This is a genomic window from Methylocystis silviterrae, from assembly GCF_013350005.1.
Classification (GTDB): domain Bacteria; phylum Pseudomonadota; class Alphaproteobacteria; order Rhizobiales; family Beijerinckiaceae; genus Methylocystis; species Methylocystis silviterrae.
Window position 1 is genome coordinate 115,344 of the sequence record NZ_JABVWW010000003.1, and the last position, 115,343, is coordinate 230,686.

96 protein-coding genes, 3 tRNA genes and 1 pseudogene (2 of these 100 cut by a window edge) are annotated in these 115,343 nt (G+C 63.6%); 54 read left to right on the plus strand and 46 right to left on the minus strand.

The features are described 5' to 3' along the window. The 9 genes from HUN39_RS04160 to HUN39_RS04200 all read left to right on the plus strand — a co-directional run. Positions 1–9, plus strand: partial view of an NADH-quinone oxidoreductase subunit J gene (locus HUN39_RS04160; RefSeq protein WP_175093236.1) — the end only. Its footprint begins 594 nt before the window's first position; 9 of the gene's 603 nt are visible here — the last part of the coding sequence; its start codon lies beyond the left edge, outside the window; it ends in the stop codon at positions 7–9. A gap of 11 nt (positions 10–20) precedes the next feature. Continuing rightward, positions 21–332, plus strand: a complete 312-nt coding sequence (nuoK, locus tag HUN39_RS04165) for an NADH-quinone oxidoreductase subunit NuoK (RefSeq protein WP_018407012.1) — start codon at positions 21–23, stop codon at positions 330–332. 8 nt (positions 333–340) lie between these two features. Then, positions 341–2,377, plus strand: a complete 2,037-nt coding sequence (nuoL, locus tag HUN39_RS04170) for an NADH-quinone oxidoreductase subunit L (RefSeq protein WP_175093237.1) — start codon at positions 341–343, stop codon at positions 2,375–2,377. Further along, positions 2,377–3,885 carry an NADH-quinone oxidoreductase subunit M gene (locus tag HUN39_RS04175; RefSeq protein ID WP_175093238.1) on the plus strand — a complete coding sequence of 503 codons (1,509 nt, stop codon included), beginning with the start codon at positions 2,377–2,379 and terminating at the stop codon, positions 3,883–3,885. Before nuoL ends, HUN39_RS04175 begins: the two co-directional genes overlap by 1 nt. Positions 3,886–3,898: 13 nt before the next feature. Beyond that, positions 3,899–5,332 carry an NADH-quinone oxidoreductase subunit NuoN gene (nuoN, locus tag HUN39_RS04180; protein WP_175093239.1) on the plus strand — a complete coding sequence of 478 codons (1,434 nt, stop codon included), beginning with the start codon at positions 3,899–3,901 and terminating at the stop codon, positions 5,330–5,332. A 30-nt stretch (positions 5,333–5,362) separates the two neighbouring features. Next, positions 5,363–6,151, plus strand: coding sequence for a biotin--[acetyl-CoA-carboxylase] ligase (locus HUN39_RS04185; RefSeq protein WP_210266840.1), 789 nt, complete (start codon positions 5,363–5,365; stop codon positions 6,149–6,151). Continuing rightward, on the plus strand, positions 6,148–7,818 hold the full coding sequence (locus HUN39_RS04190; protein WP_175093241.1) for a ribonuclease J: 1,671 nt from the start codon (positions 6,148–6,150) through the stop codon (positions 7,816–7,818). Before HUN39_RS04185 ends, HUN39_RS04190 begins: the two co-directional genes overlap by 4 nt. Positions 7,819–7,962: 144 nt before the next feature. Continuing rightward, positions 7,963–9,108 (plus strand): DNA cytosine methyltransferase, encoded by a 1,146-nt coding sequence (locus HUN39_RS04195; protein ID WP_175093242.1) that lies wholly within the window; start codon positions 7,963–7,965, stop codon positions 9,106–9,108. Between the two features lie 151 nt (positions 9,109–9,259). After that, positions 9,260–9,667, plus strand: a complete 408-nt coding sequence (locus tag HUN39_RS04200; RefSeq protein WP_175093243.1) for a very short patch repair endonuclease — start codon at positions 9,260–9,262, stop codon at positions 9,665–9,667. A 126-nt stretch (positions 9,668–9,793) separates the two neighbouring features. Here HUN39_RS04200 and efp read toward each other — a convergent pair whose 3' ends face one another. Beyond that, positions 9,794–10,363 (minus strand): elongation factor P, encoded by a 570-nt coding sequence (gene efp, locus HUN39_RS04205; protein ID WP_014891212.1) that lies wholly within the window; start codon positions 10,361–10,363, stop codon positions 9,794–9,796. A 94-nt stretch (positions 10,364–10,457) separates the two neighbouring features. Between efp and epmA the strand changes: the two genes are divergently transcribed. The 3 genes from epmA (at position 10,458) to typA (ending at position 15,108) form a co-directional block, all read left to right on the plus strand. Then, positions 10,458–11,501 carry an EF-P lysine aminoacylase EpmA gene (epmA, locus tag HUN39_RS04210; RefSeq protein ID WP_175093244.1) on the plus strand — a complete coding sequence of 348 codons (1,044 nt, stop codon included), beginning with the start codon at positions 10,458–10,460 and terminating at the stop codon, positions 11,499–11,501. 133 nt (positions 11,502–11,634) lie between these two features. Then, positions 11,635–13,113, plus strand: a complete 1,479-nt coding sequence (locus HUN39_RS04215) for a chymotrypsin family serine protease (RefSeq protein ID WP_210266841.1) — start codon at positions 11,635–11,637, stop codon at positions 13,111–13,113. Positions 13,114–13,287: 174 nt separating this feature from the next. Then, the gene (gene typA, locus HUN39_RS04220; RefSeq protein ID WP_175093246.1) at positions 13,288–15,108 is read left to right on the plus strand and encodes a translational GTPase TypA; all 1,821 of its coding nucleotides are present in this window, start codon (positions 13,288–13,290) and stop codon (positions 15,106–15,108) included. Between the two features lie 10 nt (positions 15,109–15,118). Here typA and HUN39_RS04225 read toward each other — a convergent pair whose 3' ends face one another. Together HUN39_RS04225 and HUN39_RS04230 are read right to left on the minus strand one after the other, a co-directional pair. Beyond that, positions 15,119–18,964 carry a tetratricopeptide repeat protein gene (locus tag HUN39_RS04225; RefSeq protein ID WP_175093247.1) on the minus strand — a complete coding sequence of 1,282 codons (3,846 nt, stop codon included), beginning with the start codon at positions 18,962–18,964 and terminating at the stop codon, positions 15,119–15,121. A 30-nt stretch (positions 18,965–18,994) separates the two neighbouring features. Beyond that, positions 18,995–20,011, minus strand: coding sequence for a ribonuclease T2 family protein (locus HUN39_RS04230; RefSeq protein ID WP_175093248.1), 1,017 nt, complete (start codon positions 20,009–20,011; stop codon positions 18,995–18,997). Positions 20,012–20,539: 528 nt separating this feature from the next. On the opposite strand from HUN39_RS04230, the gene HUN39_RS04235 reads away from it, so the two are divergent. Further along, entirely contained in the window at positions 20,540–20,788 is a 249-nt protein-coding gene (locus HUN39_RS04235; RefSeq protein ID WP_175093249.1) for a type II toxin-antitoxin system ParD family antitoxin, read from the plus strand. Beyond that, entirely contained in the window at positions 20,785–21,075 is a 291-nt protein-coding gene (locus tag HUN39_RS04240) for a type II toxin-antitoxin system RelE/ParE family toxin (protein WP_175093250.1), read from the plus strand. The genes HUN39_RS04235 and HUN39_RS04240 overlap by 4 nt, the downstream gene beginning before the upstream one ends. Here HUN39_RS04240 and HUN39_RS04245 read toward each other — a convergent pair. Beyond that, positions 21,066–22,121, minus strand: coding sequence for an RluA family pseudouridine synthase (locus HUN39_RS04245; RefSeq protein WP_175093251.1), 1,056 nt, complete (start codon positions 22,119–22,121; stop codon positions 21,066–21,068). The two genes, HUN39_RS04240 and HUN39_RS04245, sit on opposite strands and share 10 nt — an antisense overlap. A 76-nt stretch (positions 22,122–22,197) precedes the next feature. Here HUN39_RS04245 and HUN39_RS04250 point away from each other — a divergent pair, with 76 nt between their 5' ends. Further along, positions 22,198–23,574, plus strand: a complete 1,377-nt coding sequence (locus HUN39_RS04250) for a BaiN/RdsA family NAD(P)/FAD-dependent oxidoreductase (protein WP_332310720.1) — start codon at positions 22,198–22,200, stop codon at positions 23,572–23,574. Here the strand turns inward: HUN39_RS04250 and HUN39_RS04255 are convergent. Next, positions 23,502–23,969 carry a DUF411 domain-containing protein gene (locus HUN39_RS04255; protein WP_175093252.1) on the minus strand — a complete coding sequence of 156 codons (468 nt, stop codon included), beginning with the start codon at positions 23,967–23,969 and terminating at the stop codon, positions 23,502–23,504. The genes HUN39_RS04250 and HUN39_RS04255 overlap by 73 nt on opposite strands. A gap of 166 nt (positions 23,970–24,135) precedes the next feature. Here HUN39_RS04255 and HUN39_RS04260 point away from each other — a divergent pair, with 166 nt between their 5' ends. Further along, a complete protein-coding gene (locus HUN39_RS04260) occupies positions 24,136–25,320 on the plus strand; it encodes a hypothetical protein (protein ID WP_175093253.1) in 1,185 nt (394 codons plus the stop codon). Between the two features lie 45 nt (positions 25,321–25,365). Continuing rightward, positions 25,366–26,181, plus strand: coding sequence for a creatininase family protein (locus tag HUN39_RS04265; RefSeq protein WP_175093254.1), 816 nt, complete (start codon positions 25,366–25,368; stop codon positions 26,179–26,181). A 3-nt stretch (positions 26,182–26,184) separates the two neighbouring features. Here the strand turns inward: HUN39_RS04265 and HUN39_RS04270 are convergent, their stop codons facing one another. Then, positions 26,185–27,753 (minus strand): glucan biosynthesis protein, encoded by a 1,569-nt coding sequence (locus HUN39_RS04270; protein WP_175093255.1) that lies wholly within the window; start codon positions 27,751–27,753, stop codon positions 26,185–26,187. Between the two features lie 650 nt (positions 27,754–28,403). Here HUN39_RS04270 and HUN39_RS04275 point away from each other — a divergent pair. After that, complete coding sequence (locus tag HUN39_RS04275) at positions 28,404–29,549, plus strand: type III PLP-dependent enzyme (RefSeq protein ID WP_175093256.1); 1,146 nt, start codon at positions 28,404–28,406, stop codon at positions 29,547–29,549. Positions 29,550–29,813: 264 nt separating this feature from the next. Beyond that, positions 29,814–30,410, plus strand: a complete 597-nt coding sequence (locus tag HUN39_RS04280; protein ID WP_175093257.1) for a GNAT family N-acetyltransferase — start codon at positions 29,814–29,816, stop codon at positions 30,408–30,410. A 39-nt stretch (positions 30,411–30,449) separates the two neighbouring features. Here the strand turns inward: HUN39_RS04280 and HUN39_RS04285 are convergent, their stop codons facing one another. The 4 genes and pseudogenes from HUN39_RS04285 to HUN39_RS04300 all read right to left on the minus strand — a co-directional run bounded on the left by HUN39_RS04285 (position 30,450) and on the right by HUN39_RS04300 (position 34,668). Continuing rightward, positions 30,450–31,061: a phosphatase PAP2 family protein gene (locus tag HUN39_RS04285; protein ID WP_175093258.1), complete on the minus strand. Its 612-nt coding sequence runs from the start codon at positions 31,059–31,061 to the stop codon at positions 30,450–30,452. Positions 31,062–31,284: 223 nt separating this feature from the next. Beyond that, on the minus strand, positions 31,285–31,803 hold the full coding sequence (locus tag HUN39_RS04290) for a hypothetical protein (protein ID WP_175093259.1): 519 nt from the start codon (positions 31,801–31,803) through the stop codon (positions 31,285–31,287). A 67-nt stretch (positions 31,804–31,870) separates the two neighbouring features. Continuing rightward, entirely contained in the window at positions 31,871–33,685 is a 1,815-nt protein-coding gene (locus tag HUN39_RS04295; RefSeq protein ID WP_175093260.1) for an aminopeptidase P family protein, read from the minus strand. A 76-nt stretch (positions 33,686–33,761) separates the two neighbouring features. Continuing rightward, positions 33,762–34,668, minus strand: a pseudogene (locus HUN39_RS04300) (50S ribosomal protein L11 methyltransferase). A gap of 102 nt (positions 34,669–34,770) precedes the next feature. On the opposite strand from HUN39_RS04300, the gene HUN39_RS04305 reads away from it, so the two are divergent. Both HUN39_RS04305 and HUN39_RS04310 read left to right on the plus strand, forming a co-directional pair. Continuing rightward, the gene (locus tag HUN39_RS04305; protein WP_175093261.1) at positions 34,771–35,751 is read left to right on the plus strand and encodes a hypothetical protein; all 981 of its coding nucleotides are present in this window, start codon (positions 34,771–34,773) and stop codon (positions 35,749–35,751) included. A gap of 190 nt (positions 35,752–35,941) precedes the next feature. Beyond that, on the plus strand, positions 35,942–36,760 hold the full coding sequence (locus tag HUN39_RS04310) for a hypothetical protein (protein WP_175093262.1): 819 nt from the start codon (positions 35,942–35,944) through the stop codon (positions 36,758–36,760). A gap of 3 nt (positions 36,761–36,763) precedes the next feature. Here HUN39_RS04310 and HUN39_RS04315 read toward each other — a convergent pair whose 3' ends face one another. Then, on the minus strand, positions 36,764–38,968 hold the full coding sequence (locus HUN39_RS04315; protein ID WP_175093263.1) for a coiled-coil domain-containing protein: 2,205 nt from the start codon (positions 38,966–38,968) through the stop codon (positions 36,764–36,766). A 330-nt stretch (positions 38,969–39,298) separates the two neighbouring features. Here HUN39_RS04315 and hpnH point away from each other — a divergent pair, with 330 nt between their 5' ends. Beyond that, positions 39,299–40,450, plus strand: a complete 1,152-nt coding sequence (hpnH, locus tag HUN39_RS04320) for an adenosyl-hopene transferase HpnH (RefSeq protein ID WP_175093264.1) — start codon at positions 39,299–39,301, stop codon at positions 40,448–40,450. Here hpnH and HUN39_RS04325 read toward each other — a convergent pair. The 3 genes from HUN39_RS04325 to HUN39_RS04335 are packed head-to-tail and all read right to left on the minus strand — an operon-like array spanning position 40,391 to position 43,454. After that, positions 40,391–41,122, minus strand: a complete 732-nt coding sequence (locus HUN39_RS04325) for a phosphorylase family protein (RefSeq protein WP_175093265.1) — start codon at positions 41,120–41,122, stop codon at positions 40,391–40,393. The two genes, hpnH and HUN39_RS04325, sit on opposite strands and share 60 nt — an antisense overlap. Before the next feature lie 45 nt (positions 41,123–41,167). Beyond that, the gene (shc, locus tag HUN39_RS04330; protein WP_175093266.1) at positions 41,168–43,141 is read right to left on the minus strand and encodes a squalene--hopene cyclase; all 1,974 of its coding nucleotides are present in this window, start codon (positions 43,139–43,141) and stop codon (positions 41,168–41,170) included. 22 nt (positions 43,142–43,163) lie between these two features. Then, the gene (locus HUN39_RS04335; protein WP_175093267.1) at positions 43,164–43,454 is read right to left on the minus strand and encodes a helix-turn-helix domain-containing protein; all 291 of its coding nucleotides are present in this window, start codon (positions 43,452–43,454) and stop codon (positions 43,164–43,166) included. Positions 43,455–43,617: 163 nt separating this feature from the next. Here HUN39_RS04335 and HUN39_RS04340 point away from each other — a divergent pair, with 163 nt between their 5' ends. The 3 genes from HUN39_RS04340 (at position 43,618) to HUN39_RS04350 (ending at position 45,514) form a co-directional block, all read left to right on the plus strand. Beyond that, positions 43,618–43,989 carry a Rieske (2Fe-2S) protein gene (locus tag HUN39_RS04340; protein ID WP_123177143.1) on the plus strand — a complete coding sequence of 124 codons (372 nt, stop codon included), beginning with the start codon at positions 43,618–43,620 and terminating at the stop codon, positions 43,987–43,989. 10 nt (positions 43,990–43,999) lie between these two features. Further along, positions 44,000–44,752: a hypothetical protein gene (locus tag HUN39_RS04345; RefSeq protein WP_175093268.1), complete on the plus strand. Its 753-nt coding sequence runs from the start codon at positions 44,000–44,002 to the stop codon at positions 44,750–44,752. Positions 44,753–44,872: 120 nt separating this feature from the next. After that, entirely contained in the window at positions 44,873–45,514 is a 642-nt protein-coding gene (locus HUN39_RS04350; protein ID WP_175093269.1) for a hypothetical protein, read from the plus strand. A 142-nt stretch (positions 45,515–45,656) separates the two neighbouring features. Here the strand turns inward: HUN39_RS04350 and HUN39_RS04355 are convergent, their stop codons facing one another. From HUN39_RS04355 to HUN39_RS04380, 6 genes are all read right to left on the minus strand, one after another. Then, positions 45,657–46,001 carry a Rieske (2Fe-2S) protein gene (locus tag HUN39_RS04355; protein WP_175093270.1) on the minus strand — a complete coding sequence of 115 codons (345 nt, stop codon included), beginning with the start codon at positions 45,999–46,001 and terminating at the stop codon, positions 45,657–45,659. Positions 46,002–46,151: 150 nt separating this feature from the next. Beyond that, positions 46,152–47,078, minus strand: a complete 927-nt coding sequence (locus HUN39_RS04360) for a hypothetical protein (protein WP_175093271.1) — start codon at positions 47,076–47,078, stop codon at positions 46,152–46,154. 182 nt (positions 47,079–47,260) lie between these two features. Continuing rightward, positions 47,261–47,349: transfer RNA gene (locus tag HUN39_RS04365), tRNA-Leu, on the minus strand. Positions 47,350–47,394: 45 nt separating this feature from the next. Then, positions 47,395–47,916, minus strand: a complete 522-nt coding sequence (gene gpt, locus HUN39_RS04370; RefSeq protein WP_175093272.1) for a xanthine phosphoribosyltransferase — start codon at positions 47,914–47,916, stop codon at positions 47,395–47,397. Between the two features lie 27 nt (positions 47,917–47,943). Then, positions 47,944–48,705 (minus strand): competence/damage-inducible protein A, encoded by a 762-nt coding sequence (locus HUN39_RS04375; RefSeq protein ID WP_175093273.1) that lies wholly within the window; start codon positions 48,703–48,705, stop codon positions 47,944–47,946. Between the two features lie 58 nt (positions 48,706–48,763). Further along, positions 48,764–49,852, minus strand: a complete 1,089-nt coding sequence (locus HUN39_RS04380) for an OpgC family protein (RefSeq protein WP_175093274.1) — start codon at positions 49,850–49,852, stop codon at positions 48,764–48,766. Positions 49,853–50,065: 213 nt separating this feature from the next. Between HUN39_RS04380 and map the strand changes: the two genes are divergently transcribed. The 4 genes from map (at position 50,066) to HUN39_RS04400 (ending at position 54,178) form a co-directional block, all read left to right on the plus strand. Then, complete coding sequence (gene map / locus HUN39_RS04385; RefSeq protein ID WP_175093275.1) at positions 50,066–50,902, plus strand: type I methionyl aminopeptidase; 837 nt, start codon at positions 50,066–50,068, stop codon at positions 50,900–50,902. Continuing rightward, positions 50,899–51,624: a RadC family protein gene (radC, locus tag HUN39_RS04390; RefSeq protein WP_175093276.1), complete on the plus strand. Its 726-nt coding sequence runs from the start codon at positions 50,899–50,901 to the stop codon at positions 51,622–51,624. The genes map and radC overlap by 4 nt, the downstream gene beginning before the upstream one ends. A 62-nt stretch (positions 51,625–51,686) precedes the next feature. Next, positions 51,687–53,075 carry a DHA2 family efflux MFS transporter permease subunit gene (locus HUN39_RS04395; protein ID WP_175093277.1) on the plus strand — a complete coding sequence of 463 codons (1,389 nt, stop codon included), beginning with the start codon at positions 51,687–51,689 and terminating at the stop codon, positions 53,073–53,075. 77 nt (positions 53,076–53,152) lie between these two features. Beyond that, complete coding sequence (locus HUN39_RS04400; protein WP_175093278.1) at positions 53,153–54,178, plus strand: adenosine deaminase; 1,026 nt, start codon at positions 53,153–53,155, stop codon at positions 54,176–54,178. 9 nt (positions 54,179–54,187) lie between these two features. Here the strand turns inward: HUN39_RS04400 and HUN39_RS04405 are convergent, their stop codons facing one another. From HUN39_RS04405 to HUN39_RS04435, 7 genes are all read right to left on the minus strand, one after another. Next, positions 54,188–54,886, minus strand: a complete 699-nt coding sequence (locus HUN39_RS04405) for an RlmE family RNA methyltransferase (protein WP_175093279.1) — start codon at positions 54,884–54,886, stop codon at positions 54,188–54,190. After that, positions 54,883–56,982 carry an ABC transporter ATP-binding protein/permease gene (locus HUN39_RS04410; RefSeq protein WP_175093280.1) on the minus strand — a complete coding sequence of 700 codons (2,100 nt, stop codon included), beginning with the start codon at positions 56,980–56,982 and terminating at the stop codon, positions 54,883–54,885. The genes HUN39_RS04405 and HUN39_RS04410 overlap by 4 nt, the downstream gene beginning before the upstream one ends. 82 nt (positions 56,983–57,064) lie before the next feature. Further along, positions 57,065–57,397 carry an integration host factor subunit alpha gene (locus HUN39_RS04415; protein ID WP_124737291.1) on the minus strand — a complete coding sequence of 111 codons (333 nt, stop codon included), beginning with the start codon at positions 57,395–57,397 and terminating at the stop codon, positions 57,065–57,067. Between the two features lie 211 nt (positions 57,398–57,608). Next, positions 57,609–58,433: a carbon-nitrogen hydrolase family protein gene (locus HUN39_RS04420; RefSeq protein WP_175093281.1), complete on the minus strand. Its 825-nt coding sequence runs from the start codon at positions 58,431–58,433 to the stop codon at positions 57,609–57,611. A 112-nt stretch (positions 58,434–58,545) separates the two neighbouring features. Next, positions 58,546–59,190 carry a TetR/AcrR family transcriptional regulator gene (locus HUN39_RS04425; RefSeq protein WP_175093282.1) on the minus strand — a complete coding sequence of 215 codons (645 nt, stop codon included), beginning with the start codon at positions 59,188–59,190 and terminating at the stop codon, positions 58,546–58,548. Then, the gene (locus HUN39_RS04430) at positions 59,187–62,315 is read right to left on the minus strand and encodes an efflux RND transporter permease subunit (RefSeq protein WP_175093283.1); all 3,129 of its coding nucleotides are present in this window, start codon (positions 62,313–62,315) and stop codon (positions 59,187–59,189) included. The genes HUN39_RS04425 and HUN39_RS04430 overlap by 4 nt, the downstream gene beginning before the upstream one ends. A 10-nt stretch (positions 62,316–62,325) precedes the next feature. Continuing rightward, a complete protein-coding gene (locus tag HUN39_RS04435) occupies positions 62,326–63,423 on the minus strand; it encodes an efflux RND transporter periplasmic adaptor subunit (RefSeq protein ID WP_175093284.1) in 1,098 nt (365 codons plus the stop codon). A gap of 363 nt (positions 63,424–63,786) precedes the next feature. On the opposite strand from HUN39_RS04435, the gene dnaK reads away from it, so the two are divergent. From dnaK to hpnE, 9 genes are all read left to right on the plus strand, one after another. Then, positions 63,787–65,685: a molecular chaperone DnaK gene (gene dnaK, locus HUN39_RS04440; RefSeq protein ID WP_175093285.1), complete on the plus strand. Its 1,899-nt coding sequence runs from the start codon at positions 63,787–63,789 to the stop codon at positions 65,683–65,685. A 122-nt stretch (positions 65,686–65,807) separates the two neighbouring features. Then, a complete protein-coding gene (gene dnaJ / locus HUN39_RS04445; RefSeq protein ID WP_175093286.1) occupies positions 65,808–66,917 on the plus strand; it encodes a molecular chaperone DnaJ in 1,110 nt (369 codons plus the stop codon). A 122-nt stretch (positions 66,918–67,039) separates the two neighbouring features. After that, the gene (locus HUN39_RS04450; RefSeq protein WP_123177123.1) at positions 67,040–67,684 is read left to right on the plus strand and encodes a class I SAM-dependent methyltransferase; all 645 of its coding nucleotides are present in this window, start codon (positions 67,040–67,042) and stop codon (positions 67,682–67,684) included. Next, on the plus strand, positions 67,681–68,373 hold the full coding sequence (gene pyrF, locus HUN39_RS04455) for an orotidine-5'-phosphate decarboxylase (protein ID WP_175093287.1): 693 nt from the start codon (positions 67,681–67,683) through the stop codon (positions 68,371–68,373). Before HUN39_RS04450 ends, pyrF begins: the two co-directional genes overlap by 4 nt. A 15-nt stretch (positions 68,374–68,388) precedes the next feature. Then, positions 68,389–68,595 (plus strand): ChaB family protein, encoded by a 207-nt coding sequence (locus tag HUN39_RS04460; RefSeq protein ID WP_175093288.1) that lies wholly within the window; start codon positions 68,389–68,391, stop codon positions 68,593–68,595. A gap of 81 nt (positions 68,596–68,676) precedes the next feature. Beyond that, positions 68,677–69,894, plus strand: a complete 1,218-nt coding sequence (locus HUN39_RS04465) for a glycosyltransferase (protein ID WP_175093289.1) — start codon at positions 68,677–68,679, stop codon at positions 69,892–69,894. A 37-nt stretch (positions 69,895–69,931) separates the two neighbouring features. Next, a complete protein-coding gene (gene hpnC / locus HUN39_RS04470) occupies positions 69,932–70,834 on the plus strand; it encodes a squalene synthase HpnC (RefSeq protein WP_175093290.1) in 903 nt (300 codons plus the stop codon). Further along, positions 70,831–71,706 (plus strand): presqualene diphosphate synthase HpnD, encoded by an 876-nt coding sequence (gene hpnD / locus HUN39_RS04475; protein WP_175093291.1) that lies wholly within the window; start codon positions 70,831–70,833, stop codon positions 71,704–71,706. Before hpnC ends, hpnD begins: the two co-directional genes overlap by 4 nt. Continuing rightward, complete coding sequence (gene hpnE, locus HUN39_RS04480) at positions 71,703–72,950, plus strand: hydroxysqualene dehydroxylase HpnE (protein ID WP_175093292.1); 1,248 nt, start codon at positions 71,703–71,705, stop codon at positions 72,948–72,950. Before hpnD ends, hpnE begins: the two co-directional genes overlap by 4 nt. A 60-nt stretch (positions 72,951–73,010) precedes the next feature. Here hpnE and HUN39_RS04485 read toward each other — a convergent pair whose 3' ends face one another. The 3 genes from HUN39_RS04485 to HUN39_RS04495 all read right to left on the minus strand — a co-directional run bounded on the left by HUN39_RS04485 (position 73,011) and on the right by HUN39_RS04495 (position 75,405). Further along, positions 73,011–74,435, minus strand: coding sequence for an amino acid permease (locus HUN39_RS04485; RefSeq protein ID WP_175093293.1), 1,425 nt, complete (start codon positions 74,433–74,435; stop codon positions 73,011–73,013). Positions 74,436–74,569: 134 nt separating this feature from the next. Continuing rightward, positions 74,570–74,908: a small metal-binding protein SmbP gene (gene smbP / locus HUN39_RS04490; protein WP_175093294.1), complete on the minus strand. Its 339-nt coding sequence runs from the start codon at positions 74,906–74,908 to the stop codon at positions 74,570–74,572. Positions 74,909–75,003: 95 nt separating this feature from the next. Beyond that, positions 75,004–75,405 (minus strand): DUF3775 domain-containing protein, encoded by a 402-nt coding sequence (locus HUN39_RS04495; protein WP_175093295.1) that lies wholly within the window; start codon positions 75,403–75,405, stop codon positions 75,004–75,006. Between the two features lie 126 nt (positions 75,406–75,531). Here HUN39_RS04495 and ald point away from each other — a divergent pair, with 126 nt between their 5' ends. Together ald and phaC are read left to right on the plus strand one after the other, a co-directional pair. Further along, the gene (gene ald / locus HUN39_RS04500; RefSeq protein WP_175093296.1) at positions 75,532–76,662 is read left to right on the plus strand and encodes an alanine dehydrogenase; all 1,131 of its coding nucleotides are present in this window, start codon (positions 75,532–75,534) and stop codon (positions 76,660–76,662) included. A gap of 247 nt (positions 76,663–76,909) precedes the next feature. Continuing rightward, the gene (gene phaC / locus HUN39_RS04505) at positions 76,910–78,919 is read left to right on the plus strand and encodes a class I poly(R)-hydroxyalkanoic acid synthase (RefSeq protein ID WP_175093297.1); all 2,010 of its coding nucleotides are present in this window, start codon (positions 76,910–76,912) and stop codon (positions 78,917–78,919) included. Between the two features lie 131 nt (positions 78,920–79,050). On the opposite strand, the gene HUN39_RS04510 is transcribed toward phaC, so the two are convergent. After that, positions 79,051–80,145, minus strand: a complete 1,095-nt coding sequence (locus tag HUN39_RS04510) for a HupE/UreJ family protein (RefSeq protein ID WP_175093298.1) — start codon at positions 80,143–80,145, stop codon at positions 79,051–79,053. A gap of 176 nt (positions 80,146–80,321) precedes the next feature. Here HUN39_RS04510 and clcA point away from each other — a divergent pair, with 176 nt between their 5' ends. After that, positions 80,322–81,641, plus strand: coding sequence for a H(+)/Cl(-) exchange transporter ClcA (gene clcA / locus HUN39_RS04515; RefSeq protein WP_175093299.1), 1,320 nt, complete (start codon positions 80,322–80,324; stop codon positions 81,639–81,641). 33 nt (positions 81,642–81,674) lie between these two features. On the opposite strand, the gene HUN39_RS04520 is transcribed toward clcA, so the two are convergent. The 4 genes from HUN39_RS04520 to rdgB all read right to left on the minus strand — a co-directional run bounded on the left by HUN39_RS04520 (position 81,675) and on the right by rdgB (position 84,741). Next, positions 81,675–81,759, minus strand: a tRNA-Tyr gene (locus HUN39_RS04520). A gap of 189 nt (positions 81,760–81,948) precedes the next feature. Beyond that, positions 81,949–82,347 carry a DUF779 domain-containing protein gene (locus HUN39_RS04525; RefSeq protein WP_175093300.1) on the minus strand — a complete coding sequence of 133 codons (399 nt, stop codon included), beginning with the start codon at positions 82,345–82,347 and terminating at the stop codon, positions 81,949–81,951. Positions 82,348–82,474: 127 nt separating this feature from the next. Beyond that, positions 82,475–83,992, minus strand: a complete 1,518-nt coding sequence (gene adh / locus HUN39_RS04530; protein ID WP_175093301.1) for an aldehyde dehydrogenase — start codon at positions 83,990–83,992, stop codon at positions 82,475–82,477. A 119-nt stretch (positions 83,993–84,111) separates the two neighbouring features. Continuing rightward, complete coding sequence (rdgB, locus tag HUN39_RS04535) at positions 84,112–84,741, minus strand: RdgB/HAM1 family non-canonical purine NTP pyrophosphatase (protein ID WP_175093302.1); 630 nt, start codon at positions 84,739–84,741, stop codon at positions 84,112–84,114. Positions 84,742–85,022: 281 nt separating this feature from the next. Here rdgB and HUN39_RS04540 point away from each other — a divergent pair, with 281 nt between their 5' ends. Genes HUN39_RS04540 through HUN39_RS04550 form a run of 3 tightly spaced genes read left to right on the plus strand, consistent with a single transcriptional unit; the run spans position 85,023 to position 87,317 of the window. After that, a complete protein-coding gene (locus HUN39_RS04540; RefSeq protein WP_175093303.1) occupies positions 85,023–86,525 on the plus strand; it encodes a sigma-54-dependent transcriptional regulator in 1,503 nt (500 codons plus the stop codon). A 37-nt stretch (positions 86,526–86,562) separates the two neighbouring features. Continuing rightward, positions 86,563–87,039 (plus strand): glutathione peroxidase, encoded by a 477-nt coding sequence (locus HUN39_RS04545; RefSeq protein WP_175093304.1) that lies wholly within the window; start codon positions 86,563–86,565, stop codon positions 87,037–87,039. After that, positions 87,036–87,317, plus strand: coding sequence for a hypothetical protein (locus HUN39_RS04550; RefSeq protein WP_175093305.1), 282 nt, complete (start codon positions 87,036–87,038; stop codon positions 87,315–87,317). The genes HUN39_RS04545 and HUN39_RS04550 overlap by 4 nt, the downstream gene beginning before the upstream one ends. Positions 87,318–87,553: 236 nt before the next feature. Here the strand turns inward: HUN39_RS04550 and HUN39_RS04555 are convergent, their stop codons facing one another. Continuing rightward, the gene (locus tag HUN39_RS04555) at positions 87,554–89,755 is read right to left on the minus strand and encodes a carbohydrate porin (protein WP_175093306.1); all 2,202 of its coding nucleotides are present in this window, start codon (positions 89,753–89,755) and stop codon (positions 87,554–87,556) included. Positions 89,756–89,964: 209 nt separating this feature from the next. On the opposite strand from HUN39_RS04555, the gene HUN39_RS04560 reads away from it, so the two are divergent. The 3 genes from HUN39_RS04560 (at position 89,965) to HUN39_RS04570 (ending at position 93,273) form a co-directional block, all read left to right on the plus strand. Next, positions 89,965–91,425 carry a circularly permuted type 2 ATP-grasp protein gene (locus tag HUN39_RS04560; protein WP_175093307.1) on the plus strand — a complete coding sequence of 487 codons (1,461 nt, stop codon included), beginning with the start codon at positions 89,965–89,967 and terminating at the stop codon, positions 91,423–91,425. A gap of 65 nt (positions 91,426–91,490) precedes the next feature. Further along, entirely contained in the window at positions 91,491–92,438 is a 948-nt protein-coding gene (locus tag HUN39_RS04565; RefSeq protein ID WP_175093308.1) for an alpha-E domain-containing protein, read from the plus strand. A gap of 10 nt (positions 92,439–92,448) precedes the next feature. Further along, complete coding sequence (locus tag HUN39_RS04570) at positions 92,449–93,273, plus strand: transglutaminase family protein (protein ID WP_175093309.1); 825 nt, start codon at positions 92,449–92,451, stop codon at positions 93,271–93,273. A gap of 12 nt (positions 93,274–93,285) precedes the next feature. Here the strand turns inward: HUN39_RS04570 and HUN39_RS04575 are convergent, their stop codons facing one another. After that, positions 93,286–93,675 carry a transposase gene (locus HUN39_RS04575; protein WP_175093310.1) on the minus strand — a complete coding sequence of 130 codons (390 nt, stop codon included), beginning with the start codon at positions 93,673–93,675 and terminating at the stop codon, positions 93,286–93,288. A 259-nt stretch (positions 93,676–93,934) separates the two neighbouring features. Between HUN39_RS04575 and HUN39_RS04580 the strand changes: the two genes are divergently transcribed. Further along, positions 93,935–94,009 (plus strand) — tRNA-Thr (locus HUN39_RS04580). A gap of 156 nt (positions 94,010–94,165) precedes the next feature. Here the strand turns inward: HUN39_RS04580 and HUN39_RS04585 are convergent. From HUN39_RS04585 to HUN39_RS04595, 3 genes are all read right to left on the minus strand, one after another. Further along, positions 94,166–94,378: a hypothetical protein gene (locus tag HUN39_RS04585; protein WP_232365905.1), complete on the minus strand. Its 213-nt coding sequence runs from the start codon at positions 94,376–94,378 to the stop codon at positions 94,166–94,168. Positions 94,379–94,631: 253 nt separating this feature from the next. Beyond that, positions 94,632–96,296: an outer membrane protein gene (locus tag HUN39_RS04590; RefSeq protein WP_175093312.1), complete on the minus strand. Its 1,665-nt coding sequence runs from the start codon at positions 96,294–96,296 to the stop codon at positions 94,632–94,634. A gap of 477 nt (positions 96,297–96,773) precedes the next feature. Continuing rightward, positions 96,774–97,064, minus strand: coding sequence for a hypothetical protein (locus HUN39_RS04595; RefSeq protein ID WP_175093313.1), 291 nt, complete (start codon positions 97,062–97,064; stop codon positions 96,774–96,776). Between the two features lie 337 nt (positions 97,065–97,401). Here HUN39_RS04595 and HUN39_RS04600 point away from each other — a divergent pair, with 337 nt between their 5' ends. From HUN39_RS04600 to HUN39_RS04610, 3 genes are read left to right on the plus strand one after another with little or no spacing between them, the layout of a single operon-like run. Beyond that, entirely contained in the window at positions 97,402–98,334 is a 933-nt protein-coding gene (locus HUN39_RS04600) for a polyprenyl synthetase family protein (RefSeq protein WP_175093314.1), read from the plus strand. A gap of 12 nt (positions 98,335–98,346) precedes the next feature. Continuing rightward, a complete protein-coding gene (locus tag HUN39_RS04605) occupies positions 98,347–99,057 on the plus strand; it encodes a DUF1345 domain-containing protein (protein WP_175093315.1) in 711 nt (236 codons plus the stop codon). Positions 99,058–99,064: 7 nt separating this feature from the next. Then, positions 99,065–100,366 carry an MFS transporter gene (locus tag HUN39_RS04610; protein WP_175093316.1) on the plus strand — a complete coding sequence of 434 codons (1,302 nt, stop codon included), beginning with the start codon at positions 99,065–99,067 and terminating at the stop codon, positions 100,364–100,366. Here the strand turns inward: HUN39_RS04610 and HUN39_RS04615 are convergent. The 5 genes from HUN39_RS04615 to nikR form a co-directional block, all read right to left on the minus strand. Continuing rightward, a complete protein-coding gene (locus HUN39_RS04615) occupies positions 100,363–100,953 on the minus strand; it encodes a Uma2 family endonuclease (protein ID WP_332310721.1) in 591 nt (196 codons plus the stop codon). The two genes, HUN39_RS04610 and HUN39_RS04615, sit on opposite strands and share 4 nt — an antisense overlap. 66 nt (positions 100,954–101,019) lie before the next feature. Then, positions 101,020–103,035, minus strand: coding sequence for an RNA polymerase sigma factor RpoD (gene rpoD / locus HUN39_RS04620; RefSeq protein WP_175093318.1), 2,016 nt, complete (start codon positions 103,033–103,035; stop codon positions 101,020–101,022). A 199-nt stretch (positions 103,036–103,234) separates the two neighbouring features. Next, a complete protein-coding gene (gene dnaG, locus HUN39_RS04625; protein ID WP_175093319.1) occupies positions 103,235–105,139 on the minus strand; it encodes a DNA primase in 1,905 nt (634 codons plus the stop codon). A 164-nt stretch (positions 105,140–105,303) separates the two neighbouring features. Next, positions 105,304–107,724, minus strand: coding sequence for a TonB-dependent receptor (locus HUN39_RS04630; protein ID WP_175093320.1), 2,421 nt, complete (start codon positions 107,722–107,724; stop codon positions 105,304–105,306). A 126-nt stretch (positions 107,725–107,850) separates the two neighbouring features. After that, the gene (gene nikR, locus HUN39_RS04635) at positions 107,851–108,318 is read right to left on the minus strand and encodes a nickel-responsive transcriptional regulator NikR (protein WP_175093321.1); all 468 of its coding nucleotides are present in this window, start codon (positions 108,316–108,318) and stop codon (positions 107,851–107,853) included. Between the two features lie 1,005 nt (positions 108,319–109,323). Here nikR and HUN39_RS04640 point away from each other — a divergent pair. The 3 genes from HUN39_RS04640 to HUN39_RS04650 are packed head-to-tail and all read left to right on the plus strand — an operon-like array spanning position 109,324 to position 114,676. Further along, positions 109,324–111,594, plus strand: coding sequence for a TOMM precursor leader peptide-binding protein (locus tag HUN39_RS04640; RefSeq protein WP_175093322.1), 2,271 nt, complete (start codon positions 109,324–109,326; stop codon positions 111,592–111,594). Position 111,595: 1 nt separating this feature from the next. Beyond that, positions 111,596–113,041 (plus strand): SagB/ThcOx family dehydrogenase, encoded by a 1,446-nt coding sequence (locus tag HUN39_RS04645; protein ID WP_175093323.1) that lies wholly within the window; start codon positions 111,596–111,598, stop codon positions 113,039–113,041. Between the two features lie 48 nt (positions 113,042–113,089). After that, entirely contained in the window at positions 113,090–114,676 is a 1,587-nt protein-coding gene (locus HUN39_RS04650; RefSeq protein ID WP_232365906.1) for an amidase, read from the plus strand. Positions 114,677–114,989: 313 nt separating this feature from the next. Here the strand turns inward: HUN39_RS04650 and HUN39_RS04655 are convergent, their stop codons facing one another. Continuing rightward, a protein-coding gene (locus HUN39_RS04655) for a glycosyl transferase family protein (RefSeq protein ID WP_175093325.1) crosses the window boundary here: on the minus strand, positions 114,990–115,343 show its end. Its footprint extends 1,107 nt past the window's final position; the window shows 354 of its 1,461 coding nt (coding positions 1,108–1,461); the start codon falls outside the window, past its right edge; its stop codon occupies positions 114,990–114,992.

Consider the following 115,343-nt stretch of genomic DNA (forward strand, 5'->3'; position numbering starts at 1 on the left):
GGCGTCTAACGAGGACATCCATGCTGACCATCGGCCTCACGCATTACCTCGTCGTCGCAGCGGTCCTGTTCACGCTCGGCGTCGCCGGCATCATCCTCAACCGCAAGAACATCATCGTCATTCTCATGTCGGTTGAGCTGATCCTGCTTGCGGTCAATCTGAACTTTGTCGCCTTCTCGCAGTCGCTCGCCGATTTGACGGGTCAGGTGTTTGCGCTCTTCGTGCTGACCGTCGCGGCGGCGGAGGCGGCGATCGGCCTCGCGATTCTCGTTACCTTCTATCGCAACCGCGGCACGATCGCCGTCGAAGACATCAATTCCTTGAAGGGCTGACCCCAGCGATGATTTACGCCATCGTCTTTCTTCCGCTTGTCGGCTTTCTGATCGCAGGCGCGCTCGGACCTTGGATCGGGGTGCGCGCCTCGGAGCTGGTCACGACGGGCTTCTTGATGATCTGCGCCGTGCTGTCATGGATCGTCTTCTTTGACGTCGCGCTCGGACACGATCACGGCTATGCGCCGATCATCGGCAATTGGATGACCGTGGGCGACCTCAAGGTCGATTGGGCGCTGCGGGTCGACACGCTGACGGCGGTGATGCTCGTCGTCGTCAACACGGTGTCGAGCCTCGTGCATCTCTATTCCATCGGCTACATGCACGAGGATCCGGATCGCCCGCGCTTCTTCGCTTATCTGTCGCTGTTCACCTTCGCCATGCTGATGCTGGTGACGGCCGACAATCTCGTGCAGATGTTTTTTGGCTGGGAGGGCGTCGGTCTCGCGTCCTATCTGCTCATCGGCTTCTGGTATCAAAAGCCCTCGGCCAACGCCGCCGCGATCAAGGCCTTTGTCGTCAACCGCGTCGGCGATTTTGGCTTCGCGCTCGGGATTTTCCTCGTCTTCCAGCTGACGAAGTCGCTTGGTTTTGAGGAGGTCTTCGCCGCCGTCCCGGGGCTTGCCGGCAAGACGATCCATGTCTTCGGCATGGATGTCGACGCGCTGACGCTCGCCACCTTCCTGCTCTTCATCGGCGCGATGGGCAAGTCGGCGCAATTCCTGCTGCACACCTGGCTGCCGGACGCGATGGAAGGCCCGACGCCCGTCTCGGCGCTCATTCACGCTGCGACGATGGTGACGGCCGGCGTCTTCATGGTGGCGCGTCTTTCGCCGATTTTTGAATATGCGCCCGCGACTCTCGAATTCGTGACGCTGGTTGGGGCGGTAACGGCCATTTTCGCCGCGACGGTCGGCCTTGTGCAAAACGATATCAAGCGCGTCATCGCCTATTCGACCTGCTCGCAGCTCGGCTATATGTTCGTTGCCGAAGGCGTCGGCGCCTATAGCATCGGCGTCTACCATCTTTTTACCCACGCCTTCTTCAAGGCGCTGCTCTTCCTGGGCGCGGGCTCCGTGATCCATGCCATGCATCACGAGCAGGACATGCGCAACATGGGCGGGCTGCGCAAGGACATTCCCTTCACCTTCGCGATGATGATCATCGGCACACTCGCGCTCACGGGCTTCCCGTTCACCGCCGGTTTCTATTCCAAGGACGCGATCATCGAAGCGGCCTTCGCAGCGGGCGAACATCATCACATGGCGATGTTCGCCTTTGTCGCGACCGTGGCCGCCGCCGGTTTGACCTCGTTCTATTCCTGGCGGCTGGTGTTCATGACCTTCTTTGGCGCCCGTAAGGACCATGCCGTTCAAACGGACCATGCGGATGAGGAGGCGACGGCGGCGGAATTAGCCCATGCGGATGGCGATCAAACGCATCAGGATCATTCGCACGACCACGACCATGGCCATCACGCCCCGCACGAGTCGCCGATTGTCATGCTGGCGCCGCTGGCGGTGCTCGGTCTCGGCGCGCTCGGCGCGGGCATCGTCTTTGGCAAATACTTCATTGGCCATGATTACGATGAATTCTGGAAAGGCGCTCTCTTCACCGGCCGCGACAATCACATCATCCATGAGTTCCATGACGTGGCGCTCGGCGTCGGTCTTGCGCCGACCGTGGTGATGGCTCTGGGCTTCGCCGTTGCGCTCTATTTCTACGTGCTGAAGCCGGGAACCGCGCAGGCGCTGGCGAAAACCTTCCCGCGTCTTTACCGGTTTCTGCTCAACAAATGGTATTTCGACGAACTCTACGACTTCCTGTTCGTTCGGCCGGCCTTTGCTCTCGGCAGACTGTTCTGGAAGGGCGGCGACGGCGCGATCATCGACGGGTTCGGGCCTGACGGGGTGGCGGCGCGAGTCGCCGATGGCGCCAGGCTCGCGGTGCGCTTGCAGACCGGCTACGTCTATCACTACGCCTTCGCCATGCTTATCGGCGTCGCGGCGGTCGTCACTTACTTTATCGCCGGGGGGCTGCGCTGATGTTTGGTTTCGGCATTCTCTCCGGCGTCACCTTCCTGCCGCTCGTCGGCGTCGCCTTCCTGCTCACGCAGAAGGGCGATGACGAAGCGAGCCTGCGCAACATCCGATGGGCGACGCTCGCGACGACGCTAGCGACCTTCGCGTTGTCGCTTTTCATCTGGTCCGGCTTCGACACGACAAGCGCGGCGTTCCAGTTCGTCGAGGAGAAAAACTGGCTCGGCTCGGGCCTCGTCTACAAGATGGGCGTCGACGGCTTTTCGATGCCCTTCGTCCTGCTGACGACCTTCCTGATGCCCTTCGCCATTCTCGCCTCCTGGGACTCGATCCAGAAGCGCGTGAAGGAATATATGATCGCCTTCCTGGTGCTCGAGACGCTGATGGTCGGCGTCTTCTGCGCGCTCGACCTTGTGCTGTTCTACCTCTTCTTCGAGGGCGGCCTCATCCCGATGTTTCTCATCATCGGAATCTGGGGCGGCAAGCGGCGCGTCTACGCGAGCTTCAAATTCTTTCTTTACACGCTTGTCGGCTCGCTCCTCATGCTGGTCGCGATCCTCGCCATGTATGGCAAGGCCGGCACGACCGACATCACCGTGCTGCTGCATACCGACTTCCCCAAGGAGATGCAGACTTGGCTGTGGCTCGCCTTCTTCGCGTCCTTCGCGGTGAAGATGCCGATGTGGCCGGTGCACACCTGGCTGCCTGATGCGCATGTCGAGGCGCCGACGGCCGGCTCCGTGATCCTTGCGGCGATTCTCCTGAAGATGGGCGGCTACGGCTTCATCCGCTTCTCGTTGCCGATGTTTCCGGACGCTTCGACCAATTTCGCGCCGCTCATCTACGCGCTGTCCGTGATCGCGATCGTCTACACTTCGCTCGTCGCGCTCGTTCAGGAAGACATCAAGAAGCTCATCGCCTATTCGTCCGTCGCGCATATGGGCTTCGTCACGATGGGCCTCTTCACGCTCAATGTTCAAGGCATGCAGGGCGCGATCTTCCAGATGATCTCGCACGGCTTAGTCGCCGGCGCGCTGTTCCTTTGCGTCGGCGTGATCTACGACCGCATGCATACGCGCGAGATCGCCGCCTATGGCGGCCTCGTCAACCGCATGCCGATCTACGCCTTCGTGTTCATGCTGTTCACCATGGCCAATGTCGGCCTGCCGGGAACGACGGGCTTCATCGGCGAGTTCCTGTCGCTGACCGGCGCGTTCCAGGCGAATAGCTGGGTCGCGCTGATCGCGACGAGCGGCGTCGTTCTGTCTGCGGCGTACGCCCTCTATCTCTACCGCCGCGTGATCTTCGGGGTCTTGGACAAGGCCAGCCTCAAGAACATCGCCGATCTGACGCCGCGCGAGATTGCGATCTTCACGCCGCTTGTCCTGCTCACGATTTATTACGGCGTGCAGCCGCAGGCCATTCTGAACGCGACGCAGGCGTCGGTCGACAATCTCATCCAGACCCATACGGCGCTCATCGACGCGGTTAAGCTCGCGGCCGCTGGCCAATGACGGATCGCTGACGATGCCCTTTTTCGTTCAACTCGCGCATCATTTTCTTCCCGAGACCATTCTCGCCGTCGGCGTGATGGCGCTCATCCTCATCGGCGCTTTCCGCGGCGAGCGCGGTTTCGGCCTTGTCGACGAAATGGCCGTCGGCATTCTGGGCCTCGCCTTGGTCGCGATCGCGCTGTCGAGCACGCCGGACACGAGCATCTTCGACGGCGCCTATATCGACGACGGGTTCTCGCGCTTCATGAAAGCGTTGACGCTCATCGGCGCGATCGTGTCGATTCTGCTGTCCGTCGACTGGCTGCAACGCAACGGACTCGAAAAATTCGAGTATCCGGTGCTCATCATTCTCTCGACGCTCGGCATGTTGCTGCTGATTTCGGCCGATAACCTCATCGCGCTCTATCTCGGCCTCGAACTGATGTCGCTGGCGCTCTATGTCATGGCCGCCTTTGCGCGCGACGACGGGCGATCGTCGGAGGCCGGGCTGAAATATTTCGTCCTCGGCGCACTCTCTTCCGGCATGATGCTCTATGGCGCGTCGTTGCTCTACGGCTTCGCCGGAACGATCTCATTCTCCGGCATCGCGGCGGTTGTTTCGACCTCGGCGCCGATCGGCGTGATCTTCGGGCTTGTCTTCGTCCTGGCGGCGCTCGCCTTCAAAATGTCGGCGGCGCCCTTCCATATGTGGACGCCCGACGTTTATCAGGGCGCGCCGACGCCGGTCACCGCCTTCTTCGCTTCGGCCGCCAAAATGGCGGCGGTGGCGATCACCGTGCGCATTGTCATTACCGCCTTCCCGGGCGTGAAAGACCAATGGCGCCAGATCATCATCTTCATTGCCATCGCTTCGATGCTGCTGGGCTCTTTCGCGGCCATCGGACAGGAGAACATCAAGCGGCTGATGGCCTATTCCTCGATCGGCCATATGGGCTTTGCGCTGATCGGACTGGCTGCCGGCGACGAGGCGGGCGTGCGCGGCGTCGCGATCTACCTCACGATCTATCTGATCATGACGCTCGGGACCTTCGCCGCCATTCTCGCGATGCGCGTCGAAGGCAGATATGTCGAGAACGTCTCCGACCTCGCCGGCCTGTCGCGCACCAATAGCTGGATGGCCTTCTTCCTGGCGATGCTGATGTTCTCGCTTGCCGGCGTTCCGCCGCTCGCGGGCTTTTTCGCCAAATATTACGTGCTCCTCGCCGCGGTCGACACGGGCCTCTTTGGCCTCGCGGTCATCGGCGTCCTGGCGAGCGCGGTCGCGGCCTATTACTATCTGCGGGTCGTCAAGGTCATGTATTTCGACGAGCCGGCGCCGGCCTTCGACCGCGCACCGATGGCGCTACGCGCCGTGCTTGGCGCGTCCACGCTGGCGCTGCTTGGCTTTTGGGTCTATCCCTCCCCAGTCATGGATGCGGCGGCGGCGGCGGCGAAGTCGCTTTTCTAGGGAGGTAATTCGCGCGTGGAGTTGGGATCATTGGCGCGCGCCCGCGGCGTGCGCCTCCTCGCGCTGGAGAGCGTCGATTCGACCAATGACGAAGCCCGACGTCTGATCGAGGCGGGCGAGCGCGGACCTTTATGGGTGGTGGCCGCGCGGCAGACGGGCGGCCATGGCCGTCTCGGACGCGAATGGATATCGCCGCCGGGCAATCTTCATGCGAGCCTTGTTCTTGGCGATTTTGGCGAAGCCGCCGTCGCGCCGCAGCTCGGCTTCGTGGCGGGGGTCGCGGCCATGCGCGGCCTGCGCGCCGCGACGGGGGACGCCGGCCGCTTCGCACTGAAATGGCCGAATGATCTTCTGCTCGAGGGAGCCAAGCTCGGCGGAATTCTGCTTGAGAATGTCGGCGTGCCGACAGGCGACGCGCGCGCGCCGCGCGCCTCGGTCGCGATCATCGGGCTCGGCGTCAACTGCGCTGAGGCGCCGTGCGATCTGCCCTTCGAAGCGCGCGCGCTGGCGTCAATCGGGCCGAACGCGCCAGACGCCGCGACGCTCTTTACGCATCTGTCCGACGCGCTCCTCGACACGCTTGATCTTTGGCGCGGCGGCGAGGGTTTCGCCCGCATCCGAGAAGCTTGGCTGGCGGACGCCGCCTATCTCGGCGCCCACATTCGCGTTGAGCTGCCGCGCGAGATCGTCGAGGGACGCCTCGTGACCATCGACGCGATCGGCCGGCTTGTGTTGGCGACGCGTGACGGCGAGCGCGTCATCGAGGCGGGCGACGTGTCGCTCGGCCCGCGCCAGACCACGGCGGGAGGCGTCGCATGACGACGCCCGACGCGGACCTCGTCTTCGTGCCGCTCGGCGGCTTGGGCGAAATCGGCATGAACTTGGCGCTCTACGGCTACGGGCCGCCGAAAGCGCGCAAATGGCTGATGGTCGACTGCGGCCTGGGCTTTCCCGGAACGGAGGCGCCCGGCGTCGATCTTGTCTTCGCCGACATCGCCTTCGTCGAGAAGATCGCGCGTGATCTTGTCGGCATTTGCATCACCCATGCGCATGAGGATCATATCGGCGGACTCGCGACCTTATGGCCGCGGCTCAAATGCCGAGTCTTCGCCACGCCCTTCGCGGCGGGTCTCCTTGAAGTGCGGCGGTTGAACGAACCTGGCGCGCCGAAGATCGACATTTCCCTGACGCATGCCGGCGCAAAGCTCGATCTCGATCCGTTCCAAGTCGAATATGTCGCCGTCGCGCATTCGATTCCGGAAGCGAATGCGCTGGCGATCCGCACGCCGCTCGGGCTGCTGCTCCACACCGGCGACTGGAAGATCGATCCGCAGCCCGGCGTCGGGACGCGCATCGACGAGGCGCGGCTCCGCGCGCTTGGCGACGAGGGCGTCACGGCGCTCATCTGCGACTCGACCAACATCCTGCGCGAGGGCGACAGTTTCTCGGAAGCCGACGTTGCGCGCACGTTGCGCACGCTGATCGCCGAAGCGCCGGGCCGGGTGCTGGTCACCACCTTCGCGTCCAATATCGCGCGGCTGCGCGGCATTGGCGAAGCGGCGCAGGCCTGCGGGCGCACCGTCGTCGTCGCCGGGAGGGCGATGGATCGCGCCATCCAAGTCGCGCGAGACTGCGGCTATCTTGACGGACTGCCCGGATTTCACGCGCCCGAATTGCTGCCGACTTTGCCGCGCGACAAAACCGTCGTCATCGCGACCGGAAGCCAGGGCGAAACACGCGCCGCCATGGCGCGGGCGGCGGTGAACGAACATCCGGCGATCAAGCTTGTCGCGGGCGATCGGGTGATCTTCTCTTCGCGCGTCATTCCGGGAAATGCGCGCGACGTCTTTCGCGTCATCAACGCTCTCTGCGACATCGGCGTCGAGGTCATCACCGACCACGACCACCTCGTGCATTGCTCAGGCCATCCGCGCCGCGGCGAAGTCACGCAAATGTACGAATGGGTCCGGCCTCAGATCGCGGTGCCGGCGCATGGCGAGGCGCATCATCTCACGGCGCATGCGGCCTTCGCCAAGTCGCATGGCGTGTCCCAGGTCGTCTCGGCGCGTAATGGCGATATCGTACGACTGGCGCCCGGCGCGCCGGGCATCATCGGGAAGGCCCCGCACGGCCGTCTGATGAAGGACGGCGACGTCCTCCTGACCGAAGACGACGGCGCCGTGCGCGAACGCGTGCGCCTCTCGGTCACCGGCGTCATTTCCATCGCGCTGGCGGTCGACCGCAAGGGCGAGCTTGTCGGCGATCCGGACGTCGTCTTCGCCGGGGTGCCGAAACGCGGCAAATTCGGCGAGGAGATGGGCGAAGTCATCGACGAGGCGCTCTTCGCCGCTTTCGAGGCGCTGTCGCGTCCGCGACGCCGCGACGCCAACGCCGTCTCCACGGCGATCGAGCGCGCCGTACGCGGCGCCGTATCGTCCGTCTGGGGCAAGAAGCCGACCGTGCATGTGATGGTCGTCGCGACGTAGCGTCGGCTCTTTCAAAAAATGGCGCGAACCCCTCTCCCATCGGGAGAGGGTGGCTGCGAAGGAGCCGGGAGAGGGGTTCGCGCGCTTCTTTTCGGTCGCGGCGGCGGCGCCGAGCGGGTACGCTGCACTCGGAGCGAATCGCGCATGGACGATCGGCCTGCCTTTTACGAATTCTTCGCCGGCGGCGGCATGGCCCGCGCCGGGCTCGGCGACGGCTGGCGCTGCCTTTTCGCCAATGACTTCGATCGCAAGAAAGCCGAAAGCTATCGCGCCAACTGGGGCGGCGAGGAGCTGCACGTCGGCGACGTGCGCGAAATCGCCACGGCGCAATTGCCGGGCCGCGCCGATCTCGTCTGGGCGTCCTTCCCCTGTCAGGACCTGTCGCTCGCCGGCGCCGGCGCGGGGCTGAAGGGCGAAAGGTCCGGCACGTTCTGGCCGTTCTGGGATTTGATGAAGGCGCTCCGCAAGGAGGGCCGTGCGCCGTCGCTCATCGTGCTCGAAAATGTCTGCGGCGCGCTCACCTCCCACGGCGGCAAGGATTTTGTAAAAATCTGCGAGGCGCTGGCGAAGGAGCGTTACAGGTTTGGCGCGCTGGTCATCGACGCGGCGCTGTTCGTGCCGCAATCGCGCCCGCGGCTGTTCATCATCGCCGCGCGAGAGGATGTCGCGGTTGCTTCTGCGTTGACGAGGAAGAGTGCAAACGCGCCGTTTCACACGCGCGCGCTTGTCGCGGCGCATGAGCGCCTGCCGCAAACGCTTCGCGCCAATTGGCTCTGGTGGAATGTGCCGGCGCCGCCGCTGCGCAACACGACTCTGTTCGATGTTATCGAAGACAGACCACTCGATGTGGAGTGGCGCAGCGTCGGTGAGACAAACGCGCTCATCGCCATGATGAGCGACGTCAATCTCGCGAAGATCGCCGAGGCGAAACGCGCCGGGCGCAAGATGGTGGGCACGCTCTATCGCCGTACCCGCTATCAGAATGGCGTCAAGATTCAGCGCGCCGAGGCGCGTTTCGACGATATGGCGGGGTGTCTGCGCACGCCGGCCGGCGGCTCGAGCCGGCAATATGTGCTGGTCGTCGACAAGGGCAGGGTGCGCTCGCGGCTGATGTCGGCGCGCGAGACGGCGCGGCTGATGGGACTGCCGGAAGATTATCTGCTCCCCGCGACCTATAGCGACGCCTATCATTTGACTGGCGACGGCGTCGTCGTTCCAGTCGTGCGGCATATCGCGGGGCAGTTGTTAGAGCAGTTGCTGAAGACGCGCATCGAGCGGGAAGCGGCTTGAGCCCTCTCCCTAACCCTCCCCCGCTTCGCGGGAGAGGGAATCGTCGCGATCAGCGCTGCCGCGCCAGCCGCAACCTTTATGACGAGCGGTCTCTGCTCCCTCTCCCGCAAGCGAAGCGCAGCGGGGGAGGGCTGGGGAGGGGGGCTTACGCGTGAGCGTGAAAGAAACGCGCGAACAGCGCTCCGCCATCATGCGCGCGGTGAAGGGGCGCGACACCGCTCCTGAAATCGCCGTGCGGACGATGTTGAGGCGTTTCGCGCCGGGCTATCGGCTGCATCGTAAGGACGTTCCGGGCAATCCCGATATCGCTTTCATCGGCCGCAAGCTGGCGATCTTCGTCCATGGCTGCTTCTGGCACGGGCATGATTGCCCACGCGGCGCGCGCAGCCCTAAGGCCAACGCCGACTATTGGCGCGCCAAGATCGCCAGGAACGTCGCGCGCGACGCGGCGCATCAGGCGGCGCTCGCGGCGCAGGGCTGGCGCGCGCTCACGATCTGGGAGTGCGAGCTGAAGGATAAAGCCGGCGTGGAAAAGAAGCTGCGCGAATTTTTGGGGTAGGGGGCGTTTCACCTTCTCCCGCTGGCGGGAGAAGGTATCGTCACGAAGTGACGACGGATGAGGGCTCTCACCCGGTCGCCTCCGGCGACCACCCTCTCCCGCAAGGCGGGAGAGGGTTGCGTCCCCTCAATCCTTGGCGCGCTCGACATAGGCGCCGTCTTCGGTCTGGATGACGACTCGCGTGCCCGGCTGAATATGCGGCGGGACCATCACGCGCGCGCCATTTGCGAGCTTCGCCGGCTTATAAGACGAGGATGCGGTCTGGCCTTTCATCGCCGGCTCTGTCTCGACGATCTCCAGCGTCACGCGCGGCGGCAACTGAATGCCAACGGCCACGCCGTTGAACATCGACAGGATGCAGACCATGCCCTCCTGCAGCCACTGCGCCTGATCGCCGATCACATCGGCGGGCACAATGATCTGCTCATAGCTCGCCTGATTCATGAAGTGATAGCCGTCGCCGTCATTGTAGAGATAGCTGAAATCCTGATCCTCGACGAAGGCGCGCTCGACCTGTTCGGTCGTCTTGTAGCGGTCCGTCGTTTTGACGCCGTCCGAGAGGCGGCGCATGTCGATCTGCGTCGTCGGCGTGCCCTTGCCGGGGAAAAAACTTTCGGCGGTCAGGACGACGTAAAGCTGCCCATCCTCCCTCTCGATGATATTGCCTTTGCGAATCGAACTGGCGATGACTTTCACGTCCGTATCCCTTATTGCCGGCCTAGTTTATGAACGGCGGTCAGACCATATTTCGGGCGCGCCGGCAATCCGGGCCCCGCCTCGGGGAGACCTCATGACGCGCGCGTCGCCTTGGTGGGCTCGGCATGTTTATGCCGACCGCAAGCCCTTTCTCAAGGGCCGGGCGGCGATCGCCGCCGCCACCCGACGTTTCTTCGCCGCGGAAGGCTTCGCCGAGGTCGAAACGGCGGCGCTTCAGCTATCGGGCGGCAATGAAACGCATCTTTCGGCCTTCGCGACGGAGCTGATCGGCTCGGGTGGCGAGCGGAGTCGGCTCTATCTCCATACTTCGCCGGAGTTTTCCTGCAAGAAGCTGCTCGCGGCGGGCGAGGAACGGATTTTCACCCTTGCGCGCGTCTTCCGCAATCGCGAGCGTTCCGCCCTGCACCATCCGGAATTCACCATGCTGGAGTGGTACCGCGCCGATGCGCCGACCCTGCGGCTGATGGAGGATTGCGCCGGATTGCTGGCGAGCGCGGCGCGGGCGGCGGGCGCGACGGATTTCGCCTGGATGGGACGCGTTTGCGATCCATTCGAGGAGCCGCAGATCATCAGCGTCTGCGACGCCTTTGCGACCCACGCCAGCATTGATTTGGAATCTCTGCTCGACGACCGCGACGGGCTGGCGCGCGCCGCCGCGCGCGACGGCATACGGGTCGTCGAAGACGACAACTGGTCGGATCTGTTCAGCAAGATCATGTCCGAAAAGATCGAGCCTATGCTCGGTCGCGAGCGGCCGACCATCCTGACGGATTATCCGGTGAGCGAGGCGGCGCTCGCCCGCGCCAACGCCGACGATCCGCGCTTCGCCGATCGCTTCGAACTCTATGTCTGCGGCGTCGAGCTCGCCAATGGCTTCGCCGAATTGACCGACGCGGCGGAGCAACGCCGGCGCTTCGAGGCGCAGATGCAGGAGAAGCGCCGCATCTACGGCGAGACCTATCCGATCGATGAGGATTTTCTCGCCGCTCTGGCTGAGATGCCGCCGGCCTGCGGCGTCGCGCTCGGCTTCGATCGGCTCGTGATGCTCGCAACGGGAGCTGAGCGCATCGAGCAGGTGCTGTGGACGCCAGTGGCCGAGAGCGGCACGGCGCTCTAGTTCTCATTCAAATAAACGACGTGGTGCTGGCGCGTACGTCCTACGCTGGCAAGGACGTCCATATTGGCGCCATTTGGCGGCGAACGCGGGCGATACGCGCTCGCGCGCCGCGCATGATTTCATGGAGGGCGCGATGGGCCTTAAATTATTGCTGAAAACTGTTGTGGCCATCGCCCTGACGATTGCGACCGCCGCCATGGCGCAGCAGAAAGAAACGCCCGCAGCGCCGCCGGCCACGCCCGTCGCAACTTTCGACGACAAACTCGTGAAAATTGGCGAGCAGGCGCCTGGTTTTGGCGGGATGTATTTCGACGAGAAGGGCGCGCTGCAGGTCTATATGAAAAACGCCGCCGAACTGCGCGGCGCCGACGCGATGAAAGCCGCGCGATCGCAGGTCACATCGGCCATCGCCAGCGTGCTCGGCGCGGAGTTCCTGACGCAAAACGCCGCCGCCAAAGGCCGCGCGCAAGAGCCGAACATCATCAAGGGCGACTACGACGTCGTCGAACTCGCCAAATGGAAGAAAAGCTTCAGCCCCGCGCTCGACGGCCAGGAGATCGTCTTCGTCGATCTCGACGAGCGCCGCAATCGCGTGACCATCGGCGTCGTCGGCGATCCGTCGCGCCAGAGATTCGAAGCCTTGGCGAAATCGCTCGGCGTTCCGTTTGAAGCGCTGATCATCGAAGAAACGCAGCCGATCCGCTTCCATGCGTCATTGCGCGATAAACGTCGGCCGGTGCCCGCCGGCGTTCAGATCGAAATCGACACCGGCGTTTTCGCCTTTAAGATCTGCACGCTCGGGTTCAACGTCGTGCGCAACGGCCGCGACGGCTTCGTGACCAACTCTCATTGCACCAAGAATCGCGGCGTCAGCAATGACGACGATTTCCATCAGCCGAACGATCCGCTGTTTTCCGGCAATAAGATCGGCGACGAGGACGCGGATCCCCCATATTTCACCGGCGGCGTATGCCCCTCGGGCAGGAAATGCCGCTTCAGCGACAGCGCCTATGCCGACTACCGAATCGACCGCGGCCGTTTCGAAATCGCGCGAACGACGAATAATGTCGGCTCGCTGACGATCAACGGTTTTCCAAGCGTCTTCCGGATCATGAGCGAGACGCCGGACTCAGTCGTCGGCATGAGGCTCAACAAGGTCGGCCGCACGACGGGCTGGGCCTTCGGCGACGTGCGCGCGACCTGCATCGACGTCAATGTCGCGGACACGGACATCAGGCTCTTGTGCCAGAGCCGCGTCGGGCGGGTCAGCGGGACGAACAAGCTGACGGACAATGGCGACAGCGGCTCGCCCGTCTTCTCCATCCTGCCGACCGCCAGCCAGGCGAGCCTGCACGGCATTCTCTGGGGCGGACCTGACGACGGCAGCTCCTTCGTTTTCAGCCCGATGAGCATGATCGAGCAGGAGCTTGGCCCGCTCACCACCTTCACGGCGCAGCAGCCTCCGCCACCCCCGCCGCCTCCGCCGACGCCGCGGGAGCAGTGCTTGCGGGAATGCAACGCCGAGCGGGACGCCTGTCTCGCCGACGGCGGCCTGGGGTCGCAATGCATCCCCGCCTGGCGACGCTGCCGGGAGCAGTGCCCGGCGCGGTAGCCTGCGGTTCGGGCGGGGTCTGGCCTTGGGAGGACCGCCCAGGCCGGCTCCGCTTCCAAATTCCCCCGCCTTGGGGTATGAGACGCTGCATCGCAACAACAGCCAGCGTCTCCAGTTCCCGGCCGCTCTCGGGCGGCCGCAGAGGCGGCTGTTTTACCTGGCCGGCCTTTGAACATGCAGCTGCGCAACATCGCCATCATCGCCCACGTCGACCATGGCAAGACCACGCTCGTCGACCGTCTCCTTCAGCAGTCGGGCGCGTTCCGCGAGAACCAGCGCGTCGCCGAGCGCGTGATGGATTCGAATGATCTCGAAAAAGAGCGCGGCATCACCATCATGGCGAAGGCCACGTCCATCACCTGGAAGGACGTGCGCATCAACATCGTCGACACGCCCGGCCACGCCGATTTCGGCGGCGAGGTGGAGCGCATCCTGTCGATGGTCGACGGCGCCATCGTGCTCGTCGACGCCGCTGAAGGCCCGATGCCGCAGACGAAATTCGTCGTCGGCAAGGCGCTCAAGATCGGCCTGAAGCCGATCGTCTGCGTCAACAAGGTCGACAAGCCTGACGCCCGCGTCTCGGAAGTCGTCAACGAGGTCTTCGACCTCTTCGCCGCGCTCGACGCCACCGACGAGCAGCTCGACTTCCCGATCATCTACGGCTCCGCCAAGCAGGGCTGGATGGCCGAGGAGCCGACCGGCCCGCAGGACGGCATGGCGCCGCTCTTCGACCTCGTCGTCAAGCATGTGCCGGCGCCCACCGTCGAGGACGGCGGCTTCCGCATGCTCGGCACGCTGCTCGAGGCCAATCCCTATCTCGGCCGCATCATCACCGGCCGCGTCTTCGCCGGCAGCGTGAAGCCTAATCAGGCGGTGAAGGTGCTCGACCGCACCGGCAAGATCGTCGAGCAGGGGCGCGTGTCGAAAATTCTCGCCTTCCGCGGCATTGAGCGCCAGCCGATCGAGGAGGCGGAAGCCGGCGACATCGTCGCCATCGCCGGCCTCGAAAAATTCAACGTCGCCGACACGCTCTGCGCGCTGGAAGTCAACGAGCCGCTGCAGGCGCAGCCGATCGATCCGCCGACGCTCTCCATGACCTTCCTCGTCAATGACAGCCCGCTCGCCGGCACGGAAGGCGACAAGGTCACGAGCCGCATGATCCGCGCGCGTCTCTTCAAGGAGGCCGAAGGCAATGTCGCGCTGCGCGTCGAGGATGCGCCGATGGGCGACGCCTTCATCGTCTCGGGCCGCGGCGAATTGCAGCTCGGCATTTTGATCGAGACCATGCGCCGCGAGGGCTTCGAACTCGGCGTCTCGCGCCCCAAGGTCGTCTTCAAGAAGGACGAGAACGGCGATATTCTCGAGCCGATCGAAGAGGTCGTCATCGACGTCGACGAGGAGCATAGCGGCGTCGTCGTGCAAAAGATGAATGAGCGCAAGGCCGAGATGATCGAGATGCGCCCGTCGGGCGGCAATCGCCTGCGTCTCGTGTTCCATGCGCCGACGCGCGGCCTCATCGGCTATCAGGGCGAGCTTCTCACCGACACGCGCGGCACGGCGATCATGAACCGCCTGTTCCATGAATATGCGCCCTACAAGGGCGAGATTCAGGGCCGCCGCAACGGCGTGCTGATCAGCAATGATTCCGGCGAGGCCGTCGCCTACGCCATGTGGAAGCTGGAAGATCGCGGCCCGATGATGATCGAGCCGGGCTGGAAGGTCTATAAGGGCATGATCGTCGGCGAACATACGCGCGACAATGATCTCGAGATCAATGTCTTAAAGGGCAAGCAGCTCACCAACATCCGCACCCAGTCGAAGGACGAGGCCGTGCGCCTGACGCCGCCGATCCAGATGACGCTGGAGAAGGCGCTGGCCTATATCGAGGACGACGAGCGCGTGGAAGTGACGCCGAAGTCGATCCGCCTGCGCAAAGTGTTTCTCGACCCCAACGACCGCAAGAAGGCGAAGGGCAAGGCCGCGCTGGTGGAGTGAGGGGGCTCAGTCAGTCTTCTGCGTTGGTATGATCAGCGACTGCAACCGAGATTTCAAAATCAACGTAGTCCTTGATCAAACCGAGAGCCCCGATTTCGGTCCACAAGCGTCGCGCTTGGTCGCAGAGCGCTGCACGCTTGGCTTCATCATGCTCGAGAAGGCTGGCACAAAACGCTCGCCAGCCCGGCGCTGCAAGTTTGGCAGGGTCACCCCCTTCATATCGCAGGATCTTGTCGACGGCGTCAGCCAGACGAGAGCGGTCGCCCTGGCGGGCAGTAATTTGCGCAAGGCGTAAGTTGCTGTGGGCGATGCCCCACTTCACGCCAAGCGACTCATATGATTGCAATACCTGAGTAAAAATGGTTTCGGCTCGGACGGGGTCTAGTCTCAATTGGACTTCCCCGATCAGATAGTTAGCATTTGCCTCGCCCAGCGTTGCAGTAACCTTCTGGTAGATGGCTCGCGCCTCCTGGAGATAGGTTTGGGCGGCATCCAGATTGTCGCGTCTTATCGCCAGCTCTCCGAGGGATTGAAGCGTATTCGCCTGTCCCAAGCTATCGTCGATCTGGAGGTAGAAGTTGCGTGCTTCCTGGAGAGAGATTTGGGCAGCATCCAGATTGCCGCGTCTTAGCGCCAGATCTCCGAGCCATTGAAGCGCGTTCGCCTGCCCCAGCCGGTGGCAAATGTGGAGGCAGATGTCGCTGGCCTGCTGGAGATAGGTTTGGGCACCGTCCAGATCGTCGCGTTTTAGCGCCAGTTCGCCCAGCGATTTAAGCGCATTCGCCTGCCCGAGCCGGTCCCCGATCTGGAGGCTTATGTCGCGCGCCTGCGGGAGATAGAATTGGGCGGCGTCCAGATCGCCACGTATTAGCGCCAGATCGCCGAGCGAATGAAGCGCATTCGTGTGCCCAAGCCGGTGGCCAATTTGGAGGCTAATGTCGTGGGCCTCCTGGAGATAGCTTTGGGCGGCGTCCAGATCGTTGCGCCTTAGCGCCAGATCGCCGAGCGAACGAAGCGTATTCGTGTACCCGAGCCGGTCTCCGATCTGGAGGAAGATGTCGCGCGCCATTTCGAAATAGGTTTGGGCGGCGTCCAGATTATCGCGGCGTAGCGCCAATTTGCCGAGCGATTGAAGCGCATTCGCCTGTCCCAGTCGCTCACCGATCTGTAGGTAGGTGTCGCGCGCCATCTCGGAATAGGTTTGGGCGGCGTCCAGATCACCGCGGCGTAGCGCCAGATCGCCGAGAAATTTAAGCGCATTCGCCTGTCCCAGTCGCTCACCGATCTGTAGGTAGGTGTCGCGCGCCATCTCGGAATAGGTTTGAGCGGCGTCCAAATCGTCGCGTCTTAGCGCCAGCTCGCCGAGCGATTGAAGCGCATTCGCGTGCCCGAGGCGCTCACCGATCTGTAGGTAGGTGTCGCGCGCCATCTCGGAATAGGTTTGGGCGGCGTCCAAATCGTCGCGTCTTAGCGCCAATTTGCCGAGCGATTGAAGCGCATTCGCCTGTCCCAGTCGCTCACCGATCTGAAGGAAGATGTCGCGCGCCATTTCGAAATAGATTTGGGCGGCATCCAGATCGTCGCGTCTTAGCGCCAGATGGCCTGCGGCATGAACGGCTTGAGCGCCTGCACTCTTCGACTCAATCGAGCCACGCCGTTGCAGCGCCGACGCAAGCTTTATAAACGTCGTTTGATCAAAGCGCAGTTCACCCACGGAAAGTATGCGGGCAGACTCAATCGCCTGCCGAACCCCTCGAACCGGCTGATCGCGACTAGCTTGGAGAAGAACTGGCGAAAAATTTTGCAGATGAGGCAGCAATTCTGCCTCTACCGCCGGCCACTTTGCCGTCCCGAAATACTTCCCCTTTTCAAGTAGTTTAAAAATTGCCCTTACAACTCTTTGAAGCTCCTCTCCTTTTAGCGGCTTTTCGATGCTCACGGCTTCACGCAGTGGATTAAGCAGCTTAATCGAGCCGTCCGGTCGGGGTGCGACGAGCCGCAGACGGCGTAGAACTTCGTTGGCGGCCTCTGATTCCGTCGCTTTGATCCGGCGATCTTCGTGGCCAAGAAAGGCCTTTAATCCGCCTGCAGGGATGCCATCGGGGAGGAAGCCAAGTACGGCGAGGAGCCGCTTAGCCATAACAGACATATGCTTGGAGGTGAGTGAAACGCGTAGCGACGCCACGACCGAGTTATGACGATTTTCTTGTGCGCCCGGCTGGCGTAACAACGCAGCTTTCTCCTGTTCCCTCCGCTTGAGCATAGGACCGAGCGTAAGATCGCTGTCCACGCGGCTCGCCATGATCGTGAGCGAAAGCGCGTGACCATCAAGCGCGATCAAAAGCGGTTCGAGGTCCGGGTCGTCTTTCCTTACGTTCGTCGCGATTTTGCAAAACAGATCGCGACTTTCATTGAGAGCTAGTGGCGGTAGATCATCAACCTTTGCCCAATCTGGGAGGGCTGGCAGGCTTTCACGACTGGTGACAACAAATGATAGACCGGCCGTGTCCCTCAGCAAACCTAAAATGCGCCTGGTTTCGGACTCGTTAGCTTCGATCAAACCTTCGGCATTGTCCAAGATAGCGAATGTCAATTCCTGTCCGCATGAGTAGCGGATGGCCGCGAGAGTCGCGCTCTGTGTCGGTTCCGGGCTAAGCCCGAGTTCGGCGGCCAAAAGAATGAATACATCAAGAGGATCTGTGCGATTTTCGAGATTGACGAACACGCGTCGTTCGCCAAACTTCTCAATTAGCCTCTCATCATAACTCGCGGCGACCGCAACCGTTGATTTTCCCATACCCGGCCCACCGGTGATGAGGCATGGACGGCCTTCTGTCGCGGCTGTGACGACCCTGTTGATTTCGTCGCGACGTCCGACCGGATGCGGATTGGCGATTGCCAAATCGATGCGGTTGACCTTGCCGGCCGAGGCTTGAGGCGCGGGGCTTTTAGGGTCCAAACTCCGGAGGAATTCCAGCAACTTTTCGTGCTTTGGCCCATAAGGAACTCGAGTGACGTTGTCTGGCCAACCCGGCGTTTCCACCTCGTCGTCGGTGACTAATGCAAAATGCTTCTTGCCTAACCCGCCCCATGACGAACCGAACCAATTTAACAGACGCCCGACATTTTGATCCGCAAGGCCACTCGCAGAGCAGCCGATGAAGATAAGCGTATCGGCGAAGGCGGCTTGCTGCTGAAGAAATTGCGCACGATCACTACGTCCCACCCGATCGTAATCAGCCGTCGAAAAGATTACGGACTCTGGGTCATCCCAATATCCATGGATGTGCCAAACATTCTGGGATTTTCCCGTCAAAATTTCGGCGACCGAGTCGGGATTGCGCCAAGTCTTGGGCTGCACCCCTTTTTTCGTGCAAAGCAGGCCATCGTAATTGGTTGTCGCGAGACGGCAGTTCAGTGCGATAATTGCGTCGAGTAGAGCGGGTTCACTCGCCTGTAGCTCGCCGACATTTTTCATCAGCCAGGCGCGATAGCTATTGTTCGAGAAGCCTCCCAATTTTCTTTGAGCCATATCGGCTGAGCTGAGCCAGGCGTCAGGATCGTTCCGCTTTAATCCCTGTCGGAAATGTTCGCTCCAATCTTCTCCAGGTTCTTTTGGAGCCGATTCGATCGCACTCTCAATGAGGCCTTTCCAGCCGGGTGCGGCTCCCCCAGTGACGGCCCTGCTTACCCCTGCGCCGCAAACGATTAGAGCTTTCGCGCCAGATATAGCGGTTCTGAGTGCTTCATTAGAATCAGACATCAACGGCCTTAACTTTTGAAAAATGTTGGGCCGCCTTTTTAGGCTAGTCAACTGAGGCATGACGTGGCGGGTGCGTCTCACCCCGCCAATCAAGATGACGCTCGAAAAGGCGTTGGCCTATAACTACTGCAACCCCACCGGATCGACGATTCCGCTTGGGCAGCCGGGGTCCGTCGCCGGCGCGGCGGCCATGAGATCGGCGAGTTTGCTGTCGGGTTTGACGTCTCCCACCAATCCGATGGTCATCTCGACAATGAGATTGCGGCCGCCGTCTCTCTTGCAGCTGACGCGCACGCGATCCGCGGCTCCGTCGCCGAAGGTTTCGTTGAACGCCGCCTTAAGTTGGTCGCGCGTGATTTCCTCGCCGATATGCGCCGCGAAAAGCCCCTGAACCTTGGAGCTATTCAGCTGAGATATCAGCGCGAGTGTCCGTGAAAAATAGGCTTCCGCCGCGCTTCCCGGAAAGCACGTGCCATGTTTGATCCACTCGTGCCGTTCGAGCAGCGACATCGTTCCCGGCATGACTTCCGACAGCGCATGCCTTGTCGCGTCGGAGAGTTCGGGCTCGGGCAGGCCGTTCCACCGGTTGTCCTTATCGGCGGCGACGATGTGGCGATCGACGTTGCAATATTGTTTTTTGGGCCAGAGTCCATGCAGCGTGAAATGCGTCGCGTCGAACCGGTCGGGTCTTTGCGTTTCGCATTCCGTCTTGTCGGGCTTGCCTTCGCAAAACGCCGGCTGCCAGCTCACCGCGAGGATGTAATCCGGCTTTTGCGCCGCAGGGCCGCCGTCAGGCTCTTGCGCGCCGGAGGCTTCTTCGCCGCCGCTCGCCGGCTGGCCGCCGCCCTCAGCGAGCCTCGCCTCGCCGCATCCGACCGCGACCCAGCGGCGTCCTGGATGAGCGTCGGGGACATCGATGAGATAATGCGTCGCGTTCGGCTTGTTCTTGGCGAAAATGGAATAATGCCCATTCGGCTCGACGCTGACATTGCCCGGATTGGCGCCGGTTCTGATCGATTGAAGCGCGGGACAGGACTGACGGGCGACGAAAGTTCCCGATGCAGGCGTATCCGCCGTCGCGCCTGAGGCGACGAGCGACAATGACGAGCAAAGCAGCATTCGAACAGCGCGTGCGCGCATGACGCCAACTCCAAAAAACATCGGCAACGCGCGAGGGTAATCTCGGCGGCGCAGGCGAGCAAGCATTGTCTGGTTGCGCGATTATTTCGACGTCCGCGAAAGCGACGTCTCGTAAGGGATGAAACTCCGGCGACCTTCCCCAGTTGTATGAGGCGTATTGCGGGGAGCGCGCAGATGCCCAGACATTAATCGCCCGAACAGAAGAAAACCGTCGAGCGCGTCATGCATGAGTACAAGCATGGCGAGCTGGAGAGCGGCGGCGGAAAGAAAGTGATAACCCCAAGCAGGCGGTCGCGATCGCGCTGCATGAGGCGGGCGCCTCGAAATTCGAGAGCCCGGAAAAGAACAAGGAGAACATGCGCAAGACGAAGGCCAAGGAGCGCAGCGGCAAAACGGCGAAGGCGCAGAAGGAAGGACGCTGAACGTCGCCACGAGACAGCCGCTAGCGCGGTCTCTTCGGCGCCAAGCGAGGTTGCGCCCAACGGCGCTGTACCATATTTTGGTATCCAGAAGCTGGGAGCCGGCCCCATGGCTAGGAACACGTCCGTCGTCATCGGCGATCGTCTCGCCGCCTTCGTCGAAAGCCAAGTGGCCGAAGGGCGCTATGGCTCGGCGAGCGATGTCGTGCGCGCCGGGCTGCGCTTGCTCGAAGAGCAGGAGACCAGGCTCGCCGCGCTGCGCGTCGCCTTGATCGAAGGCGAAGAGAGCGGCGACGCGACGCCTTTCGACATGGAGGCGTTCATCGCGCGCAAGCGGGCCGAAAACGTCAAGGGATGAGACGTTATACGCTCACGCCGCGAGCGCAGGCTGACCTCGAAGACATTTGGAATTACACGGTCGCCCATTGGGGCGCTGATCAAGCGGAAAACTATATTCGCCAACTCGCGGTGGCGATGACCTATGTCGCCGCCGATCCCGAGCGCGGCCGCGCCTGCGACGACGTTCGCGCCGGCTACCGGAAGCACGCTGTCGGCGCTCATGTGCTCTTTTACCGGAAAGCGCCAAAGGGCGTGGAAGTCGTCCGCATTCTGCATCAGAGGATGGATTTCCAGCGTCACCTTTGAGAGCTGCGGTCGGTTCCGCTTTTCGCTGTGTCTCCCAAAGCCTCTCGCAACCCCGCCAAATCCTCCGGCAATTCGCTTTCAAACATCATCTCTTCGCGCGTCACCGGATGCGCGAAACCGAGCGTCGCGGCGTGCAGCGCCTGGCGGTCCAAACGCTCGACGATCTCGCGCGCAGCGGGCGTCAGTTTCGCGACCTTGGTTTTAAATCCCGCGCCATAGGTTTTGTCGCCGATCAGCGGATGGCCGATATGGGCCATATGCACGCGGATCTGATGGGTGCGGCCGGTCTCCAGCTGGCAGCGCAGGAGCGCGGCGACGCCGTAATCTTCGACCTTCTCCCAATGCGTGATCGCTTCGCGGCCGCGCGCTTCCGACACCACCGCCATTTTTTCGCGCTGCGTCGAATGGCGGCCGAGCGGCGCGTCGATTGTTCCATGCGCGCGGTCGGGAACGCCCCAGACGAAGGCGAAATATTCGCGCGTCAGCGACAGTTTGCGACCGTGATCGGCGAAGAGGCGCGAGAGGCCATGATGCGCGGCGTCGGTCTTGGCGACGACCAAAAGGCCGCTCGTATTCTTGTCGATGCGATGCACGATGCCGGGCTTCTTCACCCCGCCGACGCCGGAAAGGCTGTCGCCGCAATGAGCGATCAGCGCATTGACCAGCGTGCCGCTCTCATGCGCGCTCGCCGGATGCACGACGAGGCCGGCCGGCTTGTCGATGACGAGGAGATGTTCGTCCTCATAGACAATAGTGAGCGCGATATCTTCGCCCTGCGGCTCGGCCGGAGTCGCCGGCGGCACGTCGAGCGTAACGTGATCTCCGGCGCCGAGCTTCTTGGCCGGATCGCGCGCCGTCTCCCCGGCCAGGGTCGCGCGGTTGTCCTCGATCAGCCCCTTGATGCGGCTGCGCGACAGATGCGCGGCGACGATCTCCGGCTGTTCGGCGAGAAAGCGGTCGAGCCGGGCGCCGGCGTGCTGCGGCGCAACGAGAAATTCGAAGCGCTCGGCGGATGCGTCAATTTGAGGCAGAGCCTTGACTGTCATTTCAGCTTTTTTTCCGCGCGCCGACGCGCACATGATATGAGAGCCACCGAAACGCGGGCGTGGCGCGAGCGGAGGCGTGAACCTTCGCCATTCTGCGCATCGAAAAACGCCGCCCAAGGGAGGCTCTTCCATTAGCGACGCCGAGGCACCGTTCTGCGCCGTCATTGGCGCGGGCCCCGCCGGCCTTTTCGCCGCCGACGCCCTCGCGCGCGCCGGCGCGCGAGTCGTCATCTATGAGCACAAAGCGAGCCCCGCGCGCAAATTTCTGATGGCGGGGCGGGGCGGGCTCAACATCACCCACAGCGAAGGCCTGGAGCGCTTCATCTCCCGCTATGGCGCGGCGGCCGCGAGAATTGCGCCGTTCATTCGCGCCTGGCCGCCGCAGGCGCTGCGCGATTTCTGCGCCGAGCTTGGCGAGACGACCTTCGTCGGCTCCAGCGGCCGGGTCTTTCCGGCAAGCTTCAAGGCCTCGCCGCTCTTGCGCGCCTGGCTGCGGCGGCTGTCGCGGCTTGGCGTCACGATCGTGACCCGCCATGACTTCGCGGGCTTCGCCGAATCGGGGGCGCTGCGCCTGATCGGCCCGGAAGGCGAATTTACCCGCAAGGTCGACGCCCTGGTGCTGGCGCTCGGCGGCGCCTCTTGGCCGCGGCTCGGCTCCGACGGCGCCTGGGCGGCGCGGCTTGGCGCGGAAGGCGTGCGCGTCACGCCGCTCGTCGCCGCCAACAGCGGCGCGCTGATCGAGTGGAGCGCGATCTTTCGCGCCGATTTCGAAGGCCAGCCGATCAAGACGGCGTTGCTGCGCCATGACGCGTCTACGGCGCGCGGCGATGTCGTCGTCACGCGCGCCGGACTCGAAGGCGGGCCGGTTTACGCGCTCTCCTCGCAGCTGCGCGACGTCACGCAAAAACACGGCCCGACCACGCTGTCGATCGATCTGCGGCCCGACACCAGTCTCGAATGCCTGACGCGCAAGCTGTCACGGCGTCCGCAGAAACAGTCGCATGCAAATTTTCTGCGCAAGGCCGGGTTCTCGAAAGTCGAGATCGGGCTCCTGCGCGAGGCGCGCGGGGAGGGCCTGCCGCGCGACGCGGAAACGCTCGCCGGGCTCATCAAGAATGCGCCGCTCACCGTCACAGGCGTCGGAGGTCTTGAGCGCGCCATCTCCACCGCCGGCGGCGTCTCCTTCGACGAACTCGACGACAATCTGATGCTCAAGAAGCTGCCGGGCGTTTTCGTCGCGGGCGAGATGCTCGACTATGACGCGCCGACGGGCGGCTATCTGTTGCAGGCGGCCTTCGCCACCGGACTGGCGGCGGGCCGCGGCGCCGCCCGCTATCTTGGCCTTTCGCCCGACCAATCGGTCGCGCCGCCCGAGCCCGATCAGACGGGCTTGTCGCCCCGCCAGTCGCCAAAGGGGCGCGCCCCGGACGCGTCGAACAAATACAGCCTGTAGACCTCCGCTGCGCCGCCCTCCATGCCCGGCGAACCGGCCGGCATGCCCGGCGCGGCGAGGCCGACGGCGTCCGGCCGCTCCTTTAGGAGCCGCGCGACCGCCTGCGGGGGGACATGGCCTTCGACGATGTAGCCGTCGATCTCGGCCGTGTGGCAGGAGGACAGCGCCTCAGGCACGCCGAGGCGCTTCTTCACCGACGGCATATCGGCTTCGACGATCTCCTCGACGACATAGCCGGCCTCGCGCATGCGCGCGCTCCACGCGCCGCAACACCCGCATGTCGGGCTCTTATGCATTACGATCTTCGTCGCGCCTTCGGCGCGCGCCCATCCGGGGAATAGCGCAGCGAAAGCGGCGAACCGCAGCGTATCGCGTCGGGTGAAGTCATTCGCCATGAGCGTCGGTCCTTGTCTCGCGCGCTCCATGCGCGCCCGTTCGAATGCCGGCGCATCGTCGGAGCGGCATTCGCGCAAGATCGCTTGCGGTAGTATGTCGGTGTCGCCGGCAAAAGCTGCAAGACGTCGCGCGAACGAACGCAGCGCTTACCATCGGAAGGGGTGCATGAGCCAATCCGCCATTAGCCCGCACATCGCCGACGACCTGCTCAGCGAATTCTCGCTTCTCGGCGGCCCCCTTCACCGGCTGGGAAGGCGGCTCGGCCTCGTCCGTCCGGGGCCGAATACGCTGCCCCTGGGGATCGCGCTGGGACTGGTCCCTTGGATCGTCCTCGTCGCCTTGGCGGCGCTTGAAGGCGATCGCGGAAAGTTCTTTTCGCTCTCCGTCATCGGCGGGCACGTTCGATTACTGGCGGTGATTCCGCTGCTGTTTTTTTGCGAAACCACGTTTGATCGGCAAGCGAGGGAGTTTCTCTCGACCCTTCTGCGTTCCGGCGTGGCGTCGCGAACGGCTCTTCCCGCCTTGCAGGCCGAAGTCCGAAGCCTCGCCAGCTGGAGCAATTCCTGGATTCCGGATGCGACCTCGCTCGCGGCGACAGTGCTGATGTTTCTTTTCGCGGCGCAGCTTCATCTGTCTGGAAAGACCGCGTCGCCCGAATCGGGCCGAGCCTTGGCCCTCATGCCGCTCGCGGGCTTGTGGTACTGGATGGTCTGCTTGCCGCTCTTTCGCTTTCTGGCGTTTCGTTGGGTTTGGCGGCTCGCGCTCTGGTGGCGCTTCCTGTGGCGCCTGGCTCGAATGGAGCTTCACCTGACGCCGACGCATCCCGACGGCGTCGGGGGCCTCGGATATCTCGAAGTCGTCCAAACCCATTTGGCGCCTCTGGCGTTCGCCATTTCACTGCTCGTCGCCGCCGGTTTCGCCGAGGAAATGTCGGCGGGCGCGTCGTTTGACCCGATCTATCTGGCGACGGCCATGATTGTGATCATCGACATCGTGCTGTTTCTCGGTCCGCCCTGTTTCTTCGCCTTCAAGCTGATGGAATGCAGAGAACGGGGACTGCGCGACTACACGGTGCTTGCCGCGCGATACGTCGAGGATTTCGAGCGCAAATGGCTTGGCGAAGCGTCTCATGCCGAAGAGCCTTTGCTGGGGACGCCGGACCTGCAATCGCTTGCCGATCTCGGCAATAGCGTCGGCGTTGTGCGAAATATGCGCCTGGCGCCTGTCAGCATTCGCTTGCTGGCGATTATTCTCGCCGCGGCGCTGCTGCCGATGCCGCCGCTCTTCTTGTTCAAATATCCTGTCGCCGAGATGGCTCAAAAGCTGTTCATGAAACTGACGGGGCTTTGATACGCGGCGCACCCGTCAGCATTCCCCTTCGCAAGGAACGTGCTTATGCTGCGCGCTATGCTGCCGTCGCCCTTCTGGTCGGAACTCTCGCTGCGCGACATGCGCGCGCACGACATGTCGCGCGTCATCGCCATTCTGCCGATCGCGGCGGTGGAACAGCATGGGCCGCATCTGCCGCTCGGGGTTGACGCGATGATCATGGAAGGATGCATCGATCAAGTCGCGGCGCGCCTGCCCGAAGATCTCGAAGCGGTCTTTCTGCCGCTTCAGAGTGTCGGCGTTTCGCCCGAGCACCGCGACTTTCCCGGCACGCTGACGCTGACGAATGAGACCGCGTCGCGCGTCCTCCTCGAGATTGCGGAGGGCGTCCTGCGCGCAGGCGTGAGAAAGCTGGTGCTCCTCAATTCACACGGCGGCAATTCGGCGCTCCTCTCGCAGACGGCGCTCGATCTGCGCGCCCGTTTCGGCGCGCTGGCGGTCATCGTCTCCTGGGCGCGTTTCGGCTATCCGGACGGACTGTTCTCGGCGGCGGAGCTTCGCCATGGGATTCATGGCGGCGAAATCGAAACGTCGCTCATGCTCGCTTTCCGGCCGGACCTCGTCGACATGGCGCGCGCCAAAAACTTTCCGCCGGCGACGCTCGACTTCGAGCGCGATTTCGCCTGGTTGCGCGCTGATCGACCCGCTGGCTTCGGCTGGATGGCGCAGGACCTCTCGCCGGCGGGCGCCATGGGCGATGCGTCCAAAGCCAGCGCTGAAAAGGGCGAAGCGGTTGCGGATTATTGGGCGACGGCCTTCGTTGAATTGTTGCGCGACGTCGAGGCGTTCGACCTGACGCGGCTCAAGAGCATGGACGACTGAGCGTCACGCCGCCGGCGCAGTCCACGGATAGGTCCAAGTCTCGGTCAGAGTCCGCCCGTGCGCGCGTAAAAACAGCCGAAGATCGGCCGTCTGGCCCGGCTGCACCGAAACGTCGAAGAGCGCCCGCAGTCCGCCGATATGCGCGTTGGCCACGACGCTGGCGCGCAGCACCCGCCCGGCGCTCGTCGTCGCCACCGCTTCGACCTGGCCCGGATCGGCGACATAATAGGCGAGATCGCCGCCGGCGAAATCGACGATAAAGCGATGCGCCCCCGGATTAACGGGCTCGGCCGAGCCAAGCGCCCGCGCCGGCGCCTCGAAGGTGTTGACGACCATGCCGTTGGGCGCGAGCTGCGGCATGTCGAGCCCGGCGGTGATACGATAGGCGTAAACGAAAGGCGCGCCGGGCTCAGGCGACTTTGCCGGCGTCCAGCTCGCGACGATATTGTCGTTCGTTTCGTCACGCGTCGGCAGTTCGATCAGTTCGATGCGCCCCTCGCCCCAGTCGCCCATAGGTTCGACGAAATAGCTCGGGCGGTTTTCATAGGCGAGATCAAGATCCTGATAGGATTCGAACGTTCTGTCGCGCTGCAGCAGCCCAAAGCCGCGATTATTGTTGTCGAGAAAGGACGAGATCCGCGTTCGCGGAGGATTGGTGAGCGGGCGCCACAGCCATTCGCCGGCGCCGGTATGGATCAAGAGCCCGTCGGAATCGTGCAATTCGGTGCGAAAGCCGTCGCGCACATCCCGGTCGTTTTCGCCGGTCAGATACATCGACGTGAGCGGCGCGAGGCCCAGCTTCATCCCCGTGCGCCGTGGGAAAAGCGTCGCCTGGATTTCGAGCGCGCTCTCCTGTCCTGCGAAGAGATCGAATCTGAAGGCTCCTGTCGCAGCCTCGCCGTCGAGCAGCGCATAGAGTGTCGCGTGATTGCTGCCCTTCTCCGGCGTTTCGACCCAGAATTCGCGGAAGAACGGAAAGCTCTCGTGCTCGGAGCCGGTCTCGACGCACAGCGCTCGCGCGGAAAGCCCATATTTCTGATCGCGGCCGAGAAAGCGGAAATAGCTCGCGCCGAGAAAGGAGATCACCTCGTCGTGAACATGAGGCTCGTTGACCGGGAAATGCAGGCGAAAGCCGGCGAAACCGGTGTTGACGGGGGGAGCCTTTTCGACCTTGAGGCGGCCATAGTCGAAGAGCGCCGGCGAATAGGGAATCGGCGTCGCGATGCCGTCGCGGATCATATTCACCGTCATCGGGCGACGATAGAGAAAGCCGAGATGGAACGTCTCTAGCCGGAAGCCGCCGTCCGCGCCCGCGAAAATATCATGCTCGCGCTTGAAGCGAATCCCTCGCCATGTGTCGAAGTCCAAAGCGTCAAAGGGATCCGGCAGACGCGGCGGAACCGCAGCGTCGAAGGGCGCCAGCGCCAGGTCGTGCGCCCGCTGCACGACGTTCTCAAAATCGAACCGCGGCTTGGGAGCGTCTGAGGCCGCCAGCGCCGGGACTTTGAGCGCAAATTGCGCGCCTATTGCAGAGAGCGTCCCGGCGAATTGGCGCCGCGTTATTCGCGTCATTTCCGCGTCCGAACCAAGGTCTTGCCTTCACTATTTGACTGCTGCTCTAGCCCCATCGTCTCGCTTGCGCAAGAAGCCGGCGGCTCACGAGGGTTCTTGCGACCGACATGCATCGCCCGCTGAAAAAATAATCGCATGGGGCAAAAACCGCTTGTCACAGCGGCAAAAGCGCGTATCTAAGTCCTTGCCCAAATCGCACGTGCCTGTGGTCGTGTGTCGGTAGGCGGGGATCCGGACAAGAGGCCGGTCAACCGCCAGCGTAAAACCGGCAGCCGGAGGCGAACCGGCGAACTCCGTCTCTGCGGAGGATCGCGACTTAAAGCAACGACGGACCGGGCTTTTTCGTCTCTGTCGACCCTCCAAAGGTCGGCGTACCGAAGAGGCTTGTCTTTCTTGCCGGGCGTGCGGATCGGGATTCTCCCCTTCCAATCGATGGCTGTACCCGCGGAAGCGTGCGCGCTCAGGCGTGCATCATTTCGCATCGGTCCAGTCAACGGCGCATCAACCAGCCGTGTGAGCGCTTGCGCTCGCGCGGCCTTGGACAGCTAAACCCAACGTTCGTCGCGTCTCCATCGCGCGCGGGCGAACGGAGCGGCGTGTCCGTTGACGCTCAACGATCTGGGCGCGGTTCGCCGCGCAAGGGGGCCACAATGACTGACCGTATTCTCGATTTTCTCGCCGAGCGCCGACGCAACGGGCGCGACAACGGACCTTGCCTCGTCGTCGATCTCGACGTCGTGCGCGAAAACTATGTCGGCTTCGCCAAGGCTTTGCCGGATACGCGCGTCTTCTACGCGGTGAAGGCCAATCCGGCGCCGGAAGTGCTCTCGCTGCTCGCTTCGCTCGGCTCGTGCTTCGACACGGCGTCCGTCGTCGAAATCGAGCAGGTCCTCGCCGCCGGCGCGACGCCCGACCGCATCAGCTTCGGCAATACGATCAAGAAGGAGCGTGACGTCGCGCGCGCCTATGCGCTCGGCGTGCGGCTCTTCGCGGTCGACTGCGAGGCGGAAGTTGAAAAGATCGCGCGCGTCGCGCCCGGCTCCAAGGTCTTCTGCCGCATTCTCTGCGACGGCTCCGGCGCCGAATGGCCCTTGTCACGCAAATTCGGCTGCGCGCCCGAGATGGCGACGGGCGTTCTGGAGCACGCGCATCGCCTCGGCCTCAACGCCTATGGCGTTTCCTTCCATGTCGGCTCGCAGCAAACGAATCCGCGCATGTGGGACGCCGCGCTGAAGTCGGCCTCGGAAATCTTCCGCGAACTCGCGGAGCGCGGAATCAATCTGCAGATGGTCAATCTCGGCGGCGGCTTCCCGACGAAATATCTCAAGAACGTGCCGGCGGTGAAGCAATATGGCGCCGCGATCTTCCGCGCGCTGTCGAAGCATTTCGGCAACCGCATTCCGGAGACGATCATCGAGCCGGGCCGCGGCATGGTGGGCAACGCCGGGCTTATCGAAGCGGAAGTCGTGCTGATCTCGAAGAAGTCGGAGGAGGACAGCGAAATTCGCTGGGTCTATCTCGACATCGGCAAGTTCAACGGCCTCGCCGAGACGACCGACGAGATGATCCGCTATCCGATCCGCACGCCGGCGGACGGCGCGCCGACGAGTCCCTGCGTCGTCGCGGGCCCGAGCTGCGACAGCGTCGACGTGCTCTACGAGAAGCAGCCCTACCAGCTGCCGATCTCGCTCGAGATCGGCGCGAAGGTGCTGATCGAGGGAACCGGAGCCTATACGACGACCTATTCCGCCGTGGGCTTCAACGGCTTCCCGCCGCTCGAGACGCATGTGATCTGAGTCGGCTCTGCGCGTCTGCGCAGCGAGCGCGTCATGGCCGGGCTTGTCCCGGCCATCCACGCCGAGAGGTCGCGGAAATCAGCAGGAAGAGGAAGTCTCTTTCCGTTTGAAGCACGCCGCGGCGTCCTCGCGTGGATGCCCGCGCCAAGCGCGGGCATGACGGCAAGAAAGCGGGAACTTATTCCCCGATAAACCCAGTCCCGATCGGCGGGCGCGTCATGCGCCAGGCGCGAGGGTCGCTTGTCCTTCTTAAGGGAGGAAAAGATGGCCTTTGAACTTGCATGCCCCAATCACGTCCGCGCGTCGCACGTCGCGCCGGAAGCGCTTGTCGCTCTTGCGCCATTTGCGATTCGCAATGAAGCGCCGAGCGACCTTGCCGCGCGCGAAGCTTTGCTCGACGAGGCCATGGGTCCCGCGCGGTTCTTGAAGACCTGCCAGCGGCTGCGCGACGGATCGGCGCCGGCGCCCGGCTTCGCGCTCGTCGCGACGGACGAAGACGGCGCGCTGATCGGCACGCTGCGGCTTTGGCCGGTTCTTGCCGGCGGGCGTGCGGCGTTGTTGCTGGGTCCGCTCGCCGTCGCAGCGCAGGCGCGTTCGCTCGGCGTCGGCGGCGCGCTGATTCGCGAGTCGCTCGCGCGCGCAGCCGACTTGCGCCATCGCGCCGTGTTGCTCGTCGGCGACGCGCCTTACTATGCGCGCTTCGGTTTCGAGCGGCGTTTCACGGAGCGGCTCACCATGCCGGGCCCGGTCGAGCGCGCGCGCTTTCTTGGCTTGGAGCTTGTCGACGGCGCGCTATCGGCCGCGCAAGGGCGCGTCATTCCCGCCGCTGCGCATCGGATCGACTTGCCGCAGGCGGCATAGAGCGCTTCACGGTCAACGTTTTCGAAACCTGCTCTACGCTCACCAATAGGCGAGAATGCCGCGCGCGAGCGGGTAGGAGAGGCCGGCGCCAAGCGCCACGCCCGCCGCGACGTCGCTCGGATAGTGGTGGGCCGTCGCGATTCGCGACCAGGCCATCGACAGCAGAAGAAGGCCGGCCGATAGCGTCGTCGCCGGCCAGGCGATGACGATGGGCGCGAGCACGCCGGTGAGCGTCATGGCGTGGCCGCTTGGGAATGAATGATCGTCGAGCGTCTTCAACAGCGACGGCAGCCGCGCGTCGACATGGAACGGGCGCTTGCGGCCGAAGCGGCGCTTGATGATCGGATAGAGCATATGCAGCAGCGCGGCGTTCAATCCCGCGAGCGCCGCGACATGCAGCCCCTGCCAGCCGAGGCCGATGAGGACGATGGGCGCGAGGATGAGATAGATCCATCCATTGCCGAGCTTGCTGATGGCGACGGCGAGGAATCTGCCGATCGCGGAGCGCGCCGTTCGAGAGAAGAGATGAACCGCCGCGAGGTCAAGTTCGAGGAGACGTTGGCCCCAAGTGGCGGCGACGCCGATGTCTGCTTGCGGCTTTGCTGACGCGTCTCGCGTCATCTTCGCCAGCTGGTCCGATGTGAACGCCATGACGCAACGCTACGCGACGGACGCTGCGGTTTCGCGACGCGGAGGCTGCGTTTACGTGACGAAGCGATAGAGGTTGCGTGACGTTTATGTGATGTTTTGGTGACGCTGCTAGAGCGCTTCCCGATCACATGGAATCATGTGATCGATAAGGAATCGCTCAAAATCAAAACGTCCGAGCAGGTTCTCTCTTAAAAAAAGTCTGTCAACTTTTTCGGAACCTGCTCTAGGCCGGCGCGTGTTTCGCGAAGGCGCTGCGAAAGACGGCGTCGAAGGCGTCGGCGTCGACGTCAACCGTTTCGATCTCCACGCCGTCTTCGGCGACGCCGGAAAAGCGATATTGCGGGTCTGAAAACTCAAGACCCTCGTCGTCTTCAGCGCTCTCGTAAGGCAGCGCGATCTCGACCATCAACTGTCGCTTCAGCGATAGCGCGCGGCCGACCACCGCGTCGATGCGGCCGTCCTCACTGCTGAAATAGCCGTCAAGGATGATCATGCAGACATCGGCGTTCGGCGCTTCGTCTTCAAGCCATTGCAGCGCCGCCTCGACGCTTTCGGCGACATCAATCTTGCCTGCATCGCTGACGACGAACTGTTGCGGCTGGTCGACGCCGTCGTCGGACCGCGCCACGCCGAAGGGCGTCAGCATGTGTCCGCGCGCCAGCGTCGTGACGGCTTTGGCGAAGGCCTCGCCGGCCAATGCGGCGATGGGTTCGTTCGGAGTAAATTCTGCGCCAATGCTCATGACATTTTCCTCCGAGCGAGCGGAGTTCTGAGGATCAACCGATCAACGTCATCCGTTTCGAGATTGTTCATACCGACGTCGTCGCTTCCCGCAGCCATTTGCGCGTCTTCGCGTCCAAAAGCGGCGAGAGGATCTTGCGTACCCGGGCGTGATAGGCGTTCAGCCAGGCGATTTCTTCCGGGGTCAGCAATTTCGGTTCGATGCAATTGCGATCGAAAGGCGCCAGCGTGATGGTCTCGAAACCATACATCTCGCGTTCGGCGCCTTTGATCTCGCGCTTCTCGACAATGACGAGATTTTCAAGCCTGATGCCATATTCGCCGGCGCGGTAATAGCCGGGCTCGTTCGACAGAATCATGCCCGGTTGCAACGGCGTCGTCCCGAGCTTCGAGATACGCTGCGGCCCCTCATGCACCGAGAGGTAAGCGCCGACGCCATGGCCCGTCCCATGATCGAAGTCGAGCCCTGCCTCCCACAGCGCGCGGCGCGCGAAAGCATCCAGCTGCGCGCCCGAGACGCCCCTGGGAAAGACGGCGCGGGCGATGGCGATATGGCCTTTGAGCACGCGGGTGAAATGTTCGCGCAATTGTTTCGACGCCGGACCGACGACCATGGTGCGCGTCACGTCGGTCGTGCCGTCGAGATATTGCGCGCCGGAATCGACGAGATAGACGCCGCGACCGATCTTGAGATTGCTGGTTTCCGTCACCCGATAATGCGGGATCGCCGCATGTTCGCCGAAAGCCGAGATCGTCGGAAAGGAAATGTCGCGCAGGTCGCCGTTTTCGCGGCGGAAGGTTTCGAGCGCTTCCGCCGCGGAGATTTCGGTGAGCCGGCCCTTTGGCGCGGTTTCGGAGAACCAGGCGAGGAAGCGCGTCAGCGCCGCACCGTCGCGGATATGAGCTTCGCGCGCGCCGTCGAGCTCCCTTTCATTCTTGATCGCTTTCGGCAGCGTCGCCGGATCGTCGGCGAGACGCGGCTTGCCGCCCGCCGCGCGCAAGGTTTCGACAAGTTTCGCTGGCGCCGTCGCAGAATCGAAGAGAATGGTCGCGCCGCGCTCGCCGGACTGCACGAGATCCTCGACGAGGCTTTCAGGCGATTTCAGCGTCAGAAATTTTTCAAGCGTCGCGCGCACCTTCGGCGCGAGCTTCGCATCGTCGATGTAAAGCGCAGGCGCGCCCTCCTTGGGCAGCAGCGCGAAGCACAGCGCGATCGGCGTATGCGCGACATCGGCGCCGCGAATGTTGAACGCCCAGCAGATCGCATGCGGATCGGACATCAACGCCGCGTCCGCATCTTTTAGCGCCGCGCGCAGCTTCTTGATCTTGGCGCCGGCGCTCGCGCCGGCGTAACGCGCCGGATGAATCGCCACCGCGCCTTTCGGCTCGGCCGGCCGGTCAATCCACAGCGCATCGATCGGATTGGCGTTGAGCGGAACGAGTTCGATCTTCTTTTCCGCGAGAATTTTCCCGAAGCGTTCGATCTGCGCGCTGGTGTGCACCCAGGGGTCATAGCCGATGCGCGCGCCTTCGCGCGCCTGTCCGCTGAGCCAGGCGGCTGGCGTCGTTTCGGCGATGTCGAGCGGCTTGAAAAGCTTGGCGTCGATCTCGCCGCGCACCTGAATGACATAGCGGCCATCGACGAAGAGCGCGGCCTCTTTCTCCAGCACGACGGCGAAGCCGGCCGATCCGGTGAAGCCTGTCAGCCAGGCGAGACGCTCCGCGCATTTGGGCACATATTCGTTTTGATGGACGTCGGCGCGCGGAACGAGAAAGCCGTCGAGTCCTTGCCGTTTCAACTCAGCGCGCAGCGCCTTGAGGCGCGCCGCGCTGTCGCCGCGCATGGCGTCGTCGACGAATGTTTGGAATTTCGCTTCGAACATGAAGCAAAGCTAGTCGCGCGCCTGCCGCAGGGCAATGCTTTGCGCGCGCCTTTCCCCCTCCCAATTCTCTCCCGCCTTAACGGGGGAGGGGCGAGGACGGGGACCAGGACGATCCGCCGCGTCTCAACACCAGAGTCGCCCAGCCGTCGATGTCGCTTCGCTCGGCGAGGAAAAACCCCTGGGCGCGATAGGCGTCGAGCACGCCGCGCACGTCGCGCGCCAGCAGTCCTGAAAGCACCAGCTCCGCGTCAATCGTCGCGGCCCGGACAATCTCCGGCGCGAGCAGGCGCAGAGGCTTCGCCAGGATATTGGCGAAGATCAGATCATATTGGCCTTGCAGCGACGGGTGGCGGAGCCCGGTCGCGACGACCGGGCGAACATCGGCCCCGGCGCCATTGGCGCGGGCGTTGGCCGAGGCTGTCGCCACAGCGACGGGATCGATATCGCCGCAGGCGACGCGTTGGTGAAAGAGCCGCGCGGCGGCGATCGCCAGAACGCCGGTGCCTGTCCCCACATCTAGAATGCGGCGTGGGCGCCGGCGCTTGGCGATTTTCTCGAGCGCCTTGAGGCAGCCCAACGTCGTGCCGTGATGGCCGGTGCCGAAGGCGAGCGCCGCCCGCGCGCCGCCGGTCCCGATCATGTGCGCCATGCACCAGCACCCTGCCGGCGCGGACCGGGGCCAATCCGGCAAGAGCGTTCTCTACCCAGTCCTGCTCGGCGACAGTCGAAAAGCGCGCCGCCCGCGCCGTTTCGGCGTCGGCGGCGGCCTCGATCAGGGCAAGGATCTGCGCTTCGTCGGGCGCGGTCGCGAAATACACCTCGACGGACCATTGGGGGCCGTCGTCCAGCTCGAAGGCGGCGGCGGCGGTCTCTGTCGGCTCGAAGGTTTCGACGATGAGGTCGGCGACGGCGCGGGCGCGTTTTTCGTCGCAATCGAGGCGCAGCATGTGGCTGGCGTTATTAGGGGGAAGTCCTTCAAGCATGAGCGCGCTTACCACGGCCGGGGCGCGCGCGTCACCTTTCGCCAAGCGCCATCGGTCTGTATTGTCGCGCTAGAGGCTGGTTCCAACGAGTTGAAGGCGTGAATGACCGAAAGACTTTCGATTTGTCTGATCGGCCCGAAGAAGGGCGGCAAGTCGTCGCTGCTCGCCTCTCTCGTCGACTGCGTCGCGCAAAGCGCCTTTGGCTATTCGCCGCGGCTGCGCCCCGCGCTGCAGCCCATCACCGAGGCGGAATATTTCGCCGAGGGCGCTGAGCCAAAAAAAGCCAATCTGCTGTCGGTCGAACAGGGCGACTATGAGCGGCTGCGGCGCGAATTCGCCGAGGGCGGCCTCGCCACCGACACGCTCGACACTTACGAATATCGCTTCCGCCTGACGGTCAACGGCGAAGCCCCGCCGGCGGCCGTGCTACGGGGTCCCTGGCTTCTGGAGATCATCGACTCGGCGGGCGAGATCGCGGTGCCGCCGGACGGCGCCGAGGTCGCCATCCTCAATGATGTCAAAGCCAAGCTCGCCAGGCAAATGCTTGAGGCGGAGGCGATCGTGATCGTGCTGCCGCTGGTGCGGCTCGAGGATTCCGGCTGGTCCGGCAATCTCGCGCGCCTCATCGACCGGTTGGCGCTGGCGCCTGAGAAAAAGCTCAAGCGGCTCGTCGTCGTCTTCTCGCAATATGAGCGCTTGTTCGCGCGCCTCGGGCCGAGCGCTTTCACCTACGCCTGCGATCCGGCGGTGGCGCTGCACGCCTTGCGCAAATCGCTGCGCGCCGTGCAATGGCTGGATCGGCTGCGGGCTCTGGAGTCGCCGAACGGCGGCGGCGCGTCGGTGCGCTTCACGGTTTGCTCGGCCTATGGCTTCGTCAAGCGCTTTCAGAATCCCAACATCGATCCGCATCAGCCTGGCGAGCGCCGGTTTCGTCGCGCGGGCCTCGAAGGCGCCCGCGCCTATAATGAGTATTGGCGGCCGTTTCTTACCGCCGAGCCGTTTCTTTACGCCGCGCTCGGCCTCGACAGCGCCTTCACCTTTTCCTACCAGCAGCTCGACGCGCGCATCGAGGAGATCGCCTGAAGCGCTTATTGATCACATGGAACCATGTGATCGATAAGGAATCGCTCAAATCAAAATGTTGGAGCAGGTCCTCATCGAAAAATTCTGTCAACTTTTTCGGGACCTGCTCTAAAGCGAAATTTCGTCAATTCTTGCTTAAGGCTCTGCGCATAGGGTGATCGCGCGGATTTCCCGCGCGAAAGGACGCGCGATGCGCCTAGCTGCGCCGAATGGCGACGAAACGGCCGAGATTTCTCTCGAACGGCTGCACTATGGGAAGCTCGCTTTTGGCGCGACGCTGCGCGTGCCGGCGACCGCGGGCTATGGCGTGACCTTGCGCAGTTGCAATCTGCAGCCGGCCGACGACCGGCTGCTTTCGCCGCCGCGTCTGATGGCGCTTCGCCGCTTCGAGCCTGACCTCGTCGATCCTGCTTCTCGACGACGCGGCTCCTTCATTGCGCGGGTCGCCCCCGAGCCGAATTCTCGCCGCGCAATTTTTTTGCGCGCGCGCTTCCGGCCTGAAGACGGCGAAAGCGGCCATGGACGTCTCTATCAGCAGAGCGCCGTCTGGAGCGCGAGCGCCGCGGACTGGCGTCGACATCCGGCGGCGCTGCTCGCCATGGCGGACGCCGAGCTCGATGCACAACCGGATCTCGTGACCGAAGACGAGGCGACGCGCTACAACGCCGCGCCGGCGCGTTACCTCGTTCGCTTCATCGATCCGCGGGACGTTTGGAGCGCGCTCGAGGATGCGCTGGAAGCGACCCATTGGGCGACGCCAACGCTCGAATTTCTGGCGCGGGGCGCCGAAACGGGCCAGGACGCGACGCTGACCTTTGGCGCCGACGATTTTGCGAGCGAGACGGAGTTTCTCGGCGCTGTCGGCCTGGCGCTGCAGTTTTTGCCGGCGAGCTATCCCCGCTGGCGCGAGATCAGCGTCGTTTCCGGTCTGCTGCACGCGCCGCAGGGTCTTTGCCTGCGCTACGTTCCGTCGCTGCGCGCCGCGCGCGCAACCTCCGTCGCCGCCTGAACTCTAACCTGGCGAACGCCCCATCGGTCCCGGTTCGGCGATCAGGTAGCGCTCAAGCGCGCCGGAGCGCCGCCGCGGCAGGTTCGCGGCGCCGGCGTCCGAGTAATAGGCGCGCGGGCCGCTGGCGATGACGCCGTCGGCAGAATAATGCAAGGCGCGGGCGGAGCGCGGCTTCAGCGCCGCGAAGAGCCGCGCCTCAATCTGCCCGACGGTGACGTTGTCGACGAGATAGGCGCCTTTGCGGTCGACATGAGCGATTTCGTCGCGCACGAGCCGATTGAGAATAGCGACGATATTGTCGTGCACATTGGGCGGCAGCGTCGACATTGCTTCCGCGTCAGGGTCGATCTCGCTCATGTCGCCGTGAACCGGGCGCGCCGCGCGCAAGACGGCTTTCATCGCGCGGATATCGACGGGCTGCTCCTCGTCGTCGGAAAGATCGATCGGCGCGGCGAACTGACGCCGCTCGCGCGCCTCATAGCCGCGTTTGAAAATCTCCGACAGGAATTTCATGATGAACAGAAAGGCGTCCTGCGCCATCGCGACGCCGATCGCCATCGTTGAATCGGGGGTGAAGCTCCAGAAGGCTTCGCGCGCCAGTTCGAATTTATTGCGCTCGGAACTATGCGTGCGCAAATAGGCGTCGCTTTTTTTCAAAAGCTCGCGCACCTCGTCGTCTGAAAGCCCAGCCGCCTTGCCGGAGACGACGCAGGCGTCGACGAGGGTCTTCGCATCGTTGAAGCCGTTTGCCGCGGCGCCCCTGTCAGACGCCGGCGCCGAGCGAATCTTGGCGACAATCACTGAGAGTTCGTCGCGCAGCCCGGCTTCGAGCCCACATTTTTTATCGAAGGCCGCTCGGGCGGCGATCGTTTCGTCGCGCGCCGAGAGCAGATCGCGCGCCTCCCCCTGCGGTTCGCAGGTGAAGTCGCGCGGCACGCTTCCCGGCAGCGCGTTGGATTGCCGCGCCGCCGCGAGAATCGGTTCGCATAGGGGCTTCGCGTCGCGCACGGCGCGCCACGTCGGCTCGAGGCGCAGCTGGTCGCGCAGCGCGGCGAGGTCGCGCAACGTCGCGTCGAGATCGAGCGCGGCTTCGCCCTTCGGCATCGGCCGGCCGGAAGCGGCGCTCGCGGTCTCGGCCTTCTGTTTTAGCGTGATCGTCTGGGCGTTGAGCGCGTCGCGCCGCTTCACCGCGTTGGCGCGTTCGGTCGCGGGGCCCGCGAGCGTCTGCCTGAGCGCCGACACGCGTCGCATCGCTTCGGCGGCTTTTTCCTGATGCCCGCGGCAATTTGGGCCGCAGGCCGCGCCCAGCCCATCGAGTCCGTGCGCGGCGTCGACGGCGAGCTGTTCTTCCTGACGCGCCGTGGCGGCCACGGACGTCATCTCGTCCTGCTTCGCCTTGATGATGACGTCGAGCTCCGCGATGCTGCGCTCAAGCGCCTCGATGTCGCGTCGCGCATCCTCGAGCTGACGCATCGCCGCCTGCGCGCTTTCCATTTCCAGCGCGGCCTGGCTCGCGGCCTGCGCGATCACCGCCTGCTGCGCCTCCTGCCGCTTGCGAATGGCGTCGCGCAGCGCCGGCCCCGCTTGCCGCGCGGTGGCGATGAGGCCGTCGATTGAATCGAGATAGGCCTTGTAGCTGGGTGTCGCGGCGATGCGCGCCGAGTCCGCTTCGTAAGCGGCGGCGATGTCCTTCGTCGCCGGCAGCAGGACTTCCGTCGCAAGCTCCATCGGCTGAAGCTCGGCGACGATCTTGCGCGAGGAGAGCTTGAAGATGTTGTTGTAGTAGTAGGTGAAGGAAAAAAAGGCGGAGATCGAGAAGACGAAGGCGAAGACCAGCGCGGTCACGCCGGTCTTGATGATCATGCGTTCGCGGGCCATGCGCCGCCGCGCGATGAGCGCCGCAAGGTCGACGCCCAGCGACCAGGATGTTGAGGCGAGCATGGTGAGGACGGCGGTCGTCGCGATCAGCGTGCCCGCGATCCCGATCACGTCTCCGGGCTCCCTCTGCATGATGTCGATCATGCCGGACGAGGTTGTGTAGAAGACCCAGCCCAGAACGGGCAGGGCGGCGGCCATCCCGACACGGCCGAGGTTGAGATCGCCGCTCCACAGGCGGGCGAGCGGCGAAATCAGAGCGTCGAAAAGTCCGAAGCGCCGCCGCGGGGCCGAGGCGTCGGGGGCGCGCGCCTGCTGCGCAGAGGCGGTCATCGCGCGGACGCTCTCGACGCTGGAACCAGCCGGCTGCGCATATCCGCTCCCTTAGAAAAGCAATGACGGGTTGGTGACGTTGCCGGCGAATTGAGACGGATTTGCGCTCCGGCGCAAGGGCGAGCCGCCGCTGCGGCGCAGCGCGTCGCCTGCGCTCTCGGCGGATGCTCGCCGCGCGTCGCACCTTGGGGGGTGGTGCGGCGCGGCGCCCCCGCTTCCCCTTCCTGAACGATTCGTGCTAGACGGCGAGATTATTGTCTGCGGCTGGGCCGTTCGGCCGCGACTCGCGCTGACGGGCCTTGAACCCGTCAAGTCATCAAGGGGTCAGCCGTGGCCATTCCGTTCCGCTATATCGCAAAAATCGGCGCGTATCTCGTCAAGCAGCACCTCTTGGGCGTGCGGCGCTATCCGCTCGTGCTCATGATGGAGCCGCTGTTCCGCTGCAATCTGGCCTGCTCCGGCTGCGGCAAAATCGACTATCCCGATCATATCCTCAACAAGCGGCTTTCGGTCGAGGACGCGCTGCGCTCGGTGGACGAATGTGGCGCTCCGGTGGTGGTGATCGCCGGCGGCGAGCCGCTTCTGCACAAGGACCTCCCTCAGATCGTCGAAGGCGTCGTCGCGCGGCGCAAGTTCGCGATCGTCTGCACCAATGCTCTGCTGCTCGCCAAGAAGATCGACCTCTTCAAGCCGAGCCCCTATTTCACCTGGTCGATCCATCTCGATGGCGACAAGGAAATGCACGACCGCGCGGTCTGCCAGGACGGGGTCTATGAGCGCGCCGTCGAGGCGCTCAAACTCGCCAAGTCCAAGGGCTTCCGCGTCACCACCAACAGCACCTTCTTTTCCGACGCTGATCCCGAGCGCGTCGCGAAATTCCTCGACGCGACCACGGCGCTCGGCGTCGACGGGATGACGCTATCGCCGGGTTACGCTTATGAGCGGGCGCCGGATCAGACTCACTTCCTCAACCGCACGCGCACCAAGGACTTGTTCCGCGCCATTCTGCGTCGCGGCCGGGGCGGGAAGGCTTGGGAACTCTCCCAGTCGACGCTGTTCATGAATTTTTTGGCTGGCAATGTCAGCTATCGCTGCACCCCCTGGGGGATGCCGCTGCGCACGGTGTTTGGCTGGCAGCGTCCCTGCTATCTGCTCGGCGAGGGCTATGTGCCGACGTTCAAGCAGTTGATGGAGGAGACAGACTGGGACGCTTACGGCGTCGGCAATTACGAGAAATGCGCCGACTGCATGGTGCACTCCGGCTTTGAGGCGACCGCCGTCGCCGATTCGGTCCGCCGGCCTTGGCGGGCGGCCGCCGTCGCGCTCTTTGGCGTGCGCACCGAGGGGCCGATGGCGCCTGACGTCTCGCTCGAGAACCAGCGCCCAGCCGAATATGTCTATGACGAAAACATCGCCAAGCTCTCAGAGATCCGCGAGCACGAGGCGCAGCAACGGGCCGAGCAACGGTCCACAGCGGCCTAACGAGACGAAGGCGGCGCGGGAGTCGAGGCCCGCCCTAATCATGCCGCCAAGTTGATGCGGCCCGCGGATCAGCTCGCGGGCGACGCCGAGGGCGTGAATGTCGCCTTCAGGCGTCAGCGCTTTGGCGACGAGCGGCGGCAGCGCGCGCGCCGCCGGATCGCTGATCGCGCGCAGCGCGACGAAAGGAATGTCGCGCCGCCGCGCGAATTCTTCGGCAAGATGCGATTCCATGTCGACCGCGACAGCTTGCGCGCCTTCGCGCAGCGCCGCCTTGGCGGCTGGATGCATCGCGGGCTGATCGACGCCGATGATGGCCCCCGGCGCAACCTTGCAGCCAGCCGCGGCCGCGCCTTTCATCAGCACTGAAGCGAGCCGCGGATGGGTGTCGCGCCGCGCGTCGCCCCCGACGATGGCGTCGGCGACGACGACATGGCCGGGCCGCAGCGCGTAATCCAGTCCGCCCGCGAGTCCGAAGCTGACGACGGCGGAAAAATCAGTTTCGCCAAGCGCGTCGAGCGCTTGCCGAAGGCGCGCGACATTCGCGCCGCTGCACAACGTCGTGACGCCTTCGCCGGCGGCGCAGGCGGCCTCGCGCTTCATGCCGACGATGACGAGAATCGGCGCGAGGGCGCTCAGTTCGGCGGTTTTTCTACGGCCTGTCGCGCGCGCCATTGCTCCTCCGGCCGAGGCCGTATCAGCTTCATTGAAAGAATGTTTTTAGAGCCCGACCTGCACGCGCTTGCTGTTGGCGCGCCTCATATTGCGATAGCGCGCGAGCGCCCAGAGCGGGAAAAATTTTCCATAGCCATGATAGCGCAGATAGAAGACGCGCGGAAAACCCGTCGCGGTAAATCGCGCCTCATTCCATAGGCCGGCGTCGTTCTGCGTCGATTGCAGATAGGCGATCCCGCGCGCGACCGCCGGATGGTCGACGTCGCCCGCCGCCATCAGCCCGAGCAGCGCCCAGGCAGTTTGCGAGGCCGTCGAGGGGGATTTTTCATAGCCCTTGTAGTCCAGCTTGTAGCTCGCGAGGTCTTCGCCCCAGCCGCCATCCTCGTTCTGGATCGTCACGAGCCAGGCGACGGCGCGACGGTAAGCGTCATGGTCATGCGGCAGGCCGACGGCGTTGAGCGCGCACAGCGTCGACCAGGTTCCATAGATGTAATTCGCGCCCCAGCGGCCGAACCAACTGCCGTCCTTTTCCTGTTCTTTGAGCAGATAGTCGACGCCGCGCTTGAGACATTCGCTCGATTCGATCGTATCGCCGAGCTGCGCCAGCATGGACACGCAGCGCGCGGAAACGTCCGCCGTCGGCGGATCGAGCAGCGCGCCGTGATCGGCGAAGGGGATGTGGTTGAGATAGTGGCATGTGTTGTCGGCGTCGAAGGCGCCCCAGCCGCCGTTCTTCGACTGCATGCCGACGATCCATTCTTTGGCGCGGGCGATGCGTTCGTCATAGGGACGGGACGCGTCATTCGCCGTGAGGCGATCCATCGCCGTCACGACGACCGCCGTATCGTCGACGTCCGGATAATAGGCGTTGGCGTATTGGAAGGCCCATCCGCCGGGCCGAACGTCGGGCCGCTGCGCCGCCCAGTCGCCCTTGACGTCGAGCACCTGCAAGGGCGCGAGCCATTCGCAGGCCTGGCGCGCCTGTTCGCGCGCGTCTTCGTCGCCCGTCTCAAGCAGCGTGTGCGCCGTCAGACAAGTGTCCCACACCGGGGAGACGCAGGGCTGGCAATAGACTTCCGTATCGGTCGCGACGAGCAGCCGCTCGATCGCCTCGCGCGCCTGTTGCTTACGCTCGTCGGCGTCCGGCGCGCCGAGCACGTCATACATCAGCAGGCTGTTGACCATGGACGGAAAGATGCCGCCCAGTCCGTCGACGCCATTGAGACGCTCGGTCGTCCATGTCATGGCCAGTTCGATCGAGCGTTCGCGCGGGCCGTTGGGCATGTGCGGCTCAATCAAACGCAGAAGCTTGTCGAGCTGCCCGAAAATATTCGCCCAGGGCCAGGTCTGGTGTTCGCCCTTGGGCCACACCTTCACTTCTTCCGGCGGCGTCGTGAAGAGTTCGCCGATGTGAATGTTCCTCGGGTTCTTCGCCCGCGGCTTTTTCGTCATCAGCACCAGCAGCGGCACGAGAACGGTGCGGCCCCAATAGGAAATCTTGTCGAGGTGGAAGGGAAACCACTTCGGCAGCAGCATGATTTCGACCGGCATCACCGGCACGCCGCGCCACGGGATTTCGCCGTAAAGCGCCAGCAGCGCGCGCGTAAACACATTGCTCTTGGCGGCGCCGCCATAGGCGAGGATCGCCGCGCGCGCGCGCGCCATATGCGGCGCGTCGATGTCGTCGCCGATCATCTTGAGCGCGAAATACGCTTTCACGCTGGTGCTGATGTGGAAAGGCCCGTCTTGATAAAGCGGCCAACCGCCGTGATCGCCCTGACAACGGCGCAGATAGACCGCGATCTTGCGCTCGAGTTCGGCGTCGACCGGCTCGGCGCGGAAATGGCGCATCAGCACATATTCAGCCGAGAGGGTCGTGTCGGCTTCGAGCTCGAAGCAGAAATGTCCATCGCCTTTGCCGAGCGACAGCAGCGCGCGCTTGGCGTTCTGAATGCTCGTCTCCAGCGCCTCGGTCGAAACGGCGGTGAAATTAGCGTCAATACGCGCGGCGGCGTTCATGGCAATCCCTTTGTATGTGCGGTCACGCGATGCTGAGCGTCGCGGACTTCGCCGACTCATGATGCGGCTTCACCACGATCTCGACGTCCTGCCCCAAGGCGACGAGAAATCGCATGAGCCGCTCCAGCGAAAACTGCCGGAAATCGCCGTGCAGCAGCTTCGACACGTCCGGCTGCTTGACGCCGAAAAGTTGCGCGGCTTGCACCTGCTTCAACCCGCGCTCCTTGAGCAGCGCTTCGATCTTGCGAACGAGCTGCGCCTTGAGGAGGTGGTCGTCGGGCGGCGCCTTGGGCGCGGGCGAGTCTTCGGTCATCTCGGCTTGGGGGATGTATTGGACGCCAAGTTCGCGCCCATGCGCATGGGCTATAGTGAATTGACTATATCGTCAAGTCGAGTCTGGCTCGTCGATTGCTACAGGAACGGGTGAGGGCGCCTGGCGCCGGCGTGGCGCGCGACTTTGTCCGAAAGGTGAGCCGATGGACGAACTCTATGTGATTTGTCGGACAGACGAGATCGAGGACGCCGAGGCGACGGGATTCGTCCTGATGCGCGCCGAGGCGAGCGGCGACGCCGCCCCCTATCCGATCCTGATCACACGCAAGGGCAACAATTTCTACGGATTCGAAAACGCCTGCCCGCATGAAGGCGAGCGGCTCGACGTCAATCCCGGCCACTTCATGGACGAGGAAGGCAATTTCCTCGAATGCGGCAGGCATCATGCGCAGTTCGACATCGACACCGGCCACTGCTTCATCGGCCCCTGTCAGGGCCAACGGCTGACGCCGATCAAACTCGTCGTCGACGAGGGCGACGTCTGCCTCACCGGCGTGCTGCTCGCCGAAGAATGAAAGGCGCTCTATGACCGATATGGCGGAACTGCAAAAGCGAAAGCAACCGCTCAATCTCGCGATCGTGCATGTCGATCCCGACGCCTTCATCGCGAATTATGTGCCGTGGCTCGAGATCACGAGTTTCATCACGGCGCTGCGCGCGGGCGACGCCGAGGTCCCCGCCGACGGCGCGACGCCGAAGCTGACGCCGCAGCAGATCAAAGGCGCGGCCGCGGTGAATTACGGGGGAGACGCGCTCTTTGCCTTTTGCATGGCCGCGGCGCTGAAAGGCGACAAGGCGGCGGTTGAAAAGGTCGACGCGGCGCTCACCGAGCAGCTCGGCCAGGAGTTTCCAGGATCGACGGCGCTGTGGAGTTTCCGATCGCCCATCGCCTCGCCGATGAGCCTTGAAGATCATGTCGGGCAGGCCGCGCAGAAAATGCTTGCAGGCGACATCCCGCCGCCGCCCATGCGCGCGCGAGAGAACTGGAACGCTGGCCTGCGCTTCTTCGAAAAGGCGCGCAAATCGAATTTCGTGAACGAGATCGTCTATCCGCTGGCGTTGTGGACGCGCGCCAAATGGACGGAAACGCTGGAGAAGGGCGTCGCCTTCATGGCGCATATCGAGGACAGCGTGCCGGAGTTGCAGGAATGCCTCGCCGAAACGCGCAACGATCAGGCCTTCATCGCCAATATGCTGCTGAAGATGGCCCCGGCGATCGAGACCGACCTAACGGACGAGATGCAGGGGTTCCTGCGCTCGCTGTCGCGGCGGGTGTAGGCCGCGCCGTAACGCCGCGACGAGGCGCCACTGTAAAAACTGCTGATGTTTTTGCCGGGCGAAACGAAGTCTTAACCATCGGCCGCCGATGGTCGTTCGAACGGAGCGAGAGGAGTGAGCATGGCTACGAACACGGAAGGCGAACGCGCACTGGCCGACCTCGAGGCCGGTAAGTTTTCTTTCCCGATGGTCGACTCCATCAGGGATCACGTGAATCAGCTCGACGCCGAGCTGCAACGGGTCAGGACGGAGCTGCAGCGCGTCAATTCGCTGCATGCGGGCGCCGTCAACCAGCTCAGACAGCAGGAGTTTACGATCCTGCGGCTCGAAGGAGAGCTGCGCAAGCTGAACGCCAGACTCTACGCCCTGCTGAAGGCCAATGTTTTGACGGAGCTCGCCCTGCGCGAGATGAAGCGCGGCGCCGCGAAATTTGTCGAACTTCTCCCGATCGCGCGCCGCCATGCCGAAAATGGTTCAAAGGCGGCGCTGGCCTATCTCTCGACGCTTGATCTTCAGGCCAAGGTCGAGGCGGTGAAGACGCATCCGCTGACCGAGAAGACGCTCGCCTGGCTGGCGAATCTCGATCTGCGGGCCGAGTGGACGAAGCTGAAGACGCATCCGCGGACGATAAAGGCTATGAGCGAGCTGCAGTCGGCCCTTCTCAAGGCGAAGGACAATCTGCCGGTCGTGCAGAAGCGGATCGCCGCGCTTGTCGAAAAGGCGACGGCTTATATTGCCGAGCTGCAAAAGAAGGCTGCGTAAATTCGACGAGGGCAGGGCGCAAAGCTGCGCCCGCTCGCTGGCCGCGCGCGACCGGAATCTACGGGCGCGGGCCTTGCGGCCTACGATTAAGTCCGTTGCGTCTACCTGAGCGCAAGTCTGTGCGTGCGACGGCAGTTCGCAATCACGCCGGCGCCGGCGTGCGCGCGGGCTTGACCGGTCCGACGTCGACCTGAATCTCGTCGCCCTCCACGCGAAGCGCATAGGGGTGGAGCGCATTGCGGACGAGATGCGTCACGCATTTGCCGCTTGTGCTGTCGAACCCCCATTGGTGGTGCGGACAGGTGACGGTCTGGCCGTTGAAGGTCGCCTCGCTCAATGGCATGTCCGCATGCGGACAGCGCCCGCGATAGGCCTTGAGTTCGCCGCCGGTCGGCCAAACCAGGAGCACGCTCTTTTTGCCGGCATGGAAGAGGCCCATGCCGCCTTCGCTCACGGCCCCGGTGGTACAGATCGCGGTGAACGCCATCGTGATCGCCTTCAGAAGATCAACCTCTGAAGGTGGTAGCAAATTGCAGACCAGGGGAACGTGCGGCGACGAGCCGGGCGCGCAACTACGAGACAGCGGTCGCATGGCAGAGTCGAACCGGCGCGGGCCTTGCGGCCGCCCGGTTACGCCTCACTGCGGCGAAGAGAAGGTTATTGTGAGCGGATCGTTAAGGCTTGCGCATTGGTCGTAGGGCTGCACCGTACCCGACGGATAGCCGCAGTAGTAGAGACCATTGCCAGTTTGTGTTCCCATGGGATTGCTGCCGCCATCGCTCATGGGGCTGAAGAACGCCTGATAGCAGCCCGTCCCCAAATTGCCTGCGCAGTTCTTGAGAGTCGGCGCGAGCGAGCTGTAGCCACATTTGCTTGGATAGTTTGCAGGTCCCAAAGAGGGCGTCCCTCCGCAGGTGAAGGTGGCGTGGCCAGCGCTGCAGGAGACTTGAACGCCGAAATTGTAATTTGCGGGCCCCTGACTGGCGCAATACCCCGGCGATGAAGTTTTGTTCTGCTGGTTGGCAGGGTCCACCTGGATAGGATTCAACTGGGACACGCTGTAGCCGGACTGTACGACGCCGTTGTCATAATAGGTGCAGTTCGGAAGCCATTGCGGGTCGTTGCAGGCGACGCCATTCGCGTCCACATTCCTCGGGATCACGCTGATGTCATATCCGAGCCCGGAACCCGTGCCGGATACTTCGATAATCGTCATCGGTTGCAGAGAGGCAGGCGTACAACCAGTCATCGACTGGGTGTTCGCGCAGACCTTGTTTTGCGCGGAAGGCCAGCTCACCGAGCCCGTGCATGTCGCGCCTTGAGGAACGATTAAGTTGTTATTCGAGTCAAAGGTGCATCCGCCGGAAAAGGAAACTCCCGGAAGCAGATTCGATCCTGTCGGGCCATAGGCTCCGACGATTATTTGCTGCCCGACATTGTTGATGAAATTCACCTGAGCGCTGACATTCTGCGCGTGGCCGAACCGAGTGAAGCAAATCAGCGCGCTCATGATCGCAGCGAGTTGAAACAGCGATCGTGAAAATGAGGATGTATCGTTTCTCATTTCATCGTCCTACGTCTTTGAAATTAAAAACTCGAAAGCGCCGAAACTGAGCGCCGACGATAAACGGCGGTTCTGTCGAGTTTAAGCTAATGGCCCTCGGTAGCGCTTGTCTAGGCGGAGCCCCTGCAGAGATGTGGAAATGCTAATCTCAGCGAAGGCGCTAAACAGGAAAGACGCTTGCGTGGTGCGGGCGGCCGGAATCGAACCGGCACAGGCCTTGCGGCCCTACGGATTTTAAGTCCGTTGCGTCTACCAGTTTCGCCACGCCCGCGGAGCGTTCGTTTATAGGGGCGCGGACCCGACGCCGCCAAGCGGATTATATGCGCCGTCGTCGCCGGCCCTCGGGCTTGGCGTCCGGCGCGCCGATCGGCGCCTGAAACGACAGGCCCGTGTCCCAGGGGAAGAAGATCCAGGTGTCCTGCGAGACTTCGGTGACGAAGGTGTCGACCATCGGCAGGCCCTGCGGCTTGGCGTAGACAGTGGCGAAATGCGCATTCGCCAGCGTGTCCCGCACGGCTTTCGCCGTGGCGCCGGTGTCCACGAGATCGTCGATGATGAGCACTTCGGAGCTTGGCCGCGCGAGAATCGTGTCGGTCAGAGGCTTAAGCACCTGGATCTCGCCCCGCTCCGTTTCCTCGTGATAGCTCGCGACGCAGATGGTTTCGATGACCCTTATGCCGAGCTCGCGCGCCACGATCGCCGCGGGCACCAGACCGCCGCGCGTCACCGCCACAATCGCCGAGAATCCGCCGATAGAAGCGAGACGCCAGGCGAGCGCGCGCGCGTCGCGGTGAAAAATGTCCCAGGAGACCGGAAAGATCTTGTCGGACCCGTACATCAGCTTCAAACCTCCCGCGGCCACGCGTCAGCGCGCGTTTTCCTTCGATAGCGACGCGAGCATCGCGCGCGCCGCGGTCGTCGCGCGCGCCAAGAGCGCCGCGTCGCGACTGCGCAGCACAATCTGATTCCTGAATCCGGCGCTCGTAAAGGACGGATAGGAGCCGACGCTCACGCCATCATGGCCGCGCGCGATCGCTTCTAGTCCCGCGGCGTAGGCGCCTTCCGGAACGCCGTAAGCTTCTATTGTCTCGACGAGCACCGGCGGGCCGGCCGCGAGCCGCGGCCCGACCACGTCCATCATATTCTGCATGATCATCGGCACGCCGGCCATGACGATGACATTGCCGATCCAGAATCCCGGCGCCTTGGAAATGGCGTTGAAAATCAGCTCCGCGCCCTTTGGAATGCGCGCCATCCGCCGGCGCGCCGGATTCAGCTCGCCTTCCGAAAAGCGTTCCCGAAGGAGCGCTATGGCGCGCGGATCCTCGCCGATGTCGACGCCGAAGGCGCGGGCGACCGCATCGGCGGTGATGTCGTCATGGGTCGGCCCGATGCCGCCGGTTGTGAAGACATAGGTGTAGCGGGCGCGCAGCGCATTCAGCGCCTCGACGATCGCCTCCGTCTCGTCGGGCACGATTCGCGCCTCGCGAAGATCGACGCCGATCTGCGCGAGATAATTCGCGATATAGCTTGTGTTCACGTCCTGCGTGCGGCCGGACAAGATTTCATCGCCGATCACGAGAACCGCCGCGCTTGCCGGCCTGTCGCCCGCCGTTTCTTGCGCCATTACGGGCCTCCCTGTCGCTGATTATGACCATGGCGGCCGTGAACGCCAGCCCTGCCGCTCATTCCGCAGCAGCGGGCGCGACCAGGGTAAATTGCTCGACGGCGGCGGCGATGCGGCGCAGCAGGCCCAGGCAGGCCACAATGAAGATGACGTCAAGGGCCGGCGAAGCGAGGCTTGCCTCCTGCAAAATCTGCCCGAGCGCGCTCAGCAGGCTGACGCTTGAATAGGTCGAGAGGCCATTGCGGCCGAGCAGCGTGAAGAATGGAAAAAGCCGCGTTTGGCTCAGCGCTGCGGTGATCTTCGAAAAATGAAGCACATAAGCGAGGGCGACGAAATCGATGATGCGGACGACGCCAAGATCCGTCTTGTCCCAGTCGAGATAGCGCCCTGCGGCGTCGACAAGCCCGGGCGCCAAGCCAAACGCATTGGAGACGACGAGCGACGACAGGATGGTGAAGGCGAGAGCGAGTCGATAGGCGATGGCGTGATAAGGCACCCCGCGCGTTTTGAGCGCGCCGCCGCAGTAGATCCCCAGGGCGAACATAAATTGCCAGGCGAATGGATTGAAATACCAGTAGCCGGGCTCGGGCCATGTGGGAACATTGAACCCCAACAAGCGCGCGGCGGCATAAACCGCGGCCGAGGCCGCAAGCATGCGTAAACCGCCGCGCGAAGCGCATGCGAAGAGCGCCGGCGCAAGCGCGATCAGCACGACATAGAGTGGCAATATGTTGAAGTAAGCGACTTGGTGACTGAGCGCGAGAATGCCGACGACGCCTCGCGCCGGGTCGGCGAAAGGCGCGGCGCGGCTGTTTTCGGAGCCGAGGAAATCCCAGGGCGTGAAATAGCTCGCGACGCCATAAAGCGCCAACGCCGCCGTGGTCAGACCGAGATGGGCGCCGTAAAGGCGCAGGGCGCGGCCGTAGAGCGAAGCCGCGGCGTCTACGACATTGCGCCTGAATTTTTCGCCATAGGCCAGGGCGATCGAAACGCCCGAAAGAAAGACAAAGCCTTCGGCTGCATCAGAAAAGCCGAAATTGCGCGGCGTGATCGCGCCGAGCACATTGCCCGGGATGTGATTCACCAGGATGATGGCGAGGGCCGCGCCCCGCCAGAAATCTATGCCCTCGACTCGCTTTCCCTGCACCCGCTTTCGACGCCCTTTTGTCCCTGCGCCCGTGGCGCGGTAGCAAGCCGCATGCCTCCTTTGATATTGAACCGCGGCTGTCCCGCCAAGACCGCGTTGCGGGCTTTCCAACGGAATCGCGGGCGGCATCCCGCGGCAGCCTTGCGTTGCCGCCTCAAACCATTACCTTGTCGAGCATACCCTTCGCCCAGGAAAGCCGAGCCGCCACGTTACATGACTTTTATCGAATCTCATCTCGCGCCCGCCGCGCGCAAAAGCGGACAGATCAAGCTGCACGGTCCCCAGGATTTCGAGGGCATGCGCGCCGCGGGCAGGCTGACGGCGGAGGCGCTGGACATGCTGGTCGAACACGTCCAGCCGGGCGTGACGACGCAGGCGCTCGACGATCTGGTTTTCGACTTCGCCATGGCGCATGGCGCCTATCCCGCGCCGCTCGACTATCGCGGCTACCGGAAGTCGATCTGCACCTCGATCAACCATGTCGTCTGCCATGGCGTGCCGGACAGCAAGCCTTTACGCGAAGGCGACATCGTCAATATCGACGTGACGTTCATCCTCGACGGCTGGCACGGCGACGCCAGCCGTATGTTCGCCGTCGGCGAAATTCCACGACGGGCGCAACGACTGATCGACGTGACCTATGAGTCGCTTGAGCGGGGCGTCGCCGCCGTCAAGCCTGGCGCGACGACCGGCGACATCGGCGCGGCGATTCAGCACTATGCCGAAAGCGAGCGCTGTTCGGTCGTGCGGGATTTTTGCGGCCACGGGCTCGGGCGCGTATTCCACGACGAGCCGAATATTCTGCACTATGGCGTCAAGGGCGAGGGCGTCGAGTTGCGGCCGGGCATGTTCTTCACCATTGAGCCGATGATCAATCTCGGCCGGTCGCAGGTGAAAATCTTGTCGGACGGCTGGACGGCCGTCACCCGCGACCGCTCCCTGTCCGCGCAGTTCGAACATTCGATCGGCGTCACCGAAACGGGCGTGGAAGTCTTCACCAAGTCGCCGGCGGGGCTCGATAATCCCTCTGCCGCGCGCGCCGACGTATGAAGAAGGCGGCTGACGCCGCATCCAGCGACGGCTCTGGCCTGCGCGAGGCCGCGCCCCACTATCACGGCCACCGGCAGCGCCTGCGCGATCGCTTCATGGAAGCCGGCGAAGCGGCGCTTGCCGATTACGAAATGCTGGAGCTGCTGTTGTTTCGCGCCATCGCGCGCCGCGACGTGAAGCCGCTCGCCAAGGCCTTGATCACGCGCTTCGGCTCCTTCGCCGAGACGGTCGCGGCGCGGCCGGAAAGGCTTCGTGAGGTTGAGGGCCTCAGCGAAGCGGCGATCGTCGAAATCAAGCTTGTGGAAGCTGCGGCGAAACGCCTGGCGCGCGGCGCCCTGCAAAAGCGTCCTGTGCTTTCCTCATTCATGGAGGTACTCGACTATTGCCGAACGGCGATGGCTTTCGCCGAGCGGGAGGAGTTTCGCATCCTGTTCCTCGACAAACGCAACGCGCTGATCGCCGACGAGGTGCAGGGCGTCGGAACCATCGACCATACGCCCGTCTATCCGCGCGAAATCGTCAGACGTGCGCTGGAGCTTGGCGCGAGTGCGCTCATCCTGGCGCATAACCATCCATCCGGAGATCCGACGCCATCGTCCGCCGACATCCGCATGACGAAGGACATCGCCGCCATCGCGCAGCCGTTCGGCATTACAGTCCACGACCACATCATTGTCGGCCGTCATGGCCATGCCAGCTTCAGAGGGCTGAAGCTCATTTGACGCGAAGTCCGTGCACAGGCGTCAGGCTTGACGCGACACTTTCAAAAGCGGGCTGAGTCGTATTGTCCTATTTCGTCACGCCGCTCATCATCGCCACCGCGCTCTTCATGGAGCAGCTCGACGGCACTGTGCTCGCCACGGCGCTGCCGGCGATGGCGGCCGATCTTCACGAAGATCCCGTGGCGCTGAAACTCGCGCTGACGTCCTATCTTCTATCGCTCGCGGTCTTCATTCCGCTTTCGGGCTGGGCGGCGGATCGCTTTGGCGCACGGCGGGTCTTTCGCGCGGCGATCATCGTTTTCACCTTCGGCTCCATTCTCTGCGGCCTGTCCAATTCGCTCGGCGCGATCGTGGCGTTCCGGATCGTGCAAGGCCTCGGCGGCGCGATGATGACGCCGGTCGGACGCCTCGTGCTGCTGCGCACCGCGCCGCGCCACGAACTTGTGCGCGCCATGGCCTATCTTACCATCCCGGCGCTCATGGGCCCGATGATCGGCCCGCCGATCGGCGGCTTCATCGCGACGTATTTTCACTGGCGCTACATCTTCTGGATCAATGTCCCGATCGGCGCGCTCGGCGTCATGCTGGTCACGCGCTTTATTCCAGACATGCGCGAGGAATGGACGCCGCCGCTCGACGTCGCCGGCGCGATCCTTTCGGGCGTCGGCCTCTCCTGCCTCGTCTTTGGCTTCACGATCGCGGGGCGCGGCTTCGCGCCGGCGCCGGTCGTGGTTTTGATCGTCGCGCTCGGGGCAGGGGCGCTCTTCGCTTATGTGCGCCACGCGAAACGCGCGCCCTATCCGATCGTCGATCTCGATCTCTTGCGGATCCCGACGTTCCGCGCGGCGGTCTTTGGGGGCTTTCTGTTTCGCGTTGGCTTGGGCGCAACGCCCTTCCTGCTACCGCTGTTGTTGCAAGCGGGCTTCGGACTCTCCGCTTATGAAGCGGGGCTTCTGACCTTCGTTTCGGCGGCAGGCGCGATGGCGATGAAAACGACCGCGCAGCCAATCCTGCGGATTTTCAGCTTTCGGCGGGTGCTGATCGTCAATGCGCTCATCTCCGCCGGCTTTCTCGCCTTCAACGCCAGTTTCACGGCGGCGACGCCGCATTTGGTCATCATGGGCGCGCTGCTCGTTGGCGGCTTTTTCCGCTCGCTGGAGTTTACGGCGCTCAACGCCATCGCCTACGCCGACGTCGATCAGGATGCGATGAGCCGCGCCACGAGTTTCGCCTCCGTCGCGCAGCAATTGTCGCTGTCGACGGGCGTCGCCATTGGCGCGGCGGCGCTGGAGGCGACGCGCGCGCTGCGCGGCGGCGGCGCGCTGCAGGCGGCGGATTTCACGCCGGCCTTCATTGTCGTGGCGCTGATCTCGATGCTTTCGGTGATGAGCTTCCTGCCGCTCGCGCCCAATGCGGGCGACGACCTGACGGGGCGCCGAAAACGCGTGTAATCTCACGGCCGATCGGCGGGCTGAGAGCTCTTGTCGATGAGGATCGCGCGCGCCAAATCGACTGAAACGAGGATGTTATGTCGAACGCAGCCCAAGACTTCATCGCCGGGCTCCCGAAGGCGGAGCTTCACCTTCATATCGAGGGGACGCTTGAACCCGAGATGGCCTTCGCGCTCGCCGAGCGCAACGGCGTCAAGCTCCCGTACGCTTCGGTCGAGGCGATGCGCCGCTTATACGATTTCCAAAACCTCGCGGACTTTCTCGATCTTTATTATCAGGCGACGCAGGCGCTCTTGACCGAGCGAGACTTCTACGATCTGGCGCGCGCGTATCTCGACCGCGCCCGCGAGGAAAATGTTCGCCACGCCGAAATCTTTTTCGATCCGCAGGCGCATACGCGCCGCGGCGTTCCCTTGGGCGCAGTCGTGGAGGGATTGAGCGCAGCTCTGAACGACGCCGCGCGCGAGGGCGGGCCGACCTCGCGCCTCCTCATGTGCTTCCTGCGCGATCTCGATGCGGCGGACGCCATGGCCACGCTCGAAGCGGCGCGCCCCTGGCTCGATCGCATTACCGGGGTCGGACTGGATTCCGCAGAAGCCGGAAATCCTCCGGGCAAGTTCACAGAGGTTTATGAGCGCGCCCGTTCGCTCGGCCTGCGCGCCGTGGCGCATGCGGGCGAAGAAGGACCCGCCGCCTATGTCTCCGAAGCGCTGGATCGCTTGAAGGTCGAGCGCATCGACCACGGCGTTCACGCGATCGATGACGCGCCCCTGGTTCAGCGGCTCGCGCGCGAGCGGGTTCCGCTGACCGTCTGTCCGCTGTCGAATATACGCCTTCGCGTCTATCCCGATATGCGCGCGCATCCGATTCAGCGGCTCTTCGAGGCAGGCGTCGTCGTGACCGTCAATTCGGACGATCCGGCCTATTTTGGCGGCTATGTGAACGAGAACTACCGCGCCATTCAGCAGGCTTTCGCATTAGGAGCAGCCGAGCTGAGGCAGCTCGCGAAAAACAGTTTCGCGGCCTCGTTTCTTTCTGATGAGGAAAAGAGAGAAAGGATCGCCGAGGTCGACGCCTACGCCGCAAAAGCGCGCGGCGCCTAAGCGCATAGCCTATTCGAAGCGGCGCCCGCGAAAGCCCGTCGCCAGGACATAGAGCTCGGCCGAACCCGCGCGGCTCGCCGCCGGCTTGACGTGCCGCACCGTCGCGAAATCGCGCTTGAGCCGCGTGAGCAGCTGGCCTTCGGTTCCACCTTGCAGCACCTTGGCGATGAAGAAGCCGCCTTCCGCCAACACGTCGCAAGCGAAATCAGCGGCAAGCTCGGCGAGAGCCACGATGCGCAGATGATCCGTCGCCCGATGCCCAGTGGCGTTCGCGGCCATGTCCGACATCACGCCGTCGGCGTGGCCTCCCAGCATTTCTCTGATGAATTCCGGCGCGTCGGGATCGTTGAAATCCTTCACCGCGAATTCGACGCCATCGATCGGCTCCATGTCGAGAAGATCGACGGCGACGACTTTGCCCTTCCCCTCTTTCGCCTTCACATGCGCGGCGGCGACCTGTGACCAGCCGCCAGGCGCGGCGCCAAGATCGACGATGCGGTCGCCCGGCTTAAAGAGATGATAGCGATCATCCATCTCGATGAGCTTATAGGCGGCGCGCGAGCGGTAGCCCTCGCGCTTAGCCCGCGCGACATAAGGATCATTGAGCTGGCGCTCCAGCCAGAGCGTCGAGGAGAGCGACCGCTTGCGCGCGGTTTTGACCCGCGTCTTGAGCGATCGTCCGCCTTCGCGCCCGGACTCTTTCGTCACGCGTGCACCTTGTCGCGCGGGCTGAAGACGCCGCCGGGCGCCGGCTCCATGACGATGTCTCGATCGTGGAAGGCGTGCAGCGTCGACCGATGGCCGATCGAGACGATCGTCGTGCCGGGCAGCCGCTCGCGCAGCATCGCGTAGATCTCTTCTTCGAGCTGCTCGTCGAGCGCCGACGTCGCTTCGTCGAGGAAAAGCCAATCCGGCTTGGCGAGAAGCGCGCGGGCGATGGCGACGCGCTGCTGCTCGCCGCCTGAAAGCCGCTGACCCCAGTTGTTTTCCTCGTCGAGGCGCTCCACGAAAGGCGCAAGCCGCGCAGCGCGCAATGCCTCCTGAACGTCAGCGCGCGAATAGTCGTCGACATGGCCGGGATAGACGATGGCGTCGGCCAGCGCCCCCATCGGAATGTAGGGCCGCTGCGGCGCCAGCATCACCTTCGCGCCGCGCGGAGTCAGCACCTCGCCCGAAGCATAAGGCCAGATGCCGGCGATGGTGCGAAACAGCGTCGACTTGCCGGAACCCGACGGGCCGGTGAGCAGCGCCGACTGGCCGGCGGCGAGCGTCAGATCGTCGACCGTTACGATTTGGCGTCCATCGGGCAAAGCAAGCGTCAGCCCGCGCAGGCGAATATCAGCGCCGTCCGTCGGAAAGACAATCTGCGTCGCGGACGTCAGCCCGCGGGCCGTATCGATCGCGTGGTCAAAGGACGACAAGCGGTCGAGCACGGACTTAAAATTGGCGAGAGAGGTGTAATAGCTGATGAAGAAGGTCAGCGCGCTCTCCACCCGGCCAAAGGCGCTCGCCGTTTGCGTCATGACGCCGAGCGTAATGCGCCCGGCGAAATAGAAGGGCGCCGTGATCACGTAAGGAATGATCGGCGACAACTGTCCGTAGGTGGAGGTGAACACCATCAGCTGCTTGCGCTTCTGCACGATCGCCAGATAGTTGACGATAATGCCGGCGAAGCGCCGGAGCAGCGAGCCGCGCTCGGCAGGCTCGCCGCCGAGCAGCGCGATCTGCTCGCTGTATTCGCGCATACGGGCCAGCGAAAAGCGGAAATCGGCCTCGCGTCTCTGCCGATCAAAGTAGAGCCCGGTGAGAGTGCGGCCGATAAGATGCGTCACCAGCGTTCCCACCGCCGCATAGATCAACACCGCCCAGAACAGGAAGCCGGGAATATAGATCTCCGTTCCGGGCAGCGGATAATTGCCGGAAAGATCCCACAGCACATAGGCGAAGGAAACGAGCGAACTCAAGGTGGAGATCAGCAGGATCGAATAGGAGTAGACGCCGTAGCCTTCCTCCCCGCCGCTGATGAAGCGATTGACGTCTTCGGCGATGCGCTGGTCCGGATTGTCAGCGCCGCTCCCGGCGAGCGCCATCCCGTAATGCGTGTGCGCGCCGAGCCAGCGCTCGATATAATGTTCCGTCAGCCACCGGCGCCAGCGGATAATCAGCATCGACTGCAGAACGAATTCGATGATCACGGAGGCAACGTAGACGAAGGCCCATGGCGTGAACACCAGGAAGAGCTGCCGCCAGAACTCGGCAGCGTTCTTTTCTTGAATGGCGTTGTACCAGTCGCGATTGAAGAAGGACAGGCGGACGGTGATGCCGACCTGTCCTTGATTGAGGAGCACGAGCACCACCACCATGGCGATGGCGATCGCGCTCTCTCGCGCCGCAAAGGGCTGGAATGGCCAGACGCGCCCTTCGCCACGATCGCGCGAACTGAAATAAAGATCGGCGATGCGCGTCATCTCCCGCACGACTGGAAGGTGCGAGATCGCGTAAACGATGATCGAGAACACCGCCACGGTGAGCGGCATGGTTTCGGGCGGCGCATAGTCTTTCATCGACTCCGGCCATAGGCCTTCCGCCTGGGCGAGGCCGACGAGTCCGAAGATGATCGTCTCCGTTGAAAAAATGAAGGCGAAGATTTTCAGGAAGCTCGACATGTCGGCCGCGCGCCATGTCGTATAGGCGCAGAGCGCCGCCGCGGCGACGAGGACGAATAGGCTGGAGTCGCCTTTATGGGCGCCGACCAGCGCGGTAAGCGCCGCGAAGACCGCGACCGCCACGCTCAATTTCCGCATCTTTCACCTTGGATGTGAGAAGCCGCTCGGCTCGCCGCGACCGCGTCGCCGGCGATTGCCGTCTAGCCCCATGATAGAGGAGTCAGTCCTCTTCAGGAATGACCGCGTCGCCATTGACATGCGCGACAAGCACGGGCGAGGCCTTAAAGGTCAGCACGCGGCGCGACGTTATCGTGGCCTCGACGCCAGTTTTGGGATTGCGGCCAATGCGCTCACGCTTGGCGCGCACGTTGAAAGTCCCGAAAGAACGCAGTTTTACGGATTCGCCGCGGAGCAAAGCTTCGCTGATCTCGTCAAAAGTCGCGTCCAGGATTTTGCGGGCTTCGGCGCGGGACAGCGATGGGCAACAGCCATAGACGGCTTCTCGCAGCGCCGCCCGCGTCAAGGTGCTGCCTGGGGCGGTTCTCCTTACCATGCGAAGAAAGCGCCCAATGATCGTTCTGTCGGGACTGGGCTGGACACAATTCCCCCTCGAAGCTTCTGGCAATCGCAACATGGCAATAAGTGGGCGCTGAACCCATGGCCTCATAGTACGCATAAACGACCGATTTGCAAGGGCGATCACGTGTTCTGCGTCCCGATGAAACAACCGGACGCTGACCTGCGGGCGGGCGATAGCGGAACCCTCAAACGGCAAGCTTCACCTTGTGCTGCGCCACCGGGATCATGGCGCGAATTTTACGAATGCGTTCGACGTCCACATAGGACGATACGAGCCCCGGCCCTTCGGAAGCCTTGGCGACGACTTGGCCCCAAGGGTCGGCGATCAGAGAATTGCCGTATGTGAAGCGCGTCTCATGCCCGGCCTTATGCGCGCCCGTTTGCGCCGGCGCGCAGAGATAGGCCTGCATCTCGATCGCGCGCGCGCGGCACAGCACTTCCCAATGGTCCTTGCCGGTCACCAGCGTGAACGCCGCCGGCAGTGCGACGATATCCGCGCCCTTATCCGCGAGCGCCTGGAAGAGATATGAAAAGCGGAGGTCGTAACAGATCGCGCAGCCGACGGTGACGCCCTCGCAATCATAGGTGACGACGGAGTCGCCCGGCTTGAACGCGGCGCTCTCGTGATATTTCGCCCCGTCGGGCGCCGTGATGTCGAACATGTGAATCTTGCGGTAGCGCGCCACCTCCTTGCCCTCGCGGTTGAAGGCGACGCTGGTGTTGTGCAACCGCTCCTCGCCAGGCGCTTTTTCTAGAATCGACCCGGCGTGTATGAAGACCTTGTGCTCGCGCGCGAGCGCCTGGCACATTTGATAGGCGGGACCGCCCGGCAGCTCCTCGGCGGCGGCCATCTTCTCGGCGCGCGAGCCGCCGATGAAATCGAAGACCTCAGGAAGACAAATCCAGTCCGGACGCTCCTGAACAACGGCGCGCTCGATCAAAGCGCGGGCGTTGGCGAGGTTCAAGGCCTTATCGCCAACGGAATTCATCTGAACCAGAGTAACCTTCATCGACCGCCCGATTGTTTCGCCGTTGCTCCCGCGACTCACAGTCGCATCCTAACGAATAGCGCCGCTCGCTCATTATACGTCGCCGGCGCCGAAGGTATAGGTCGAATCGCGTTTAGCGCGACAACGTCGCCGATCGGTTGAGGTCGCGAAAGCCGGCGCGCAACGCTGCAATGCAAAATTCCACCATTTGCGCGCTCGTCGGCGTTGGGCGCTCGGCGCACTCCACCATCAGCCTCGGGTGGCAGTAGCGAATACAGGCGGCGTGCACCAGCCGCGCCGCGAGCTGCGCATCGCCCTCAGCAAATTCGCCGCTCTCCATGCCCGAGCGAATGACGTCCCCGAGCGCGGCGTCGATTCGCTCGATGTGATCCGAGATGATCGGCCAATTCTCGTCGAGCGCCGCTTCCACCATGTCGTGCAGCTTGCGGTCGGCGACGTAGCGCTCGGCGTTCATCGCCTCATTGGACAGGATGAGCGTGCGCAGCCGCTGCTCCGCCGAACCAGGCCCATGCGCGATGCTCTGCGCCGACTGTTCGACTTCGTTCATCAGATGGCGGGCGACAGCGGCGTTGATTTCCGATTTGGCGCCAAAGAAGCGATAGACGTTCGCCGGCGACATCCGCAATTCGCGGGCGATGTCGGCGACCGTGGTCTTTTGGAAGCCGATCTCGCGGAAGAGCCGCTCCGCGGTGGCGATGATTCTCGCGCGCTGCTCGGTCTCGCGCGCGTTCTGCGTGCTAGCCCCCACCACGCTCATTCGGCCGCTCCCCTCGCGAGCCCGTCGGCCAGAGTCTGGGCCCGCGCGCCCTTGGCTTCGGCCAATCCCTCGCCAAGATGACGGCGGAACCATGTCGCGTAAAGCGCCGGCAGGAACAGAACGGTGAGAAAAGTGGCGACAAACAGCCCGCCCATGATGGTCAGCGCCATCGGCCCCCAGAAGGCGGAGCCCGACAGGGGAATCATGGCGAGAATCGCCGCCAGCGCCGTCAGCGCGACGGGGCGCACGCGCCGAATCGTCGCGCCGATGATCGCCTCACGATATTTCTCGCCGCGCTCGAGGTCCTGTCGCACCTGATCGACGAGAATGATCGAATTGCGCATGTCCATGCCCGAGAGCGCGATGAGGCCAAGCAGCGCGACGAAGCCGAACGGCGCGTGAGCGACATTGAGCGCGAGCGATGCGCCGATGACGCCGAGCGGCGCGCTCATCATCACGAGCGCGACGCGCGTGAAGTTCTGGAGCTGGAACATCACGATCGTCAGCATGACGAGGCCGACGAGCGGAAAAACCGCAAAGATCGACGCGTTGCCCTTTTTCGATTCCTCGATCGCGCCGCCAATCTCGATGCGATAGCCCGGCGGAAGATGCTCGCGAATCTGGGCAAGCTGCGGCCAGATGCGCGTCGTCGCATCCGGCGCCTGCACGCCGTCCTTGACGCCCGAGCGCACCGTGATGCTCATGTCGCGATTGCGCCGCCAAAATATCGGCTCTTCGTGGTCGTAGACGATCTTCGCGACCTGCGAGACCGTCACCGCCTTGCCGTCGCGCGCATAGATCACCATGTCGCCGATCCTCGAGAGATCGCCGCGCTCCTGAGGAATGGCGCGCGCGACCACTTCGACCTGATCGATCCCGTCGCGCAACGTCGTGATCGTCACGCCGGAAATCGCCAGACGCAGCCTGTTCGACACATCCTGCGGCGTCAGCCCGAGAAGCCGCGCGCGATCCTGATCGATGACGAGGCGCACGCGCGGCGTCTGCTCGTTCCAGTTGAGATGCGGATCGTCGACGCCCTCGTCGCCGCGCATCACGTCGCGCACCTGATAGGCGATGGCGCGGACGGTCGCCGGATCGGAGCCGACCACGCGAAACTGCACGGGAAATCCCACCGGCGGTCCGTAATAGAAGCGATCGACGCGCGCGCGCGCTTGCGGCAAAGCGCCGTTGGCGATGGCGGTCTCGAGCTTCTTCTTCAAGCGCTCGCGCGCCTCGATGTCCTTGGCGACGATGACGATCTCGGAATAGGCTTCGTTCGGGAGCTGCGGATTGAGGCCGAGCCAGAACCGCGGCGGTCCCTGTCCGACATAGCTCGTGTAAAGGGCCGCGTCCGGATCGTCCTTGAGAAGCGTCTCGGCCTGTTTCGCGGCCTCGAGCGAAGCGCCGATGGACGAACCTTCGGGAAGGCGCAACTGGAGGAAGAGCTCCATGCGCTCTGCATAGGGGAAGAATTGCTTGGGAACGACGAAGAAACCGAAGACAGCGAGCGCGAAAACGCCGATCACGCCTGCGATCACAACGCCCCGATAGTCGACCGCCCAGGTGACGACGGCGCGTAGCCAGCGATAAAAGGGCGTCCGATAGATCTCGTCCGGATCGCGATGCGGATGCAGCTTGGCGAAATCGGGAAGCAGTTTCACGCCGAGATAGGGCGTGAACATCACCGCGACAAACCATGAGGCGATTAGCGCGACGAGCAATACCCAGAACATCGAACCCGTATATTCGCCGACTGCGGAATTAGCGAAGCCGACAGGCAGAAACCCCGCGGCGGTCACGAGCGTGCCGGTCAGCATCGGAAAGGCCGTCGACTCCCAGGCGAAGGTCGCAGCTTTGATCCGATTGAAGCCCTGCTCCATCTTCACCATCATCATCTCGACGGCGATGATCGCGTCATCGACGAGAAGGCCGAGCGCAATGATGAGCGCGCCAAGCGAGATGCGCTGGAGATCGATGCCGAGCGGCCCCATGAAGATGAAAACGATGGCGAGCACCAAAGGCACGGAGAGCGCGACGACGATGCCGGTCCGAAAGCCGAGCGAGACAAAGCTTACGCCGAGCACGATCACCAGAGCCTCGAGGAACGAACGCGTGAATTCGCCGATCGCCTCCTCGACGACCTTCGGCTGATCGGCGACCTGGTCGATGTCAATGCCGACCGGCGTCTTTTCGCGTATCTCCTGGACCGCTGCGCCGACGTTCTCGCCGAATTTGAGGACGTTGGCGCCCTTTCCCATAACGACGCCGACGACGATCGTCGGCTGGCCCTTAAAGCGCGCGAGAAAACTCGGCGGGTCCTCGAAGCCGGCGTAGACATTGGCGATATCGCCGAGGCGGATCACCTTGCCGTTCGCTTCGATCGGAATCGCGGCGATCGCGTCCGCGCCTTTAAGATCGCTCGTCACCTGAACCCGCACGCGGTTCGACGACGTCTCGAAAACGCCGGCGTCGTTGATGGCGTTCTGCTTGGCGAGCGAATCGAAGACAGCTTGAGGCAGGATCGCCAGGCTTGCGAGCTTCGCCTCGCTGAATTCGACAAAGATGCGGCGTCCCTGATCGCCGTAAACGTCGACTTTGATCACATCCTGCACGGCGAGTAGCCGTTGGCGTAGCGTCTGGACCACCTTGTCGAGGACATGATAGTCGGCGCCGTCGCCGGTCACCGCATACATCACCGTATCGACGTCGCCATATTCGTCATTTACTTGCGGGCCGCGCACGCCGGCCGGAAGCGTCGGCGCGATGTCGTCGAGCTTCTTGCGCAACTGATAGAAGAGCTGCGGCACGTCCTTTGGCGGAGTCGTGTCCTTGAAGGTCACCTGCATCGCCAGAAAGCCTGGCTTCGTATAGCTCTCGATCTTGTCGAGGAAGGGCAGCTCCTGAAGCTTCTTCTCCATCAGATCCGCGACCTGATCGCGTATCTCGGTGGCCGTCGCGCCTGGCCAGGAGGCCGTCACGACGGCGACCTTGATGGTGAATGACGGATCCTCGGCGCGTCCTAGCCGCATGTAGGAATAGACGCCGGTCAGACTGATCGCGATCATCAGAAACAGCATCAGCGTCGGCCGTTGAACGGCCCAGCGCGAAAGGTTTACGCCAGCCATGGCCGGACCCTCAAAGCGATTGCCGCGAGATCACGCGGACTTTTGTGTTGGGATCGAGCTTGTGGACGCCGAGGACGACGATGTTGTCGCCGTCCTTGACGCCGCCGGCGACAAGCGCGGCGTCAGCTTCGAGGCGCACCAATGTCACCGGAACGAGCTGCAAGTTCCCTTCGCCGTCAACTTTCCAAAGCGAGGGTCCAGCGCCCTGATTGTAGATCGCCGAGAGCGGCACGCTGACGACGGGCTGCGCGTCCGAAGCGGAAATGTGCAGCGTGGCGCTCATCCCCAGCGCGACGGCGGCATCCGGATTAAGGATTGAGAAGCGCGCCGCGAAGGTGCGCGTGACCGGATCGGCGGCGGGGCTCAGTTCGCGCAGCTTGGCGCGATACACGGCGCCGGGCTTCGACCAGAGCGTCAAACTCGCCTCGCCCTTTCCAGCGGCCGCGGCGAACGCCTCCGGCAGCGCGACGGCGGCTTCCAATTCGCCGGCATGGGCAATGCGCACGGCAGGCTGCCCCGCCGCGACCACTTGCCCCGGGTCGACCAGCGTCTGCGTGACGACGCCGTCCGCCCCGGCGCGCAGCGTGGCGTAGTCCAGCGCGTTGCGGGCGAGCTCGACCGCGCGTTCGGCCCGACGGAACCGCCCGCGCGCCTCCTCGCCGCCGGCGCGCGCCCGATCGAGCGCCGCCTGGGCGGTCCAGCCCTTGGCGCGCAGTTCGGCGGCGCGCCTTTCATCGGCGACGGCCTGAGTTTGCGCCACCCGCGCCGCGGTGAATTCGGCGTCGGACTGCTCCTTCTGCAGCCGCAGATCCTGCTCGTCGAGCGCCGCGATCGGGTCGCCAGCCTTCACCCGCTGACCAACTTCGACAAAGCGCTTGACCACCTTCCCGGCGATGCGAAAACCTTGGTCGGACTCGACCCTGGGGCGAATGGTGGCGACAAATTCGCGCGCCTGTGATTGCGCGGCGTAGCGCGCCGGCGCGACCAGCACCGGCCGCTCGTTTCGCTCGCTCTCTTGGGCGGCCTGTTCGCCCTTGCCGTCGCAGCCGGCGAGCGCCGCGGTCAGAACTGCAGCGAGCCCATAAAGACCCAAGCGATACCTGAGCATTGAACTTCGTCCCATTGACGCCAGAGAGCCGCGTCGAATTCTTTCTGACGATTTTCGATAATCGTCAGTCGTCAGCAATTGGTCAATAGGAAAGACAAATTTTGTTGAAGCGAAATCTTGTTCCAGGCGCTGGCTAAACCGGCTTGGCCCGCGACTGGACGCGCCCCAGCGCAGCCCCGACGCCTTGTCGCAAGGAAATGATTCTTCTATATGCGGCCTGCTCTTGCGGCGGGGTGAGCGCAACACAATCTTGGGAGAGCTAAGCGTGAAGGATCGCGCGGCGGGCTCATGGCGAGTCGCCGTCCTTCGCCTTTTGAACCGGACCGCTTCGGGGTTCGGCGTTCACCAGCGAAAGGAAACGATATGGGCAAAATTATCGGCATCGACCTCGGCACGACCAATTCCTGCGTGGCCGTCATGGAAGGGTCGAGCCCCAAGGTCATTGAAAACGCCGAAGGCGCCAGGACGACGCCTTCGATTGTCGCCTTCACCGATGACGGCGAGCGCCTCGTCGGCCAGCCCGCCAAACGTCAGGCGGTGACGAACCCCGACAAGACCTTCTTCGCCATCAAGCGGCTGATCGGCCGCACCTACGACGACCCGATGACCAAGAAGGACATGGGTCTCGTCCCCTACAAGATCGTCAAGGCGAATAATGGCGACGCCTGGGTCGAGGCCTCGGGCAAGCAATATTCGCCTTCGCAGATTTCCGCCTTCATTCTGCAAAAGATGAAGGAGACGGCCGAGGCCTTTCTCGGCCAGACGGTCACGCAAGCCGTCATCACCGTCCCCGCCTACTTCAACGACGCTCAGCGCCAAGCCACGAAGGACGCCGGCAAGATCGCCGGCCTCGAAGTGCTGCGCATCATCAACGAGCCCACGGCGGCGGCGCTCGCCTATGGCCTCGACAAGAAGCAGTCGGGCACGATCGCCGTTTATGACCTTGGCGGCGGCACGTTCGACGTGTCGATCCTGGAGATCGGCGACGGCGTCTTCGAGGTGAAGTCGACGAACGGCGACACGTTCCTCGGCGGCGAAGACTTCGATATGCGCCTCGTCGAATATCTCGCGAGCGAGTTCAAGAAAGAGCAGGGCATCGACCTCACGAAGGACAAGCTCGCCCTGCAGCGCCTCAAGGAGGCCGCCGAAAAGGCCAAGATCGAACTCTCGTCGGCGACGCAAACCGAAATCAATCTGCCGTACATCACCGCCGACGCCACCGGGCCCAAGCATCTGACGCTGAAGCTCACGCGCGCGAAATTCGAAGCGCTCGTCGACGATCTCATTCAGCGCACGGTGGAGCCCTGCCGGAAGGCGTTGAAGGACGCCGGACTCTCGGCGGCGGACATCGGCGAAGTGGTGCTTGTGGGCGGCATGACCCGTATGCCCAAAGTGCAGGAGGTCGTGAAGCAGTTCTTCGGCAAGGAGCCCCACAAGGGCGTCAATCCTGACGAAGTCGTCGCCATCGGCGCGGCGGTGCAGGCGGGCGTGCTGCAGGGCGACGTGAAGGACGTGCTGCTGCTCGACGTGACGCCGCTATCGCTGGGCATCGAGACGCTCGGCGGCGTGTTCACGCGCCTCATCGACCGGAACACGACGATCCCCACCAAGAAGAGCCAGGTGTTCTCGACGGCCGAAGACAATCAGACCGCCGTCACCATCCGGGTCTTCCAGGGCGAACGCGAGATGGCTGCGAACAACAAGCTGCTCGGCCAGTTCGACCTCGTCGGCATTCCGCCGGCGCCGCGCGGCATGCCGCAAGTGGAAGTGACCTTCGACATCGATGCGAACGGCATCGTCAATGTCACGGCGAAAGACAAGGCGACGAACAAGGAACAGCAGATCCGCATCCAGGCCTCTGGCGGCCTGAGCGACGCCGACATCGACAAAATGGTCAAAGACGCCGAGGAGCACGCCGCGGAAGACAAGATCCGCCGCGAACTTGTCGACGCCAAGAACCATGGCGAGGCCGCGATCCACGCTGCGGAGAAATCCGTCGCCGAATTCGGCGACAAGGTTTCGGCCGCGGATAAGAGCGCGATCGAAGCCGCCATCGCCGCGCTGAAGAGTGCGGTCGAAGGCGACGACGCCGACGCGATCAAAGCCAGGGCCAACGAATTGAGTCAGGCCTCGATGAAGCTCGGCGAGGCAATGTATAAGGCGCAGCAGGCGGAGGCTTCGGGGACCGGCGCATCCGAGGAGGAGCCCAAGGACGACGTGATCGACGCGGAGTTCAAGGACGTCGGCGACGACAAGAAGTAAGCCGGGACTGGCCATAGCCGCTCCGATGCGGTAGCGAAACGGGAACCCGGCGCGAATACGCCGGGTTTCCTCGCGTTCATGTGATTGCGGCCAGGCCCGCTGCGCACCATCAGAAATCAAGCATGTCCAAACGCGACTATTACGAAGTTCTGGGCGTCAGCCGCACGGTCACGGAAGTCGAACTGAAGATCGCCTTCCGCAAGGCGGCGATGCAGTGCCATCCCGATCGGCACCCTGGCGACAAGCAGGCGGAAGCGCGTTTCAAGGAATTGAACGAGGCCTATCAGTGTCTCTGCGACCAGCAGAAGCGCGCGGCCTATGACCGCTTCGGCCATGCCGCCTTTGAACAGGGCGGCGGCTTCGGCGGCGAGGGCTTCGGCGCCTCCATGGCCGACATTTTCGAGGATCTGTTCGGCGACGTCATGGGGCGGCGCAGCCGTTCGGGCGGCCGCGAGCGGGGCTCGGATCTGCGCTACAACATGGAGATCACCCTCGACGAGGCCTATCACGGCAAGGCCGCTTCACTGAAAATTCCGACCTCGGCGACTTGCGAGGCCTGCTCGGGAACAGGCGCGAAAAAGGGCTCAAAGCCCAAGACCTGCGCAACCTGCGGCGGCATGGGACGCGTGCGCGCCCAGCAGGGCTTTTTCGCGATCGAGCGCACCTGTCCGACCTGCCAGGGGCGCGGCGAGACGATCGAGAATCCCTGCCCCTCCTGCTCCGGGACGGGGCGCAAGACGATCGAACGCTCGCTGTCCGTCAATGTGCCGCCGGGCGTCGAGGACGGCACGCGCATCAGGCTCGCCGGCGAAGGCGAGGCGGGCCTGCGGGGCGGGCCGCCCGGCGACCTCTACATCTTCCTTTCGGTGAAGCCGCATCCGTTCTTCCAGCGCGATGGGGCGGATCTCTATTGCCGCGTGCCGATCTCGATGGTGCGTGCGGCGCTCGGCGGCGAGATCAAGGTCCATGCGCTCGACGGCTCCGAGGTGAAGCTGAAAATTCCAGAGGGCGCGCAGTCCGGACGCCAGCTCAAGGCCAAGGGCAAGGGCATGCCGGTGCTGCGCGGGCGCGACCAAGGCGACCTGCATGTGCAGATCAGCGTCGAGACGCCGCAAAAGCTGACCAAGCGCCAGAAGGAGCTCCTCGCCGAATTCGAGGAGGAGTCCTCGCTTGACACGCATCCCGAGGAGACGGGCTTTTTCGCGCGGATGAAGGATCTGTTCGGGGGGTAGGCGCCAGAAGGCTAAAAGACGCCACGTTGTTTTTGACGCGCGGCTCTCCTATCATCCGCCCAACGGCCCTCCGATCGCGGGGGCCGTTTGCGCGTTTCATCGCGCCGATCGGGAGGGGCGTCGTGCCGCACAGAACGCAGAAAGCCAGTGGGCGCGCGAGGCTCGTGGATAACGCGCGCTTCATCCGTCAATGGATTGAAAATCCGCGCCTCATCGGCGCCGTTTCGCCGTCCGGACGCGCGCTGGCCAAGACGATGGCCGGCTTCGTCGAACTGGATCGAGAGGGCCATATCGTCGAACTCGGTCCCGGCACCGGGCCGGTCACTCAGGCGCTGCTCGCCCGCGGCATCGCGCCCGAGCGCCTCGTCCTCGTCGAATATGAGAGCCGGTTCTGCCATCTGCTCTCCGAACGCTTCCCTGGCGTCACCATCGTACAGGGCGACGCCTATGGCCTCAAGGCGACTCTCGACGGCAAGGTGCCGGGGAAAATCGCCACCGTCGTCTCCAGCCTGCCGCTCCTGGTGCGGCCTGAGCGCGATCGCGTCGAGCTGTTGAATCAGGCCTTCGAACTGATGGGCGACGAGGGGCTCTTCATCCAATTCACTTACGGCCTGACCAAGTCGCCGATGCCCATGCACGCCAGCGGCGTCAACGGCGCATATGTCGGCAAGGGATCGCCGCCGGTCGTGCTCAACATCCCTCCTGCAAGAGTCTGGCGCTATCGCAAAGCGGGTTACGCCGGCTTCGCCGGAAAGCGCAAGGCGTGAAGCCGCAGGACCGACTGATCGTCGCGCTCGACGTCGAAAGCGTGGAAGAGGCGCGGGCGATGGTCGCGGCTTTGGGCGAGACGGTCTCCTTCTTCAAGGTCGGCATGGAGCTCGCCTATGCGCCGGGCGGCTTCGACTTCGCGCGTGAACTGAAGGCCGCGGGCAAGCGCGTATTTCTCGATCTGAAGCTTCATGACATCGGCGTCACCGTGGAGCGCGCGACGCGGCAGATCGCCCGGCTCGGCGTCGACTTTCTCACCATCCACGCCTTTCCCCAGACGATGGCGGCGGCTCGCGAAGGCGCCCCGGGCGGCGCGCTCAAGCTCCTCGCCGTGACGGTGATGACGTCCTATGACGACGCGGATCTGAAAGAAGCGGGCTACGCCTGCGGCGTCGCCGAACTCGTCGCGCGCCGCGCCAAACAATCCAAGGAGAAGGGCGTCGACGGCCTCATCCTGTCGCCGATGGAGGTAGCGTCCATAAGGCCGCTTGTGGGTTCGGACATGCTGCTGGTGACGCCGGGGGTGCGTCCGGAGGGCGCTGATGTCGGCGATCAGAAGCGGGTCATGACGCCGCGGCAAGCGGTCGCAGCCTCCGCCGACTATATCGTGGTCGGTCGGCCGATCACCCGCGCAGCGGATCCAGTAGCGGCCGCCGAGGCCATCGTCGGCGAGATGACCGGCGCCTGATCGAGGGTCCGTCGCATGCCCTACGACAACAACGCCGACCTGCCCGAAAATCTCCGACACATCCTTCCTGGGCACGCGCAGGACATCTATCGCGAAGCCTTCAACCACGCCTTCGACGCCCATCGCGGCGACCCGCGGCAGGAGGAGGCGGCGCACCGCATCGCCTGGGCTGCGGTCAAGCGAAGCTACGTCAAGACCGAGGCGGGCTGGGTGAGGCGATAGGAGGCTAGGAGGGCGCGCTGGCCTGCCTTGAGCGTGAGTGATAAAAAGCGGGCCTCGTCGAATCCTGACCCCGATTCGCCCATGCTCGCGATTGTCATCTCCGCCCTCGGGCTCTTCGTTTGGCTCTATCTGATCGCGCTTCGCGGCGGGTTCTGGCGGCTGACCGAACATGACCGGAACCTGGGCGGTCACGCCGCGGTCCCGGCGACCCATGTCGTGGCGATCGTTCCGGCCCGAAACGAAGCCGACGTCATCGAAAAAAGCCTGGCGTCGCTGTTCGCGCAACAGTTCCATGGCCGCTTCGACATTGTTCTGGTTGATGACGAGAGCGACGACGGCACCGCCGAGGCCGCCCGCCGCTGCGCGGCCGCCTGCGGCGCTTCGAGCCGCCTGACGATTCTCTCCTCGCGCGGACCTGATGCGGGCTGGACGGGAAAGCTCGCGGCGATGCAACGCGGGTTCGATCATGTGCGGAGCTTGCCGATCGACCCGGATTTCGTGCTGTTTTGCGACGCTGACATCGAATTTTCGCCGCATGTGCTCGCCCGCCTCGCTTCGGGCGCGACGGCGCACGGCGCCGTTCTCACCTCGCTCATGGTCAAACTTCGTTGCGAAAGCGTCGCGGAGCGCTGGCTCGTCCCCGCCTTCATTTTCTATTTTCAGAAGCTTTACCCGTTCCGCCACATCAATGATCCGGATCACCCGGCGGCGGGCGCCGCGGGAGGGGTCATGCTGCTGCGTCCGGAGGCGCTCGCGACCGCGGGCGGCCTGCGGGCCATTCGCGGCGCGCTGATCGACGATTGCGCGCTGGGCGCGCTGATGAAGGCGCAAGGGCCGATCTGGCTGGGCCTGACCGAAGACGTCCATAGCCTGCGCGCCTATCCGCGCCTTGCCGATATCTCCCGAATGGTCGTGCGCTCGGCCTACGCACAGCTCAGCTATTCCCCCTGGCGTCTCGTGGGCGCGGTCTTTGGCTTGGCGGCCGCCTATCTTGCGCCGCCCTATCTGGCGCTGTTCGGCGAATCGCCCGCACGCGAGACGGCGCTCGTCTCCTGGCTCCTGATGGCGCAGGCCTATATGCCGACGCTGCGCTTTTACGGCCTGTCGCGATGGCGCGCCTTTGCTTTGCCAGGCGTCGCGGCATGCTATACGTGGTTTACGGTTGAATCGGCTTGGCGGCACCTGAGCGGCCGCGGCGGCGAATGGAAAGGCCGCTATCAGGCGCCGCGCGCGCAAAAGGCGGCGCAGCGCTTCGAAACGCCCGGCGAGATCGAGGCGAACCGCCAAATCGAGGTGTAGGGCGCGCCAGCGCCGTGGAGCGGCAAGACGGCGTCATATGGATATTGCGCAGACGAGTTCGGGAAAGACCCATCGCGACGAGAATTTCCCCGTCGCCTCCTTTCTCATTGCGCCGCGGCATCGCGCGCCGATCCTCGCCTTCTATGACTTCGTTCGCGCCGCGGACGACATCGCCGACCACCCGACGCTTTCCCCGCAAGAGAAGCTGGATCTGCTGGACGCGCTTGACGCCGCCCTGATCGGAGACGCGGAAGAGGATGCGCCAGTGGCGCGCCGCCTGCGTGAAACTTGCCGGGAGCGGCGTCTCGATCCGCAGCACGCGCGCGACCTGATCACCGCCTTCAAGCGCGATGTCACGCAATTGCGCTATCGCGACTGGGACGATCTGATCGATTACTGCCGCTATTCGGCGATGCCGGTCGGACGCTTCGTCTGCGATCTCCATGGCGAGAATCCCGGCCGGGTCTGGCCGGCCAATGACGCGCTCTGCGCGGCGCTGCAAATCATCAATCACCTGCAGGATTGCGGCAAGGATTACCGCAACCTCGACCGGGTCTATCTGCCGCAGGATGCGCTCGCGGCGCATGGCGCGACCGTCGAGATGCTAGGACAGGAAAGCGCGCCGCCGCCGCTCCTGGCGACGATCCGCGACCTCAACGAAAAAACCGGACGTCTGCTCGCGCAGTCGCGTCCCTTCGCCGATCTGATCGACGATACGCGCCTCGCCATGGAGGTCGGCGCCATCCAGACATTGGCCGAACAGCTCGTTGCGCGCCTCGCGGGCGCCGACCCGCTTCGCGACAAGGTTCACGACGGCAAGTTCAGCTTTGCGCTGAAGGGGGCTGCGGGCGCGCTGGGCGCGCTTCTTCGCCGCATTTCACGTCCACGCCGCGCAGATTCCGAGGCCCTTCCAAATGCGCGCCCAAGGACGCGCCAATGACCATGGACGCGCTTGCCGATTCCACGACGCTGCGCACGCGCGCCATCGCGACCAGAAGCTCCTTCTATCTCGCGATGCGCATCCTCGATCCACCGCGGCGCGACGCGATGTTCGCCATTTACGCCTTCTGCCGCGCCGTTGACGACATCGCCGACGACGAGGGCGACCGCGCCGCGCGCCGCGCCGCGCTCGACCAGTGGCGCGCCGACCTCGATGAGCTATACGCCGGCCGCATCCGCGCGCGTGTGAGCTTTCTCTCTGAACCCGTCCGCCGCTTCCGACTCGAGCGCGCCGATTTCGAGTCGGTGATCGAGGGCATGGCCATGGACGTCGAGGAGGATATTTGCGCGCCGGACTGGGAAAAGCTTGAGCTCTATTGCGATCGCGTCGCGAGCGCCGTGGGACGGCTGTCGGTGCGCGCGTTCGGTCTCGCGGAGGATGAGCCGGGCGCCGAATGCGATTTGCCGACGGGTCCGAAACTGCTCGCCTACCACCTCGGGCGCGCGTTGCAGCTCACCAACATCTTGCGCGACCTCGACGAGGACGCCGCGCGGGGGCGGCTCTATTTGCCCCGCCAGGCGCTTGAGTCCGCGGGGGTCATGAGCTTCGCGCCGCACGCCGTGCTGTCGCATCCTTCGCTCGAAGAGGTGTGCGCGCCGGTCCTCAGCCGCGCCCGCGAACATTATGACCAGGCGGATCTGGTGATGGCGGGCTTGCCCAAGCGCGCGGTGAAGGCGCCCTATCTCATGGCCGCTGGCTATCGTTCGATCCTCGACAGTCTCGCCGCTCGCGGCTTTTCGGCGCCGCGCGCGCCGGTGCGGGCGTCCCGTCTCAAGCTCGTCAGCGCATTCCTGCGACACGCCTTCACGTGAGCGAAACGATTCATGTCGTCGGCGCGGGCCTCGCGGGGCTCGCCTGCGCGCTGCGTCTTGCCGGCGCCGGACGGCGCGTCGCGCTCTACGAAGCCGCGCGCATGGCCGGCGGACGCTGCCGCTCCTATTTCGACGCTTCGCTCGGCCTGACGATCGACAACGGCAATCATTTGCTGCTCTCCGGGAACACGGCGGCGCGGGATTATGCGACTCGCATCGGCGCGAGCGACGCGCTCGTTGGTCCCGACGAATGCGCCTTCGATTTTCTCGATGCGCGCACGGCCGAGCGCTGGACGCTGCGACCCAACGCTTCGCGCATTCCCTGGTGGGTGTTTGTCGCCGACCGCCGCGTTCCCGGCACGGGGCCGCTCGACTATCTCGACGCGGGAAAGCTTCTCTTCGCGAAGGACGGCGCGACCATCGGCGACACCATGCATTGCCATGGCCCGCTGTGGGAGAAGCTTTGGCGCCCGGTTCTGCTCTCCGCGCTGAACACCGAACCTGAAGAGGCGTCCGCCACGCTCGCGGGCGCCGTGCTGCGCGAAACGCTCGCGGCGGGCGGCGACGCCTGCCGCCCGATGGTCGCCAAAGGCGGCCTTGGCGACGCCTTCATCGAGCCGGCGCTGCGCACGCTTCGCGCCAAAGGCGTCGAGCCGCGCTTCGGCGTGCGTCTGCGCGAACTCTCTTTTGATGACTCTCGCGTCGCTGCGCTGCGTTTCGGCGATGCGGAAGTGACGCTGGAAAGAGGCGACGCGATCGTCCTAGCGACGCCGCCGTGGATCGCGCAGGAGCTTCTGCCCGGTCTTGTCGCGCCCGATGATTTTCGCGCGATCCTCAATGCGCATTTCAAGATCGCGCCGCCGCCGGGCCAACCCTTGCTTCTCGGCATGATCGGCACGCTCACCGAATGGCTGTTCGCCTTCGACGATCGACTCTCGGTGACGATCAGCGGCGCTGACCGGCTGATCGACGAGTCGCGCGAAGCGCTTGCGGAAAAAATCTGGGCGGAGGTCTCCGCCGCGACGGGCCTGCCGGCGGCGCTGCCGCCCTGGCAGATCGTGAAGGAGAAGCGCGCCACCTTCGCCGCGACGCCGGCGCAGGAGAAGCGCCGGCCTGATGCGAAGACGCGCTGGGACAATCTGTGGCTTGCCGGCGATTGGACGAAGACGGGCCTGCCCGCGACGATCGAGGGCTCGATACGATCAGGGGATAGAGCGGCGGAACTGGCGACGACGGCCAGTTGAACGTGACCCTTCGTGATGGCGTAAGTGAGGAAGCGCGCTTGCGCCTCATCAATGCGAAATTTACCGGCGGTCTTGCGCCGCGTTGATGCTTTGCGCCAGCCGGCTGTGACGGCGGCTGTAGAGAAAATAAATGGCGAGGCCGATCGCCATCCAGATCGCGAAGCGCTCCCACGCCACCGCCGGCAGGCGCGACAACAGCCAGAGCGAGAAGCCGACGCCGGCGAGCGGCGTGAAGGGGACGAAAGGCGCGCGAAAGCTGCGCTTCAAATCGGGCCGCGTGCGGCGTAACACGATGATCGCCGAACAGATGACGACGAATGCGGAGAGCGTGCCGATGTTCACCAGCTCCGCCACTTCCTTGATCGGATAGAGCGCGGCGACGAGCGCGGTCAGCGCGCCGGCGATCAGCGTCGGCCGATAGGGCGTGTGAAAGCGCGGATGCAGCTTGGCGAACCAGGCCGGCAGCAGACCGTCGCGGCTCATGGCGAACCAGATGCGGGCGCAGGCGAGCAGAAAGGCGAGCATGACGCTGGCGATGCCCGCCACCGCGGCAAGCGACACGACGAAAGCGACCCAGGGCAGGCCGAGCGACGCGAAAGCGGTCGCGACCGGCGCCGGATTGTCGAGCGTGTCGTAGCGCACGATTCCGGTGAGCACGAGCGACATGGCGATATAGAGCGTCAGCGCCACGACGAGCGACAGGAGAACGGCGCGCGGCACGTCGCGCTGCGGCGCGCGGGCTTCTTCGGCGACGGTCGTCAATGTGTCGTAGCCGAACACCGCGAAGAACACGACCGCCGCGCCCTGCGCCACGCCGGAAAAGCCGAAGGGCATGAAGGGCGTCCAATTCTCGACGCGCACATAGGGAAGGCCGGCGACGATCACCAGGAGCGCCGCGGCGATCTTGACGACCACCATCGCCGTGTTGAAGCGCGCGCCAAGCTCCACGCGCAGCGTCAACAGGAAGGCGACGCCAAGCGCGCCGAGCGCGGCGAAGAGGTCGATGACGCGATCGGGCCCGGTTCCCGGCGCGCCGCTCGCCCATTCGGGAAGCGCGACGCCGAATTGCGCGAGCAACGCTTGCAAATAGGCCGACCAGCCGATCGCCACCACGGCGACGACCAGCGCATATTCGAGCAGAAGGTCCCAGCCGATGATCCAGGCGGCGAGTTCGCCCAGCACCGCATAGGCATATGTGTAGGCGCTGCCGGCGACGGGAATCATGCCGGCGAATTCGGCGTAGGAGAGCGCCGCCGCGGCGCTGGCGACGCCGGCGATCAGGAAGGAGAGGGCGACGCCAGGCCCCGCCTGGGTCGCCGCCACCACGCCGGTCAGCACGAAAATGCCGACGCCGATGAGCCCACCAAGGCCGATGCCAGTGAGCTGCCAGACGCCGAGCACGCGACGAAATCCGCCCGGTCGGTCGGCTTCGGCTTGCAGCGATTCAATAGATTTGGCGCGCAGCAGCGAGGAGGAAAGCTTCATCAAAAAGGCCCGTCGGCGGGCGTGTCCGCCACGACGTCCATAGGCGATCCGGGCGGCGCTGTCATGGCCGCCGGGTCGTCATGCAGACGCAAAAAAGAGCGGCCAGTGGCCGCTCTTTCGTTTTGTCAGGCGGCCTATTTCTTGGCGGCCTCGAGATGCGTCAGCGCCTCTTCGGCGTGTTTCGTCGCGACGTCTGGGTGCTTCTGCTTGCCGTGGTCAATCGCCATTTCGAGATGCGAGATGCCCTGTTTGGTATGCTCGTTCGGCTTTTGCGCTTCGGCGGCCTTTGCGTGCTTCAAGCCTTCTTCAGCATGCATCGTCAGCGCCTCGGCCTTTCCCTGCTTGCCTTCGCTGATCGCCTGTTTGGTGTGGGTGATGGCTTCAGCCAGATGATCTTCGGCGTAGGCCAATCGGGGGGCGAAAAAGGCCGCGATGGATAGAGCCAGGGCGGTTGCAAAAATCCTGCGATTCATGGGGATCTCCTCGATGCTTCGCCGCATGACCGTAATATGGTCGCCTTCGCTCTGGTATCGAGGTCCTGTCCGGCATTCTCGACGTCGCGGCGCCATCACTGCCGGTCGGCGGCAAAAAGCTCGCAACTCTCGCCGAACTCCGCGAGGCCGCCCTCAAGAAACGAGGCGAGAAGCGGAACCCCGAGCAGATATGCCGACGTCGCGCCTTCGTGCCGGGCTCGCGCTTGCGCGACAGCTTCGCCCCATTCGCTGGCGGCGAAGTCGCCGCGTCCCACCCACATCAGCGCGACGAGCTCGACCTGCTCGTCGATGTCCATGGCTTCGATAAAGGAGGAAACCTCGTCGCGAATCGTGGGGAACGCGTCCTCCGTCAACACGCTGACGAAACCGTCGTCCGTGGCGTTCGACGCGTCCGCATCGATTCCCTCATCTTCGCTCTCAAGCTCACGGGCCTTGACGACGACGAAACAGACTTTGTCCGTATTGATGGTCGGCATTTCTTCCTCTCCGTAGGTTCTGAAAACGCGCTTGACCTTCACCCTTGTATTGAAAGGTCACCCTTTGCATATATTCCCCGAAGGCGAGATTTTTACCCGAGTCGACGCCGTATTTTGGAGCCGGAAATGCGTGTCGGCGCGCCCAAAGAAACCAAAGACAACGAATATCGGGTGGGCTTGACGCCGTCTTCGGTCGCCGAACTCGCCCATGCGGGACATGAAGTCTTCATCGAGCGCGGCGCAGGCGAGGGCGCGGGGCTGTCGGACTCAGATTACGCCGCAGCGGGCGCGACGCTCGTCGATGGTCCTGAAGCGCTCTTTGCCGCGGCGCAATTGATCGTCAAGGTGAAGGAGCCGCAGCGGCGCGAGATTGCTTACCTGCGGCCGGACCATGTGCTCTTCACTTATTTCCATCTCGCCGCGGACGCTGAGCTCACGCGCGAGCTGATGGCGAGCGGCGCCCATTGCATCGCTTATGAGACGGTCACGGCGCCCGGCGGCGGATTGCCGCTGCTCGCGCCGATGTCCGAAATCGCCGGCCGGCTCGCCCCGCAGATCGGGGCGCATTTTCTGGAAAAGCAGGCGGGCGGCCGCGGCGTTCTGCTCGCGGGCGCGCCGGGCGTGCCGCCAGCCGACGTTCTCGTTCTCGGCGCGGGCAGCGTCGGCGCGCAGGCGACGGCGATTGCGCTCGGCATGGGCGCAAGCGTGCTTGTCGCTGACCGCAACCCCGACGCGCTGCGGCGTCTCGAAACGCGTTTCGGTTTCGCGGCGCGCACCATTTATTCGACCCGCGCCGCGATCGCCGAATCCGTGAAGCGCGCCGATCTCGTCATCTGCGCGGCGCTCGCGCCAGGCGCCAAGGCGCCGATCCTGATCACGCGGGACATGCTGTCGACGATGAAGCGCGGCGCCGTGATCGTCGATGTCGCGATCGATCAGGGCGGCTGCTGCGAGACCTCACGGCCGACGAGCCATTCCGACCCGACCTATGTCGTTGACGGGGTCGTGCATTATTGCGTCACCAACATGCCCGGAGTTGCGCCGCGCTCGTCGACGTTCGCGCTCAACAACGCCACATTGCCTTTCGTGCTGGCGCTCGCCAACAAGGGCTGGCGTCGCGCCATCGAGGACGACCCGAATCTTCGCGCGGGGCTGGAAATTTCCGCCGGGCGCATTCTGTCGCCGCCCGTCGCCGCTGCGCATGGCCTGCCTCTGTCGCCGCAGCTCATGGCGCTGGACAGCGCCGGCGCCGCATAGCATCCTGCTGAATGACATCATCCATTCCGGTCCATGCGACTTTTTCGCGCAATCCATGCTGGAGAGCGTTGGCTCCAGCGCGTGCTTCGGCATTGCATTGTAATAATTCGCGCTTATGTCGCCCGGGCGCACCTCTCGCGCCAGGCCGGCGGAGCTTTTCTCATCAGCGCGCAATTGTTAGACCAGAGCGACGCGGCCTTTGCGGAGCGGCGCCCCCCATCATTCGAAAAACAGACAGGTTTAGGGCATGAGCGCGAACCAGGACCAGGATCCCGCCGCCAACCGGAAAAGAGGGGCCACGGCGGAAAAGGTCTCCGCGCTCGGCAAGTCCGAAACGCCGGTGAAGCCGTCCCACAAGGCCAAGAACAAGGCCAAGAAAAAGACTGCGGCGAAAAAGCCTTCCGTGCCCAGCGCTCCGCAAACGGCCGCGCCCGCGACGCCCAAGGGCGCCGGAGCTCCCGCGCCGATCGCCAATCTGGAGACATTCGCCCGGTTTGATATCGAAGCGATCGCCGACAACATGGCGCAGCTCGTGGACGAGGGCCGCAAGGCGCTGGCCGCGGCGATCGGCGGCGCCAATCCCGACGAAACGCGAAGCGAACTCGCCGCGAGCGTCGCCGACGCCACCAAGACTCTCGGCGCCGTCGCCGAATATTGGCTGTCGAAGCCCGACCGCGCCGCCGTCGCCCAGGCCGATCTATACAGCGGGTTGAGCGAGATTTGGCGGCAGACGCTTCGCCGCTACGGCGGCGAGAATGTCGCTCCGATTGTCCCCTCGGATCTCTCCGACAAGCGCTTCTCGGGGCCTGAATGGAACGAGAATCCGTTCTTCGACTGGCTGCGGCAATCCTATCTGCTTGCGTCGCGCTGGGCTGGCGACATGGTTGAGAGCGCCGAGGGTCTCGACCCGCAGACAAAGGCCAGGGCCGTCTTTTATACGCGGCTGATTTCGAGCGCGATCTCGCCTTCCAATTTCGTCCCGACCAATCCCGAGTTGTTGCGCGCCACGATGGACGCCAAGGGCGAGAATCTGGTCCGCGGCTTGAAAATGCTCGCGGAAGACATTTCCGCGGGCGGCGGCGTGTTGAAAATTCGCCAGAGCGCGGATCGGAAATTCGAACTGGGCGTCGATCTGGCGAATACGCCCGGCAAGGTGATCTGGCGCAATGACGTGATGGAGCTCATTCAATATGAGCCGACGACGTCGGAAGTTTATGCGCGGCCGCTGCTCATCACGCCGCCCTGGATCAACAAATTCTATGTGCTCGATCTCAACCCCGAGAAAAGTTTCGTGCGCTGGGCGGTTGAGCAGGGCTTCACGGTCTTCATCATCTCCTGGGTCAATCCCGACGAGACCAAGGCCACAAAGGGGTTCGAGGCCTATATGCACGAGGGCGTGCTGACCGCGCTCGACGTGATCGAGAAGGCGACGGGCGAACGCAAGGTCACGGCGGCGGGCTATTGCGTCGGCGGCACGCTGCTCGCGCTGACGCTCGCCTATATGGCTGCGACCGGCAACGATCGCATTGACAGCGTCACCTTCTTTGCGACGCAGGTGGATTTTTCGGACGCCGGCGATCTGCAGATTTTCGTCGATGAGGCGCGCCTCGCGGCGCTCGACGAAAGCATGGCGCGCACCGGCTATCTCGAAGGCTACAAGATGGCCAACGCCTTCAATATGCTGCGGCCGAACGAACTCATCTGGAATTATGTCGTCAACAATTACATGAAAGGGGTCGAGCCCGCCGCTTTCGATCTCTTGTATTGGAATTCCGATTCGACGCGCATTCCGCGGGCCAATCACTCCTTCTACCTGCGCAGCTGCTATCTCGAAAATCGTCTGGCGCGCGGCGAGATGGTCATCGACGGCGTTCGGCTCAATTTGCGTCAGGTGAAGGCGCCGGTCTTTGAGATCGCGACGAGGGAGGATCATATCGCGCCGGCGCAATCCGTGTTTCGCGGCGCGAGGTTTTTCGGCGGCGAGGTGACCTTCGTGCTCGGCGGCTCGGGCCATATCGCGGGGATCATCAACCCGCCCTCCAAAGACAAATATCAATATTGGACGGGCGGCCCCCCGAAGGGCGCTTTCGAGGACTGGATCAAGAAGGCAAAGGAAACCAAGGGCTCTTGGTGGCCGCACTGGCTGGCCTGGGTGACGGCGCAGGCGCCCAAGAAAGTCCCCGCGCGCCAGCCCGGCGGCGGCAAGCTCAAGATCATCTGCGACGCGCCCGGGGAATATGTGCGGGTAAAAGGATAGGCGGCAGGTTGGATCCGGCAGGGTCGCAGCGCGAAACGTGACGCCGCGGCGCAGCCGTTAGTGCGCGCGCCGTCTCACCGTGTCCATAGACACAGCGAGCCCGCGACAACCGATGAGGTCATCCTAGAGCCTCACCCGGGAAGAACCCCGATTCGCTCAAAGAACCAGTAGACCCCCGCAATCGCAATCAGCGCCGAGGCCACGTAGACGAGCTTTTCGCTGCGCTTGCCGCCTGTCTGCTTGTCGATGAAGAACAGGATCGGCATGACCGCGAAGACGATGGCGATCTGGCCAAGTTCGACGCCGATGTTGAAAGCGGCGAGCGCCGGCACGACGCCGCCCTGCGGCACGCCCATTTCGGTCAACGCCGAGGCGAAGCCGAAGCCATGGATGAAGCCGAATAAGAAAGTGTTGCGCCACCGGTTGTCGACATCGCGCGAGAAATAGTTCTCCACCGCGACGAAAACGATCGAAGCGGCGATCAGCGCTTCGACCAAGGTCGAGGGAAGCGTGAAGATGTTGAGCGCCGCCAGCGACAGCGTGATCGAATGCGAAATGGTGAAGGCGGTGACGATCTTCACGACCGGCCAAATGCGCGTAGCCCACAGAATGAGGGCGAATAAAAAGCACAGATGATCGTAGCCGGTGACGATGTGTTCGACGCCGGCTTTGAGAAACTTCCACATCAGCTGTGCGGTTGTTTCCATCGGCTTTGACAGATCGAGCGGGGGATCGTCCGGGTAGAGCATGGTCTGGCCGGCGTTTTCGCTTCCCTCGAGCGTGACCAGATGCTTCCCCTTTGCGCCCTGCGCTGCGAGGAGCTTCGTCGCGTCATAGAAGAGCGTGCCGGTCGTTGCGCCGCAGTCGAAGCGCACGACGATCAGCGCGCTGTCCTGGTTAGTGGGGTCTTCGCCGGATTTTTCGACATTGGCGATGCAGGCTCGGCCTGTCGCATCGCGCATGGCGACACGCTTTTGGACAAATTTGCCGATTTCCGCTTCGAGCGCGCCGGGCGCCGAGAGGTCGACGCTGGTCCGTTCGCCCATCGTGTCCTGAAACATGCGCTCAAGATCGGTGGCGAGAAAGCCGACCTCGACGGAATAGGTTCGATTGTCCTTGGGAAGGATTTTGCCTGTCGAAATATCGGGCGTATGGGCCATAGCCGGAGCCGCGAGGCCGACGCAAAACAAGATTACGGCGGCAACTATCCTGAAAACCCCGGTCATACGCGCTCCCTTCGTTCGTGGCCGCGCAACATGCCAAACGCCGCTGCGCTGGACAAGACAGCGGAAGCGGAAGCATGAGCGGTTACGGCGCCGACGCTGCAGGAGCGCGTTCCCGACCGTAATCGTGCTATGGCTTCGCCGTGGCCCCCAGCCCCCACGGACCGAGCCGCTGCGACATGCTTCATCGCGACCTCCATGAGGCCCGCTCGACGGCCTTGACGTCTTCAGAGGGCAATCTGACAGTTCTCGCGACGTTGGCGCTGCTGGTCGGCGCTGTCGCGGGTCTCGTCTGTGCGTTTTTCCGGCTTGCGCTGCAGCGGGCCGATGTTTTTCGCGCAGCCGTTATCGATTGGGCGCATAGCCACTCAATCGCGGGCTTTATTCTGCTCGTCGGCGGCTGCGCGTCGGCGGCCGTCATCGCCGCCTGGCTGGTGCGGCGGTATTCGCCACACGCGTCGGGGAGCGGGATTCCGCATGTCGAGGCGGTCTTGCGCGGTGACGCGGCGCCGTCGCCCTTTGTCCTGCTGCCGGTGAAATTCGTGGGCGGATGGCTGGCGATCGGCTCGGGCCTGGCGCTCGGCCGGGAAGGCCCGAGCGTGCAGATGGGCGCGGTGCTCGGCCATCTCTTCGGCGGCGCCTTCCGCCGAGACTGGCCGGATTGCCGCGTTCTGCTGGCGGCGGGCGCGGGCGCAGGCCTCGCGACCGCCTTCAACGCGCCGATGGCCGGAGCGGTTTTCGTCCTGGAAGAGCTCGTCCAAAAATTCGAGCATAGGATAGCGATCGCCGCGCTGGCGGCGTCCTCGACCGCAATCGCCGTCGCGCATCTTATTCTGGGCGACGCGCCGGATTTCCAACTGCCGCCGCTGGCGTATCCCCCGCCGGCGATCGGCCCGCTGTTCTTCATGCTTGGCGTTGTGTGCGGAGCCGTAGCCATCGCCTATAATAAGGCGGTGCTGGCGACGCTGGCCGCGGTCGACCTCGTGCGCGGCCTGCCGGCGGAGACCTGCGCCGCCGCGATCGGCGCCGCGGCGGGCGTTCTCGCCTGGTTCGGACCGGAATGCGTCGGCGGGGGAGATAATCTCACCCAGAATGCGCTGCTTGGGGCGCCCGGCCTTTTCGTCCTGCCGTTCCTCTTTCAACTGAGGTTCTGGTTCGGCGCCTTGTCCTATTCGGCGGGAACGCCGGGCGGTCTTTTCGCGCCGCTGCTGACGCTGGGCGCGCAATTGGGACTCCTCTTTGGCGCCGGTTGCGGATTGGCGTTCCCGGACCTTCCCATTCAGCCAGAGGCCTTCGCGGCGGTTGGAATGGCCGCGTTCTTTACGGGCGTGGTGCGGGCGCCGTTGACCGGGCTCGTGCTCGCGACGGAAATGACAGGCAGCGCGCTCCTGCTGCTGCCGATGCTGGCGGCCTGTTTCACCGCCATGCTGATTCCTACGCTGATGAGCGACGCGCCTCTTTATGACGCCTTGCGCGAGCGCCTGCGCTTCCTTCGCTGATCGAAGCGGTAGGAGAATTTCCATGCTTGGAGATGGTGGGGGAAGTAGGACTCGAACCTACGAAGGCTTAGCCAGCGGATTTACAGTCCGCCCCCTTTGCCGCTCGGGACATTCCCCCATCGTCTCGCAAGGAGACGCGGCCGCGATGAAGCGGCCGATGCAGCGGCATATGCGGCCCCTGCGGCGCAGTGTCAACCTTAAACTCCCCGGCAGGCTGGGGGCGACGCTGAGCCCGCTCGAGCGCCGCGATCGCCATCCATTGGGCCATCAGAACCCGAGCAGAGGCGTTGCGCGGCGGGCGCAGCGCTCAAGCTCGAGAATCGGCGGCCGGCGCAGCGGCGGCCAGATGCGCCAATTCGTCGTCGGAAAAAAGCCGCGAACGCGTCAGGAACCGCAGCCCCGTGCCATTGTCGAGCGAGAACATGCCGCCTTGCCCCGGCACGACGTCGATGACGAGCTGCGTGTGCTTCCAGTAATCGAATTGCGCCGCGCCGATGTAGAAGGGCGCGCCGCCGATCTCGCCGAGCAGAACGTCGCCGTCGCCGACGAGGAATTCCCCTTGCGGATAGCACATCGGCGCCGAGCCGTCGCAGCAGCCGCCCGACTGGTGGAAGAGAAGGTCGCCGTGTTCCTTTCGCAGCCGCGCGATGAGATCAAGCGCCACGGGCGTGGCGATGACTCTCGCCGGTTTGACTGTCGTCGTCATCGCCCCCTCCCTGTCCCTCCCCCGCTAAAGCGGGAGAGGGGACGCTAGCGATCGGCGTTCCGCGCTTCTCCGGTGAAGGGCGAGTTTCGCTTCCTCTCCCTCTAAGCGGGGGAGGGCTGGGTGGGGGCTAAAAGAACCCCAGCTTCTTTTCGCTGTAGCTCACCAGCATGTTCTTGGTCTGCTGATAGTGATCGAGCATCATCCTGTGATTCTCGCGGCCGATGCCCGACTGTTTGTAGCCGCCGAAAGCCGCATGCGCCGGATAGGCGTGGTAGCAGTTCACCCAGACGCGCCCCGCCTGAATGGCGCGGCCGAAGCGATAGCAGCGGTTGGCCTCGCGGCTCCAGACGCCCGCGCCAAGACCGTAGAGCGTGTCGTTGGCGATGGCCAAGGCCTCGTCGTCGTCCTTGAAGGTCGTCACCGACACGACGGGACCGAAAATCTCCTCCTGGAACACGCGCATCCGATTATGGCCTTCGAGCACGGTCGGCTTCACATAGAAGCCGCCGGCGAGTTCGCCCGCGAGCGCGTTGCGTTCGCCGCCGGCGAGCACCTTCGCGCCCTCCTGTTTGCCGATGTCGATATAGCTCAGGATCTTTTCGAGCTGCTCGGAAGAGGCCTGCGCGCCGATCATGGTTTCCGGGTCGAGCGGATTGCCCTGCTTGATCTCGCCGACGCGCTTCAAGGCGCGCGCCATGAAGCGGTCGTAGATATTCTCATGCACCAGCGCGCGGCTCGGGCAGGTGCAGACTTCGCCCTGATTGAGCGCGAACATGACGAAGCCCTCGATCGCCTTGTCGAGATAGTCGTCGTCCTCGCGGGCGACGTCCTCGAAGAAGATGTTGGGCGACTTGCCGCCAAGCTCCAGCGTTACCGGAATGAGGTTTTGACTCGCGTATTGCATGATGAGCCGGCCGGTCGTCGTCTCGCCGGTAAAGGCGATCTTGGCGATCCGGTTCGACGAGGCGAGCGGTTTGCCAGCCTCCAGCCCGAAGCCGTTGACGATGTTGAGCACGCCCTTGGGAAGAAGCTCGCCGACAAGCTCCGCCCAGACGAGAATGCTCGCGGGCGTCTGCTCGGCCGGCTTGATGACGACGCAATTGCCCGCGGCGAGCGCCGGCGCAAGCTTCCAGACGGCCATCAGAATCGGGAAGTTCCAGGGGATGATCTGGCCGACGACGCCGAGCGGCTCATGGAAATGATAGGCGATGGTGTCGTGGTCGATTTCCGAGATGCCGCCTTCCTGGGCGCGAATGGCGCCGGCGAAATAGCGGAAGTGATCGATCGCGAGCGGAATGTCGGCGGCGCTCGTCTCGCGAATCGGCTTGCCGTTGTCCCAGGTTTCGGCGGCGGCGAGGAGACCGAGATTGGCCTCCATCACGTCGGCGATGCGGTTAAGGAGGATGGCGCGTTCCGTCGGGCTGGTTTTGCCCCAGGCGTCTTTGGCGGCATGCGCCGCGTCGAGCGCGGCCTCGACGTCGTCCTTGTCGGAGCGCGCGATCTCACAAATCTTCTGACCGGTGATCGGCGAGATATTGTCGAAGACGCGGCCGGATTTCGCGTCCGCCCATGCGCCATTGATGAAATTGCCGTAGCGGGCCTTGAACGGCGGTTTGAGCGCGGCGAAAGTTTCATGCTTGGTCATGGGGCGTTCCTCGCGTTTCCGCAGCGGCGGCTTTTTCTTTGAGAAGGTAGTTGGAGCGCGGCGTTACGCCAAGTGCCTGGCGCCAAGTCCCCGACGCCTAGCGCCCGAGCCGGGATGCCTTAGTCGAGACACGCCTTCGCCAGCGCCTGAAACGCCCGGGCGCGATGCGACAGCGCCTGCGAGCCGTCGCCGGGGAGCGCATGTTTTTCCGCCGACATCATCTCGCCGAAGGTCTTGTCGAGCCCGTCGGGCCGAAAGATCGGATCATAGCCGAAGCCCTTCTCGCCCTTGGGCGGAAAGACCAGAACGCCGTCGACGCGGCCCTCGAACTGCTCGATATGCCCGTCCGGCCAGACGACGGCGAGCGCGCAGGTAAAATGCGCGCGGTAGGGCGGCGCGGCGCCGCGCGCCTCGAGTTCGCGTTCGACGCGGAGGCAGGCGGCTTTGAAGTCGCGGTCCTCCCCCGCCCAGCGCGCCGAATAGACGCCGGGGGCGTCATCGAGCGCCGCGACGCAAAGACCGGAATCGTCTGCGAAGGCGGGAAACCCGGACGCCATGGCGGCGGCGCGGGCCTTTAATAGCGCGTTGCCGGCGAAGCTCTGTTCGGTCTCCTCGGGCTCCTCGAGGCCGAGTTCTCCGGCGGAAACCGCCTCGACGCCATGCGGCTCGAGCAATTGCCTGAGTTCCCAAAGCTTCCCGGGATTGTGCGTGGCGATGACGAGCTTGCCGGCGATTTTGCGCGGAACCATCAAATTTCCTCCCGCCGCGCGGCTCCTGGCGCGCCGGCGGGGCGTCGCCATGGCGCTGACATCTCCATAACTTGCAGCGATTCGCCGCCAAATCGCCACGATCGCCCTCTGGGGGTCTTGGTCGAAGGGTCGGAAGGCGCTACAAAGTTTTGTCTTGGCGCGGTTAACCCCGCCTTTACTATGCTTGGCAACGATTGAGGAGCCGCAAAGACGGTTCCGGGACGCGCCAAGCCTGACGCGGCGACTTCGCCGCTCGATTATCCCGGCATGCAAGGGACGAAATGACCTCGACCATTCTCATTGTAGACGACGATCCCGTTCAACGTCGTCTGCTGGAAGCGATGACGCGGCGATTTGGTTACGAGGCCGAGACCGTCGAAAGCGGCGAACAGGCGATTGCGCGGCTGACGCAGCCCGGCGCCAAGGCCATAGCGCTGCTCATTTTGGACCTCGTCATGCCCGACCTCGACGGCATGGGCGTGCTCACCCGGATGCGCGACATGAAACTCGCGACGCCGGTGATCGTGCAGACCGCGCATGGGTCGATCGAGGCCGTCATTTCCGCGATGCGCGCCGGCGCCCATGACTTTGTGGTCAAGCCGGTCGGCGCCGAACGCCTGCAAATTTCCATCAAGAACGCGCTCTCCGCCGATGCGCTCGCCGACGAAGTGCGCCGCATCAGCCGCCGGGCGCAGGGCGCGCTGACATTCAAGGACCTCGTCTCGCGCAGCGACGACATGGCGCGCGTCATCCGACTCGGCCAGCGCGCGGCGCATTCCTCCATTCCGGTGCTTCTCGAAGGCGAGTCGGGCGTCGGCAAGGAGATCGTGGCGCGCGCGATCCAGGGCGCGTCGGATCGCAAAGGCAAGCCCTTCGTCACCGTCAATTGCGGCGCGCTGCCGGCCAATCTCGTCGAATCGATTCTCTTCGGCCATGAGAAGGGCGCCTTCACCGGCGCCACCGAGAAGCACAGCGGCAAATTCGTTGAGGCGAACGGCGGGACGCTGTTTCTCGACGAGATCGGCGAACTGCCGCTCGACATTCAGGTGAAGTTGCTGCGCGCGCTGCAGGAAGGCGAAATCGATCCCGTCGGCGCGAAGCGCGCGATCCGGGTCGATATTCGACTGATCTCGGCGACCAATCAAAATCTCATCGATCTCGTCAAACGCGGGCTGTTTCGCGAGGACCTTTTCTATCGGCTCAACGTCTTCCCGATCAACATTCCGCCGCTGCGCGGTCGCCGCGAGGACGTCGCTGATCTCGCCAGGCGCTTTGCGGCGCGCTTCGCCGCCGAGGAAGGCCGCAATATCCGCGGCGTGACGTCGGAAGCGCTGTCGCTGCTGACGAGCTACGACTGGCCGGGCAACGTCCGCCAGTTGGAAAACGCCGTGTTTCGCGCCGTCGTTCTCGCCGACGGCGACGAACTGACGGTCGCCGAATTTCCGCAAATCGCCGCCCATGTCCAAGGCTATGAAGTGCGCGTGCCGCCTGCGCCTGCGCCGGGCGCCCCCGGGACTGCGCCGCGCGAACGCGAGATCGTCCGCGTCGAAATCCGCGATCCGAATGCGATGTCGCTGATTGGATCGAACGGTGAAATGCGCACGCTCGAGGACATCGAGACCGCGACGATCCGCTTCGCCTTGACGCACTACCGCGGCCAGATGTCGGAAATTGCGCGGCGACTTGGAATTGGTCGCTCGACGCTCTATCGGAAGATGAAGGAATACGGACTCGAGGAAGCGTCAGAAAGCGACTCCGAGCCTTCGGGAACGCTGGTCGCGTAATCTGGGAGCGCATGCTTCCTTGCAGTGCGAGGGTTTCATGACGCTGTTCGACATCGAAGCGACAACGATCGACGGCCAGCCGAGGAAGCTTGCCGATTACGCTGGCAACGTCATGCTGGTCGTCAATGTCGCGAGCCGGTGCGGCTTCACGCCGCAATACGCCGGGCTCGAAGCGCTTTACCGCAAATTCGCCGATCGGGGATTTGTCGTCTTGGGCTTTCCCTGCAATCAGTTTGGCGCGCAGGAGCCGGGCTCCGAGAAGGAAATCGCGTCCTTCTGTTCGGCGACTTACGACGTCACTTTTCCACTGTTCGGCAAGGTCGACGTCAATGGCGAGACCGCGCATCCGTTCTATCGCCTGCTCAAGCGCGAGGCGCCGGGAATTCTCGGATCCGAAGCGATCAAATGGAACTTCACGAAATTTCTCATCGACCGCGAGGGGCATGTCGTGAAGCGTTACGCGCCGACCGACACGCCCGAGCAGATCGCGAAGGATGTGGAGGCGCTGCTGTGACCGCCATCGACGCGCGCATGATTGAAGACGGCGATCCGCTCGTCTTCGACGTGGCGGTGCGCGATCAGGGAAGCGAGACGCAGCATCGCGTCACGCTCTCGCGAAAAGATCTACTGCGGCTCGGCGGCGGCGCCGATGCGCAAAGATTTATCGACGCCGCCTTCCGCTTTCTTCTCGACCGCGAAGCAAAGGAGAGCATTCTCGCGCGCTTCGACATGAGCGTCGTCGCTGGCTATTTCCCGGAGTTCGAGCAAAAGCTGCCGGAATATCTTGCTTGAAGCGTCATGCGGATTCCGGCTGATCCGTTCGCTTGGGCCGTGTCATTCCCGTCAGGCCGAAGGCCTGACCGGGAATCCAGAGCCGATCCAGAAACTGGTCTTGCTCTGGATTCCCGATCGCGCGCTACGCGCGCGTCGGGAATGACAGCCAAGCCGTTCGAAGGGATTTCATATCGCAGGGGTTCCGGTCGCACTGTTCGCTGGGTCGAGATCGTCATTGCGAGCGAAGCGAATTCTCAGAACGCTGCGCGCAATCTCAGTCCGAAGACATTGACCGGACCGCGCGCGCTGTTATGCGCGGGATTGACCAGCAGCTGATAGTCGAGGGTCGCATCGATATTCTTGCCGAAGCCGATCTTGTAATAGGCCTCCATATTCTTCTCGCCGGCGTAGGAGAGCGCGCCGTCGCCGATGTAGACGCTGGTTCCGCCAAGTTCGAAGTAGCGCACGCGCGAACCATGTAGTCCGCTGAAGGCGCCGGCGACGCCGATCTCATCGTCGTCGCATCCCCAGAGCGCGCCGCCGGCGACGAAGCCGAATGCGACGGAGCGGTCGATATCCGTGTAATCGACCGTCTCATAACGCCCGTCGGCCATGCTGGCGCGCAGGAAAAACCCAAGATGCGGCGCAACCTGCTGCCTGACGTTTATGCCGCCGCCGGTTTTCACGGCGCGCCCTCGCGCGGTGTCGACTCGCGGCGGGAAATCGCCGGCGAGATAGGCGTAACGGATGACGTCATCGATTTTGCTCAGATAGCCGTTGTCGCCATAGACGAGAAATTTGATCGCGCCGGGCTGATCGAAAAGATCATATCGCGCCTCGAATTCCGCGACGCCCATGAACTGGCGGAAGAGTTGCGGCTCGATGTCGAGGCCGTTGGGAACCGTCGAGAGCTGAAACACGCCGCCGCGCGCCGTCCACCAGTCCTGCTTCCACTCTGCGGCCAGTCCGTAGGTGTAGCCCCAGGCGTCGGCCGCGTAGTCGAAGGCGCCCAACGTGTTGAACGCGAAGTTGAGAAAGCCGGTCGTGGGATCGTGCGCGTAAACATTGTCGTCGAACACGTCGCCGACCGCGAATTTTCCAAGCGTGAGGACGATGCGATTCTTGTCGACCTTGCCCGAGATCTGGTTTTGCGTCGATTCCAGCACTTCGCTCCGGGCGCCGACATCGGGGTCTCTCTGCCGCTCGCCGCCATTCAATCCGATGATCTGGCGCAGGAAGTAACGTTGGAAGCGCATATAGGGGGCCGCGCGGCCGACCTTGGCGACCGCGGCGTTGACATAAGACGCCGCGCCGACCGAATTGGCGAGCCCATAGCCGGCGTCAATCTCGGGGTTGATATAGACGGCGCCGCCGTCCCACAAGCGCAGGCCCAGAAAAAGATCGGTGGTGGAGCCGACATTGGCCTTGCCGCCGGAAGGGAAGCTGTTGGGTCCGTCATAGAGCGCGCGAAACCGCGGATAAGCCTGGACGACATTCGTCGTCTGCGCGTGAACGCTGTAGCGTTCGGGCGCATTATGCGCGCCATTGTTCCCGCCATTAGCGGAATTCTGACCGGCGCCGTGCGGATGATGGCCGTAATGCAATTCGCCGAGAATTTCGTTTTTCTCGCCAAAATGATAGTTCAGGCCAAACCGTATGAGATGGTTCTCGTTGCGTGTGCGCGACGCATAGGCATAGCCGGCGTCATTGTCGAAGACCTGTGTGTTCAGCGACTGATTGAGGAAGAGATATTCGGCGCGCGCCGACCAATTGTCGGCGAAGGCGTATTCGAAGCCGGCGCCGATCGCATATTTCATCCGCGACGACTGTGACCAGGGCGCAGAGAAAATGGCGTCGGGGCCTCCGGCGCCGAGCGTCAGCGTCGCTGGGCCGCGCGCCCCGCCGGCCGCGACGCCGCCCGTCAGATAGAAGAGCGAGCGGTCCCATGCGTAGCCGACCCGCCCGCGAATGCTCGCGAAGAAATTGGCGCTCGAATTGGCGGAGAGCGCGTACGCCGGAAGGCCGGGAACATAGGCCGGCGAGGCCGGGAAAAGCCCCTGCGGGCCGCGCCTGCCGTCGAGAAGGCTGAGATCGGTTTCGAAACCCCAGACGAAGGGGCCGCGCTGCCAATTATATCCGACCTGCACGCCGATGGTGACGCCTGGGCGCGTCACGCCACTCGGATAAAGATCGAAGACGGGCGCGCCGAAGCCGCTCGTCGCCTGCAGCCGCTCGCCGGCGTGCAGAGGAACGGCGCCGCCGAGGCTCGCGCCCATATACATGCCGACCCAGCTGAAGGCCGGCGGCCGGTCCTCGCAGCGCGCCGCGTTCCCATTCAGCGCGCAAAATGCAAAACCAAGAGAGACGACAATAGACAGGCGCGCGGCGGCGCTCGTCGGCGCTCCAAGTCGAGGGACGGCGACGCTCGAAGTCGGGCAGGATCGAGGCCTCTGCATGCGCGCTTAAGAACCTTGCCGACTTCGTCTCCGTTGGATAGCGATAAGGCTGCGCCAGAACCAAGCGCAGCGCGAATCATCCTTTGCCAAATAGTAAAACTCTGTGACAGATTTTCGCAGCGCCTATTGGCGCAGTCCTTGCTTTGAGCTGTAAAAAAGGCCGCCAGCCGCGGAAAACAAAGGCGGGCCGCCAAGAGGGAGTTCTTGCAATGGACTCACGCATAACGCAGTTCGATGAACTGGCTGGAGCGGACGGCCGCACCCGCGCCCCTTATCGCAAGCTCTCGCAATGGCTCGCGGAAACTCCGCCCGAACTCCTGGCCTCGCGGCGCGAGCAGGCGGAGCTGCTTTTTCGTCGCATCGGCATCACCTTCGCGGTCTATGGCGCGCAGGAGGCCACCGAGCGGCTCATTCCCTTCGATATCCTGCCGCGCATACTCGCGCGCAGCGAATGGACGACGCTTGAAAAAGGTCTGATCCAGCGCGTCACCGCGCTCAACGCGTTTCTTGCCGACATCTACGGCGCCGGAGAGATATTGAGGGCTGGAATCGTTCCTGCCGATCTCGTCTATCGCAACCCCGCCTATTGCCCCGATATGGCGGGCCGGCGCGTGCCCTACGATATTTACGTGCATATCGCTGGCGTCGACATCGTGCGCACCGACGATCAGGGCTTCTTCGTTCTCGAGGACAATGCGCGGACGCCGTCTGGCGTCTCCTATATGCTCGAGAACCGCGAAGTGATGATGCGGCTTTTCCCGGAGCTCTTCGCGCTGCATCGCGTCGCGCCGATCGAAAACTATCCCGATGAGCTGCTCGCGACCTTGCGCTCGGTCGCCCCGCCGCGCGCCAATGGCGATCCGACGATCGTCCTGATGACGCCCGGCCAGTACAATTCAGCCTTCTACGAACACTCGTTTCTCGCCGACAAGCTCGGCGTCGAACTCGTCGAGGGGCGCGATCTCTTCGTTCGCGACGACGTCGTCTACATGCGCACGACCGAGGGCCCGCGCCGCGTGGACGTCATCTATCGGCGCATTGACGACGACTTCCTCGACCCGCTGTGCTTCCGGCCGGATTCGGCGCTCGGCGTCGCCGGGCTGATGGGCGCCTATCATGCAGGCAATGTGACGCTGGCGAATGCAGTGGGCGCCGGCGCCGCCGACGACAAGGCGATGTATACCTACATGCCTGACATTATTCGGTTTTATCTAGGCGAAGCGCCGCTCCTGCAGAATGTTCCGACCTTTCGCTGCCGCGAAACCGAAGCGCTGACCTACGTGCTCGACCATCTCGATGAACTCGTCGTCAAGGAAGTCAACGGCTCCGGCGGCTACGGCATGCTCGTGGGACCGCATGCGGCCAAGGCGCAGATCGAGGAGTTTCGCGCAAAGCTTAAGGCGCATCCGGAGAATTTCATCGCGCAGCCGACGCTGGCGCTCTCGACATGCCCGATCGCGATGGCGACCGGCGTCGCCCCGCGCCACGTCGATCTGCGGCCCTTCGTGCTGCAAGGGGCCAATGGCGCCCGCGTCGTGCCGGGCGGTCTGACCCGGGTCGCGATGACGGAGAAGTCGCTCGTCGTGAATTCGAGCCAGGGCGGCGGCACCAAGGACACCTGGGTGATCGACGACGCGTGGGTCGCCGAGGAGCCGATGGGGCAAGCGTGATAAGACGCTCGCATACGCCGCAACGACCACCGATGATCGCCAACGACTCATAAACGGACGTGCTGATGCTTTCCCGCACCGCCGACAATCTGTACTGGCTTGCCCGCTATATGGAGCGCGCCGACTTTCTGGCGCGCGCCATTCAGGCGTCGCGACGCCTCGCCGCGCTGCCGAAGGCCTATGGCGGCGAAGAAACCGAGTGGGAAAGCGTGCTGCTGTCGTCGGGCGCGGCGCTGACGTTCGACGCCTCCGGACGTCCCGTCGATGAAGCCAATGTCATCGAGTTTCTCACCTTCGCGCCGGAAAATCCGGGATCAATCCGCAACTGCCTGGAGCAGGCGCGCGCCAACGCCCGCGCCGTGCGCACGGCGTTGACCATCGAAATGTGGGAGTCGATCAACGACGCCTATCTTGAAATGCGCGCGCTGGAATCGCGCGGCGTCGTCCCTTGCGCGCAGGAGCTTGCGCGCTTTCTTGAGGTCATCAAGCAGACGTCGCTGACCTATGACGGCGGCGCCTATCGCACCATGCTGCGCAACGACGCCTATTGGTTCTCGCGCGTCGGGCTCTTTATCGAACGCGCCGACAACACGGCGCGTCTGCTCGACGTCAAATATCATGTGCTGCTGCCCGAGAAGGAGATCGTCGGCGGTTCGCTCGACTATTTCCAATGGTCGGCCATTCTGCGCGCCGTATCGGCGCATACCGCCTATCACTGGGTCTATCGCACGAGCATGAAGCCTTGGCTTGTCGCCGATCTGTTGATCCTCAAACCGGAGATGCCGCGCTCGCTGATTTCCTGCTATGAGTCGATCGTGCGCAATCTCGACAATCTTGCCCGCGCCCACGGGCGCCAGGGCGTGTCGCAGCGTCACGCCCGCGGCGTCTATGGCAAGCTCGAAAAGCTGAATATGGAGAGCGTTTTCCAGGGCGGGCTGCATGAATTCGTGCAGTCCTTCATCAGTGAAAACAACCGACTGGCCACGCTCATTTCCGAGCAATATCTCTTCTGAGCGAAATCAGATGCGCATCCGCATACGGCACGAAACGACCTATCGCTACGCGGAGCCGCCGCGAATGGCCGTGCAGCATCTTCGCCTGTCGCCGCGCAATCACGATGGGCAGCATGTCGTCGACTGGCGCATCGACGTCGATCGCGATTGCCGACTGGTGCAGTCGGAAGACGCGTTCGGCAATACGCTTCACCGCTTCTCTGTCGATGGGCCGATCGAATCGATCTCCACGGTGGTCGAAGGAGAGGTGACGACCTTCGACATGACCGGAGTCGTGGCAGGCGCGGTCGAGCGCTTTCCGCCGATCCTTTATATGCGCGAGACGCCGCTGACGACGCCGAGCGCAGCGATCGGCGATTTCGCACGCGAAACGACGTCGAAGGAAAGCGGAACGCTCGCGAAGCTTCACGCGCTCCTTGGCGCGATTCACGAGTCGCTCACATTCGACGCCGCCGCCACGCATTCGGCGACGACGGCGGCCGAGTGTTTCGAGCATCGCAAGGGCGTCTGTCAGGATTTTTCGCATCTCTTCATCGCCTGCGCGCGCGGGATCGGCGCGCCGGCGCGCTATGTGAGCGGCTATTTCCTCGGCAGCGATGGCGAGGATCAGGTCGCCGGCCACGCATGGGCCGAGGCCTATGTCGAGGATCTCGGCTGGGTGGCCTTCGATCCCACGCATGGCGTCGCGCCGCAAGAACATCACGTGCGCGTCGCCGTCGCGCTCGACTATCTGGGCGCGGCGCCGATCCGCGGCGCGCACTCGGGCGGCGCGGGCGAAACGCTGGACGTCAAAGTGCGCGTTGCGCAGGCGGCGGCCTTCAGCCAATCGCAGTAGCAGTAGCTGGTCTCAGGCTCCGACCAATTGGCCAACCGCGGCGCGCTGGCGCCCGTCGGCATCATTTCGCGCGCGCTCGGCTAAGCCAATTTCATCGCACGGCGCGAAGCGCAGCCCGTATTTGTCATATTGGAAATCGCATTTGCCGTTGTGGCTGAGCGCGGCCACGACCCGCGGCCAGACGTCCTTCCTGTCCCAGCGATGATAGCGCGTATAGATCGTGTACCATTTGCCGAACTGCGGCGGCAGGCTGCGCCAGGGCGAGCCGGTGCGAAAAATCCAAAACACCGCTTCGAGAAAAAGCCGATTGTCGCGGCCTCTACAGCCTGGGTCGCCTTCCTTTCCGGGAAGGACGGAAGCGACGGCCTGCCAATGTTCGTCAGAAAGATAATTCTCAATCAATTGATCCTCCGTCGCGGCGCGTGCGACGCCGACCCGGCCGACGCGCCTTCGATGTGAAGGGCCGACATGATCGATCGATAGCTCAATCTTAAGTTGTAATTTTTTATAACACAACCTGTTTTGGCGGGGTGGTCCGGCGAAGGCGTGCGTTCAGCCGCCGCCTGGGCTGGACGCGCGCGCGCTTGCGACTTGCGCGTCCCTGTGGCACACAGGCGCCGAACGCGTCGGACGCGATTTCATGCGTTTCGGGCGATCAAGCGCTGCAGTAGCTCAGTGGTAGAGCACTCCCTTGGTAAGGGAGAGGTCGAGAGTTCAATCCTCTCTTGCAGCACCAGCTCAATAATTTGTCTGTCAGTTCGACGTGAAATGCGGGCGCGGAAAGCGTCGTCTTTTCCACGCAGCTAAAGCCCGCCAGAGAGGTCCGGCAGGCTTTTTCCCTGTTGTCGAGCGGACAGATGGCGACGCGAGGCGCGCCCCGTGGCCGGAGATCTTACGAGAGGATCGAGTTCAAGCGAGAGAAGGCTTTTGAGCTGTAGTCGCTAAACGGAAGGCTTTCGAAAAAGGCTTCAACGCCTTTGGGATTCTGGCCCCAGGCGATCAGGAAGCCCGCCACCGCCAGAAGCAGCAGGGACAGCAACGCCGACGAGAGCCCCGCGAGAACCCCAACCGCCAGAATGATTCCAATCTTGGTCCTGTTGCTCATCGCCATTGCTCCGTCTCCTGATTGCGCCTCGTCTGCACTCATTTAGATTAACATGGTTAACCAACAATTAGCGCGCAAGCTCGCCTGCCTTTTCTGCGCGCAGCGCGTCGCCGCCGGCCTCATCATGCGCAAGCGCCCCGCCTATGGCGCGTCTGCGCCGTTCCTTCGCCGCGCAACTCTGCGCCGCACAACCCTTCTCCGCGCAACTCTTCGCCAGCTTCCGCAGCCTGGAACGCTGCAGGGGTCGACGGCGCTAATTCGGATCGGCGCTCCCTCCATTCAGATCGAACGCGAAATTGAGCGAGGCGTTGAATGATTGAGTATTGAGCGCGCCCGAAGTGCTCGCCGGCGTATAGCCGATGGAGGTGATGTCAAAACCGGGCACCGGCGCGGCGTACCAGGCCAGATAGTAGCTGGTCGTGCTTCTTGTCTGGGAGAACGTATAGTTGATATCGACAAACCAGGACGGCGTCAGGAAATAGGTGACGCCAGCCGTCGCGGCCGCGCCCCACACCCAATGGGAATTTTGATAATTCGCGGGAAGCGCGGTTTGATTGATCGGCGCGCCCTGCGAATTGCGATAGCCAGTCAAATTATTCAGATTTGTTCGAATTTGGGAGAGGGACGGGCCCGCGCCGAGATAGAGGAACCCGTTCGAGAATGCGCGCCCGATAAAGGGCGTCAGAACGAGCTGATGGTTTATGCTCGTCTGATAGGACTGAAGATAGCCCGTCCCGAAGAAATTAAATTCTCTATCGAAATTGTTATTTTGGCCGTCGAGCGTGACGTTAAACGCGCCAAACTGAGGGATGAGCACGTTGGACCGCGAGGATTTCGAATCCAAATACGTATAGGAAAACTTAGAGCCCCAGAGCCAGTTGGTCCCTTCAAAGTGATTGAAGTAGTTGATCTGCCCAATCGGCGCTAATCGGACTTGAGGAGTCAGATTGACGCCCGTGTTCCATCCCGCGAAGCCATAGCCGAAAAGCCGTCCCAGCCTATCAATGTTATTTGAGGTTCCGGCCCAATAAAGATTCTGCTGCTCAAACGTCGCTAGATTGAGATTGCCGCCGACGCCAATCGATAGTGCGGACTTAGGCACAAGAGACGTCGACGCGCTTTCCGCGTCGACGCGCGCGACCGCCGGAGGCGCGCCCCAGTCGAAATGGTAATTCACCCCCGTGCGCAGCGTGTTCCACCGCGTGCGGTTGCTGGCGCTTCCATAAACGCCGCTGTATGCGCCACTGTCGCCGGAAACGTCGGTATAGAGATATTCAGCCTTGACCGACCAATTCGGCATGAACATCCATTCGACGCCGCCGCCCGCCGTCCAGCCGGTCCTTACGGCGGAGACCTGATTGCCCAGAGAGCCGCCGTAAGCGTTCTCGACCTCGGCGTAGGCAAAACCGCCCGTGCCATACAACAAGAGCGTCGGCAGGGGGGTGACGCCGATGCGCGCGCGCGCCGTTCCGAACCAGTGAATGGAAACGCCGCCGCCGAGCCATCCCGGGACGTAGCTGACCGCGCCATTGCTGTTCTGCAAATAGCCAGGGGAGAGGCCGCTGCCGGACAGCAGGCTCGCGCCCTGAAGATCGGCTTCCGCGCCTATGACCGCCAGGGGCGAGAGCGCGTAACTGTAACCGATCTGGCCGCCGCCGTTGACGCCGCCGCCAGCGCCGAGCGCGGTGAGGCTGTTGGTCACACCGCCGTTCAAGCCGTCTGGTCGCCAGATATTGCCGTTGCGGGCGTCGGCGCCCCATCCGCCGCCGATGTTCACGCCCGCATAGAAGCCGGTCCAAATGGGAAAGGGGACGGAAGGCGTCTCGGCGCTCTGCGCGAAGGAAAGTCCTGGCACACATGCGGAGCCGATCGTCAGAGCGACATGAAATTTCGCCGCACAGACAATCGCCTTTTTCATCGCGCACCCCAAGCCAGTGGAAAAACAGGAAATTTCCCTGCCAGCTTCGACGTGGCTTTAGAGGCCCAGTCAATCGGCGCGCAACACAAAGACGCCTTTCCAAAACATTTTGTGGTTTCGATGTGTCCTTGCGGCCACATCTGATGATATCAGCGCTTTTGGCTTCGCGACTGTATCCCGAAGCGCGCCCGCGCGCTTTGGTTTCCGGGCGCATCCTTCAAGCTGAGTTGAAGAATTTCAGCCTGAGTAATAGCCGACGATCGCGGCGCCGAGAAAGAAACCGATCGCCCCTATAATCATCAGTCTGGTTAAGCCTTCTGGCATGAACTCTCTCCAGGCGGCGCCGCTCGCCTCAAATTAGCGGTCTCAACTCCAAGATCAAGAAGCGTCGCGCCCAGAGCGTGGCGATCGCGTGGGCAGAAAAGAAAAGAAAAACCGCAGGCAAGCGCCTGCGGTTTAAAAAAATTTGTCGCGCTCTTAGTAGTTATAGAAAGCGACGCAGACGCGGTTGCCGTAATAGTCCCAGCCCCATTTCGCGCAGCGCCGCGGCGGAGCGGTCGCCGCGCCGACGATGGCGCCGCCGGCCGCGCCGATCGCCGCGCCGGCGAGCGTGCCGCCGGCGCGTCCGCCGGACGCGAGCGCGCCGATGCCCGCGCCGCCAAGTCCGCCGATCACGGCGCCGCCTGCCGCGCGTTCACCGGGCGTGTTGCACGCCGTAAGCGGCGCGGCCGCCATGAGGGCGGTCGTCAGCAGCAGAACTTTCTTCATGCGTTTCTCCTAGGGTGACGCTGGATCATCCGCATCCAGGCGAAGCGGCGACGGACCAGTCCGATCGCATGCGCGCCGCGAGAGTCTTTACGACGCCGCGGCCGACGACCGCTTGGGGATGCCACAAGCCGCATTGGCGTCGGGCGGAGTTTAATAAATGCTCTGTGCAATGACTGTCGCAAAAATACAACATCGTGCGACATTCAGGCGTTCGCCGCTGAGGAAAAGCCCGAAACGCGACGAGTTTTCGCCATAAAGGAGCGCGCACGGCGCCCTTGGGGTTGGACCGTAAATTTGCTAGCAGCCACTGTCGTTTGCTTTTAAGGACATCGCTCTCATGGATGCAGCCGCATGCGCCGAGGAATTCCGACGCCGTCTCGACGCCGCCGCCGACGCCACAGAATCTGCGCTCGACGCGCTGCTCGCGCCTGCGCCGCTTCCCGGCGAGATCGCCCGGCCCGCGCGCCTTCTCGAAGCGATGCGCTATTCTTCGCTCGGCGGCGGCAAGCGGCTGCGGCCCTTTCTCGTCATCGAATCCGCGCGACTCTTTGGCGTCGTCGGCGAAGCGGCGCTGCGCACCGCCTGCGCGCTTGAAATGATTCATTGCTATTCGCTCGTCCACGACGATCTGCCGGCGATGGACGATGACGATCTGCGCCGCGGCCGGCCGACGACTCATAAGGCCTTCGACGAGGCGACGGCGATCCTCGCGGGCGACGGGCTCTTGACCTACGCGTTCGATGTCGTCGCCGATCCGAAGACGCATCAAGACGCTGGCGTGCGCGCGGCGCTGGTGCTCGCTTTGGCGCGTGCGGCGGGGCTTGGCGGGATGGTCGGCGGACAGGCGCTCGACCTTGCCGCTGAAACCGCGGCGACGCCGCTCACGCTCGAAGCGACCTTGCAGATGCAGGCGATGAAGACGGGCGCTCTGTTACGTTTCGCCGTCGACGCCGGAGGCATCCTCGGCGGCGCTTCAGTATCGCAGGCGCGTGCGCTGACGCGCTATGGCGAAGCGCTCGGCGCGGCCTTTCAAATCGCGGACGACATTCTTGACGCAGAGGGCGACAGCGCGGCGCTTGGCAAGCGCGCCGGCAAAGACGCCGAACGCGGCAAGGCGACTCTTGTCGGTCTTCTCGGTCTCGACGCCGCGCGCGCGCGGCGGGACTCGCTGGTCGCGGAAGCGACGGCGGCGCTGCGCGAAGCAGGACTGGGGGAGGGAACCGACATTCTGGCGGAGGCCGCCCGTTTCGTCGCTGCGCGGCGCAACTGAGGAATCGCGCCGATGCCCCGAGCGTTAAGGAGCCGTCGGCGCGCCTCGGCCATTTTGGCGCCGTTTCGTGTTATTCGCGCGCGCCCGCAGCTCTTTCTCAGTTTCGCTTTCGGCGTCGTCGTCGGATTTCTTCTGCCGCAGGCGATGCAGCCGGTCGCACGCGCGCTCGTCGCATGGAACGCCGTCGCGCTCTGCTATTTCGTTCTCGTCTACCTGCTCATCGCCCGCGCCACTCACGATACGATCCGCGAACGCGCCCAGCATCTCGACGAGGGCCGCTTCGTCATGCTGTTGCTCACGACCGCGATCGCCACCGCCTCCTTTGGAGCCGTCGTCGTCGAGCTTGGTTCGGTGAAGTCAATGGAAGGCTGGGAAAGGGGGGCGGCCGTCGCGCTCACCATCGTCACGGTGCTGAACTCCTGGCTGTTCCTGCACCTGACCTTCGCCTTTCACTATGCGCATGAATTTTACTTCGAGGAAGAGCATGATCCGGACGAGCCGCCGACGGCGCGAGGCGGACTGCATTTCCCCAACACCAGGATGCCGCAATACATCGACTTCCTGTATTTTTCCTACGTCATCGGCGTCGCCTTTCAGACCGCCGACATCGAAACCTGCTCGTCGCCGATGAGACTGCTGGTCGCGACGCATGGCATCGTCGCTTTCTTCTACAACACCACGATCCTCGCGCTGATGGTGAACGTCGCCAGCCAACTGGTCTGAAGAAAACATGCATGACGCGGCGATCGATCTTGAAAACGAAGCGGCGCGACTGCGGGCGATATTGATCGGCTCCGTCGGCAATCTCGTCGAATGGTACGACTTTTACGTCTATTCGGCTTTTTCGCTTTATTTCGCCGACTCATTCTTTCCTGGCGAAGACCCGCTCGCGCAGATGATGTCGGCCTCCGGCGTCTTTGCGCTTGGTTTCTTGATGCGACCGATCGGCGCCTATGTCTTCGGACGGATCGGGGACGGGCGCGGCCGGCGCGCCGCGCTGATGCTCTCGGTGCTGCTGATGTGTCTGGGTTCGCTCCTCATCGCGCTCGCGCCGACCTATGCGACGATCGGCGTCGGCGCGCCGGCGACGCTGCTCTTCGCGCGTCTCGTTCAGGGCGTCAGTCTTGGCGGCGAATATGGTTCGAGCGCGACCTATCTCGCCGAGATGGCGCATCCCGAGCGCTGCGGTTTCTATTCGAGCTTTCAATATGTGACGATGATCGCCGGCCAGCTGCTGGCGCTTTGCGTGCTGCTCATCCTGCAGAATGTCGCGCTCGACGCTCAGGCGCTGCGCGACTGGGGCTGGCGCATCCCTTTCGCCTTCGGCGCGCTGCTCGCCATCGTGGCGCTCTATATGCGCCGCGATCTTGCAGAAACGCCCGCCTTCAAAGCCTCCCGCGCCGAGCGGCGGCGCGGATCGCTCAGCGCGCTCCTCGCGCATAAGCGCGAGACGGCGACGGTCGTCGGACTGACGCTCGGCGGCACCATCGCCTTCTATGTCTATACGACCTACATGCAGAAATTCTTGAAGCTCTCCGTCGGGCTGAGCGACGCTGAGACGACGTGGATTGCGGCCGGCTCGCTTCTCTTCGCGCTCTGTCTGCAACCGATCTACGGCGCCTTGTCGGATCGCGTCGGCCGTCGCCCGATGCTCATCGCCTTCGGCGTGCTGGGAACGATCTTCACCGCGCCGCTGCTGACAGCCATTCAGAATGCGCGCTCCGCATGGATCGCCTTTGCGCTCATCTGCTGCGCCTGGCTGATCGTCGCGCTCTACACCTCGATCAACGCCGTGGTGAAGGCCGAACTGTTTCCGGCGGCGATCCGCGTCACCGGCGTCGCTTTGCCTTATGCGGCTACAGTTTCCGTTTTTGGCGGCTCGGCGGAATATGTGGCGCTCTGGTTCAAGGCGCATGGCCATGAGAGCTGGTTCTTTTACTACGCGAGCGCCGCGATCTTCATCTCGCTCATCGTCTACGCGACGATGCCGGATACGAAGAGGAATTCTCGGATTGAGCGGGACGGAAGTTAGGCTTCGTCCGACGTCGGCGCTATGCCGAGGTCCGACAGGCGGACGGCGAGTTCCGGCGCGAGCATCGGCGTCGCAAGCTCACTTGAGGAAAGTTCCGCGATCTCGGCGTAGCCGCTGGCGCCCAACCTGCGATGGACCCAGATTGTTGCGCGAATGGCGTCGACGACCCACACCTCACGAACGCCATACGCCGCATAAATGCCGATCTTGCGGCCCTTGTCGTAATTGAGGCTCGAATCCGCGACTTCAACGGCAAGCAAGACGGCGGGGCCGTCGAGCGCCTTAAGGTCGAGATCGCGACGAAAGACACAAAAGTCAGGCTCGACGAACGTGCGCGCGTCAAGACGCAGCGTGGATTCCTGCGCGATGGTAAGATGGGCTGGCGCAACACGTTGCAAAAATCGATTCAGCTCAATCTTAATCCACTCATGCCGAGCGCCCTTGGGCGACATGGGCACAACCTCCCCGCCGATCAGCTCGAATCTTTCGTCTTCGTCGATAATGCCAACGCGCACCATCTCTTCGACTTCTGCGACAGTCCAGCACCGTCGAGGCATGCCTTCGGCGGCTTGCGTTTCCAGCGGCAATGAAGCGGGTCGTAAATGCGGGTTCATACGCGCACCTTAGCACGTCCCGTGCTTCGGGCAGGGACGTCAGTTATCCAAGAAGCTCCGCAGTTTCCGGCTCCTTGACGGATGCTTCAGCTTCCGCAGCGCCTTCGCCTCGATTTGGCGGATGCGCTCGCGCGTCACCGAAAACTGCTGGCCGACTTCTTCGAGCGTGTGGTCGGTGTTCATGCCGATGCCAAAGCGCATGCGCAGCACGCGTTCTTCGCGCGGGGTCAGCGACGACAAGACTCGCGTCGTCGTCTCGCGCAGATTCGACTGGATCGCCGCCTCGATCGGCAGCACGGCGTTCTTGTCCTCGATGAAATCCCCAAGATGCGAATCCTCCTCGTCGCCAATTGGCGTCTCGAGCGAGATCGGCTCCTTGGCGATTTTGAGGACCTTGCGCACTTTCTCGAGCGGCATGGCGAGCTTTTCGGAAAGTTCCTCGGGCGTCGGCTCGCGGCCGATCTCATGCAGCATCTGGCGCGAGGTGCGCACGATCTTATTGATCGTCTCGATCATATGCACGGGAATGCGGATGGTGCGCGCCTGGTCGGCGATCGAGCGGGTGATCGCCTGACGAATCCACCACGTCGCATAGGTCGAGAATTTATAGCCGCGGCGATATTCGAATTTATCGACGGCCTTCATCAGACCGATGTTGCCTTCCTGGATGAGGTCGAGGAATTGCAGGCCGCGGTTGGTGTATTTCTTGGCGATGGAGATCACGAGACGCAGATTCGCCTCGACCATTTCCTTTTTCGCCTGCCGGGCTTCGCGCTCGCCCTTCTGCACCATATGCACGATTTTGCGGAACTCGGAGATTTCCAGTCCCGTCTCGGTCGCAAGCGCATGAATGTCGCCGCGTAGATCCTTGATGCGATCCTTGTCCGCGGCGACGAACTCCCTCCAGCCCTTGGAGCCGAGCTTGGCGACGCGCATGACCCATTTCGGGTCGAGCTCCGAGCCGTGGAACTTGTCGATGAAGTCTTCGCGCATCACGCCGTGGCTGTCGGCGAGCCGCAGGAGCTTCGTCTCATAGCCGATAAGTCGCTTGTTGATGTCGTAAAGCTGCTCGACCAGCGCTTCGATGCGGTTCTGGTTCAGCGACAGCGATTTGACGTCGGCGACGATTTCCTTCTTGAGCGTCTTGTATTTGCGCTCCTGAGCGGGCGTCAGGGTCTCGTTCTTGAGCTTGTTCTCGACGTTCTGGTCCTGAAGTCGGCGCAGCTTCTTATAGGCGTCGGCGATGCGCGCGAAGGTTTCGAGGACTTTCGGCTTCAGTTCTAATTCCATCGCAGAGAGCGACACGGAATTTTCCATGTCGTCTTCTTCCTCGAACGTTTCTTCGGCGGGCGGGACGTCCTCCTGCAGCCCGGCGGGCGGAGTGCGCGGCGCCGTCGCCGGCGCCAGGTCGGCCGCGGGCGCCGGCTCAGCGGTCTTTGCCGCTTTGCCCTCGGGCCCGGCGTAGGTCGCCTCGAGATCGATGATGTCGCGCAGCAAGACCTTGCCGGCTTCCAATTCCTCGCGCCAGATGATGATCGCCTGGAAGGTCAGGGGGCTCTCACAGAGCCCGGCGATCATCGCCTCACGCCCGGCCTCGATGCGCTTGGCGATGGCGATTTCGCCTTCTCGCGACAGAAGTTCGACCGAGCCCATCTCGCGCAGATACATGCGCACGGGGTCATCTGTGCGATCGGCGGGCTCCGACGTGCGCGTCGCCACCGCGGTCGCGCGCGGGGTCTCGACGAGTTCGCCGCCTTCGGCTTCTTCCTCTTCGGCGGCTTGTTCCTCAGCCTCGACGTCGTCCGGATCGTCGCCTTCAGAGACGGTGATGCCCATCTCCGAGAGCATCGCGTAGACGTCCTCGATCTGATCCGACGACACTTCCTCGGACGGCAGCACCGCGTTCAGCTCGGCATAGGTGACGAAGCCGCGTTTTTTCGCGAGCTTGATCATCCGCTTGACGGCGGCGTCGTTGAGATCGAGAAGCGGTCCGTCGGAAGCCTCCGTCGCCGCTACGGTTTCGTTCTCGACCTTAGTTTCGTCTTTCTTCGCCATCCACAAGCTCCAAACGCCTCGCCCCGGATCGGCTCCCCGAACCAGGCAAGGCGCAAGTTTTCCAAAAATAGCCAGAGAGGCCGGCCCTCTCTACGCCAAAGCGCGGCAAGCGGACGAAAAAGCCCGGCCGACCGCACCAAACCCTCGCACCGCCTGCTAGCGGCGCGCTTTCCGTCCCCTCTTCACCCCGGCGCTAACTTCACAAGTTCCGCGACGGCCGGCCGGAAAGCGATCCATATCCTTCCACCGCTGCTTCTGCGCCATCTAGCGCCGACAATTGAGTCTGAATATCCTTCAGCCGCGCATTATTCCGCTCGTTGGGGTTGTCGGCTAGCAGAGCTTGCACCGCGCGCAACTCTCTATTTAACGCCAATGATCTGCGATGCAAGGCGAAAGCCTGTCGCAAACTCTCGCCGGCGTCCGCCGCCGCAGCCTCGGGGCGCACGCTCCAGAGCGTCGAATGGGCGGCCATCGCCTCGAGCCGGGCGACCGTCCGTGCAAGTCCAAGCGACGCCAAAAATGGGCGAAGCTCAAGTTTATCGCTCGCGTTGCTCTCCGCGAACCGCAGGAGCGCGTCGCGCAAGTCGCGCGCGTCGGCGGACTCAAGATCAAGCGTGGCCAGATCCTCCGCGCGGGAGTCGATGAGATCTGGATGATTAATGAGAATCAAAAGGATAAGCGCCTCGCGCGGCGCAATCGCGGACTTGACGCCGCGAAACAGCGGCGAATTCGCCAGGCCTGGTCCAATGGTCAAGGCGCCCTCGTCGGAAGCGCGCCGGCGACCGCCCGCGCCTCGCCGAGGGACGTCTGGGCGTCGAAACTGGCCGCGCCGATCCCGGCCGAAGAGGCGCTCCAGCCGCTGCGCCAGCTCCTGGAGGTAATGACGTCGCAAGTCGTCATCGCCAATCTGACCAACGATCTCGCGCAGCCGCCGCTCGAGGGCGGCGCGGCGCTCGGGCGTATCCAGCGTCGCCGCATCGGTTTCGCGCATCCACAGGAGATCGACGAGCGGCAGCGGGTGGTTCAGCGCTTCCGCGAGCGCCTCGGCCCCGCTTGAGCGCAGCAGTTCGTCTGGGTCCTGGCCGTCCGGCAGAAGGACGAATCGCAGCGATCGGCCAGGGCCAATCAGCGGCAGCGCGGTATCGACTGCTCGAAAGGCGGCTTTTTGTCCCGCCTTGTCGCCGTCGAAACAGAGGATCGGCTCCTCCGCCAGCCGCCAGAGCAGGGCGCATTGCTCCGGCGTCAGCGCAGTGCCCAGGGGAGCGACCGCGTTGGGGAAACCCGCAGCGGCCAGCGCGATAACGTCGACATAGCCCTCGACGGCGATCACCGCGCCGGTTTCATGCGCCGCCTTGCGGGCGTTATGCAGATTGTAGAGCGTCGCGCCCTTGTGAAAGAGCGGCGTCTCGGGGGAATTCAGATATTTCGCCTGGGCGTCCGCCTCCAGGGCGCGTCCGCCAAAGGCGATAACCCGCCCAGCGCGGTCGCAGATCGGAAACATCACCCGATTGCGGAAACGATCGTAAGGAACGGCGATATCCTCGCCGTGGACGAGCAGGCCCGCCTCGATCATCGTTTCGACGCTCGCGCCTTTGGCGGCGAGGTGATCGCGCAGCGCATGGCGCTCGGGCGGCGCAAAACCGAGGCGGAATTTTTCGCGCGCGGCCAAGGAAATCCGTCTGCGGTCGAGATAGGCGCGCGCTTCGCGACCCGCGGCGCCGGCGAGCTGCTTTTCGAAAAAGACCGCCGCCGCCTCCAGCGCCTCGCCCAGCGTCGCGCGCCGTCTGTCCTGTTCTTGCTGCTCTTTCGTCTCGACGGGCAGCGGCAGGCCGGCGAGCGCCGCCAGCCTCTCGACCGCCTCGGGGAACGAGAGCCCCTCCGTCTCCATGACAAAATCGAAAATGTTGCCGTTCTTCCCGGCAGAGAAGTCGAACCAACGCATCTTCTGGTCGTTGACGTAAAAGGACGGGGTCTTTTCGGCGTTGAAGGGCGAGAGGCCCCGCCATTCTCTGCCTTCCTTCCGAAGCTTCACCTTTTGGCGCACGACCTCGGAGACGGGCAGGCGCGCCCGTATCTCATCGAGGAAGGAAGGGGAAAAGCGCATCGGCTCTCCCTAGCACTCCTTTGCGGCAGGGAGCGAATTCACCGGGATCATGGTTCGCCCGCCCGACTCACGGCCAGATAGCGGAGCATAATGTTGAGACAGAAAATGACCGAAGCGGAAATCGACGCCGCCGTCGCCGTCGATTCCGATTGGGCGGAGCGCGGCTAGTCCGACACGATCCGCAGCGGCGCTGTGAAGTCGGGCAGCGACTCAAAACTGATCGGACCGCCGAACGTCAGGCGCACGGCGGTGGGCTCCAGCGGCTTGAAATGCCGGTCCATCACCCCGACGCCGCAGACCGCGCTCGGCGCGACGCCATTGACGCATGCCGAATACAGCGGATCGGTCGGCAGCAGCGAGCCATAGCCATAGGTGATTTGATCCGACCGAGAATTGAACACGTTGAACGCGTCGACCTGCAGCCGCCAGCCGTCCGCCCAGCGATAGCCGAGCCGCGCGCTCAAGGTGCCCGTCACAGGAGACTGGAGATAGCCGTCTTCGGTCAGCGGGCGAGAGCCGATGTAGCGATATTTCAGCGCGCCGAACCAACCTGTCGCTTCGCCGATTTCAAGGCCGCCCATTGCTGTAATGCCGACGGAATTTTGCAGATAATTGCCCGGCGCGTTTCCTAAAAACGTTCCATAGGGCAGAGCCTCAGGCGTGATCAGATCGAGCCAGGCGAACGCCTGCAGCTGATCCACGCCGCGATAGCGCGCATGCACCAGCGCCACGTCGCCGTCGAAGCTGATCCACGAGACCGGCCGATAATGATTGGCGAATTCGATGCCGTAACGGCGGCTCGGTCGGCCGAAAGTCGTGGTGCCGCTGTCGCCCTCGAACTGGTTCTCGGAATCGAGATTGAGCCAGAAGAAGCTCATGCTCGAATCAAGTCCTTCGATATATTTGGTGCGCCAGCCAATCTCCGCGCCGCGCGACTTCACCAGAAGCGGAATGGAGGAGACCGTAAGGAAGCCGTCGGTGTCGGAAAGTTCCGACGCCGAGAAGCTCTGCACGGCGCCGCGCGCGTCGGTGGAATGGAAACCTTCGCCATAGTTGAAATAGAGTTCCGTCTTTTGGAAAGGCCCAACGATGATCGAGGCCTTGGGGCTGAACAGCGACGCGTCCTTCGAGTTGCTGTTGAACGGCCCCGTCCAGAGGAAGGCCGGCAGCCCCTCGCTGGTCGCGATCACCGGCGCGCCCAGAAGGCTCTGCAGCGAATTGACGTTGGCGTTATAATAGTCGAAACGGCCGCCCGTCACTGTGCGCAGCCATGGCGACCACTGCACCGTCGTGTCCGTCCACACGCTGACGCTGCCTTCGCCGACCGCATCGTTGCGCACCGTGTCATAGGGCGTGCGACGAAAACTGTCCTGCAGGCCGAGTCGAATGTCGTCGTAACGACTTTGCAGGCCGACGCGGGTCTGGACTGGAAGACCAAAACTGTCCCACTTGATCGCATGCTCGGCATTGACGCCGACCATGGTGCGCCGGTCGAATTGGCGGAACTGGTCGCCAAGGGTTTGATTGGCGAGGTAGTAGGTGAAGTTGTTGTAGAGATCGAGCGTCGAATGCATGACATAGAGTTCGACGCGAGAGGCGTGATTGCCCTCAGTCTGGCTCCAGCGGCCAGAGAGCGAGAAGCGGGTGGTGTCGCCGCCGTCAGTCGGGTCCAGCGTCCCCCAGAGTGATTTCAACCCGCTGTAGACCGCTCGCTCCGGAATCTGGTCAGTCGAATACCATTTGTTGGCGTAGCCCATAAACGTGACGGCGGCGCCATCGAGCTGCGTTCCCCGCGCCCAGCGCAGGACGCTGTTGATCCGGTGCAGATTGTCGCCGCGCTCCCAGGGTCCGTTGTAATATTGCGCCTCGACGGCGCCGTAGGCGGAGCCTCCGGCGAAATCCTGATAAGGCACGACGGCCAGCGCCCGCGCGTAGGCGAAACTTCCGCCGGTGACCTGGAAAAAGCCTTTGTCGATTTTGTCCTTATACTGCATGTAAATCGAGCCGGCCGAGGAGAAGTCTCCGTCCTGCGCGTCGTAAGGCCCTTTGCGCGCCAGCACATAGGCGAGAAGTTCAGGAATAAGGAAATTCGCGTCCGCGTAACCCTGCCCGTGACCATGGGTGCGCATGTTCAACGGCATGCCGTCGAGATAGAGCGCGAGATCGGCGCCGTGATCGAGGTTGAAACCACGCAGGTAATATTGATTGGCTTTGCCGTCGCCGCTGTGCTGCGTGACGATAAGGCCTGGCACGATTTCGAGCGCCTCGCCGGGCTGCTTGAAGGGCAGCGCGTTCACCTCCTTGCCGGTGAAGAATTTCTCGCTTGACGAGGTGATTGGCGGCGGTTGGGGTCCCGACGGCTCAGCTGGGGGGCGACTGACCGCGGGGACGACCGGCGACGGGCGCGTCGAACTGACGATGCGCGTCCCCGATGGCGTATGCACATGGGGAACGGTCACGGTGCGCCGCTGCCCGCCAACATCGATTTTTGGCAGGGAAATCGTATGCGCAAAAGCGTCCGTGCCCAGAAGAACGAGGCCGACGACGACGGAGGAGACGGAGGTCGCGAGGCGGCGGCGGCTCATTTCGTGGGTTCCCGTACGTGCGCGCTATTGTGATTTTTTTAGAAAATTGTCTTACGCGATGCGTTGGGTCAATTGGCTCGAAACAATTTGCCGTAAGCGTTGCCGATTTGCCACAGACGACGCGCTCTAGCTGGAATGGTGCGGGTGGCGGCCGGTCGTGTGACGATCGACGTGGGGCGTTTCGCCTTGCTCGAGATCCGCCGGCAAGACGACGAGCTGCCCGTATCGAACGCCGCGCTCGCCGATCACATGCCCGGCGAAGTGCTCGACATCCGTCTTCTGGCCCTTAAGCAGCGACACTTCGAGACAGGTCGCTTCATCGATGTGCACATGCAGCGTCGCGATCGACATGTCGGCGTGAGAGTGATGGTCATGCATCAGTTTTTTCGACAGCTGCCGCGTCTCGTGGTCGTAGACGTAAACGAGCGCCGCCATGCAGGGGCGGGCGCTGTCATCGGTTTCGGGCGTTTTGAGCAGCCCTGCGCGGACGAGATCGCGAACGGCCTCGGAGCGATTTCGATGGCCGCCAGTCTCCATATACTGATCGAGCGCGCTCATCAGCTCTTCGTCGATCGTTATCGTTACGCGCTGCATATGACGGCTCCGGCTGTTCGCGCCTCCGCCATGCGGTCCAACCCAGCACAAATCCGGTAGCGCGACCGCTCGTTCATTACGCCAAGGCGCATAGGCCGCCAATAGTCTTCGTCGGCGGTCCGAAGCGGGCCGTAGCCTCAGGAGTTCTGGCGCCCAACATGTTTCTTGATCGCGCAGCCTCGGATGCCGTGTCGCGCGTTCCCGAAGCGGCGATACGCCGGATCGACTGAGCCAATATCCCGGCGAGCCGGTCCATGACGTTAACGATGTGCGCGGGAAGGCTTTGGCGGGCTCATGCGTAGCCGGCTTCATTCCATCGGCGATCGTCGAGACATTCGGGCTCGCCTTTTACCGGATGAGTATTGACCAGCGTGCGAGGAGCGCTATTGTCTGCATCCGTGCGGTTTTTGAGATTTTTTGGGAGGAGTCTATGGCGCGCTCATCGGACAACCCACAGAACAAACATCGAGGCAAGAAAGCCCTCGGCGTGATGGGTGTATCTTTGTCGCTCGCAGGCGCTGCCTGCGTCGATAGTTCTCCTGCTGACGCTTCGACGGCTCCGACGACGAGCCGGACGCGTACGATCGACCTCCGCGAACAGGAAGTGTTCGACGTGGGGCTGAATTCGTTCCGCCTTTTCGATCGCGAAGAAGTTCCGGCCGTCAAGACCGAGCAGGTCGCTTGGTGGTGGGGATGCCGTGGCTGTAGAGGCTGTGGCTGCCGTGGTTGCCGCGGCTGCCGGGGCTGTGGCTGTCGCGGTTGCGGCTGCCGTGGTTGCGGGTGACGCACCGCTGCACATTTGACGGCTGAGCGGCCAGGTCTCGATAGGCCGCCAGCGCTTCGGGCCGATGCCGTGGGCCGAGGCGAGGCGTGCAGTTAGGTCGTGCGGAGCATTTACATAGTGTTCCGCGCGGGTCTGTGGGTCTACGTGCGTCTCTCGGATTCCTGAATCGAACAAATCTCGTCGCTCCTGGGCGCGACGAGATGGGGGCGCGCGACAGCCAAATGACAATTGACGTATCTAAACCGCTTGCGCCGAAGCCGGTTTCACAAGAGCGGTTAGGCGACAAGGTCCTTCGATTCTCGCCCAATTTTTCGGTCTATGTCCTGCCGCCTGACGTTGTCTGTCTCTATTCGGAGGACAGAAAGTTTTTCCTTCGTGGCGCGCTCTATTGCGCGCTGGCCGAGCGGATCGGCGCGGGAGAGGAGCCCGACGCCATACGCAAGGCGCTCTCCGCAGAGTTTCCCGTCGACTCAATAGACGAGGCGTTCAAGCGGCTGCTTGATCGTCGCTTCGTCGTCCCAGCGGGCGCATCCGATGGCGTCGCGGCGGCCTACTGGGCGAGTCTCGGCCTGCCGCCCGACCTCGCCGCGAAAAATCTGCAAAAAGTGTCCGTTCAGATCGAAACTCTCGGGATCGGCGGCGCGCGGGCGCTGGAGGAGGCGCTGGACGTTTTCGGCGTCAGGGTCGTGAAGCGCGGCGGCGATCTGACCATCGCCCTGGTCGGCGATTATCTCGAAAGCCAGCTCGCGGATTTCAACCGCCGGCGGCTCGAGAAAAAGCAGGACTGGATGCTGGTGCAGCCTTCCGGCGTTTTCCCGCTGGTCGGCCCAATCTTCAGCCCGGGCAAGAGCGCCTGCTGGAGATGCCTCGCCGATCGCATGAACTGGAATCGTCAGGTCAAGGCATTCCTCGGCCGCAAGGAGGCGCGCTGCGTCGCTGTCTCGCCGCTTGGCGCCCATCCACTCGGCCTGAGCGGCGTTGGCCTCGCCGCCGCGGAAATCGCCAAGGCGATCGCCAGCGACTTCCGCACCGATCTGCACCAGCATATCGTGAGCCTGGATCTGATGGGCTCGACCGTCGCCCGCCATTATGTGCCGGCTCGGCCGCAATGCCCAAGCTGCGGCGACCCCGAGATGCGCGATCCCGCGCGAGCGCCCACGCCCATCCCGCTGCATGCCGGTAGCGCGAGCGTCGTGACGAGCGGGGGCTACAGATCGGTCGCGCCGGGCGACACTCTCGCTCGCAATCGCAAGCATGTGAGCCCGCTGACCGGCGTCGTATCGCATCTCGATCGGATCAAGAGCCAACAGCCGCTCGACGCGAGCTTTGTCGCCAGACATAATTTTTCGCCGCGCCCCGAAACCGTCGACGCCCTTCAGGCCGGGCTGAGCGGAGACAGCTATGGCAAGGGCAGCGTCGCTGAACAGGGCGAAGCCAGCGCGCTGATGGAGGCGATCGAGCGCTACTGCGGGATTTTCCAGGGCGACGAGATCAGGACAGTCAGACGATTTACGGATTTCCCGGCCGGCGAGGCGATCCTGCCCAACGACATCCTGCTCTATAGCGACGCGCAATATGAGCAGGGCGCGAAAAGCGGCGGCTGCGGCGAGGGCGCACAGCGCTTCGATCCCGCCGCGGAGGCGGAATGGTCGCCAGTGTGGTCGCTGCGCGACGAGGGCTTCAAATACGTTCCCACCGGCCTTCTGTATTTCTTTCACGAGTCCGGCTGCGCCAATCAGATCAGCGCGGATTCGAACGGTTGCGCGGCGGGCAATACGATCGAGGAAGCCATCATTCAGGGTTTCCTCGAACTCGTTGAGCGGGACGCATATGCGATCTGGTGGTACAACCGTTTGCGTCGTCCGGAGATCGATCTCGACAAGCTTGGCGACAGCTATGTGCGCGACCTGCGCGCCGTTTTCGCGAGGATGGGCCGCGACGTCTGGGCGCTGGACGTAACGAGCGATCTTGGCATTCCCGTCGTCGTCGCCGTCGCCCATTGGATCGAGGACGGACGGGAATATATCGAAGTCGCAGCCGGCGCGCATTTCGATCCAAGGATCGCGACGCTGCGCGCCATGACCGAGCTCAACCAGTTTCTTGCCATCGAGAGCCTCGGCGGCCGCCCCGAACTCGGGCCCGACGACGATTATGGAGGCGACCCTCTGCCGTTGCGCAAGCACGCCTATCTGCGGCCGCAGGGCAAGGCGTCGTTCGGGCGGTCGCGGTTCAAGAATTTCTCCCAACTCGACGGCCGCGACCAGGTGCTGGCCTGCGTCAAGCTCGCCGCGCGGGCCGGACATGATTTTCTCGTCCTCGATCAGACGCGTCCGGACATTGACGTGCCGGTGGTTCGCGTGATCGTTCCGGGACTGCGGCACTTCTATCGCCGCTTCGGCCCCGGCCGTCTCTACGACGTGCCCATCGCGCTGGGTCTGCGCAAGCGGCCGGTGCGCGAAGCCGATGTCAATCCTTTGTTCCCCCGTACCTGATTTGCTTAGCGAAGCCTCCCAACCCCTCGCGCCGCCGCCACGGCTCTTCGCACGGCTCAATCCTGGCGTCACGCTCGAGCGCAACGCCACGGGCGGCGTCTCCGCCCTTTTCGACGGTCGGGCCGTGGAGTTCGGAAAGTTTGGCGCCGATGTCACAGAGCGCGCCGCCGACTTCGAGACGGGCGTGGCCTTCGATGGGGCGCGGGACGGGGAGATGAGCGAACTTGTCCGGAGGCTGGCGCTTTACGGACTCGTTGAATATCGCCTGGCTCGCGCGCCCAGCGATCCCGATCTCATCGTCGTCGAGCCGCAGATGCGCGATTATGCGCCACGGATGATCGAAATCGACGAGGATCGCCCGCTAGCGCTGTCGCGCTTCGCCTATATGCGGCGGCGCGGCGCCGACTTGGTGCTCGAATCGCCGCGCGCCATGGCGCTCTTCCGGCTGTGCGACCCAAGCGTTACAGCAATGATCGCGCATCTGTCGGAGGCGCGTACGGTGAGAGAGCTCCGCAAATCGCCCAACTTTCCGGGCGTCGAGCTGCTGGCGCTGCTCCTCGATAGCCAGATTCTGTTCACGCCCGGTCATGATGCCGACAAAGCGCTGCGCGCAGCCGAAGGCGACGGCGATCTCGTTCTATGGGACTTCCACGATCTGCTGTTCCACACCCGCAGCACCGATGGACGGCACGCCAATCCCTCCGGCGGCCTTTACGCCCACGCGGATCTCGCAGCGCCGCCGCCCGCGGTGCGGCCGAGCTGGCCGGGGCCGGCGATCGACCTGAAGACGTTTGAGACGGCGCCGCCTTCGGACTTTGCGACATTGCTGCGGCGCCGACGCTCGACTCGCGCCTTCGATGAGCGGCGCTTGATCACGCTGGCGGAGGTGGCGCGGCTCCTCGACGGCGCCGCAAGAATCATATCGCGAGAGCGTGCGCCAGACGAAGACCAGGATGAGCCGGAGTTGGAGACCGCCCCTCGTCCGTATCCGTCGGGCGGCGCGAGTTACGAATTGGAGCTCTATCTCGCCGTTGATCGATGTGAGGGCTTGGCGCGCGGCTTTTATCATTACGACGCCAGCCGCCACGCTCTTGTTTTGATCGAGACGAACGCGCAATGGCTTACGGCGATGCTGGAGGACGCGCAATTCGCCATGGGCGCGCCGGCGGTCCCGCAAGTCCTCGTCACCATGGCGGCGCGTTTCGGCCGTGTGTCCTGGAAATATAGCGGCTTCGCCTATGCGCTTGTTCTGAAACATGTCGGCGTGCTGATGCAGACGCTCTATCTGATGGCCGCCGAGATGGAGATTGGCGCCTGCGCGATTGGCGTCGGAGATATCGACCTCTTCGCCAAAATGACAGGCCTCGCGTTTCACGTCGAAGGGTCGGTCGGCCAGATCGCGATCGGACGCGGCGCTCAAAGCGATTCAACGCCCGTCGCCGATTGACGGCGCGTCGCCAGCGCGACTGACAGATCGGCGGTCAGGGATCGTTCAATGACTGGCGCAGCACGACGCGATGTTTTGATCGGAGCAGGGACAACCGCTCTGGCGGCCGCGACTGCCCCATGGTCGGGCGGGGCGTTGGCTCAGAAGACCCATTCCCTTCCCGCATCGGAGTGGGATTACTGCACGATCAAAGATCTCCTGGCCGCGTTGCGGGCGCGAAAGATTTCCGCGCTGGAGCTCACGGATCGCACGATCGCGCGCATCGAGACGGGAGATCGCCGCGTCAACGCCGTCGTTGCCCGAGACTTCGAACGCGCCCGCGAGGCGGCCAAGGCGGCCGATGTCGCGCTGTCTCGCGGCGGAACGGGCGCATTGCTTGGCGTCCCGATGACGGTGAAAGAATCCTTCGATATCGCCGGACTGCCGACGACTTGGGGCGACCCGCAATTCAAGCGCTTCATGCCGCAAGAAGACGCCTTGGTCGTCGCGCGCTTAAAGAATGCGGGCGCCGTCATCCTCGGCAAGACCAATGTTCCGCTGATGCTGAGCGATTGGCAGACCTACAATGACATCTACGGCACGACCAACAACCCTTGGAATCTTCGGCTCACGCCAGGGGGATCCTCGGGCGGCTCGGCGGCGGCGCTCGCTTGCGGTTTCGGGCCGCTGTCGATCGGCTCGGACCGTGGTGGTTCGTTGCGCGCCCCAGCGCATTATTGCGGCGTCTATGCTCACAAGCCGTCATCAGGTCTTGTGCCTAATCGCGGACTGACCCCGCCGGGCGCGCCGCCTTTGCCGCGCGACTGCGATCTCGGGGTCATCGGTCCAATGGCCAGAAGCGCTGCGGACCTCGCGCTTGCGCTCGATGTGATCGCAGGACCGGACGAGGAGCGCGGCGGCGTCGGCTACCGGCTGGCGCTGCCCTCCGCGCGGCACGATAACCTCAAGGGCTTTCGCGTTCTCGTCATCGACACGCATCCGCTTGGCCGTACCGCGAACGTGGTGCGGGCGGCGCTCGGTCGGTTGTCGGAGCGGCTCGTCCGTGCGGGCGCCAAACTCGCGCACGCCAGTCCTTTGCTGCCCGACCTTGCCGATTCTGCGCGTCTCTATGTTCGGCTGTTGTCCGCATTTTGGGGCGCGGATTTGCGACCCAGCGTCTATGTCAGGCTTCGCGGCGCGGCCGCGGCGCTGTCGCCCCGGAACCGGAGCCTCGCGGCCGAACGTACCCGCGGCGCGGTCATCAGCCATCGGGATTGGCTGGCGGCGGACGGGGCGCGGAGCGCGCTTCAGGAGCGGTGGCGAGAGCTCTTTCGCGAATGGGACGTCGTGCTCTGCCCGGCGATGCCGACGCCCGCTTTTCCACATGATCATTCGCCGATCGAGTCGCGACGCATCGAGATCGACGGCCGATCCTACGCCTATCTCGATGCCCAGATTGTATGGGCTGAGCTCGCCACGACCTCCGGCCTCCCGGCGACGGTGGCGCCGATCGATCGAACCAAGACCGGCTTGCCGATCGGCGTGCAGATCATAGGACCTTACCTCGAAGATCGCACCACGATCGGCTTCGCCAAACTCCTCGAGCGGGAGTTCGGCGGTTTCGCGCCTCCGCCGGACTTGTGCGTAAATCATTAGCTCGTCCGCAACGCCGCCATCCGCGCGCTTCGTTTCTCAACCGGCGGATCGCCGGCGCTATTCTCTCCGGCGGCGACGGAAACGCCTGACCGCCGGATTAATAAGCCGAGCCGTCACTGACGACCACCACAGAGCGCCAGCCGAAGCCGCGCATAAGACGTTGCTGTCGGCGAGCGGCTTCAGGTGGTCTCCATAACTCTAAGAACAGGGCTGTCTCGAGCGGGAGTTCGGGTGTTTCGCGCCTCCGCCGGGTTACGCGACGGGCGGCATATCACGGCCCCGACAGAACGCTATGCGCTCCAGATGCTTCAATTTAAGCTCGAACTGCTTCAGCATTTTGAGCGGGAATGGTGTGGCTCGTTTTGTCCCAATTCAACGGTTCTCCGCGCACTTTGTGGCGCCAAACGAAAATATAGAGCGCGCGCAATGCCGAAGAAAAATTAATGAAGTTCGAGAAAACGACCCTCGGCGCCGACATCAACCCTTGGCCCAACCCATAGATCGACGTCGCAAAGATCATTCGCTGGACGAGCCGGTTGATGAGCAGGACGATGTTGACGAAAAACAGCAGCCGCAGGGTCGGGTTGAGCATTGCGTAGCCGGCGATGAGCCATTCTTCGCTCAACCTTCCAAGAACAAGGATCGCAACAGCGTTGAAAGCCAGAAA

Coding starts and splice junctions, on each gene's coding strand:
- nuoK (WP_018407012.1), top strand. CDS start 21: ATGCTGACCATCGGCCTCACGCATTACCTCGTCGTCGCAGCGGTCCTG.
- nuoL (WP_175093237.1), top strand. CDS start 341: ATGATTTACGCCATCGTCTTTCTTCCGCTTGTCGGCTTTCTGATCGCA.
- HUN39_RS04175 (WP_175093238.1), top strand. CDS start 2,377: ATGTTTGGTTTCGGCATTCTCTCCGGCGTCACCTTCCTGCCGCTCGTC.
- nuoN (WP_175093239.1), top strand. CDS start 3,899: ATGCCCTTTTTCGTTCAACTCGCGCATCATTTTCTTCCCGAGACCATT.
- HUN39_RS04190 (WP_175093241.1), top strand. CDS start 6,148: ATGACGACGCCCGACGCGGACCTCGTCTTCGTGCCGCTCGGCGGCTTG.
- HUN39_RS04195 (WP_175093242.1), top strand. CDS start 7,963: ATGGACGATCGGCCTGCCTTTTACGAATTCTTCGCCGGCGGCGGCATG.
- epmA (WP_175093244.1), top strand. CDS start 10,458: ATGACGCGCGCGTCGCCTTGGTGGGCTCGGCATGTTTATGCCGACCGC.
- HUN39_RS04215 (WP_210266841.1), top strand. CDS start 11,635: ATGGGCCTTAAATTATTGCTGAAAACTGTTGTGGCCATCGCCCTGACG.
- typA (WP_175093246.1), top strand. CDS start 13,288: ATGCAGCTGCGCAACATCGCCATCATCGCCCACGTCGACCATGGCAAG.
- HUN39_RS04230 (WP_175093248.1), bottom strand. CDS start 20,011: ATGCGCGCACGCGCTGTTCGAATGCTGCTTTGCTCGTCATTGTCGCTC.
- HUN39_RS04235 (WP_175093249.1), top strand. CDS start 20,540: ATGGCTAGGAACACGTCCGTCGTCATCGGCGATCGTCTCGCCGCCTTC.
- HUN39_RS04240 (WP_175093250.1), top strand. CDS start 20,785: ATGAGACGTTATACGCTCACGCCGCGAGCGCAGGCTGACCTCGAAGAC.
- HUN39_RS04245 (WP_175093251.1), bottom strand. CDS start 22,121: ATGACAGTCAAGGCTCTGCCTCAAATTGACGCATCCGCCGAGCGCTTC.
- HUN39_RS04255 (WP_175093252.1), bottom strand. CDS start 23,969: ATGGCGAATGACTTCACCCGACGCGATACGCTGCGGTTCGCCGCTTTC.
- HUN39_RS04260 (WP_175093253.1), top strand. CDS start 24,136: ATGAGCCAATCCGCCATTAGCCCGCACATCGCCGACGACCTGCTCAGC.
- HUN39_RS04265 (WP_175093254.1), top strand. CDS start 25,366: ATGCTGCGCGCTATGCTGCCGTCGCCCTTCTGGTCGGAACTCTCGCTG.
- HUN39_RS04270 (WP_175093255.1), bottom strand. CDS start 27,753: ATGACGCGAATAACGCGGCGCCAATTCGCCGGGACGCTCTCTGCAATA.
- HUN39_RS04275 (WP_175093256.1), top strand. CDS start 28,404: ATGACTGACCGTATTCTCGATTTTCTCGCCGAGCGCCGACGCAACGGG.
- HUN39_RS04280 (WP_175093257.1), top strand. CDS start 29,814: ATGGCCTTTGAACTTGCATGCCCCAATCACGTCCGCGCGTCGCACGTC.
- HUN39_RS04285 (WP_175093258.1), bottom strand. CDS start 31,061: ATGGCGTTCACATCGGACCAGCTGGCGAAGATGACGCGAGACGCGTCA.
- HUN39_RS04290 (WP_175093259.1), bottom strand. CDS start 31,803: ATGAGCATTGGCGCAGAATTTACTCCGAACGAACCCATCGCCGCATTG.
- HUN39_RS04295 (WP_175093260.1), bottom strand. CDS start 33,685: ATGTTCGAAGCGAAATTCCAAACATTCGTCGACGACGCCATGCGCGGC.
- HUN39_RS04305 (WP_175093261.1), top strand. CDS start 34,771: ATGACCGAAAGACTTTCGATTTGTCTGATCGGCCCGAAGAAGGGCGGC.
- HUN39_RS04310 (WP_175093262.1), top strand. CDS start 35,942: ATGCGCCTAGCTGCGCCGAATGGCGACGAAACGGCCGAGATTTCTCTC.
- HUN39_RS04315 (WP_175093263.1), bottom strand. CDS start 38,968: ATGACCGCCTCTGCGCAGCAGGCGCGCGCCCCCGACGCCTCGGCCCCG.
- HUN39_RS04325 (WP_175093265.1), bottom strand. CDS start 41,122: ATGGCGCGCGCGACAGGCCGTAGAAAAACCGCCGAACTGAGCGCCCTC.
- shc (WP_175093266.1), bottom strand. CDS start 43,141: ATGAACGCCGCCGCGCGTATTGACGCTAATTTCACCGCCGTTTCGACC.
- HUN39_RS04335 (WP_175093267.1), bottom strand. CDS start 43,454: ATGACCGAAGACTCGCCCGCGCCCAAGGCGCCGCCCGACGACCACCTC.
- HUN39_RS04340 (WP_123177143.1), top strand. CDS start 43,618: ATGGACGAACTCTATGTGATTTGTCGGACAGACGAGATCGAGGACGCC.
- HUN39_RS04345 (WP_175093268.1), top strand. CDS start 44,000: ATGACCGATATGGCGGAACTGCAAAAGCGAAAGCAACCGCTCAATCTC.
- HUN39_RS04350 (WP_175093269.1), top strand. CDS start 44,873: ATGGCTACGAACACGGAAGGCGAACGCGCACTGGCCGACCTCGAGGCC.
- HUN39_RS04355 (WP_175093270.1), bottom strand. CDS start 46,001: ATGGCGTTCACCGCGATCTGTACCACCGGGGCCGTGAGCGAAGGCGGC.
- HUN39_RS04360 (WP_175093271.1), bottom strand. CDS start 47,078: ATGAGAAACGATACATCCTCATTTTCACGATCGCTGTTTCAACTCGCT.
- gpt (WP_175093272.1), bottom strand. CDS start 47,916: ATGTACGGGTCCGACAAGATCTTTCCGGTCTCCTGGGACATTTTTCAC.
- HUN39_RS04375 (WP_175093273.1), bottom strand. CDS start 48,705: ATGGCGCAAGAAACGGCGGGCGACAGGCCGGCAAGCGCGGCGGTTCTC.
- map (WP_175093275.1), top strand. CDS start 50,066: ATGACTTTTATCGAATCTCATCTCGCGCCCGCCGCGCGCAAAAGCGGA.
- radC (WP_175093276.1), top strand. CDS start 50,899: ATGAAGAAGGCGGCTGACGCCGCATCCAGCGACGGCTCTGGCCTGCGC.
- HUN39_RS04400 (WP_175093278.1), top strand. CDS start 53,153: ATGTCGAACGCAGCCCAAGACTTCATCGCCGGGCTCCCGAAGGCGGAG.
- HUN39_RS04410 (WP_175093280.1), bottom strand. CDS start 56,982: ATGCGGAAATTGAGCGTGGCGGTCGCGGTCTTCGCGGCGCTTACCGCG.
- HUN39_RS04415 (WP_124737291.1), bottom strand. CDS start 57,397: ATGGTAAGGAGAACCGCCCCAGGCAGCACCTTGACGCGGGCGGCGCTG.
- HUN39_RS04420 (WP_175093281.1), bottom strand. CDS start 58,433: ATGAAGGTTACTCTGGTTCAGATGAATTCCGTTGGCGATAAGGCCTTG.
- HUN39_RS04425 (WP_175093282.1), bottom strand. CDS start 59,190: ATGAGCGTGGTGGGGGCTAGCACGCAGAACGCGCGCGAGACCGAGCAG.
- HUN39_RS04430 (WP_175093283.1), bottom strand. CDS start 62,315: ATGGCTGGCGTAAACCTTTCGCGCTGGGCCGTTCAACGGCCGACGCTG.
- HUN39_RS04435 (WP_175093284.1), bottom strand. CDS start 63,423: ATGCTCAGGTATCGCTTGGGTCTTTATGGGCTCGCTGCAGTTCTGACC.
- dnaK (WP_175093285.1), top strand. CDS start 63,787: ATGGGCAAAATTATCGGCATCGACCTCGGCACGACCAATTCCTGCGTG.
- dnaJ (WP_175093286.1), top strand. CDS start 65,808: ATGTCCAAACGCGACTATTACGAAGTTCTGGGCGTCAGCCGCACGGTC.
- HUN39_RS04460 (WP_175093288.1), top strand. CDS start 68,389: ATGCCCTACGACAACAACGCCGACCTGCCCGAAAATCTCCGACACATC.
- HUN39_RS04465 (WP_175093289.1), top strand. CDS start 68,677: ATGCTCGCGATTGTCATCTCCGCCCTCGGGCTCTTCGTTTGGCTCTAT.
- hpnC (WP_175093290.1), top strand. CDS start 69,932: ATGGATATTGCGCAGACGAGTTCGGGAAAGACCCATCGCGACGAGAAT.
- hpnD (WP_175093291.1), top strand. CDS start 70,831: ATGACCATGGACGCGCTTGCCGATTCCACGACGCTGCGCACGCGCGCC.
- HUN39_RS04485 (WP_175093293.1), bottom strand. CDS start 74,435: ATGAAGCTTTCCTCCTCGCTGCTGCGCGCCAAATCTATTGAATCGCTG.
- smbP (WP_175093294.1), bottom strand. CDS start 74,908: ATGAATCGCAGGATTTTTGCAACCGCCCTGGCTCTATCCATCGCGGCC.
- HUN39_RS04495 (WP_175093295.1), bottom strand. CDS start 75,405: ATGCCGACCATCAATACGGACAAAGTCTGTTTCGTCGTCGTCAAGGCC.
- ald (WP_175093296.1), top strand. CDS start 75,532: ATGCGTGTCGGCGCGCCCAAAGAAACCAAAGACAACGAATATCGGGTG.
- phaC (WP_175093297.1), top strand. CDS start 76,910: ATGAGCGCGAACCAGGACCAGGATCCCGCCGCCAACCGGAAAAGAGGG.
- HUN39_RS04510 (WP_175093298.1), bottom strand. CDS start 80,145: ATGACCGGGGTTTTCAGGATAGTTGCCGCCGTAATCTTGTTTTGCGTC.
- clcA (WP_175093299.1), top strand. CDS start 80,322: ATGCTTCATCGCGACCTCCATGAGGCCCGCTCGACGGCCTTGACGTCT.
- HUN39_RS04525 (WP_175093300.1), bottom strand. CDS start 82,347: ATGACGACGACAGTCAAACCGGCGAGAGTCATCGCCACGCCCGTGGCG.
- adh (WP_175093301.1), bottom strand. CDS start 83,992: ATGACCAAGCATGAAACTTTCGCCGCGCTCAAACCGCCGTTCAAGGCC.
- rdgB (WP_175093302.1), bottom strand. CDS start 84,741: ATGGTTCCGCGCAAAATCGCCGGCAAGCTCGTCATCGCCACGCACAAT.
- HUN39_RS04540 (WP_175093303.1), top strand. CDS start 85,023: ATGACCTCGACCATTCTCATTGTAGACGACGATCCCGTTCAACGTCGT.
- HUN39_RS04545 (WP_175093304.1), top strand. CDS start 86,563: ATGACGCTGTTCGACATCGAAGCGACAACGATCGACGGCCAGCCGAGG.
- HUN39_RS04555 (WP_175093306.1), bottom strand. CDS start 89,755: ATGCAGAGGCCTCGATCCTGCCCGACTTCGAGCGTCGCCGTCCCTCGA.
- HUN39_RS04560 (WP_175093307.1), top strand. CDS start 89,965: ATGGACTCACGCATAACGCAGTTCGATGAACTGGCTGGAGCGGACGGC.
- HUN39_RS04565 (WP_175093308.1), top strand. CDS start 91,491: ATGCTTTCCCGCACCGCCGACAATCTGTACTGGCTTGCCCGCTATATG.
- HUN39_RS04570 (WP_175093309.1), top strand. CDS start 92,449: ATGCGCATCCGCATACGGCACGAAACGACCTATCGCTACGCGGAGCCG.
- HUN39_RS04585 (WP_232365905.1), bottom strand. CDS start 94,378: ATGAGCAACAGGACCAAGATTGGAATCATTCTGGCGGTTGGGGTTCTC.
- HUN39_RS04590 (WP_175093312.1), bottom strand. CDS start 96,296: ATGAAAAAGGCGATTGTCTGTGCGGCGAAATTTCATGTCGCTCTGACG.
- HUN39_RS04595 (WP_175093313.1), bottom strand. CDS start 97,064: ATGAAGAAAGTTCTGCTGCTGACGACCGCCCTCATGGCGGCCGCGCCG.
- HUN39_RS04600 (WP_175093314.1), top strand. CDS start 97,402: ATGGATGCAGCCGCATGCGCCGAGGAATTCCGACGCCGTCTCGACGCC.
- HUN39_RS04605 (WP_175093315.1), top strand. CDS start 98,347: ATGCCCCGAGCGTTAAGGAGCCGTCGGCGCGCCTCGGCCATTTTGGCG.
- HUN39_RS04610 (WP_175093316.1), top strand. CDS start 99,065: ATGCATGACGCGGCGATCGATCTTGAAAACGAAGCGGCGCGACTGCGG.
- rpoD (WP_175093318.1), bottom strand. CDS start 103,035: ATGGCGAAGAAAGACGAAACTAAGGTCGAGAACGAAACCGTAGCGGCG.
- dnaG (WP_175093319.1), bottom strand. CDS start 105,139: ATGCGCTTTTCCCCTTCCTTCCTCGATGAGATACGGGCGCGCCTGCCC.
- HUN39_RS04630 (WP_175093320.1), bottom strand. CDS start 107,724: ATGAGCCGCCGCCGCCTCGCGACCTCCGTCTCCTCCGTCGTCGTCGGC.
- nikR (WP_175093321.1), bottom strand. CDS start 108,318: ATGCAGCGCGTAACGATAACGATCGACGAAGAGCTGATGAGCGCGCTC.
- HUN39_RS04640 (WP_175093322.1), top strand. CDS start 109,324: ATGACAATTGACGTATCTAAACCGCTTGCGCCGAAGCCGGTTTCACAA.
- HUN39_RS04650 (WP_232365906.1), top strand. CDS start 113,090: ATGACTGGCGCAGCACGACGCGATGTTTTGATCGGAGCAGGGACAACC.